Genomic DNA, 110,417 nt, shown 5'->3' on the forward strand with positions numbered 1-110,417 from the left:
TTCGCGCACGGCAGCTTCGCCACGCTCTACCTGAGCCCGAAGGACTACCACCGCATCCACATGCCCTGCGACGGCCGCCTCTCGCGCATGATCTACGTGCCGGGCGAGCTGTTCTCGGTCAATCCGGCCACGGCGCGCGGCGTGCCCGGCCTCTTCGCGCGCAACGAGCGCGTGGTGTGCGTCTTCGAATCGGCGCGCGGCCCCTTCGTGCTGGTGCTGGTCGGCGCCACCATCGTCGGCAGCATGGCGACCGTGTGGCATGGCGTGGTCAATCCGCCGCGCGGCGGCGAAGTGCGCGAATGGCACTACGCCGACGGCCAGATCGTGCTCAAGCAAGGCGAGGAGATGGGCCGATTCCTGCTCGGGTCCACGGTGGTGATGCTGTTCCCGCCGCCACCGCTCGTCTTCAACCCGAACTGGTCGCCGGCGGGCTCGATCCGGCTCGGCGAACTCATGGCCAACTATCCAGGCCCTTGAAGGCGCCTCCTCGGCGACCCGCAGCCGGCTTCATTGCATAGCTATAAAACTTGTAGCAAGCCGCCTTCTGGGATATAGTCGCCGGCCCGATCCGAGTGGTCCAGCACCCAACATAAAAAAACGCGCGGCGCCACGGCGTCGTGCAGCCGCCACCCCGAGGAGATGTTGTTCGATGAGTAGCAAGGAAAACGCGGCCGTCAACCAATTGCTTGCGCTGCTGGAAGCCCGCTACGCACTGCGCGTGCTCTGGGCACTGCGCGACGGCCACGCCCAGACCTTCCGCCTGCTGCAGGACAGCGTCGGCAACATCACGCCCAATACGCTCAACACCCGCATCAAGGAGTTGCGCGAAGCCGGCATCGTGAACCACGGCAGCGAGGGCTACAGCCTCACCTTGAGCGGACAGGACCTGCTCAAGCGCCTGTCCGACTTGCAGGCCTTTGCCGTGAAGTGGCAGGTGAACCAGGTCAAGAAAACGGCGCCTGCCGTGCCCCCGCCCCTCAAGCAGCTCGGGCCGAATCCGGCGCCTCGTTAAACTGCGGGGCTTTTTTCCTCATCCCAAAGGAGCATTCCATGCCCACCACCCCCACCGGCCTGCAGTACGAAGACACCACCGTCGGCGACGGCGCCGAAGCCAAGGCCGGCCAGCACGTGCATGTGCACTACACCGGCTGGCTCTACAACGACGGCGTGCAAGGCGCCAAGTTCGACTCCAGCCGCGATCGCAACGACCCCTTCGCCTTCTCGCTGGGCGCCGGCCAGGTCATCAAGGGCTGGGACGAAGGCGTCGCCGGCATGAAGATCGGCGGCAAGCGCACGCTGATCATCCCGCCCGCACTCGGCTACGGCGCGCGCGGCGCCGGCGGCGTGATCCCGCCGAATGCGACCCTGAAGTTCGACGTCGAGCTGCTCGACGCCCACTGAGCGGGCGGCACCTCCGTCCCGAGCGAAATGCGCCTGGATGGGCGCATTTTTTTGCCTTGAAAACCCTGCGCCCAGCCCCATCTGGCCCGCTATTGTTTTGTTTTCCGGCGTGGCCGCCGGCTTTTTGAGCATGTCAGACCCGCAAAACCCCCAATCGAATCCCGAGAACTTCCTGCAGGGCGAACCCAGCCCCGAAGAGCTGGAAGCCGCGCAAGCCGCCAACGAGGCCGACGCCCTGGCAGCCGCCGCGGCCGAGATCGCCGCGCTGCAGGCCAAGAACGCCGAACTGACCGACCAGTACCTGCGCGCGCAGGCCGATGTGCAGAACGCGCGCCGCCGTGCCGACGAGGAGGTCAGCAAGGGCCGCAAGTTCGCGATCGAGTCCTTTGCCGAAAGCCTGCTGCCCGTGCTCGACAGCCTCGAGGCCGGCCTGGGCCACAAGGACGCCACGCCGGAGCAGATCCGCGAAGGCGCCGAAGCCACGCTGCGCCAGCTCAAGAGCGCGCTGGAACGCAACAAGGTGATCGAAATCGCGCCCGCCGCCGGCACCAGGTTCGACCCGCACCAGCACCAGGCGATCTCGGTGGTGCCGGCCGAAGGCCAGGAAGCCAACACCATCGTGAGCGTGCTGCAGAAGGGCTACACGATCGCCGAGCGCGTGCTGCGCCCGGCGCTGGTGACGGTCAGCGCGCCCAACTGAATCCACGGGAACCCACAGGAAATCCCCGTTTCGTCCCTTGAATCGAGCTGGGTTATCCACAAGTTCACAACAACATATTTTTCGCGTTCAGGAGCAAACAACATGGCCAGAATCATCGGCATCGACCTCGGCACCACCAATTCGTGCGTGTCGATCATGGAAGGCAACACCACCCGCGTGATCGAGAACTCGGAAGGCGCGCGCACCACGCCCTCGATCGTCGCTTACCAGGAAGACGGTGAAGTGCTGGTCGGCGCTTCGGCCAAGCGCCAGGCCGTCACCAACCCGAAGAACACGATCTACGCCGTCAAGCGCCTGATCGGCCGCAAGTTCGAGGAAAAGGAAGTCCAGAAGGACATCGACCTGATGCCCTACAGCATCACCAAGGCCGACAACGGCGACGCCTGGGTCGAAGTGCGCGGCAAGAAGCTCGCGCCGCCTCAGGTCAGCGCCGAGATCCTGCGCAAGATGAAGAAAACCGCCGAAGACTATCTCGGCGAAGCCGTCACCGAGGCCGTGATCACGGTTCCGGCCTACTTCAACGACAGCCAGCGCCAGGCCACCAAGGATGCCGGCCGCATCGCCGGCCTGGACGTCAAGCGCATCATCAACGAGCCGACCGCGGCCGCGCTGGCCTTCGGCCTCGACAAGCAGGACCGCGCCGACCGCAAGATCGCCGTGTATGACCTGGGCGGCGGCACCTTCGACATCTCGATCATCGAGATCGCCGATGTCGACGGCGAAAAGCAGTTCGAAGTGCTGTCGACCAACGGCGACACCTTCCTCGGCGGCGAGGACTTCGACCAGCGCGTGATCGACTACATCATCGGCGAGTTCAAGAAGGACCAGGGCGTCGACCTCAGCAAGGACGTGCTCGCGCTGCAGCGCCTGAAGGAAGCCGCGGAAAAGGCCAAGATCGAGCTTTCGAACAGCGCCCAGACCGACGTCAACCTGCCCTACATCACGGCCGACGCCTCGGGTCCGAAGCACCTGAACATCAAGCTCACGCGGGCCAAGCTCGAGTCGCTGGTCGACGAGCTGATCGAGCGCACCATCGCGCCCTGCCGCACCGCCATCAAGGACGCCGGCGTGTCGGTGAACGACATCCACGACGTGATCCTGGTCGGCGGCATGACCCGCATGCCCAAGGTGCAGGAGAAGGTGAAGGAATTCTTCGGCAAGGAGCCGCGCAAGGACGTGAACCCGGACGAGGCCGTGGCCGTCGGCGCCGCGATCCAGGGCCAGGTGCTCTCCGGCGACCGCAAGGACGTGCTGCTGCTCGACGTGACCCCGCTGTCGCTCGGCATCGAGACCATGGGCGGCGTGATGACCAAGATGATCACGAAGAACACCACGATCCCGACCAAGTTCGCGCAGACCTTCTCGACCGCGGAAGACAACCAGCCGGCGGTGACGATCAAGGTGTTCCAGGGCGAGCGCGAGATCGCCGCGGGCAACAAGCTGCTCGGCGAATTCAACCTCGAAGGCATCCCGCCGGCCGCGCGCGGCACGCCGCAGATCGAGGTGAGCTTCGACATCGACGCCAACGGCATCCTGCACGTCGGCGCCAAGGACAAGGGCACCGGCAAGGAAAACAAGATCACCATCAAGGCGAACTCGGGCCTGTCGGAGGACGAGATCCAGAAGATGGTGAAGGATGCCGAGCTCAACGCCGCCGAGGACAAGAAGAAGGTCGAGCTCGCCCAGGCCCGCAACCAGGGCGAGGCGATGGCGCACAGCGTGAAGAAGTCGCTCGGCGAGCACGGCGCGAGCCTGGATGCGGGCGAAAAGGAAAAGATCGAAGCCGCGATCAAGGAGCTGGAAGAAGTCCTGAAGGGCGACGACAAGGCAGCGATCGAGGAGAAGACCAACACGCTGATGACGGCCAGCCAGAAGCTCGGCGAGAAGATGTACGCCGACGCCCAGGCGGCCGCCGGAGCCGCGGGCGGCGCGGCAGGCGGCACTGGCCCGGAAGCTGCAAGCGCCCCGGCCGACGACAACGTGGTCGACGCCGAGGTCAAGGAAGTCAAGAAGGGTTGATTTTTCGACCCTGATGCAAGGCTGGATCTCCTGACAGGGCGGTCCGGCCTTTTTCCGTTTTCGCTCCCCCAGCCCACCGACCATGGCCACCAAACGCGACTACTACGAAACCCTCGGCGTCCCGAAGAACGCGAGCGAGGAAGAAATCAAGAAGGCTTATCGCAAGCTCGCGATGAAGCACCACCCCGACCGCAACCATGGCGACACCGGCAAGGAAGCCGAGGCCAAGTTCAAGGAGGTCAAGGAAGCCTACGAGATGCTGTCGGACGCGCAGAAGCGCGCCGCCTATGACCAGTACGGCCATGCGGGCGTGGACCCCAACATGCGCGGCGGCCCGGGCGCAGAAGGATTCGGCGGCTTCGCGGAAGCCTTCGGCGACATCTTCGGCGACGTGTTCGGCGGCCGCGCCGGCGGTCGTGCAGGCGGAGGACGCCAAGTGTTCCGCGGCAGTGACCTGAGCTATGCGATGGAAGTGACGCTCGAGGAGGCGGCCGAGGGCAAGGAAGCGCAGATCCGCATTCCGAGCTGGGACGATTGCGGCACCTGCAAGGGCACGGGCGCCAAGCCGGGCACCAAGCCCATCACCTGCACCACCTGCCACGGCCAGGGCGCGGTGCAGATGCGCCAAGGTTTCTTCAGCGTGCAGCAGACCTGCCCGACCTGCCACGGCAGCGGCAAGATCATTCCCGAGCCCTGCACCACCTGCCACGGCCAGGGCAAGATCAAGAACAACAAGACGCTCGAGGTCAAGATCCCGGCCGGCATCGACGACGGCATGCGCATCCGCAGTACCGGCAACGGCGAGCCCGGCACCAACGGCGGACCGCCCGGCGACCTCTATATAGAGATCCGGCTCAAGAAGCACGAGCTGTTCGAGCGCGACGGCGACGACCTGCATTGCGTGGTGCCAGTCAGCATCACCACCGCCGCGCTGGGCGGCGAGATCAATGTGCCCACGCTCAAGGGTGCGGCCGCGATCGACATCCCCGACGGCACCCAGAGCGGCAAGCAGTTCCGCCTGCGCGGCAAGGGCATCAAGGGCGTGCGCTCCACCTACCCGGGCGACCTCTACTGCCACGTCCGCGTGGAGACGCCGGTCAAGCTCACCGAGCACCAGCGCAAGCTGCTGAAAGAGCTCGACGAATCGCTCAAGAAGGGCGGCGACAAGCACAGCCCCACGGACAAGGGCTGGTTCGACAAGGCCAAGGAATTTTTTAGCTGAATAGGCTCTCCCCCAGGCTCCCCCACTTCGTGTGGTCCTTCACCGGGGGCACCACCAGCGGCCCGGCAACGCCGGTTCCGCGGTGTTTCCCGAACGAGCCTGGCTTCGCCGGCCAGCTGCCAGCTCACGCGACCATTTGGGCTTGATTGGTCGCCGCGGGCTCAATAGCCCAGCAGATTGCGCCGCACGTGCGTCAGATGCTGCAGGCAGAGCTGCACGGCGCGCGCGCCGTCGCGGTCCTTGAGCGCGGCGACCAGTTCGCGATGCTCGCGCTGGTAGTCCAGCCTGCGCTCCGGCGTGGCGCTGCGGCGCTTGAGCATGCCCCACTCTCCCTGCGCGCGCACCTCGTTCATGCGCTGAAACACGGCCGCGATGAAGGCGTTGTGCGCGGCGCCGGCGATGGCCTCGTGCAACCTGCCGTCCCATAGCTCGAATTCCTCGAGGCTCGCCGCCGCCTCGCCCCGGTCGCAGCACTCTTCCATCCTGGCGAAATCGGCGGCCGTGGCATTGCCGACGACCATGGCGATGATGGCGGGCTCGAGCACCAGGCGCGCGCTCATCAGCTCGGCAGGACTGGTCGCGAGCGGCGACTCGCCATGGCTGAGTTCCGCCAGCGCCTGCGCGACCTCCTCGCTGACGTAGGTCCCGCTGCCCACCGTCTGGGTGATCAGCCCCCGGCCCTTCAGGTCGGCCAGCACGCGGCGTACCGCGCCACGGCTGAGCCCGAACTGCCCGCTCAGTTCGCGCTCGGTCGGCAGCCGGTGGCCGGCTCGCCAAGTGCGCGATTTCAGGTTCTCGAGAATGGCTTCCCGCAGGGTCAGGGCGCTGTACACGGTCGTATGAATTGAAGGAGTGCGCCGATCGTATCAACCGCGGCGCAGGCGGCTCTATTGTGCATTTGGTACTCGATTGGTAGCATTTGGTCTCACCAAGGAGATCATTTTGCGCATCGCCACTTATCAGTATCAAGGCCGACGCCGGGTCGGCCTGGTCTCGGAAGACGGGGCGACCGTCAGTCCGCTCCAGCTCGACGATGCCCGGGCGCAGCGCGGCGCACTGTCCCTGATCGAAGATCGGGCTTCCGGAGCGGCCTTGCCTTCTGCGGGTGCGCCGCTCGCCCGCAGCGAGGTGAGGCTCGAAGCCCCCTTGCCCCTGCCGCGCCGCAACATCTTCTGCGTCGGACGCAACTACCACGCCCATGCCAAGGAACTGTCGGCCTCGGTCTTCAGGAACAACACGGCCAAGGCCGATGCCTGGCCGATCGTGTTCACCAAGGTGCCGGAATGCGTGATCGGGCCACAGGACGAGGTGCGGCTGCCGGGCGAGTCGGTGTCGGCGCAGATCGACTACGAGGCCGAGCTGGCCGTGGTCATCGGCAAGGGCGGCCGCAACATCGCGCGCGGCGAGGCGTTGTCGCACGTGTTTGGTTACACCATCGTCAATGATGTCACAGCGCGCGACGTGCAGATGCGCCACCAGCAGTGGGATCTGGGCAAGTCCTTCGACACCTTCTGTCCCATGGGCCCCTGGATCGTGAGCGCCGACGCGCTCGACGGCACGCAGACGCGCGTGCGCTGCTGGGTCAACGGCGAGCTGCGGCAGGATGCGCAGACCGCCGACTTCATCTTCGACATTCCGGCGCTGATCGAGGCCTGTTCGCGCGGCATCACCCTGTATCCCGGCGACGTGATCGCCACCGGCACGCCGGCCGGCGTCGGCATGGGCATGTCGCCGCCGCAGTACCTGAAGGCGGGCGACACGGTCCGCATCGAGATCGACGGCCTCGGCACGCTGGAAAACCGCTTCGTCTGAAAAGCGCCCCCCAAACAAATGGAGACAGGCTCATGCATGCATATCCACGCGCGCTGCTGCGCGCGGCATTCTTCGCGGCCGCCTGCTGCGCCACCGTCACGGCGGCGATCGCGCAATCGAGTTGGCCCGACAAGCCGATCACGATGGTCGTGCCATTCCCGCCGGGCGGCGTTGCGGATACGGTCGCACGGCCCGTGGCCGAGGCCCTCTCGCGCGAACTGAAACAATCCGTGATCGTCGAGAACAAGGCCGGCGCGGGCGGCGCGGTAGGCATCGGCTTCGCGGCCCGCGCGCCGGCCGACGGCTACACCGTGCTGCTGAGCCTGTCCTCGATCTCCATCCTGCCGGAGGCCGACGCCATCCTCGAGCGCAAGCCCGCCTACCAGACGAGCCAGTTCAAGCCGATCGCGCGCTTCACCGCCGATCCGACCGTGCTGGTCGTGCGCGCGGACGCGCCGTGGAAAACGCTGGCGGAGTTCATCGCCGACGCGCGCACCAAGCCCGGCGCTTACAACTACGGCAGCTCCGGCAACTACGGCACGATGCATGTGCCGATGGAGATGCTGAAGAACGCCGCCGGCTTTCGCATGACCCACATCCCCTACACCGGCGCAGGGCCGGCGGTGGTCGCTCTGCTCGCGGGGCAGGTCGACGCGCTCGCGAGCGGGCCGCCGACGGTGGTCCAGCAGATCAAGGCCGGCAAGCTGCGCGCGCTCGCGCACTGGGGCGAGCGCCCGTTGGCCGCGCTGCCCGAGGTACCGAGCCTCGATCAGTCGGGATTCAAGGTGAAGTTCGCGCAGTGGTCGGGGCTTTTCGTTCCCGCTGCGACGCCGGACGAGATCGTGCGGCGGCTGCGCGCGGCGTCGGCGAAGGCGGCTGCAGATCCGGCGGTGGTGCAGGTCATCGAGAAGGCGGGGAGCCCCATCGCCTACCTCGACGCGCCCGAGTTCCAGTCGTACTGGAATGCCGATGCCGCCATGATGACCGAGGCGGTCCGCAAGATCGGCAAGGTCGAGTAGCGGCTGGCGGTTTCCTCGCGGCCGTTCGAGCAACCGGCCTACTACCGATGCGTTCGCGTCGCGCGTAGCCTATAACCAAAGGCAGGACGTTGTGTCCCGACTGTGTTTCAAGGCATAAGAAAAGAACCTGCGCGCACATCGACGAAGAGCCTGCCCCGGCCGACTTCGTGCGTCACGCATTTTTCGGTCGATCTGACTATTGCTTCCGGTTTCGCGTTGGAACTTTTAAACAACGCGCCAATTCTTATTTGAAAAGCAATTTGCTGGACGCGCTCTTTGTTCTATGCTTTGACCAAGTTCCTGCTTGAGGAGTGAATCCGAAGCGTGCACACCATACCTGGCACCATTCCTGCGAACGATGCAACGTGTGCAGCACGGAAACTCCGGGCAGCGCCCCGCTGACTCGATGGAGGTGTCTATGGATGTCGTCAGTAACTTCGCCGCCCGCTACGAGCGGACCCGCGAAGAGGTCCTGTCCCTGCAGGAATATCTGGAGATCTGCAAGCGCGAGCCCGGGGCTTACGCCACGGCCGCCGAGCGCATGCTCCAGGCGATCGGGGAACCCGAACTCGTCGACACGCGCAACGATCCGCGCCTGTCGCGCATCTTCGCCAACAAGGTCATCAAGATCTACCCTGCGTTCAGGGAGTTCTACGGCATGGAAGATGCAATCGAGCAGGTGGTCTCGTACTTCCGGCACGCCGCACAGGGCCTGGAAGAGAAGAAGCAGATCCTCTACCTGCTCGGCCCCGTCGGCGGGGGCAAGAGCTCGATCGCCGAGCGCTTGAAGCAACTGATGGAGCAGGTGCCCTTCTATTCGATCAAGGGATCGCCGGTCAACGAGTCGCCGCTCGGTCTCTTCGACGCCACGGAAGACGGCGAGATCCTCGAGAAGGAATACGGCATTCCGCGCCGCTACCTGCAACGCATCCTGTCGCCCTGGGCCGTGAAGCGGCTCGAGGAGTACGGCGGCGACATCCGGCAGTTCCAGATCGTCAAGCGCTATCCCTCGGTGCTGCGGCAGATCGCCGTGGCCAAGACCGAGCCGGGCGACGAGAACAACCAGGACATCTCCTCGCTGGTCGGCAAGATCGACATCCGCAAGCTCGAGACCTTCGCGCAGGACGACCCCGACGCCTACGCCTACTCCGGCGGCCTGTGCCTGGCCAACCAGGGCCTCCTGGAATTCGTCGAGATGTTCAAGGCGCCGATCAAGGTGCTACATCCGCTCCTGACCGCCACGCAGGAAGGCAACTTCAAGGGCACCGAGGGCTTCGGCGCCATTCCCTTCGACGGCATCGTGCTGGCCCACAGCAACGAAAGCGAATGGAAGGCCTTCCGCAACAACAAGAACAACGAGGCTTTCCTCGACCGCATCTACATCGTCAAGGTGCCGTACTGCCTGCGCGTCTCCGAAGAAATCAAGATCTACGAGAAGCTGGTGCGCAACTCCTCGCTCTCGCTGGCGCCCTGCGCGCCCGGAACGATGCGCATGATGGCCCAGTTCTCGGTGCTGACGCGGCTCAAGGAGCCCGAGAACTCCAGCATCTTCAGCAAGATGCAGGTCTACGACGGCGACAACCTCAAGGACACCGATCCCAAGGCCAAGTCGATCCAGGAGTACCGCGACTACGCCGGCGTCGACGAAGGCATGAGCGGCGTATCGACCCGCTTCGCGTTCAAGATCATCTCCAAGGTCTTCAATTTCGACAGCAGCGAGGTCGCCGCCAATCCGGTGCACCTCATGTATGTGCTCGAACAGCAGATCGAGCGCGAGCAGTTCGCGCCCGAGACCGAGCAGAAGTACCTTTCGTACATCAAGGAGCTGATGGCACCGCGCTATGCGGAGTTCATCGGCAAGGAGATCCAGACCGCCTACCTGGAAAGCTATTCCGAGTACGGCCAGAACATCTTCGACCGCTATGTCACCTATGCCGACTACTGGATCCAGGACCAGGAGTACCGCGACCAGGACACCGGCGAAGTCTTCGACCGCGGCTCGCTCAACGCCGAGCTCGAGAAGATCGAGAAGCCCGCGGGCATCAGCAACCCCAAGGACTTCCGCAACGAGATCGTCAACTTCGTTCTGCGCGCGCGCGCCGGCAACGCGGGCAAGAACCCGTTGTGGACCAGCTACGAAAAGCTGCGCACGGTGATCGAGAAGAAGATGTTCTCCAACACCGAGGAGCTTCTGCCCGTCATCAGCTTCAATGCCAAGAGCAGCGCCGACGAGCTGAAGAAGCACGAGGATTTCGTCAATCGCATGGTGCAGAAGGGTTACACGGCCAAGCAGGTCCGTTTGCTGTGCGAGTGGTACCTGCGCGTTCGCAAGAGCTCATAATGAGCTGAAAGGAGTTCCTGCCGTGGCCATGCTGCAGCAGATCATCGACCGCCGTCTGTCGGGGAAGAACAAGTCCATCGGCAACCGCGAGCGTTTCCTGCGGCGTTATCGCGAGCAGATCGGCGAAGCCGTGCGGCGCGCCGTCAGCGGCCGCAGCATTCGCGATCTCGAGCAGGGCGAGGACATCACCTTGCCCAAGCGCGATGTCTCCGAACCGGTGTTCGGCCATGGCCAGGGTGGCGACCGCGAGTACGTGCATCCGGGCAATCGCGAGTACGTCAAGGGCGACCGCATCGAGCGGCCGCAGCAGGGCGGAGGCGGCGCGGGAAGCGGCTCGCAGGCCGGCGACGGCGAAGGCGGCGAAGACGACTTCGTCTTCCGCCTCACCAAGGAAGAGTTCATGCGGGTCTTCTTCGAAGACCTCGCCCTGCCCCACCTGATCCGCACCCAGCTGGCCGAAGTGCCGGAATGGAAAAGCCACCGCGCAGGGTTCACGAGCGACGGCATGCCCACCAACCTGCACGTCGTGCGCTCGATGCGCGGCGCGCTGGCTCGGCGCATCGCGCTCGGCGGCGCCCCGCGGCGCGAGATCCGCGAACTCGAGGCGCATCTGCTGCACCTCCAGCGCAGCCCGCGCGTGGCCGATGCGCTGGTACAGCGCGAGATCCGCGAGACTGAGGCCGAGCTCGAAGAGCTTCGCGCCAAGGCCAAGCACATACCCTTCCTGGACCCGATCGACCTGCGCTACCGCAATCGCGTCCGGGTGCCGGTGCCCTCGGCCAAGGCAGTGATGTTCTGCCTGATGGATGTGTCGGGCTCGATGGACGAAGCACGCAAGGACATGTCGAAGCGCTTCTTCATGCTGCTGTACCTGTTCCTGACGCGGCACTACGAGAAGATCGAACTGGTGTTCATTCGCCACCACACGCAGGCCAGCGAGGTGAGCGAAGAGGAGTTCTTCCATGCCACCGAAACCGGCGGCACCGTGGTGTCCAGCGCCCTGACGCTGATGCACGAGATCATTCGGGCGCGGTTCCCGAGCAGCGAGTGGAACATCTACGGCGCCCAGGCCAGCGACGGCGACAACTGGCACCAGGACAGCGGCCGCTGCCGCGAGCTGCTGACCGACCACCTGCTGCCGCTGGTGCGCTACTACGCCTACGTGCAGGTGGCAGATGCCGAGCAGAACATGTGGGAGGAATACAGCCAACTGGTCGGCTCCCACAAGAATTTCGCGATGCGCAAGGTCGCTGACGCGCAGGACATCTATCCGGTGTTCCGAGACCTGTTCAAGAAAGAGGGGGTGCCGGCGTGAACGCAAAGAAGCAGAAGCGGGAGCCCCTGCCCAGCCCCTCGGACTGGACCTTCGAACTGATCGAGCGCTACCACGGCGAGATCGCCCGCGTGGCGCGCGGCTACAAGCTGGACACCTACGCCAACCAGCTCGAGATCATCACGGCCGAGCAAATGATGGACGCCTACGCCTCGGTGGGCATGCCGGTCATCTACCGCCACTGGTCCTACGGCAAGCAGTTCATCTCGACCGAGAAGAACTACCGCCGCGGCCACATGGGCCTGGCCTACGAGATCGTCATCAATTCCGATCCCTGCATCGCCTACCTGATGGAAGAGAACACCATGGCCATGCAGGCCCTGGTGATCGCCCATGCCGCCTACGGCCACAACAGCTTCTTCAAGGGCAACTACCTCTTCAAGATGTGGACGGACGCCTCATCCATCATCGACTACCTGGTCTACGCGCGGAACTACATCAGCGAGTGCGAGGAACGCCATGGCGTGGCCGCCGTCGAAGACCTGCTCGATTCCTGCCATGCGCTGATGAACCATGGGGTGGACCGTTATCGCCGCCCGCAGAAACTGTCGCTGAACCAGGAACAGGTGCGCCGCGAGGAGCGCGAGCACCATCTGCAGCAGCAGGTCAACGACCTCTGGCGGACCCTGCCACGCAAGAGCGGGCGCAGCGCCGACGACGAGGAGGCATCCAAGCGCTTTCCCTCCGAGCCGCAAGAGAACCTGCTCTATTTCATCGAGAAAAATGCACCATTGTTGGACCCTTGGCAACGCGAAGTGGTGCGTATCGTGCGCAAAATTGGGCAGTACTTCTATCCGCAGCGCCAGACGCAGGTCATGAACGAGGGCTGGGCCACCTTCTGGCACTACACCCTGCTCAATACGCTCTACGACGAAGGCCTTTTGGCCGACGGTTTCATGATGGAGTGGCTGCAGTCGCACACCAACGTGGTGTTCCAGCCGCCGGTCGGCCACCGCGCCTACAGCGGTATCAATCCCTATGCGCTGGGTTTTGCGATGTACACCGACCTGCGGCGCATCTGCGAAAACCCGACCGAGGAAGACAAGCGCTGGTTCCCCGATATGGCCGGCTCGCCGTGGCTGACTTCGCTGGACTACGCGATGCGCAATTTCAAGGACGAGAGCTTCGTCGGCCAATTCCTCTCGCCCAAACTGATGCGCGACTTTCGCTTTTTTGCGATCCGCGACAAGGAGGGCGACCCGGAGCTCGAGGTATCGGCCATCCACGACGACAGCGGCTACCGCCAGCTGCGCGAATCGCTGTCGCGCCAGTACGACCTCAACCACCGCGAGCCGAACATCCAGGTCTGGAGCGTCAACCTGCGCGGCGACCGCGCGCTCACGTTGCGCCACACGCAGCACAACGACCGCCCGTTGCACGACGATGCGCAGGAGGTGCTCAAGCACGTCGCCCGCCTCTGGGGCTTCGACGTGCATCTCGAGAGCATCGACAGCCAGGGCCGAGTGAACCACCGCAAGGTGGCCGGGCCGCAGGCGACCTAGCTAGGGCCTGTTAACAGCCCCTAGAGCCGAAGCTTCGCGCGCGCCGCCAGCGCGAGTTCGCGCGCATGGCAATCCTCGACGTGGTCGTTGACCAGTCCCATGGCCTGCATGAAGGCGTAGACCGTCGTCGGGCCGACGAAGCTCCAGCCCCTCTTCTTCAGGTCCTTCGACATCGCCACCGATTCGGGCGAGGTGCTCATGGTCTGCAGGGCAGCATGCGTGATGCGGCGCGGCCGCGATGACGGGTCGGGCTCGAAGCCCCACGCATAGGCCGCCAGCGAACCGAACGCCTCGCGCAGTTCCAGCACGCGCTGAGCGTTGTTGATGGCCGACTCGATCTTGCCGCGATGCCGCACGATGCCTGCATCCCCGAGCAGCCGTTCCACATCCTTGGGGCCGAAGCGCGCGACGCGCTCGGCATCGAAGTCGGCAAAGCCGCGCCGGAAGGCTTCGCGCTTGTTGAGGATGGTGAGCCAGCTCAGCCCGGCCTGGAAACCTTCGAGGCACAGCTTCTCGAACAACCGCCGATCGTCCGTGACCGGGAAGCCCCATTCCTTGTCGTGGTAGTGCTGGTAGGCCGGCGTGGATTCGCACCAGCGGCAGCGCAGCGTGCCGTCGGCGCCGGCAAAAAGCCCAGGAGGTACTGGCATCGGCGACTACGCGGCTTCGCTCACGCGCACCAGCGCTTCGATCGCGAGCGGATAGCCCTTGACGCCGAAGCCGACGATGATGCCGCGCGCCGCCGGCGAGATGTAGGAGTGATGGCGAAACTCCTCGCGCGCATGCACGTTGGAGATGTGCAGCTCGACGAGCGGCACGCTCGCGCCCTTGATCGCATCGTGCAGCGCGATCGAGGTGTGGGTGTAGGCGCCCGGATTCATCACCACGCCGAACATGCGGCCGGCGGCGACCTCGCGGCCCGCTTCGTGGATCCAGTCGATCAGCTGGCCCTCGTGGTTCGATTGGCGGCATTCGATCTCGACGCCGAGCTTCGCGCCCGCCTCCTGGCACATGCGCTCGACGTCGGCCAGGGTTTCGTGGCCGTACTGAGCGGGCTCGCGCGTTCCGAGCAGGTTGAGGTTGGGGCCGTTGAGAACGAGGATCTTTTTCATGGCCCGTTTGTAGCAGGTGTTCGCCGGGGCAGCTACCGCCGAGAATGCAGGCGTGAACGACACCCTTTTCGAACGACTCGCCGGCCCGCTGCGCCTGGGTCTGGGCGGCGCGCCGCTGGGCAATCTCTTTGCGCCGCTCGACGACCAGAGCGCCGAGCGCACCATCGAGGAGGCCTGGCAACTTGGGCTGCGCTATTTCGACACCGCCCCGCTCTACGGCCACGGCCTCAGCGAACTGCGCCTGGGCCGCTCGCTGCGGAAGAAGCCGCGCGACAGCTTCGTGCTCTCGACCAAGGTCGGCCGCCTGCTGCGGCCCGACCCGGCCGCGCCCGAAGAGCGCGACGGCTATGTGCAAGGCCTTCCGCTCGCGCCGCACTTCGACTACAGCTTCGACGGCGCGATGCGATCGATCGAAGAGAGCCTGGAGCGCCTGGGCCTGGCGCGCATCGACATCGCCTTCGTCCACGACATCGACCGCCACACCCATGGCGAACGGCAGCCCGAACGCTTTCGCGAAGCGATGGACGGCGCCTACCGCGCGCTGGACCGCCTGCGCGCCGAAGGCGTGCTCGGCGCGATCGGCATCGGCGTCAACGAGTGGGAGGTGTGCCGCGATGCGCTGGCCGCGGGAGACTTCGATTGCATGATGCTGGCCGGCCGCTACACCCTGCTGGACGCCTCGGCCGCGCGCGAACTGGTTCCGCTGTGCGTCGCGCGAAAGGTCCGCCTGGTCCTTGCCGGTGTCTTCAACTCCGGCATCCTCGCGAGCGGCGCCACGTCGAATGCGCACTTCGACTACCGGCCTGCGCCACCCGCCGTGCGCGAGCGCGTCGAGCGCCTCGCCGGCATCTGCGCAGGCTTCGGCGTTGCGCTGCCGGCCGCGGCGCTGCAGTTCGCGCTGGCCTGCCCCTGCGCGGCTGCCGTGGTGGTCGGTGCGCGCAGCCCCGCGGAGATCGCGCAGAGCGTGGCGCACAGCCGGGCGCCCATTCCCGCGGCACTGTGGGACGCGCTGGCCAGCGAACACTGAGCCATGGCGGCGATCCGCATCGACGCCCACCAGCACTACTGGTCGCTCGCGCATCGCGACTACGGCTGGCTGCAGGACACGCCGGCGCTGCGCGCGCTCTATCGCGTCTTCTCGCCCGAAGACCTCGCACCGCTCCTGGACCGCGCCGGCATCGACGGCACAGTGCTGGTCCAGGCCGCGCCGAGCGAGGCGGAAACCTGGCGGCTGCTGGCTCTGGCCGCACATCCCGCCAGCCGGGTGCGCGCGGTCGTCGGCTGGACCGATCTGGCCGCGGCCGACGCGCCGCAACGCATCCGCAGGCTCGCGCAGGAGCCGCTCTTCAAGGGATTGCGGCCGATGCTGCAGGACATCGCCGATCCGAACTGGATCCTCGGTGCGCAGTTGCGGCCTGCCATCCGGACCATGATCGAACTGGGTCTCAGCCTGGACCTCCTGATCAAGCCGCAGCAGCTCGACGCCGCACTGGCTTTCGCGCAGCAACACCCGGACTTGCGCATGGTCATCGACCACGCCGCCAAGCCCGACATCGCTGGCCGGGCCTTCGAGCCCTGGGCCACGCAGATAGCACGTTTCGGCAAGGAGACGCAGGTGGGGTGCAAGCTCTCGGGCCTCGCCACGGAAGCAGGGCCGGGCTGGGACGCAGACACGTTGCATCCCTATGTCGATCACCTGCTGGCCTGCTTCGGCCCATCGCGCCTGATGTGGGGAAGCGACTGGCCCGTGCTCGAGCTGGCGGGCGACTACCTGCGATGGCAGGCCGTGTCCATGGAATTGCTCAAAGCCCTCCCGCCGTCCGAACAAGAGCAGGTATGGGGCACGAACGCGGCGGACTTCTATGGCATAAAGTGACGCGCGGGGATCGTCCTTCGCGCTTCTCCACTTCTTGCCCTCCCCCATGAAAACCAAAGCCGCCGTCGCCTGGAAATCCGCCGCTCCTCTTTCCATCGAAACCGTCGATCTCGAAGGCCCGAAGTTCGGCGAGGTGCTGGTCGAGATCAAGGCCACCGGCATCTGCCACACCGACTACTACACGCTCTCGGGCGCCGACCCCGAAGGCATCTTTCCGGCCATCCTGGGCCACGAGGGCGCGGGCATCGTGGTCGACGTCGGTCCCGGCGTCACGACGCTGAAAAAAGGCGACCACGTCATTCCGCTCTACACGCCCGAATGCCGGCAGTGCAAGTTCTGCCTTTCGCGCAAGACCAATCTGTGCCAGCTGATCCGCGGCACCCAGGGCAAGGGCCTGATGCCCGACGCTACCAGCCGCTTCAGCCTGGACGGCAAGCCGATCTTCCACTACATGGGCACCTCGACCTTCAGCAACTACACGGTCGCGCCCGAGATCTCGCTGGCCAAGATCCGCGAGGACGCGCCCTTCGACAAGGTCTGCTACATCGGCTGCGGCGTCACCACCGGCATCGGCGCAGTGATCTTCACCGCCAAGGTGGAAGCCGGCGCCAACGTGGTGGTGTTCGGCCTCGGCGGCATCGGCTTGAACGTGATCCAGGGCGCGAAGATGGTGGGCGCCGACAAGATCATCGGCGTCGACCTGAACCCGGCACGCGAAGCGATGGCGCGCAAGTTCGGCATGACGCATTTCCTCAACCCGAAGGAACACGCCAACATCGTCGACGCCATCGTGCAGCTCACCGACGGCGGCGCCGACTACAGCTTCGAGTGCATCGGCAACACGCAGGTGATGCGCCAGGCGCTCGAATGCACGCACAAGGGCTGGGGCCGCAGCATCATCATCGGCGTGGCCGAGGCCGGCGCCGAGATCAGCACGCGGCCCTTCCAGCTGGTCACCGGCCGCAAGTGGGAAGGCTCGGCCTTCGGCGGCGCGCGCGGGCGCACCGACGTGCCGAAGATCGTCGACTGGTACATGGAGAACAAGATCAACATCGACGACCTGATCACGCACACCATGCCGCTGGAAGACATCAACAAGGGCTTCGACCTGATGAAGCGCGGCGAGTCGATCCGAGGCGTGGTGCTCTATGAATGAAAACCCTCTGGGCAGCCTGCGCCGCGTGCAGGCCGGCGTGCTCAAGGTCGCCTTCCATGAAAGCGGTCCGGCCGACGGCCCGCCGGTGCTGCTGCTGCACGGCTTTCCCTACGACGTGCAGTCCTACGCCGAGGTGGCGCCGCAGCTCGCGGCCGAAGGCTGCCGCGTCGTCGTGCCCTACCTGCGCGGCTTCGGTCCGACCCAGTTCGCCGACGCGGGCACGCCGCGATCGGGCGAGCAGGCCGCGATAGGCGCCGACGTGCGGGACCTGCTCGATGCGCTGGCCATCCCGCGCGCGGTGCTCGCAGGCTATGACTGGGGTGGCACCGCGGCCTGCGTGGCCGCTGCGCTGTGGCCCGAGCGCTGCACAGGCCTGATCTCGGTCAACAGCTACAAGATCCACAACATTGCGGCTGCGAAACAGCCCATCTCGCCGGAAAACGAGGCGCGGTACTGGTACCAGTACTACTTCCATGCCGAACGCGGCCGCGCCGGGCTGGCGCAGAACCGGCGCGCGCTGTGCAAGCTGCTCTGGCGCATGTGGTCGCCGATCTGGCCCTTCGACGACGCGACCTACGAGCGCAGCGCGGCGGCCTTCGACAACCCCGATTTCGTCGACATCGTGATCCACTCGTACCGACATCGCCACGGGCTGGTGCCCGGCGATCCGGCATACGCGGCTTTGCAAGCCCGCCTCGCAGAGCAGCCGGACATCAGCGTGCCGAGCATCACCTTCGACGGCACCGATGACGGCGTGATGCCGGTCGGCGGCACGGCCGACCACGGCCATCATTTCATCGGCCGGCACGAGCACCGCGTCGTGCAGGGCGCCGGCCACAACCTGCCGCAGGAAAAGCCGCAGGCCTTCGTCGATGCCGTGCGCGACCTCGTGCATGGCAACATCGGCCGATGACCGACAGCCTGAAGACCCTTTCCGAACACCGCTGCTTCGGCGGCACGCAAAGCTTTCACGAGCACGCCTCACGCGAGATCGGCCTGCCGATGCGCTTCTCGGTGTTCCTGCCTCCGCAGGCGCAACAAGGCCCGGTGCCGGCGCTGATGTATCTCGCGGGCCTGACCTGCAACGAGGAGACCTTCATGGTCAAGGCCGGCGCGCAGCGCGTGGCGGCCGAGTTGGGCCTGGCGTTGATCGCGCCCGACACCAGCCCGCGCGGCCCCGCCGTCGAGAGCCTGCCCGGCGCGAGCGAGAGCTGGGACTTCGGCATAGCCGCCGGCTTCTACCTCGACGCCACCGAGGCGCCGTGGGCGCCGCACTGGCGCATGGAAAGCTACCTGGTTCATGAGCTGCTGCCGCTGGTCGCGCAGGCCTTCGCCGTCGACGGGCATCGCGTCGGGCTCTTCGGCCATTCGATGGGCGGCCACGGGGCGCTCACGCTGGCGCTGCGGCATCCGGGGCGCTTCAAGTCGCTCTCGGCCTTCGCGCCGATCTGCGCGCCGACGCAGTGCCCATGGGGCGAGAAGGCTTTCGGCGGCTACCTTGGCGCCGACCGGAGCGCCTGGCTCGCGCACGATGCCTGCGCGCTGATGCAGTCGCAGACGGCGCCGCCCTACCCGGCCGGCATCCTGGTCGACCAGGGGCTGGCCGACAAATTCCTTGCCGAGCAATTGCATCCGCACCTGCTCGAGGCCGCCTGCCGCGCGGCGGGACAGCCGCTCACGCTGCGCCGCCACGCCGGCTACGACCATGGCTACTACTTCATCCAGAGTTTCATGGCGGACCACCTGCGCCACCATGCCGGGGCATTGGCTTGAGCGAGTTCGTCCGGAGCCTGCACGAGGTCTTCGAGCGCTTCGGCCGCATCGAAGCCAGGCGCATGTTCGGCGGCCACGGCATCTACCACGAGAGGCGCATGTTCGCGCTGGTGGCGCGCGACACGCTCTACCTCAAGGCCGACCCGCAAAGCGTCGCGCATTTCGACCGGCTGCGATTGCCGGCCTTCGAGTACACGAGGAACGGGAAGACCATGCAGATGTCCTACCGGGAAGCGCCGGCCGAGGTGTTCGACGACCGCGACGAAGCCGCGCTGTGGGCCCGGCGCGCCTGGGAAGCCGCCTTGCGATCCGGCACCGCGCAGAAGAAGCGATCGAAAGCACCATGACCGGACTGCCGCCTCCGCTGCCCGAACGCGAGCAGATTGCCCTGCTCGACACCTTCGAAGGCCTCGGCCTGCAGCAGATCCACGTGGTCGACACGCCGCAAAAGGCCGAACAGGCGGTGGCGGCGCTGCGGGCCAGCGGCGTGGTCGGCTTCGATACCGAATCCAAGCCGACCTTCGCGAAGTTCGAGGTCTCGGGCGGCCCGCACGTGCTGCAGTTTGCGACGCGCGATGCGGCCTGGCTGTTCCAGTTGCACCGCGTTGAATTCCGCGGAGTGCTGGCCGGCCTGCTGGCGTCGACCGAACTGGTCAAGGTCGGCTTCGGCCTTTCTTCCGACCTGAGCCTGATCCGGCAGCGCTTCGGCATCGAGCCGCAGGCCGTCTTCGATCTGGACACCGAGTTCCGCCGCCGCGGCTACCGCAAGTCGGTCGGTGTGAAGACGGCCGTGGCGCTGGTGTTCGACCGCCGCTTCGTGAAGTCGCGCAAGGCCACCACCTCGAACTGGGCCAACAAGCAGCTGAGCGATGCGCAGTTGCGCTACGCGGCCAACGATGCCTACGCGGCGATCCGCGTTTACGAGGCGCTGGGGCTCACGCCGCCGGCATGCTGATCCTGCTGCAGCCAGGCCCGGACCTGCTCCACGAGCCGGTCCCTCGGTGCCGACGCCTCGACGGCCAGCACGCCCGGCTCCCCGATGGGCGATTCGAGGGTCGCGAACTGATTGGCCACCAGGCTGGGCGGGAACATGTGCTCGGCAGCGCGCGCCGCGACGCGGCGTTCGGCCTCCTCGCGTGACAGATCCATGAACACGAAGCGCAGCCCCGGCGCCGCGGCGCGCAGCCGCTCGCGGTAGTCACGCTTGAGCGCCGAGCAGGTCAGCACCGCGCCCTGGCGGTGGCCGGCGATTTCCCGGCCCAGCGTGGCCAGCCAGCCGGCGCGGTCGTCATCGGTGAGGGCGATGCCGGCGCTCATCTTCTCGACATTCGCCGGCGGATGAAAGTCATCGCCCTCGATCAGCGGCAATGTGAACTCGGCGGCCAGCGCCGCACCCAGGCTCGACTTGCCGCAGCCCGAGACACCCATGACAACGATCCACAAACGATTCATGCGTCAACTTTAGAACAGACTGCCCTGCCCCGCTGCGCCGGGTGGCCGGAACGCGCCGAGATCGAGCGCGATGCGCTCGCGGTTGAAGCCGAGGCGCTTCGCCGCCTTCTCGAAGCGCTGGCGGATCAAGTCGGCCCACAGGCCGCTGCCCACCATCCGCGTGCCGAAGTCGGCGTCGTAGTCCTTGCCGCCGCGCATCTCGTGGATGCGCGCCATGATGCGGCCCGCGCGCTGCGGGTAGTGCAGCTCGAGCCACTGCTTGAACAAGGGCGCCACTTCCCAGGGCAATCGGATCACCGTGTAGAAGGCGCTGCGCGCGCCGGCCTCCCAGGCGGCTTCGAGCACCTGCTCCATGTCTTCGGTGACGAAGGGGATCTGCGGCGCCACGCTCACGCCCACCGGCACGCCGGCCTCGGCTAGCGTGCGCACGGTGCGCAGCCGCCGGTGCGGCGCCGCGGCGCGCGGCTCCAGCTTGCGCGCGAGTTCGCCGTCGAGCGAGGTGATGGTCACGTAGACCGCCGCCAGGCGCTCGGCCGCCATCGGCGCGATCAGGTCGAGGTCGCGCTCGACCGCGCTGGACTTGGTGACGAGGCCGAAGGGATGGCGCGTCTCCTTCAACAGCTCGATCACCGAGCGCGTGAGGCGCAGCTCGCGCTCGATCGGCTGGTAGCAGTCGGTGGCGGTGCCGATCGCGATGTGGCTGGGCCGGTAGCTCTTGCGGCCGAGTTCGGCGCGCAGCACCTCGGCGATGTTGCGCTTGGCGATCAGCTTGGTCTCGAAGTCCAACCCCGGCGAGAGGTTCAGATAGCTGTGCGTGGGCCGCGCAAAGCAATAGATGCAGCCGTGCTCGCAGCCCCGGTAGGGGTTGATCGATCGGTCGAAGTGGATGTCGGGCGAATCGTTTTCGCACAACACCGACTTCACGTCTTCGAAGCGCACCTCGGTTGCAAGCGGCGGCAGTGGCTCGGCGGCGCCCTCTTCGAGCGTGCCCCAGCCGTCGTCGTAGGCGTCGCGCACGTCGCGCTCGAAGCGGTGCGGCAGGCGGGTGGCCGCACCTCGGCCCTTGAGCGCATGGACGGGAATGAAAACATCGGCCATGGTGAAAGCCTTTCGAAAACTGTATAAACATACAGTATTTCACCAATCGACGAGCGCCGCATCGAACTTACATTTCTCTATTGACAGAAATTTCGAAAACCATAAACTCGATCGCGAGGCCACACCATGCAACTGACCGAAATCCAACGCAAGTTCGTGCTCCATTGGGGCGAGATGGGGTCCCTGTGGGGTGTCAACCGCACCGTGTCGCAGATCCATGCCCTGCTCTTCGCGCACGGCAAACCGCTGCATGCGGAGGAGCTGTCGGAGACGCTCAACGTCGCCCGCTCCAACGTGAGCAACAGCCTGAAGGAACTGCAGGCCTGGAACCTGGTGCGCGTGATCCACGTGCTGGGCGACCGGCGCGACTACTTCGAGACCAGTGTCGACGTGTGGGAGCTGTTCCGCACCGTCGTGCGCGAGCGCAAGGAGCGCGAGTTCGACCCCACAGTGCGGGTGCTGCGCGAGATCATCGCCAGCCCCGACTTCGCCAAGGAGCCTGCCGATGCGCAGGACCGCATCCGATCCACCATGGAACTCATGGCCAAGCTGGGCACCTGGGCCGACGAGATGCTGCGGCTCTCGCCCGGCACGCTCGACAAGGTGCTGACGCTGGGCGCCAGCGTGCAGAAGTTCGTGCGCGGCGATGCGAGCCGCGGCAAGGACGATCCGGATGCACACCACGCCAGCCTGCCCATGCTTTGAGCTTTTTTTGAGCTTTCATTTCTGTTTTGACTGAAACATCGAGAAGAGTCAGACCCGGAGCAGCACCATGACCACTTCATTGAACGTCCTCGTCTGCGGCGCCAACGGCTTCATCGGCAGCCGCATCGCCGCTGCGGTGCTGAAGGCGGGCCACCGCGTGACCTGCGGCAGCGCAACGCGCCTGCGCAACGACCTGCCCCATCTGCCGATCGATTATTCGCACGACACCGATGCCGCGACCTGGCTGCCGCGCCTGGCGGGCTTCGACACGGTGATCAACGCCGTCGGCGTGCTGCGCGACAGCGCGCGCCGGCCGATACAGGCGGTGCACACCGACACGCCGGCCGCGCTCTTCCAAGCCTGCGCGCAGGCCGGGGTGCGCCGCATCGTCCAGATCTCGGCGCTGGGCATCGGCCGCAATGACCAGGACAACCCGACGCAGTACGCGCGCACCAAGCGCGACGCCGAAGCCGCACTGCAAGCCCTGCCCGCCGGCGGCCCGTCGTGGATCGCGCTGCGGCCCTCGGTCGTGCTCGGCCAGGGCGGCGACGCGACAAAGCTGTTCCACACGCTGGCCGCGCTGCCTGTGCTGGCAATGCCCGCCCCCGCGCTCGCTGCCAGGTTGCAGCCGGTCTATGTGGAGGATCTGGCACATGCCGTGGCGGTGCTGGCCGACCCGGCATCGCCCTTCCGCGGCGTAGTGGAGTTCGGCGGTGCGCGCGCGATGACGCTGGCCGAACTGATCGCCACCTTGCGCAGCGCGCGCCGCGGCGGGGCCCCGAAGCCGGCGCACCTGCTGCGCCTGCCTGCATGGGTGGGCGTGCTGAGTTCGCGCGCGGGCGACTTCGTACCCGGCCTGCCGTGGTGCACCGACACCCGCATGATGCTCGAGCTCGACAACGTCGCGAGCAATGCGCCGCTGCGCGGCTGGCTGGGCACCGAGCCGCGCGACCTGCGCGATTTCGCCGGCACCTTGTGAATCAACTTCGAGGAAAGCACCTCATGAGCGACACCCTCCCGCAACGCATCGCGCTGCCGGCACCTGCCGCGCCCTCGCATGCCCCCGTGACGCCGAGCGACACGCAGGACTACTTCACCGAGGTCGCCGACGACTACCGCGCGTGGAGCCCGGGCTACAACATGCACTTCGGCTTCTGGCGTGCAGGGCTGAATCCGTTGCGCCGCGAGGGCATGCTGGTCGAAATGAACCGTGCCGTGGGACGCGCGCTGCAGCTCGACGCCGCACGGCCGGCCTGCGTGGTCGACCTCGGTTGCGGTGCCGGCGCCACCGCGCGCACGCTGGCCATGGAGCACCCCAGGCTCTATGCGGTGACCGTGACCAACGTGGCAGTGCAGAACACGATCGCGGCCCGGCTCGATGCTGGCGCCGGCGTGGCCGACCGCGTGGCGCACGTCGAGGCCGACTACACCCGCACCGGTCTCCCCACTGCGCAGGCCGACGGCGCGTGGGCGGTCGAGAGCGCCTGCTATGCGAGCGGCGCCGCCAAGGCCGACTTCGTCGCCGAAGCGGCGCGTCTGCTCAAGCCCGGTGCGCGCCTGGTGGTGATCGACGGCTTCCTGCTGCGCCGCCGGCCCGGCCGCATCGCCGGCTGGCTGCACCGGCTCTGGGCCGACAGCTGGGCCGTGCCTACGCTGGCCACGCGCGGCGATTTCGTCGCTGCGCTGCAGAGCCACGGCTTCGCGCAGGTCGAGCTGAAATCGCTGCGCTGGCGCGTGGCGCCGAGCGCGCTGCACATTCCCGTGCTGGCGACGCGCTTCACGCTGGCCGAGCTCTGGAAGGCGCGCGGCCGCCTCTCGCCCTGGCGCCGCAAGCACATCGTCGCGAGCTACTGCGCCCTCGCACTGGGCCTGTTCTGGCGCGACTTCGACTACTGCATGGTGACCGCCGTGCGCGACGCGAGCGAGGCGGGCCGCGCATGAGCGAGGACGCGCCCCAGGCCGAGCGCCGCGCCCCCGCCCACATCCCCGCACCCCCCGCCGTCCAGCTGCCCTTTCATTGGCTGCTCCCGTTCGTCGGCGGCGCTGCCGCGGCCCTGGTCATGCGCCTGGTCTTCAACGCCTCGCCCGGCCAGCGCTACTCGGCGATGCTCGGCAGCTTCATCTACCTGGCGCCGGTGCTCTGCGGCGCGGTCACGGTCTACCTCGCCGAGCGCAGCCGCCGGCGCAGCTTCTGGTACTACCTCTGGGCGCCGTGGTGCGCCACCGCGCTGTTCGTGGGCGGCACGCTGATGATCTACATCGAGGGCCTGATCTGCGCCATGGTCATCGTGCCGCTGTTCGCGCTCATGGGCAGCCTGGGCGGCCTGATGATGGGCGTGGTCTGCCGCGTCACCGACTGGCCGCGGCCGACGCTCTACGGCATCGCGGCCCTGCCGCTGCTGCTCGGTGCGATCGAGCCCTCGCTGCCCGATCCGCAGCAGCTCTCGAGCACCTCGCGCACGATCTTCATCGCGGCGCCGGCCGAGCGGGTCTGGCAATCGCTCAACGATGCGCGCGACATCCGGCCGGAGGAAGTCGGCGATGCCTGGGCCTACCGGATCGGCGTGCCGATGCCCGTGGAAGGGCGGACCGAGGAAAGCCCCGAAGGCCGGGTGCGCAAGGTGCGCTGGCAGAAGGACGTGCATTTCGACGAGCTCATCACCGAATGGGAACCGCCCGCGCGCTTGAAGTGGCGCTACCGCTTCGCGCCCGACTCCTTTCCCGCCGGCGCGCTCGACGACCACGTCGTGATCGGCGGCCACTACTTCGACCTGCGCGACTCGGCCTATACGCTCGCGCCGCGCGACGGCGGCACCGAACTGCGCATCGACGTGTCCTGGCGCGTCAGCACGCGCTTCAACTGGTACGCGGACCGGGTCGCGCACTTCTTGCTGGGTGACTTTTCCGAGCACATCCTGCGCTTCTACAAGGCGCGCAGCGAAGCGCCTTCCGCGTGATCCTGCTCAGAACTCCGCGTCGAGCTCGTCGATCTCCTCGGGCTCCAGCTTGGCCGCCTCGATCCACTCCTGCATGGCCGGCAGTTCGATGATCCGCTTGCAGTAGGCGGCGCAGGCGCGGTCGAGCGCGACGTCGTAGGTCATGAAGCGGGTGACCACCGGTGCGTACATCGCATCCGCCATGCCGGGCTCCTTGCCGAACAGGAAGGGGCCGTCGCAGGCCTTCAGGCACTCGCGCCAGATTTCGACGATGCGATCGATGTCGGTCTGAGCGCGCGACCAGATCTTGAAGTTGGGAAACCGGGCCTTGATGTTCATCGGCAAGGCGCCGCGCATCGAGCCGAAGCCCGAATGCATCTCGCCGCAGATCGCGCGGCAGTGGGCGCGGGCCTTGACGTCGGCCGGCAGCAGACCGGCCTTGGGCTTGATCTCGTTCAGGTATTCGCCGATCGCGAGCGTGTCCCAGACCTTCACGCTGCCGTGCTGCAGCGAGGGCACCAGCATCGAGGCCGACAGCAGCAGCATCTCGGCCTTCATGGCCGGGTCGTCGGGCGGGATCACCTTTTCGACGAAGTCCAGCCCCGCCAGCCGGCACATCAGCCAGCCGCGCAGCGCCCAGGCGCCGTAGTTCTTGCTGCTGATCGTGAGAACGGGTTTGCTGCTGCTGGCCATGCTGACGCTCCTCGGTTGCCGGGATAGGCAAGCAGCGTGTGCAAGGCCTGTGCCACAACAGTGCATGCCGCCCACACCCCGGCGCGCGCCTTGGCCCGCAAATTGCCTGCAACAGCTACATATGTTGTACAGGGCCTACCAGACCAGCACCGACCTGCTCTCTCCATCGCGGCTCGCGGCGCAGTACCTCGGCAGCTCCCTGTGGCAGCAGAACTCGCAGCGCAGTGCGGCGCGGCGCATCGCCGCTGCCATGGAGGTCTACTCGCGCATGCGGCTCACGCACACGCGGCCGGCCTATGGCATCCGGAGCGTGACGGTCGACGGCGAAGAAGTGGCCGTGCACGAGGAGGTCACGCTGGCCGCGCCCTTCGGCACCCTGCTGCACTTCCGCAAGAACAGCCGCTTGGCACATCCGCCGGTGCTGCTGGCCGCACCACTTTCGGGCCACTTCGCGACCCTGCTGCGCGAAACCGTGCGCACCCTGCTGCGGGACCATGACGTCTATATGACCGACTGGCACAACGCCCGCGACGTGCCGCTCTGGCATGGCGGCTTCGGCCTGGACGACTACACGCTGCAGCTCATCGAGTTCCTCGAAGCCATCGGACCCGGCGCCCACATGGTCGCAGTCTGCCAGCCCTGCGTGGCGGCGCTGGCGGCCACCGCGCTGATGGCCGAGGACGACAACCCGGCCACGCCGCGCAGCCTCACCTTGATGGCCGGGCCGGTCGATTGCCGCATCAACCCGACGGCCGTCAACAGGCTCGCGAACGAGCGTCCGATCGGCTGGTTCGAGCGCAACCTGATCAGCCGCGTGCCCTGGCCGCATGCGGGCATGATGCGCCGCGTCTACCCCGGCTTCCTGCAGCTCACCGCCTTCATGAGCATGAACCCGGAGCGTCACAAGCAGCAGTTCCAGAAGCTTTTCGAGTATCTGGTCGAAGGCGAAATCGAGAAGGCTGCCACCATCCGCGATTTCTACGACGAGTATCTGGCGGTGAACGACCTGCCGGCCGAGTTCTACCTGGAGACGGTGGAGCGCGTGTTCCAGACCTACGACCTGCCGCGCGGCGCGCTCACCGTGGGCGAGCGCAAGGTCAACCCCGCCGCCATCCGCCGCACCGCACTGCTGACCGTCGAAGGCGAGCGCGACGACATCTGCGCGGTCGGCCAGACGGTGGCGGCGCAAGACCTCTGCACCGGCGTGCGCCCCTATCTCAAGACCCACCACCTGCAGGCGGGCGTGGGGCACTACGGCGTGTTCAGCGGCAGCAAGTGGAATGCGCAGATCTATCCGCGCGTGCGCGAGGCGATCCACACGGCCGCCGAGCTGCACTGAATCCACTTCGTGCAGGCCACGAACATCAAGGAGCGAGGACCTACGAGGACTCGTCTTCCGCCGGCCAGTCGCGGATATAGGCCTTGAGCATCTTGTTCTCGAAGTTCTGGCTGTCGACCACGGCCTTGGCGACGTCGTAGAAGCTGATCACGCCCATCAGCATGCGCTTGTCCATCACCGGCATGTAGCGGGCATGGCGCTCGAGCATGATGCGGCGGATTTCGTCGAGATCGGTTTCGAGGGTGCAGGTGACCGGATGGTCGTCCATGGCTTTGCGCACCAGCGTGCCGCCGACCTGGCCGCCGTTGCCGACGATGGCGACGATCACTTCGCGGAAAGTGAGCATGCCCACCAGGTCGCCATGCTCCATGACCACCAGCGAGCCGATGTCCTTGTCGGCCATCGTGTTGACCGCGTCGGACAGGGGTTCGTCGGGCGTGACGGTGTAGAGCGTGTTGCCCTTCACGCGCAGGATGTCGCTGACTTTCATCGTATTGCTCCTCGCTTGCTCGGCGGCGTGCCGATTTGAATATAGCCCACAATGACCGCCCGTCCCCAGGCCCACGTCGGCGTCGCAGGCATTGCGCGCGCAGCGGGCATTGCAGAAACGACCATCGAAAGGCTCCCATGCCCGGCTATTCCGACCCCGGCTTCGACACCCTGGCGCTGCACGCCGGCGCCGCGCCCGATCCCGCCACCGGCGCGCGCGCGGTGCCGATCCATCTCACCACCTCCTTCGTCTTCGAGTCGAGCGACCATGCGGCCGCGCTTTTCAATCTCGAGCGCGCGGGCCATGTGTACTCGCGAATCAGCAACCCGACCAACGCGGTGCTCGAACAGCGCGTGGCCGCGCTCGAAGGCGGGATCGGCGCGATCGCGACCGCCAGCGGCCAGGCCGCGCTGCACCTCTCGATCGCGACGCTGATGGGCGCGGGCTCGCACATCGTGGCGAGCACCGCGCTCTACGGCGGCTCGCAGAATCTTCTGCACTACACGCTGCGGCGCTTCGGCATCCAGACCACCTTCGTGAAGCCGGGCGACCTCGACGGCTGGCGCGCCGCCATCCGGCCGGAGACCAAGCTGCTGTTCGGCGAGACCGTGGGCAATCCGGGCCTGGATGTGCTCGACATCCCGGCGGTGAGCGAGATTGCGCATGCGGCCGGCGTGCCGCTCCTGGTGGATTCCACGCTGACCTCGCCCTACCTGATCAAGCCCTTCGACTGGGGCGCCGACCTGGTCTACCACTCGGCCACCAAGTTCCTCTCGGGCCACGGCACGGTGATCGGGGGCGTGGCGGTCGACGGCGGCAGCTTCGACTGGGAACGCTCGGGGAAATTCGCGGAGCTGACGCAGGCCTACGACGGCTTCCACAACATGGTCTTCAGCGAGGAAAGCACGGTCGGCGCCTTCCTCTTGCGCGCGCGGCGCGAGGGGCTGCGCGACTTCGGCGCCTCGATGAGCCCGCACACGGCCTGGCTGATCCTGCAGGGCATCGAGACGCTGCCGCTGCGCATGGAACGCCACATCGACAACGCGCAGAAGGTGGTCGAGTTCCTGGCGGCGCATCCCTTCGTGGCGCACGTCGGGCACCCGCTGCTCGAATCGCATCCGAGCCACGCGCTGGCGGGCAAGCTGCTGCGCCACGGTGCCAAGGGCGCGGGCGCGGTCTTCAGCTTCGACCTCAAGGGCAACCGCGAGCAGGGCAAGAAGTTCATCGAGACCCTGAAGCTCTTCAGCCATCTCGCGAACGTGGGCGATTGCCGCAGCCTGGTGATCCATCCGGCGAGCACCACGCACTTCCGCATGACGGACGAAGCGCTGGCCGGCGCGGGCATTACGCAAGGCACCATCCGGCTGTCGATCGGGCTCGAAGACCCCGCCGATCTGATCGATGATCTCAAGCGCGCGTTGAAGGCCGCAGAGAAGGCAGGTGCGTGATGGATCTGGTCGTCAATGGTCATCGCACCTACTGCTACACCGCGGGCAAGCCGCTCGATGCCGAGAAGCCGACCGCGGTCTTCATCCATGGCGTGCTCAACGACCACAGCGTGTGGATCCTGCAAAGCCGCTGGTTCGCCAACCACGGCTGGAACGTGCTGGCGGTGGACCTGCCCGGCCATTGCAGGAGTGGGGGCCCGCCGCCCGCGAGCGTCGAGGAGGCCGCGCAGTTCGTCGTCGCGCTGCTTGATGCAGCCGGCATCGGCAAGGCGGCCCTGGTCGGCCACAGCTTCGGCTCGCTCATCGCTCTCGAAGCGGCTGCGCGCGTGCCGCAGCGGGTCACGCACCTGGCGCTGGTCGGCACGGCCTACCCGATGACCGTCTCGCCGGCGCTGCTCGACGGTGCACTGAACGATCCGCAGCGCGCGATCGACATGGTCAACACCTTCTCGCATTCGCTGCTGGCGCCGCCGCCCTCCTCGCTGGGTCCGGGCACCTGGGTCTACGGCGGCGCGCGCGCGCTGATGCGGCGCGTGCTGGCGAGCAACCGCGAGGCCAACGTGTTCCACATCGGCTTCAAGGCCTGCAACGACTATGCGAACGGCGAAGCGGCGATCGGGGCCGTGCAGTGCCCGGTCCTGTTCCTGCTCGGCGATGCGGACCAGATGACGCCGGCGCGCGCGACCCGCGCGCTCATCGCCAAAGCATCCGGGGCCCAGGTGCTCACCGTCAGGGCCGGCCACCAGCTGATGTCGGAAGCGCCGGACGAGGTGCTGTTCGCGCTGCGGGACTTTCTCAGCGCAGCGCGTTGATGTCCACGGTTTCGACCAGCGGCGTGGGCGCGCCGCGCCTGGCGACGGCCAGCATCGCGCGGCCCACCTGTTCGCTGGTGGTCACGTGGCGCGGCGCCAGGCGCCGCAGCAGGCCGAAGAAGGGGCTGGCCAGCACGTAGGTCCAGCGGTAGAGCGCCACCTTGGAACGCACGCCGTGCAAGGGCTGGATGAAGCCGGGGCGGAACATGTAGGCCGCCTTGAAGGGCAGGCGCATCAGCGCGTTCTCGGTCGCGCCCTTGACGCGCGCCCACATGCTGGAACCGCGCTCGCTGCTGTCGGTGCCGGCGCCGGACACGTAGACGAAGGTCATCTGCGGATTGAGCCGCACCAGCACCTTGGCGGCGGCCAGCGTGAGGTCGTAGGTGACGTGCCGATAGGCTTCTTCGCTCATGCCCGCGGACGAGACGCCGAGGCAGAAGAAGCAGGCGTCGAAACCCGAGAGCTGTTCACGGACGACCCTTAAGTCGAAGAGGTCCGGCACGATCAGCTCGCGCAGCTTCGAATGGGTCTGCCCGGTCGCGCTGCGCCCGACGCTCAGCACCCGCGACACACCGGCATCGAGCAGGCATTCGCGCAACACGCCCTGGCCCACCATGCCGGTCGCGCCGAAGAGCAGGACGTTCATGGCTAGCCGACGCAGAAGGCGTCGGGTTCCCGGGCCAGCGCGCGCAACAGCGTGTCGACCTCGGCGGCCGAGGCCCGCGCCGGCTGCAGCGCGCTGAGCATGCGCGCCAGCGTTTCTGCATGCGGCAGCAGCGGACCGAGGAAGCGGGTCCCGGACTCGCCCGCCACCAGGATGGTCGGGAAGGTCTCGACGTCGAAGTCGTCGGCCAGGTCGGCGTGGTCCTCGATGTCGACCCAGGCAAAGCGAAACTGCGGATGCGCGCGCGCCACCTGCTCGAACAGCGGCCGGTACTCGCGGCAGGCGCCGCACCATTCGGCGCACAGGCAGACCACCCACAGGGCGTCGTCGGCCAGGTCGAGTCTTGCGGGAATGGTCGAGTCGTTCAAGGTTGAATGGATGAGGGTGGAACGGAAATCGCCGCCATTATCGATAGGGAAGCACATCCTGCAGCACCAGCGTGCGCAAGGGACCTTTGTGCCACAGGTTATCGAGGGCCGGCGCCTGCGGCATCAGCAGTTCCTTGAGCAAGGGCTCGAGCCGCGTGCTGCGGGGGTCGGCCAGCAGCACGTAGCGTGGATCCTCGTTGTCCGGCTCCTCGGCCAGCGGCCCGATCCAGTCGAGCGCAACCAGCGTTTCCAGCACCGGCGCGAGCTGCAGCGCATCGACCTTCATGCGCGCCACCAACTCGGCCGCGCCCAGCCCCTTGGCCGGTGTCGCCTGCGCGCGCGCCAGCTGCTGCAGCGTTTCCACCGCGAGCTGGAGCGGCCAGCCGGGCGTGCCGCCGCGTCGCGCGACGCCGGTCAGCAGGCTGGGCAGGTAGGCCGCGATCACCGCGCCCAGCAGCACGATGACCCAGGCGACGTAGATCCACACCAGCAGGATCGGCACGGTAGCAAAGGCGCCGTAGAGCACCGAATAAGTCGGCACCAGGCTCAGGTAATAGGCCAGGACGCGCTTGGCGATCTCGATCGCGGCAGCCACGAAGATGCCGCCGGCCCAGGCGTGCGCCCATTTCACGTGGGTGTTGGGCACGTAGTGGTAGAGCGAGGCCATGCCGCCCGCGAGCAGCACGAATTCGAAGGTGTCGAACACCAGCTTGAGCATGCCGCGGCCCACCACGTCGCGCGAGGCCGAGAAGACGTAGGCGGTGGTGCTCAGGCTCAGGGCCAGCACCAGCGGCCCGAGCGTGATCGCGGCCCAGTAGATCAGCACCCGCTGCGCGAAGGGCCGGGGCGTGCGCACGCGCCAGATGTTGTTGAGCGTCTTGTCCATCGTGAGGATCAGCGCGATGGCGGTCACCAGCAGCAGCACCAGCCCAGCGACGCCGAGGCCGCTGGCCTTGCTCGCGAATTGGTTGAGGTAGCCCAGCACCTGGCGCGCGATGTTGTCCGGGATCAGGCTCTCGATCAGCCAGCGCTGCACGCGCCCCTGCATGGCCGAGAACATCGGGAACACCGTGAACAGCGCCAGCGCCAAGGTGAAGAAGGGCACCATCGCGATGGTGGTGGTGAAGGTCAGGCTGCTGGCCGTGAGGCCCAGCCGGTCTTCGCGGAAACGCTCGCCCAGCACGGCGGCGGTATTGCCCCAGGGAAAGTGCGAAAGATCCCTCCAGAGTTGCCGGCGATTCATGGCCGGTATCATGCCATCGGGTCCTCTGCCGCTGCGGCGCCCGACCGATCGATTTCCCCTTGCCGTGACCGCTCCCAACGCCCCTCCTCCATCAGTTTCCGCCACGCGCTGGCTCGCCGTCGGCAGCCTAGTCGGCCTGATCGTGCTCGGCCTGGCCTGGGAGATGTGGCTGGCGCCGCTGCGTCCGGGCGGCTCCTGGCTGGCGCTCAAGGTGCTGCCGCTCGTAGTGCCGCTCGCGGGCCTGTTCAAGAACCGCATGTACACCTACCGCTGGGTCAGCCTGATGGTCTGGCTCTATTTCACCGAAGGCGTGGTGCGCGCCTGGAGCGACACCGACGGCACGAGCCAGGTGCTTGCGCTGATCGAGGTGGCGCTGTGCCTGGCGCTCTTCGTCGCCTGCGCCTGGCACGTTCGTCTTCGCCTGCGCCATGCGGCGCGGGCCCGCCATCTCGAAGGAGCCGCGCCATGAGCCCCGCCCGGCCGCCCGAAGGAGCTCGCACCGCAGTGCGGAGCACGGAGGTTATCCAATGAGCGCTTCGTTGATCGACAAGTTGCGCGCCATCGTCGGCGCCGCCCATGTGCTGACCGAGGGCGACCTCAGCGCCTACGAGCAGGATTGGCGCAAGCGCTCGCGCGGCAAGGCGCTCGCCGTCGTGAGGCCCGCCAGCACGCAGCAGGTGGCCGAGGTGGTCAAGGCCTGCGCGGCCGCCGGCACGGCGATCGTGCCGCAGGGCGGCAACACCGGCCTGGCGGTCGGCTCGATCCCGGACGAGAGCGGCACCCAGGTGCTGTTGAACCTGCAGCGCATGAACGCGATCCGCGGCATCGACGCCGCCAACCTCACGATGACGGTGGATGCCGGCTGCGTGCTGCAGACCCTGCAGGAGACTGCCGAGAAGGCCGGCTTCCTGTTCCCGCTGAGCCTGGCGGCCGAAGGCAGCTGCACCATCGGTGGCAACTTGGCGACCAACGCAGGCGGCACGCAGGTGCTGCGCTACGGCAATGCGCGCGAGCTGTGCCTGGGCCTCGAAGTCGTCACGCCGCAGGGCGGCATCTGGGAAGGCACCAGCGGTCTGCGCAAGGACAACACCGGCTACGACCTACGCGACCTGATGATCGGCAGCGAGGGTACGCTGGGCATCATCACCGCCGCGACGCTGAAACTCTATCCGCTGCCGGCCGCGCGGCTCACCGCCTGGGCGGCCGTGCCTTCGCTCGACGACGCGGTGACGCTGCTCGGCCTGGCGCACAAGCACCTGGGCTCCGAGCTCACGGGCTTCGAGGTGATGGGCAAGTTTGCGCTCAGCCTGGTCGGCAAGCACATGCCGCAGCTGCGCGTGCCCTTCGTCGACGATGCGGCAGTGCCTTACTGCGTGCTGCTGGAGAACTCCGACAGCGAATCCGAAGAACATGCCCGCGGCCGCTTCGAAGCGCTGCTCGAAACCGCCTTCGAAGCCGGCTGCGTCGGCGACGCGGTGGTGGCCGAGAACCTCACGCAGGCGCACCAGCTCTGGCACATCCGCGAAAGCATTCCGCTGGCGCAGGCCGAGGAAGGGCTCAACATCAAGCACGACATCTCGATTCCGGTGTCGCGCATCCCCGCCTTCGTGGCCGAGACCGACGCGCTGCTCGAGCGCGAGGTGCCGGGCGTGCGGCTGGTGAACTTCGGCCACCTCGGCGACGGCAACCTGCACTACAACGTGCAGGCGCCGGCCGGTTCGCACAACGGGGACTTCCTGCGCGAGCACGAAGCGCGCATCAACATGCTGGTCTACGACGCGGTCGAGAAGTTCGACGGCTCCTTCTCGGCCGAGCACGGCGTCGGCTCGCTCAAGATCGACAAGCTCGAGAAGCACAAGTCGCCGGTGGCGCTCGAGATGATGCGCGCCATCAAGCGCGGCCTGGACCCGCAGAACATCCTGAATCCGGGCCGGGTGATCCGGACGGAGAATTGACGCATGAATCGCCCCATCCGCTCCCAATACGAAGACTTCATGCGCCACGTCGCGACGACGGGCGTGCACAAGAGCGACCGCACCGGCACCGGCACCAGGAGCGTGTTCGGCCACCAGATGCGCTTCGACCTGAACGAAGGCTTTCCGCTGGTCACCACGAAGAAGGTGCACCTCAAGTCCATCATCCAGGAGCTGCTGTGGTTCCTGACCGGCTCCAGCAACAACAACTGGCTGAAGGAGCGCGGCGTCACCATCTGGGACGAATGGGCGCGCGAGGACGGCGACCTGGGTCCGGTCTACGGCGTGCAGTGGCGCAGCTGGCCGACGCCGGACGGCGGCCACATCGACCAGATCCAGCAGGTCATCGACACGCTCAAGACCAACCCGGATTCGCGCCGCATCATCGTGAGCGCATGGAACGTGGCCGAGCTCTCGAAGATGGCGCTGATGCCCTGCCATGCCTTCTTCCAGTTCTATGTGGCTCCTTCGACAGGCTCGGGACGGGGCCGCCTCTCGTGCCAGCTTTATCAGCGCAGCGCCGACATCTTTCTGGGCGTGCCCTTCAACATCGCGAGCTACGCGCTGCTCACGCACATGATCGCGCAGCAGTGCGATCTGGACGTGGGCGACTTCATCTGGACCGGCGGCGACTGCCACATCTACAGCAACCATGCCGAGCAGGTGGCGCTGCAGCTGAGCCGCACGCCCTACCCTTACCCCACGCTGGTCATCAAGCGCCGGCCGGCATCGGTCTTCGACTACGAATACGAGGACTTCGAGGTCGTCGACTACCAGCATCACCCGGCCATCAAGGCGCCCGTGGCCGTCTGAACCATGACGCGCATCAACCTGATCCTCGCACGCGCCGCCAACGGCGTGATCGGCCGCGACGGCGTGATGCCCTGGCATCTGCCCGAGGACATGGCGCACTTCAAGCAGCAGACTGCGGGTGCGCCGGTGATCATGGGCCGCAAGACCTGGGACTCGCTGCCGCCGCGCTTCCGCCCGCTGCCGGGCCGCCGCAACATCGTGATCACGCGCCAGGCGGATTGGCAGGGCGAGGGCGCGGAGCGTGCCGGAAGCCTGCGCGAGGCCTTGATCCGCTGCGAAGACGAGCAGTTGCCCGAGGTCTGGGTGATCGGCGGCGCACAGATCTATGCCGAGGCCGAGCCGCTCGCGCAACGCGCCCTCGTGACCGAGATCGGGCGCGACTACGAAGGCGACGCCTGGGCGCCGCGTTTCGACGTGTCCTGGCGCGAGACCGCCCGCGAGTCGCACGTCTCGGCCAACGGCCTGCCCTACGCCTTCGTCACGCTCGAGCGGCCCTGAGGCTGCGCCGAGTCTCCGGCTGACCACAGTGGCCTCACTGCATAGCCCCGACTCGCGCTACGCCGTCTATCGGCTGCTCGTGACCCTGCTGCTGATGACCATCGGCAGCAGCGGCATGTACGTGGTGTCCGTGGTCCTGCCCGCCGTGCAGGCCGAATTCGGCATCGCGCGCGCCGATGCGTCGCTGCCCTATACGCTGCTCATGATCGGCTTCGGCATCGGCGGCATGCTCATGGGCCGGCTGGCCGACCGCTTCGGCGTGATGTGGCCGTTGCTGCTCGGGGCGCTGTGCCTGGGCATCGGCTATGTTGCCTGCGCCCTGTCCGGCGGCATCCTTGCCTTCACCTTGGCTCAGGCGGTGCTCGTCGGCATGCTCGGCAGCGCCGCAGCCTTCGCGCCCCTGGTCGCCGACACCTCGCTCTGGTTCGTGAAGCGCAGGGGCATCGCGGTGGCGGTATGTGCCAGCGGCAACTACATGGCCGGCGCGGTGTGGCCGCCGATCGTGCAGCATTTCGTCGAGCTCGTCGGCTGGCGCCAGACCTACTTCGGCCTGGGCATCTTCTGCGGCCTGACGATGGCGGCGCTGGCGCTGCTCATGCGGCCGCGGCCCCCCGCGCTCCAGGCCGTTGCGGACGATCCGTCCGCGACGCACGCGTCGACCCCATCCGCCGCCGCGCGCCCCTTCGGACTCAGCCTCGGCACCGCGCAGGGCCTGCTCTGCATCTCGGGCGTGGCGTGCTGCGTCGCCATGGCGATGCCGCAGGTCCACATCGTGGCCTACTGCAGCGACCTCGGTTTCGGCGCCGCGCGCGGCGCGCAGATGCTGTCGCTGATGCTCGCCTGCGGCATCGTTAGCCGCCTGGTGTCGGGCTTCGTGTGCGACCGCATCGGGGGGCTGCGCACGCTGCTCCTGGGGGCTGCGCTTCAATGCATCGCGCTGGTGCTCTTCCTGCCCTTCGACGGACTGGTGTCCCTCTTCGTCGTGTCTGCCCTGTTCGGGCTTTTCCAGGGCGGCATCGTTCCTTCGTACGCCATCATCGTGCGCGAGCATTTCCCGCCCGCCGAGGCCGGTGCGCGTGTCGGCACGGTGCTCATGTGCACGCTCTTCGGCATGGCGCTGGGTGGCTGGATGTCCGGCAAGGTGTTCGACCTCACCGGCAGCTACCACGCGGCCTTCGTCAACGGCATCGCGTGGAACCTGGTGACGCTGTCGATCGCGGCCATGCTCTGGTGGCGCACGCGGCAGGAGCGACCGGCCCTGCGCTCCCTGTCTTCGTGACGCGCGGCTCAGTCGCCGATCGCCACGTACACCCGCCCGCCCTCGATCTTCACCGGATAGCTGCGCAAGTCCTCGGTGAGCGGCGCGCACATCGCCTTGCCGGTGCGCACGTCGAACTTGCCCTGGTGCAGCGGGCACTCGATCTCATGCCCTTCGAGAAAGCCGTCGCACAGCCGCGCCTGCCCGTGCGTGCAGGTGTTGCTCGTGGCGAAGACCTCGCCGTTCACGCTGTAGAGCGCGAGGTCGCGCCCCTCGACCTCGATGCCCAGCACGTCGTCGGCCGGCAGTTCGTCGACGGCGGCGGCGTCGGTCCAGGGAGTGGTGCTCATGTTCATCCTCGTAGCCTCGTCTCAGATCGGATAGATGATGGAATTCGGGATCATTTCGCTGTCGTAGACGACGAGGCGTGAAGCGAACTTCAGGCCTTCGGGCCGCCGCACGACCGTATCGATGTAGCGGCCCACGTTGAAGACGGTGGAGAGTTCGCTGAGCTTGGTGCGAAAGACCGCGTAGTTGGCTTCGCTGCGGATCGTGCCGTCCTCGTCGACGCCATGCACCAGCGGCAGGCCCACCACGTGGCGCTGGTAGTAGGGGTCGTGAAACAGCGTCTCGCGAATGCCGTAGACGCGGTCTTCCAGCATGCCCTTGCTCTCGAAGGACAAGGTGGCCAGCGGCAGTCCGCGCTCGTGATTCTCGCGCGGCTGCAGGCGGTAGCTGCACTCGTCGATGAAGAAGGCGGGCCACAGATCCCAGTTGCCGGAATCGACGGCGCGCGCGTAGTCGGCATAGAGCTGGCTCAACTCGAAGTAGTCATGCGGCGCCATGGTCATGCCTCCATCACCTTGCGCCAGTACTTGTACATGCCTCGGATCAAGGTCTCGGTCACCATGTGGTCGGTGTCTTCCACCTCGCGCCCGCCGAGCTCGGCCAGGGTGCGGTGGTAGGGCTTCTGCTCGAAGCCCTGCTGCGAGAACTCGATGACCTCGCCGTCGTCGGCCGAGACGAAACCGGCCGGCCCGAACAGGTTGGCCTGGCGCAGGCGCCGCTGCTGCATCTCCTCGCTGTCGTCCTCGAAGCCGAAGTGCGTCCAGACGAAATCGAAGGCGTCGTGGCCCACGGGCTGGATATGGCGCGTCGACACGCTGTTGACCTGCTGCTGCAGGATCACGCTCGGGAACAGCGTGGTCATCACCGCGGTCGGGCCGCCCCACCAGGGCTCCGGCACGATGTCGAGGAAGCGCGGGTCCTTGAGCTGCATGCTCTCCTTGAAACTGGACACCTGCGTGACCTGCGCAGCCTTGCCCGCGCTGCCGCGCGTCGAGATCATTGCGGCGTGGCGGCCGTGCACGTCCATCTTGAGCTCTGACTTGTTGTCCGCGCGCCAGAGGCCGAAGGTGACGAACCAGGTGTGCAGCAGGCCCGGGTGGTACGGGTCCTTGATGTTCTCCTGCATCAGCTTCCAGTTGCCCGGAATGCGCTGCCGGTTGTAGCCGAGGATCTTGAGCTTGCGGCCGTCGAACAGGCGGTCGAAGTAGTGCAGGATGGCCGGCCCCATGAAGTCTTCCAGCGACTCCACTTCGTGGTCGAAGGAGGCGAAGACCACGCCGCCGCGCGTGGCCACCTTGAGCTTGTTGAGGCTGTTCTCCTCGGGCTTGAAGTCGGCCGGCATGCCGCCGTTGACCTTGCCGTCCTGCTTGACGCCGCGCCGGAAGGGCACGCCCTGCAGGTCGCCCTTGAGCGTGTAGTTCCACTGGTGGTAGGGGCAGACGAATTCCTTGCGGTTGCCCTGGCGCTCGCGGCAGAAGCGCATGCCGCGGTGGGCGCAGACGTTCTCCACCACGTTGATGCCGCCTTCGGCGTCGCGCACCATGATCACCGAGCGCTCGCCGATCGCGGTGCGCTTGAAGTCGCCGGCGTTCGGAATCTCGGCTTCGAGGCCGACGTAGCACCAGTGCTTGTTGTAGAAGAAGCGCTCCAGCTCCTTCTTGTGCTGGTCCTCGCCGATGTAGGCCATGAAGGGGATGCGGCTGGTCTTCTCCGATTCCCAGTGGATCTTCTCGGGGAACACGATGGATTGGGGGGTGGTCATGGGAGTCTCCTTTTCTCGCTTTCTCTGTCTCAGGTGCCCTGCGTGTAGAAAGCATCGGCATGGATCTTCTCTGCGGCCAGGCCGCGGTCCTTGAGCAGCAGCGTGACCGCCTCGACCATCGGCGGCGAGCCGCAGAGGTAGGCGCGCCAGCCCTCGAAGCCGCCCGGCCAGTCGGACCGGATGGCATCGGTGATGAGCCCCTGGCGCGAGCCCGGGCGCATCGCGCCCGACACGCCGACCACGTGCACCTTGAGTCCCGCGTGCAGCGCCTGGAGTTCGCGCAGCTCGTCCAGGCCGTAGACGTCGGCGTCCGATCGCACGCCGAAATAGAGGTGGATCGGATTCGGCATGCCGGCCTCGATCGCGCCGCGCACGATGGCCAGCACGGGCGCCAGCCCCGTGCCGCCGGCCGCGCACAGGATCGGGCCGGTGTGCCGCGTGCGCAGGTAGGCGGCGCCCATCGGGCCGCTGACGCGGACCGCGTCGCCGGGCTTCAGCTGCTCGAAGACGTAGTCGGTCACGCGGCCGCCGGGCACGCGGCGCACGTGGAACTCGAGTTCCACATCGCCGCTGAGCCGGGCCATCGAATAGGGCCGCACATGCTCGGGCGCGAACTGCAGCTGGGCGTACTGGCCCGGCGAAAAGGACAAGGGCTTGGCCGGCTTCAGGCGCAGCCGGCGGATGTCGTGCGTGAGCGTCTCGATCTCGGCGATGGTGGCCTTGACGATGCGCGCCGGGTGCACGACCACTTCGTCAGGCTCGGGAATCTCGATGGTGCAGTTCTCGGTCAGCGTGCTCTGGCAGGCCAGCACATGGCTTTCGCGCAGGCCCTCGGGCCGCATCGCGTCCTGCCCCTGCCCTGCGTCCAGCACCCGCCCTTCGACCACCTTGCAGCGGCAGGTGCCGCAGCGCCCGGCCATGCAACTGTAGGAGACCGGCACCTGGTGCTCGCGCAGCACATCCAGCAGGTTTGCGCCGGGGCGGACCTCGATGGTGCGTGCGAAGGGGCGGATATGCAGTTCCATGGCGCCGATCATCGGCATCCTTCTCACATTGGCCAATAGAATCTCGTGAATTCATCGAATCACTGGTGTGAATAAAGGTGCGGCATGGAGCTTCGGGACATCGACCTCAACCTGCTGCTGGTCTTCGACCGGATGCTGGCCGAGAAGCGTGTCTCGGCCGTGGCGGAATCGCTCGGCCTCTCGCAGCCTGCCATCAGCAATGCGCTGGCGCGGCTGCGCCGGGCGTTCGGCGACGAGCTGTTCTTGCGCACCGCGCGCGGCATGGAACCCACCCCCTTCGCGCTGCAGCTCGCGGAGCCCGTGGCCTACGCGATGGGCACGCTGCACGGCGCGCTCAATCAACAGACCGTCTTCGATCCGGCCACCAGCACGCGCAGCTTCACGCTCGCGATGACGGACATCGGCGAGATCTACTTCGCGCCCGTGCTCATGGAGGTGCTGTCGCGCGCCGCGCCGGGCGTGACCATCAGCACCGTGCGCAACACCGCCGTCAACCTGCGCGACGCGATGGAGGCCGGCCAGGTGGACATCGCGATCGGCCTCTTGCCGCAGTTGAAGGCCAGCATCTTCCAGCGCCGGCTGTTCAAGCAGCGCTATGTGTGCCTGTTCAGCGCCACGCATCCGCTCGCGGCCAAGCCGAAGCTGACGCTGAAGGATTTCTCTGCCGCCGAGCACCTGCTGGTCAAGGCCGCGGGCACCGGCCACGGCCAGGTCGACGAGCTGATGGCGGCGCAGGGCATCGCCCGCCGCATCCGGCTCACCGTGCCGCATTTCGTGGCCATCGGCCATATCCTGCGCTCCACGCCGATGATCGCCACCGTGCCCGAGCGCCTGGCGCAAAGCATCGCCGAGCCCTTCGGACTGGTGTGGCGCACGCACCCGGTGGCGCTGCCGCAGATCGCGATCAACGCGTTCTGGCATGCGCGCTTCCACCGCGATCCGGGCAACCAGTGGTTGCGGGGCGTGCTGTTCGACCGCTTCGCCGACACCTGACTTCAGGCCGCGCGGCGCCGCGCCACAAAGCCCGGCGGCGGGATGAAGTTCCGGTCCGGACCCAGCCCGTTCGCGACGCCGAGCCGCGTGGCCAGGTGCGCCGCGTCATACGGCGCATGCACCTTGATGTCATTGTCGAAGTAGCAGAAGACGTCGCGCCGCGCCCGACGCGGCGCCGGCTGCGGCGATGCCCTTCGCGCGTCGTTCACCTGGCGGCCGCGGCGCCAGGCATCGATGCGTTCTGCCCAGCGATCGAGCGCGGCGTCCTCATAGCCGCTGGCGTAAAGCTCCTTGTCGCCATGCAGCCTCAGGTAGACGAAGTCGGCCGTCAGATCTTCGATCAGCGGCCAGCGTCCGGCCGTATCGGCCACCACCAGCGCGATCTTGTAGCGGCGCAGCATGGCGATGAAGCCGGGATCGATGAAGCTGCGATGGCGCACTTCGACGGCATGCCGCATTCGGCGTCGGGCAGGCGGCTTCAGCCAGGTCCGGCCCTCGAGGCGCTCGTCATGCGCGCGCGCGAGGGCGAGCGCCGCCCGGGTGTCGCCCGGCAGCAGCGAGAGGAAGGCCTCGAGACGCTCCGGGTCGTAGGGCAGGTTGGGCGGGAACTGCCACAGGATCGGACCCAGCTTCGAACGCAGGGCGAACAACCCCGAAGCAAGGAAGTTGGCCAGCGGAATGCGCACGTCCTTCAGCCGAAGCATGTGCGTGATGTAGCGCGAGCCCTTGACCGCGAACACGAAGTCGTCCGGCGTCTCGTCGTGCCATGCCTGGTACGACTCGGGGCGCTGCAACGAATAGAAGGAGCCGTTGAGCTCGATCGTGGACAGCATGCGCGACGCGAAGGCGAGTTCCCGACGCTGCGCAAGTCCGGGCGGGTAGAACCGCCCGCGCCATGGTTTGTATCGCCAGCCCGAGATCCCGATGCGGGCGTCGCCAGGTGTTCCAGCCATGGGGCGACGGTGCTGCCCTGCGACGGTCGCCAAGGTCAGCGGGCGGCCCGCCCCGCTGAAGGATATTTTCCAGGCCTACCAAGGGCCGGCAGCAGTGCACGCCATCGCCGAAGCGGCGTCCTACACAAGACACATGGGCCAGCTGACGCCCTTGTCCGCGGCATGGTCGAGCATGGACCTCAGACGTCAGCAAGCATGCATGGATGGATGTCGTTCCGTACTGCTTCAACTCCAAACTCCAATGACTGACCGCAAGGTGGCGTGATGGCCAAGAGAGGCGCCCAGGTTCGCTTCAAAGGCCGCTTGGTGCTGCTCGGTTTCGGTGTCGTCGGCCAGGCGGTCGCGCCCCTCCTGCTGCGGCACCTCGGGCTCAAACCCGACAAGCTCACGGTCGTGAAGGCGAGCGAAGACAAGACGGGAATTGCCGCCGAGCTCGGAATCGAAGTGATCGTGGCTCAGCTCGACGAAGGCAACCACATCGCCGTACTCGAACCGCTCCTCGGCAAGGGCGACTTCCTGCTCAACCTCTCGGTCGACGTATCCAGCCTTGCATTGATCAAGCTCTGCCGCCGCCTCGGCGCCTTCTACCTGGACACCTGCAACGAACCCTGGGGTGGCCGCTACGACGACCCATCCCTTCCCTTGTCGCGACGGTCCAACTACGCGTTGCGCGAAGAGCTGCTGGCCTTCCGCCTGGACAAGCGAACCGGGCCGACGGCGGTGGTCACCCAAGGTGCCAATCCGGGGCTGGTGTCGGCGCTGGTCAAACAGGCGCTTCTCAACATCGCAGCCGACGTCCATGTGCAGGTGGAGCCGCCCGAGAGCTACGAGGACTGGGCTGCGCTGGCCCGGAAGCTCGAGATCAAAGTCATTCACATCGCCGAACGCGACACCCAGAGCTCGCGCCAGCGCAAGGCAAGAGACGAGTTCGTCAACACCTGGTCCGTGCACGGCTTTGTCGATGAAGGACTGCAGCCTGCCGAACTGGGTTGGGGTGTCCACGAGAGACATTGGCCGGCCGACGCAAAGCGGCATGGCTTCGGCAGCGATGCGGCCATCTATCTGCGCCAGCCCGGCATCGGCACGCGAGTGCGCAGCTGGACGCCGCTGGAAGGCCCCTACCAGGGCTTCCTCATTACGCACGCGGAATCGATCTCGATCGCCGACCACCTGAGCTTGCGCAAGGACGGCGAGGTGGTGTACCGGCCCACCGTCCATTACGCGTACCACCCTTGCGACGACGCCGTGCTGTCGCTGCACGAGATGGCCGGCAAGAACTGGCAGCTGCAGCATCGCAAGCGGATCATGCGAGAAGAAATCAGCGAGGGCATGGACGAGCTCGGCGTGCTTCTGATGGGCAATCCGAAAGGCGTGTACTGGTTCGGCTCGCGCCTGACCATCGAGCAGGCCCGTGAACTCGCTCCCTACAACAACGCCACCAGCCTGCAGGTCGTGGCCGGCATTCTGGGCGGCATGGTGTGGGCCTTGCGCAATCCGGATGCCGGCTTGGTCGAACCGGACGAGCTCGATCACCAGACAGTGCTCGAAGTCGCCTTGCCCTACCTGGGCGAAGTCACCGGGGTGTACGGCGACTGGACACCGCTGAAAGACCGCAGCACCCTTTTCGACGAGGACATGGACCGGGAGGACCCGTGGCAGTTCCTCAACTTCCGGGTGAGCTGAATTGCTGCTGCGCAAAGAACTCGGCGTCATCGAGAACTCCTACTACGAGGCCAGCGTCCGGCGACCCGCTCCCACGCAGTCGCTGGCCGAGGTCACCAGCGCCGACGTCTGCGTGGTCGGCGGCGGTTACGCAGGCGTGTCGGCCGCGCTGGAACTGGCTGCACGCGGCTACGCTGTGGTGCTGCTCGAGGCGCAGCGCATCGGCTGGGGCGCCTCGGGCCGCAATGGCGGCCAGGTGATCGTCGGTTTCGGTTCGGACGGCGAATGCGCGATCGAAAAGCAGTTCCCGCGCGAGGACGCGCGGCGGGCCTGGGACATTTCGGTGGAAGGACTGCGCCTTCTGCGCGAGCGCATCCAGCGCCATGCCATCGATTGCGAATGGCAGTCCGGCTTCTTGAGCCTCGCAGTCAAGCCCTCCAAGTCGCGCACGCTGCGCGGATGGATGGACCATGTGATGCAGAGCTACGGATACCCGCTCGAGTGGATCGGCCCCGGCGACATCGGCCAGTGGCTGGCCAGCGGACGTTTCGACTCTGGCGTGTTCGACCCCGGCTCCGGCCACCTGCACCCGCTCAAATACTGCCTCGGCCTGGCGGCTGCCGCCCATGCAGCCGGCGTGCGCATCCACGAAAACTCTGCCGCGTATGTGATCGACCGCGGCGACAAGCCGGTCGTCAAGACGGCGCAGGGCGAGGTTCGGTGCCGCTTCGTCATCCTGGCAGGGAACGTCTATCTGGCCGAGTACGGCGACGACGTGGCACCCGAAGTGTCGGCACGGATCATGCCGGTCGGCACCTACATGATTGCTACCGAACCGATGGGCCAGGAGCGCGCAGACGTTCTCATGCGAAGACGGCCGGCGGCATCCGATACCAACTTCGTGCTCGACTACTTTCGCTTGAGCGCCGATCACCGGCTCCTGTTCGGCGCAGGCGACAGCTACAGCGCCACCACACCGCGCAACCTCATCGCACGAATCCGCAAGAGCATGCTCGGCGTGTTTCCGCAACTGGCCGATCTGGAGATTCCTCACGCCTGGGGCGGCTTCGTCGACATCACCATGAACAAGGCGCCCGACTTCGGTCGGGTCGGCCACAACATCTATTACCTTCAGGGCTTCTCCGGCCACGGCGTCGCGCTGGCAGGCATCGCGGGAAAGCTCGCGGCCGAAGCCATCGCGGGGCAAGCGGAGCGCTTCGATCTGTTCGCACGCATCAGGCATCACCTTTTCCCGGGCGGGTCCCTGCTTCGCACGCCGGCGCTGGTCCTCGGGATGCTGTACTACCGCTTTCGCGACCTGTTGTGAGCCCGGCGTTCCCGAGGGTCCGGGTGGTAGGACGTCCAGGCGCCATGTATCCTGCGCTCGATGCCGAAACCTTCATCGCCAGAAGCTGCAGATCCCGAGGAGCGAAACGACGCCGGCTGGCTCACGCGAGCGCGTACCTCGGCTTTGGTGCTGATCGTGATCACCGCGTTGGCGCTCTACCTGTGCTGGAAGCTGATGCAGCCCTTCGTTCCAGCGCTGGCATGGGCGCTGGCATTGGCCATCATCGGCTACCGGCTGCATCAATGGCTGGCCAGGCGGATTCCCCATCGCAATGTCAGTGCAGGCTTGGCCACGGCGGCGCTGATCGTGTTCATTGCCGTCCCCATCGCCGCAACGGCGCCGAGTGTCGCGAGCAAGGTGAACGAGGGCTGGGAGAATCTGCGTTCGGAATCGGTGCAGAGCAGGATCAACAAGGCGATTCGCAGCAATCCGGCATTGGCACCGCTCGTTTCCCTGGTCGTACGGCATTCCCCCTCGGGCGAAGAGCTGTCGAAGCGGATCGCACCGGGCTTGTCGAGGCTGGTGGCCGGCTCGTTGTGGGCGGGCATGGAGCTCCTGATCACCTTCTTCGCACTGTTCTACCTGTTGCGCGATCGGGAACAGGCATTGAGCTATCTGCGTTCGACACTGCCGTTGACGACACGCGAGACCAGCCGGCTCTTCAAGCGGATTGCAGAGGTTGTTCGCGCGAGCGTTCTCGGAACGCTGCTGGTGGCAGCGGTTCAGGGCCTGCTGGGCGGTCTCATGTTCTGGTGGCTCGGCCTGCCGGCACCACTGCTGTGGGGCGCGGTGATGTTCGTGCTGTCGGTGCTGCCGATCATGGGCGCGGCCATCGTCTGGATTCCCGCTGCCATTCTCCTGGCGATGGAAGGCAGCTGGGAGAAGGCGCTGATTCTGACCATCTGGGGCTCGGTGGTGGTTGCGCTCATCGACAATCTTCTCTACCCCGTCTTTGTCGGCAACAAGCTGCGCCTGCATACGCTGCTGGTCTTCATCGCGATCGTCGGCGGCCTGCTCTTGTTCGGCGCATCCGGGCTCGTCCTGGGGCCTCTCGTACTCGCGGTCACCATCGCGGCGGTAGACATCTGGCACGACCGCACGGCCGCTGGCCGGGCCGCCGACACGCCACCTGCCGGTTCCTGACCGGGGTAGACGGCCGGTTCGAGAAAAATCCCTACATCAAGGGGCACCACCGCCCACATGCGGGGAGCTCATGATCGCGCGATGTTTGGATTCTGAAAGGAGTCCGAACATGGCACAAAGCACCACTGAAGCGTTCCGGTTTCCTACCGCCGAGAACCACGACGCGCCGCTCCAGCAGGAAGGGCCCTTGGCGCAGGAGCCGACCGAATCGGCGCTGGACCATGGCGTGGAAGAATCATTCCCGGCCAGTGATCCCGTATCGGTCACCACGAGCAGAGTCATTCCCCCTGCGGCCGGCGAGGCTCGCGTGGCGCGCGAATCTTCCAGGCGGCTCGACTCGCGGCCACGGTCGGCGCTGCGCACCGGACTCATCGCCGGCGCCGGAGCGAGCGTGCTGTCCACGGCAGCGCTGATGCTGGCGGGCCGCCACGAGACAGGCAGTGCCGTTGCGCCGACCAATGCAACCAGTCACTGGCTATGGGGAAAAGAGTCTCTAGCTGCCGACCGCGCCACCCTTCGTCATACCGCTCTGGGTTACCTCACTCACCACCTCGCCGCCACCTTCTGGGCGACCCTGTATGCGTGGTTGTACGGCAATCGGCCAAGCGCCCAGTCGATTCCTGCTGCGTTGGCAGGCGCCACGGCGGCGGCTGCGTTCTCGTGCGTGGTCGACTACACCGTCACCCCGGAAAGGCTCAGACCCGGTTTCGAGCATCGGCTGTCGAAGCCTGCCATGTCCGCCATGTACCTCGCATTCGCGATCGGCCTCGCGGCCGGCTGCCTGTTCGCCAACCGGCGCAGCCGGCCCTGAACAGGAAAGGAGAGGCGATGAAATCGACCAACATTTCGAAAGAGGTCGACGCGCTGCGTTTCGCGGCGCAACCCTTGAGCGGCTCTGACGAGGACCACGATGCGCTGCTCGAGCTGATCGGCGACGCGCACCTCGTGCTGCTCGGCGAGGCTTCTCACGGCACGCACGAGTTCTACCGCGAGCGCGCGAACATCACCCGGCGCCTGATGGCCGAAAAAGGCTTCGACGCCGTGGCGATCGAAGGCGACTGGCCCGATGCCTACCGGATCAATCGCTTCGTGCGAGGCACGAGCGGCGACGCGACCGCGTTCGATGCGCTGGCCGGCTTCAAGCGCTTCCCGACCTGGATGTGGCGCAACACCGATGTCCTCGACTTCGTCAAATGGCAGCGCGCCTTCAACGACGCCAGGCCGGCACGGGAAAGAACAGGTTTCTACGGACTCGACCTCTACAGCCTGATGGCTTCGATGGAGGCCGTGCTGGGGTACTTCGACAAGACGGATGCCGAATCGGCGCGGCGCGCCCGCGAGCGCTATGCCTGCTTCGACCAGTTCGGCGACGACAGCCAGGTCTACGGCCTGATGGTCGGCCTCGGGTCCGCACTGTCGTGCGAGCAGGAGGTGATCGGCATGCTGGTCGAGATGCGCCGCCGCGCCGCTGCCGCCGGACGCGGCGGCAGCGCTGCGGATGAGGAAGAGGCGTTCGACGCCGAACAGAACGCCCGCCTGGTCAAGAACGCGGAGGCGTACTACCGCTCGATGTACCTGAGCGACGTGTCCTCATGGAACATGCGCGACCAGCACATGAGCGAGACGCTGGGCGAACTGGAGCGCCACTTGGGGCGGCACGGCGAGCGTCCCAGGATCGTGGTGTGGGCTCACAATTCCCATCTCGGCGATGCGCGCGCGACCGAGATGGGTCAGCGGCGAGGCGAACTCAACGTCGGCCAGCTGGTGCGCGAACGCCATGGCCGCGATGCGGTGCTGGTCGGCTTCACGACCCACGCCGGCACCGTGACCGCCGCATCCGACTGGGGCGCAGCGGCCGAGCGCAAGCAGGTTCTGCCCTCACGATCCGACAGCTACGAGGGCCTCATGCACGAGACCGGATTCGGTCGGTTCATGCTGCCCTTGCGCGGCGGAGGCAGCCACGTTCTGGCTTTGCAGGAAGCTCGGCTCGAGCGTGCGATCGGCGTCATCTACCGCCCCGGCACCGAGCGCCAGAGCCATTACTTCTTCGCTCGGCTGCCGGCGCAATTCGACGCGCTGCTTCACGTCGACGAGTCACGTGCGGTCGAGCCGCTGGAGCGCGAAACCGGATGGAAGGACGCCGAGGCGCCTGAGACCTATCCCTCGGGGGTGTAGCCATGGACTCCGCACCAGGATCGGTGGAGCAGCTCGCGCTTCGAATCGATTTGCGGAGCGCGGTGCTCGAGGCCGACCTGAGCCTGCCGGGCACGGCCCGCGGAGTCGTGCTGTTCGCGCATGGAAGCGGGAGCAGCCGCTTCAGTCCGCGCAATCGCCAGGTTGCCCGGCAGCTCAACGAGGCTCAGTTGGCAACCGTGCTTGCAGACCTGCTGACGCCCGCCGAAGAAGCTATCGACGAACGCACACGCCAACTGCGTTTCGACATCCAACTGCTCGCCGAACGGCTGGTCGAGCTGACCGACTGGCTGCGCGCCGACACGCGGACTGTCACCCTGAACATCGGCTATTTCGGCGCGAGCACCGGGGCTGGGTCCGCACTGGTGGCGGCGGCGCAGCGACCCGATACCGTTCGCGCCGTGGTCTCCCGCGGCGGCCGGCCGGACCTGGCCGGGCAAGCGTTGGCACGCGTTCGCGCGCCCACGCTCTTGATCGTCGGCGGCAACGACGGGGCGGTGATCGATCTGAACCGGCAAGCGCTCGGGTTGCTGCACAGCCAGAAGCAGCTTGCGATCGTGCCTGGGGCGACCCACCTGTTCGAAGAGCCCGGCGCGCTCGACACTGTTTCCGCGCTGGCGCGCGACTGGTTCCTCGGCCATCTCGACCGTCCGCTCTAGGAAGTACAGCGCTGTCGCCGGCATGAGGGATCCGCCCAAGGCCAGACAGCGCATCAGGCAAACCCTGTGCACCTCGGGGCACAATCAGCCCTGCCATGAGCGCCATTGCCGAACCGTCCTCCCCCACCCCGCATGCCGCGCCGCGAATCCGCGTGCTGATCGCCGACGACCAGGCACTGATCCGTCGTGGCATGGCCATGCTGCTGGACGCCGCGCCGGACATCAAGGTCGTCGGCCAGGCGGCCGACGGCGCGGAAGCCGTGGAGCTGGCCCGCCGCCTGCTGCCGGACGTGGTGTTGATGGATCTGCACATGCCGCGCAAGGGCGGCGTGCTGGCGACGCGCGAGATCTCGGCCGCCTTGCCGCACACGCGCGTGATGGTGCTGACCACCTTCGACCGCGACGACCTGGTCTTCGACGCGGTGCGTGCCGGCGCGCAGGCCTACCTGCTCAAGGACGCCTCGGAAGAAGAGGTGCTGGACACTGTCCGGGCGGTGCATCGCGGCGAGTCGCGGCTGACGCCACAGATCGCGCGCAAGGTGATGGACCAGTTCCGGCTGCTGGCCGATCGCGTCGCACAGGAGCCGCTACCTCCGCCGGCGCCGGATGCCCGCGCCGCGACGCAGGCCGCCGCGCCCGGCCAGCTATCGCAGCCCGATGCGACCAAACCGCTGACTGAACGCGAAGCCGCCGTGCTCGAACTGATCGCCAAGGGCTACGGCAATCGCCAGATCGCCACGACGCTCAACCTGGCCGAGGGGACGGCAAAGAACCACGTCAGCCGGATCATGCAAAAGCTTCACGCGAACACCCGCACCGAATTGGCGGTGCTGGTGCTCGCGCGCAAGGGCAAGCCCTGAGACAAACCATTCAGGCCTGTGCGGCGGCACAGGCCTCCGGTCAGGCCGAGCGGCCGGCCGGCGACAGCCCGGGCATCGCGAGCTCGACCGCCGGCGAAGGCGACGCAGCAGCCGTCCCGGCCGCATGCCTGGCCAGCATCGGCCGCAGCGCGACGATCGCGAGGAAGGCGGCGAACAGATCCAGGCCCGCCACGGTGTAGAGCACGGTCGACCAGGTGCCGGTGGCCTCCATCATCAGGTTGCCGAGCGGCACGAACAGCGCACCGATGCCCTTGGCGCAGTACAGCACACCATAGATCTTGCCGATGTGCTTGGTACCGAAGGCGTCGCCCGCCAGCGCGGAGAACAGCGAATACACCTCCCCCCAGGCCAGGAAGACCACGCCCGACAGGATGAGGAAGGCCCAGGGGTTGTGGCCGAAGTAGCCCAGCGCGATGATGCCCAGGCCTTCCAGCGTGAAGGCGATCACCATCGTCTTCTCACGGCCGATGTGGTCGGAAATCCAGCCGAACAGCGGGCGCGAGATGCCGTTCATGACGCGGTCGAGCATCAGGGCGAGCGGCAGCGCCGCCATGGTGACGAAGTACAGGTCGACCTTGAAGTTCTTCACGCCCAGGTCCTGTGCGATCACGCCCAGCTGGGCCACGGCCATCATGCCGCCGGTGACGACGCAGGAGAACATCAGGATCATCAGCCAGAACAGCGGCGTGCGAAGCGCTTCGCCCAGCGTGTAGTCGCGCCGGCTCTGCATGAGCTTGGTCGACGCACGCACCTCGCCGCCCTTGGGCGCGCGCAGGAACCAGGCCGCGAGGAAAGCCAGCGTTCCCTGCAGCAGGCCGAAGAACAGGAAGGCATGCTGGAAGCCCGAGGATTCGATCATCGCGGCGATCGGCAGGATAGTGGCGGCCGAGCCGGCGCCATAGCCGCCTGCCGTCAGGCCCACCGCCAAGCCGCGCCGATCGGGGAACCACTTGAGCGCGTTGTTGATGCAGGTGGCGTAGATCGAGCCCACGCCGATGCCGCCGACCGCTGCGCCAATATAGAAGCCCATCAGCGTCGTCGCCTGCGAGTTGATGACCCAGGCCGCGCCGATGAACAGCGCACCGAAGGCAACGATCAGGCGCGGTCCGAACTTGTCGATGAAATAGCCTTCGATCGGCGCCAGCCAGGTCTGCACAAGCACGAAGATGGTGAAGGCGATCTGGATCGACGCACGCTCCCAGCCGAACTTGCCCTGGATTTCCGGCACGAACAAGGTCCATGCGTACTGGATGTTGGCGGTGGCAATCATGCAGACGATGCCGACAGCCAGTTGCAGCCAGCGGTTGTCGAACAAGCGCGTCGGCGCGTCGGATGCGGTCTGTGTCGGTGAGGTGGTGTTCATTCGCTTCGTCTCCATTCAATGTCGCGCCGATCGCGTCGCGGCACGTTCAGGGTTGGGAATCAATCGCGCTGCGGGCACGGATCGCGATGGAACGCAACTGTTCCCGCAAACGGCCGCCGGCGCGCCTGCCGGAAGTCACTCGGCGGATCGAGGAAAACCCCGAGGGCTCAGGGGAAGTCCCCATGCCGAAAGTCATGGCTGTCATTTGCGAGAATGCGCCGCCAATGAACCTCGCACGTCGCATCGATCCACGGCGCTCCATGGCTGCCGCGATTGGCTGGCTGCTGATTGCGCTCACCTTGTGCCTGGCGCTCGCGGCAAACCTGTGGCTGCGCAGCTTCGTGCGTGCGACGCTGCTCGAGCAGCACGGCCAGCGCCTGGAAACAGCGGCCGAGCACGTCAACGCCGAACTCGACACCGCACTGCTGCTGCGCCTGCAGGCGGTCAGCGTGGTGGCGACCATGCTGTCCGAGCACGTGCAGCACAGCGAAGGCGAACGCCTGAAGCGATCGCTCGAGGCGGTACGCCGCGGCGTGCCGGACCTGATCTGGCTCGCGGTGACCGATGCCGACGGCTTCATCGTCGCAGCGACCGACGAGCAGCTGGTCGGCCAGAACGTCAATCAGCACGCGTGGATCTCGCAAGGCCTGGATGCCGCGTGGATCGAGGAAGGTCGCTCGCCGCGCGAACGCTTCCTGAAGCTCACCGCGCCGGTGAGCAACGCCGATGGGGCGATCATCGGCGTCGTCGCCGCGAACCTGAGCTGGAGCTGGGTGCAGAAGATGGTGGCCGAGATCCGCGCCTCGCCGGGCGAATGGCTGCTGATAGATCGCGACGGCATCGTGCGCCACGGGCCGAGTGCTCTCCTGGGGCAGCGCTGGCGCGATGTCGGCGATCCGGTGACGCCCTTCGATCCCGCCGTCGCCGGCCTGGGGAACGACGGATCCGATCTGCCCACGCGCATCCGGACAAGGCGGCTCCTGGACAACCGGCCCTACCTGATCGCGACCCCGCCCAATGCCCGTGACGGCACGCTGCGCCGGCTCGGCTGGCAGGGCGTGGTGATTCAGCCGGTCGAATCGGTCGCGGACTTTGCGACAGCCATTGAATGGCGCATCTCGGTCGTGCTGAGTCTGCTGGGCCTGGCCGCCGCCGTCACCGGCATCATCGTGGCGCACCGCCTCACGCGCCGCGTGAGCGTGATCGCCCATTCGGCGGACGCAGTGCTGGCCGGGAGCGCGACGCGCATCGAGGTGCCGCAGGGTGTCGACGAAGCCGCGCGGCTGGGCAGTGCGCTCGACCGATTGCTGGATACGCTGCAGCGCGAACGCGACGAGCTGCGCCGGCTCAATGCCGAGCTGGACGAACGCGTGCGGCAGCGCACCGAGGAGATCAACCGGCTGGCGCAGGAATCGCGCGATGCCGCGGTGGTGCGCGAACGCCTGCGCCTGGCGCGCGGGCTGCACGACACGCTGGCGCATTCCATGATGGCGATGCTCACCGAGATCCGTGTGCTCAAGCGCCTGGCCTCCAGCCGGCCCGACGCGCTGCCGGACGAGCTGGTTCGGGCCGAGCGGGCGGCGCGCGACGGTCTGGACGAGGCACGCCGCGCGATCGACCAGTTGCGCAGCAACCCGGTGCGCGACATCGGGCTGGGTGCGGCGCTGGCCGAGTTGGCCAAGAGCCTGAGCGAGCGCTCCGGCATCGAACTCGACTGCCAGATCGAACCCGCATTGTCTGCCCTGGCGGCCGAGCCGGCGGCAACCGTGTTCCACATGTGCGAGGAAGTGCTGCGCAACGTCGAACATCACGCCGGCGCGCGGCGACTCGTGATCCGCCTGCAGCGCGTTGCGAACGACGACGTGGAATTGGAGATCGGCGACGACGGCATCGGCTTCGAGCCGAGCGCAGGCGCCGCGGGGCACTACGGACTTGTGGGGCTGCGGGAGCAGGCCGACGCGATTGGCGCCCGGCTGCGCATCGACAGCCGCTGCGGCGAAGGCACCTGCGTGTCGCTGCGCTGGACGCAACGCGGGCGGAGCGCGGGTCCGGATCCGCAGCCTCTACCGGCGTAGTTCCGCGTGTTCGAAGTTCCGCCGATCGATTGACTCTCCATGCCTGCGGGCCATCAAAAGGAGCGGGAATCAGCTTGCATCGGACCGGCGCTCAGACGCGGGCGCTTGCAACGTCTTGCGAAACTCAATGGCCTCGTTCATCAACCACTCTGCCAGCGCACGCGCGGCCTGGTTTCGCGCAGCTCGCTTGGCCAGGATCAGGTGATAGCCGGCGGCCAGTGGCGTATGCCGCGGCCATGCTTCCAGCAGGCGGCCCTCCCGAATATCGTTGTCGATCAGTACGACATGGCCGATGGCGATGCCGAGGCCGGCGACGGCGGCAGTGAGCGTTGCCTCGGTGTCCTGCAACTTCATGTTCCGGGCACTCGCCAACCTTCCCGCATCGCAGGCCGCAAGCCATTGAGGCCACTTGCTGCTTCGCAGAGAGTCATGCAGCCAAGGGAAACGATCCATGTCGCCGATGCGCGCGAGCCGCTGCCCTCCCAGGAGCCGGGGTGACGCCACCGGAACGAGACTGTCATGCATCAGAAGCTTCGCGCCAGGCCAGGAGCCGTCCCCGTAGTGGATTGCGAGGTCGAACCGCTCCTTCCGGAAATCGGCATCCCAGATCGATGTGGCCAGCTCGATCTCGACGTCGATGCGCGCGAGCTGCAGCCGCGTCAGCCGGGGGATGAGCCAGCGTGAAGCGAACGATGGCATCGCCAGCACCTTGACCGTCGGTCGCTCGCCGGCCCTGGCGACTCGCATCGCGCCATGATCCAGCTCATCGAGCGCGCGATTGACTGTCTCGAGGTACAGCTCGCCTGCAGCGGTGAGTTGCACGCTGCGATGGCCGCGCAATACCAGCGTCTGCTGCAAGCCTTCTTCCAAAGAGGCCATGTACCGGCTTATCGCCGATTGAGCGCAGCCAAGATCGCGAGCGGCGGCGGTGAAGCTGCCGCAGCGCGCTACAGCGCGAAACACGCGCAATGCGGTGATCGAGATCTCAGTCATTTGCCATGCCAATGCTAGATGGCATGAGATGACCAAAGCGCATCGCCGGAGACGCCTTTCGCATGCCTAATGCCATTCTCTGACAAAGCCGCAGGAGCTCCCATGTTGAAAGTGCATACGCCATCGGACATCTTCACGCCCCTCGGCTCGATCGCGGTGGCTTGAGATGCTGAACTTTGAACTGAACGGCCAGCGGACTGAGCTCGACCTGCCGGGCGACATGCCGCTCCTTTGGGCGCTGCGCGACGTGTTCGGCCTGACTGGGACCAAGTTTGGCTGCGGCATGGCATTGTGCGGGGCATGCACCGTGCATCTCGACGGCGTGGCCATCCGCTCCTGTCAGACGCCGCTGTCGTCGGTCAGCGGCAAGCGCGTCACCACCATCGAGGCGGTCGGCCAGACGGCGCTGGGGCGCAGCGTGCAGAAGGCCTGGCTCGAAGAGGAGGTGGTGCAGTGCGGGTACTGCCAGTCCGGGCAGATCATGTCGGCCTGCGCGCTGCTCAGCCAAACGCCCAAACCCAACGACGCCGAGATCGACTCGGCGATGTCCGGCAACATCTGCCGCTGCGGCACCTACTCGCGCATCCGCCTGGCCATCCATCGTGCGGCCGATGCCGGGGGCAAGGCATGAACGCGTATTCGCACGACATTTCCCGGCGGGTCTTCCTGGTCGCTGGCGGATCGCTCGCACTTGGCGTGGCATTCAACAGTGCGGTGGGAGCGGACGCACCGGCCGCCACCGAGAAGCCCTCTCCCTTCGAACCGAACGCGTTCATCCGAATCGATCCCGACAACACCATCACGCTGACCATTCCGCGCGTGGAGATGGGCCAGGGCACCTACACGGCCTTGTCGATGTTGATCGCTGAGGAACTTGAAATCTCGCTCGCTCGCGTCAAGCTCGCCCATGCGCCGCCTGACGCTTCCCGTTATGGCAACCCCCGAGCCGGCGGCTCACAGATCACCGGGGGCTCCAACTCTGTTCAGGGTGCTTGGGAGCCGCTTCGAACGGCAGGCGCGATGGCGCGCGTCATGCTCGTAGAGGCGGCGGCACAGGAATGGCGTGTCGCGGCAGCCGAGTGCCGCGTCCAGGACGGCGTCGTGATCCACGCGCCCAGCGATCGGCAGCTCGCCTACGGGCAACTCACCCGGCGGGCAGGCGACTTGCCGTTGCCGCAGCAAGTCACCCTCAAGGCACCGGAAGCCTTCCAGCTCATCGGGCGTCCGCTCAAGCGCCTCGATGCCGCCGAGAAGGTCGATGGTCGTGCGCGGTACGGCATCGATGCGAGGTTGCCGAAGATGCGCTATGCCGCTGTTGCGGCAAGCCCCGCTTTAGGCGGCAAGCTGGTGAGCGTGGAAGATCGGGCGGCACTGGCCTTGCCAGGCGTGCACCAGGTGGTGCGCATCGACAACGCCGTGGCGGTGATCGGAGATCACTCCTGGGCCGCGAAGCAGGGGCTCGCAGCGTTGAAGATCGTCTGGGATGACGGGCTGGCGGCGAGCGTCTCGACTGCCAGCATCCGCAAGGGCCTGGAGGGCGGTCTCGCGCGGCAAGATGCTGCGGTGGCGCGTGCGCAGGGCGACGCAGATGCGGCGCTGCGCGGCGCGACCAAGCGACTCACGGCCACCTACCATTCGCCGTTTCTCGCTCACGCGGCGATGGAGCCGATCAACTGCACCGTGGACCTCCGTGCGGATGGCTGCGACGTCTGGGTGGGAACGCAGGCGCCGACGCGCGCTCGCGACGCTGCGGTGCGCGCATCGGGACTGACGGCCGACAAGATCCGCATCCACAATCACCTGATCGGCGGCGGATTCGGCCGCAGGCTGGAAGCCGACTACGTCGAGCAATCAGTGGCCCTGTCGCGGAATGTGCAAGGTCCGGTCCAGTTCATCTGGTCGCGAGAGGAGGACATTCAGCACGACATCCTGCGGCCGGCCTACGTCGACCAGTTCAGTGCAGCCATCGATTCGCAAGGTCGCCCGATCGCCATCACTCACCGGGTCGTCGGCTCGTCGATCGTGGCTCGTGTTGCGCCGGGGCTGTTTCGCAATGGCTTGGATCTCGATGCGATCGAGGCTGGGTTGGGCCCCTATGAATGGCCCGCGTCCAGGCTCGACTACGTGCGCGAGGAGCCGGCGGCCGGCTTGGTCACGGGCTGGTGGCGCGGCGTGGGGCCGACGCACAACTGCTTCGTGGTGGAAAGCTTCGTGGACGAATTGGCTTTGATGGCCAACAAGGACCCCGTGTCCTACCGCTTGGAGTTGCTGCCCGAGCGTTCGCGCGCGCGTTCGGTCTTGGAACTGGCGGTGCAGAAGGCGGGTTGGGACGCGCCCTTGCGCCCCACGGCGGCCAAGGGCGCCAAGCGAGGCCGCGGTGTCGCGGTGCTGGCCGCGTTCGGCAGCTATCTGGCCCAGGTGGCCGAGGTGACGGTCGACGCTTCTGGTGACATCGCTGTCGACCGCGTCGTTTGCGCGGTGGACTGCGGCATGGTCATCAACCCCGACACGGTAAAGGCTCAAGTGGAAGGCGGCATCCATTTCGGCGTCAGCGCAACCTTGTGGGGGGAGATCACCATCAAGGCCGGCCGCGTCGAGCAAAGCAACTTCCATGACTATCGGCTACTGCGGCTGTCAGAGGCCCCGAGGGTCGAGGTTCACATCCTGCCCAGCCGGGAAGCGCCAGGTGGTATTGGCGAACCGGGTACGTCGGTTGTACTGGCCGCCCTTGCGAATGCCGTGTCTGCCGCCACCGGCCAACGGCTGCGTAGCTTGCCTCTGCGCCCTAACTCGGCTTGAGATCGCGCTTTTTTTACTCTAGCCAGCCACGGACTGCGCACCAAGCGCACTGGCGCTGTCGCGGGCATGGGAGATCCCCAACTGGTACTCTTGCGCTCTATGAAGATTGCCACCTGGAATGTCAATTCCCTCACCGCTCGCCTGCAGCACGTGCTCGACTGGCTGATCGCCAACCCGGTCGACGTGCTGTGCCTGCAGGAGCTCAAGATGAGCGACGACAAGTTCCCGCTCGACGTGCTGCAGTCGGCCGGCTACCACGCGGCGGTGTTCGGCCAGAAAACCTACAACGGCGTCGCGATCCTGAGCCTCGCTCCGGTGCGCGACATCGCGAAGAACATCGGCGGCTTCGCCGACGATCACTCGCGCGTGATCAGCGCCACGATCGACACGCCGGCCGGCGAGCTGCGCGTCGTCAACGGCTACTTCGTCAACGGCCAGGCGCCGGGCACCGAGAAGTTCGCCTACAAGATGAGCTGGCTGCGCGCCATGCGCGAGTGGCTGCGCGAGGAACTCGCTGCGCACCCGAGGCTGGTGCTGCTCGGCGACTTCAACATCGCGCCGGAGGACCGCGACAGCTTCGACCCCGTCGGGCTGGCCGAGACCATTCATCACACGACCGAGGAACGCGACCATTTCAAGGCCCTGCTGGGACTCGGCCTCGCCGACAGCTTCCGCCTGTTCGAGCAGCCCGAGAAGAGCTACTCGTGGTGGGACTACCGCATGCTGGGCTACCAGAAGAACCGCGGGCTGCGCATCGACCACATCCTGGTGAGCGAGCAGCTGGTGCCGCATGCAAAGAGCTGCACCATCGACCGCGTGCCGCGCAAGTGGGACAAGCCCAGCGACCACGCACCCGTAACCCTGGAGCTCAACGCATGAAACGGATCCTTCACCTCGCCCTGCTCGCGGCCGTGCTCGGCCTTTCCGCCTGCTCGGCGCTGAAGCCGAGTGCCACCGACGAAGTGCCCTCGCCCGGCGCCAAAGCCCCCGCGGAAGAACCCTCGAAGCCGTCGGAAAAGGCGCCGACCGTGCGGCTCATCACCCCGCAGACGCCGGCCGTGCGCGCCTACCGCAAGGTCGGCGCGCGGCACATTTACAGCAAGTACCCCCAGCGCATCTACAAGGGGAAGATTCCGCCGCTGGTGTATGCGGTGGTGGTGACCGAAACCGAGGTCGACAGCAGCGGGCGCGTCACGGGCGTGCACTTCAGCCGCACGCCGAGCCATGCGCCGGAGGTGAGCGGAAAGATCGCCGAGCTGATCCGCGAGGCCTCCCCCCTCCCAGCCCCGGGCAAGCTGGGTGCGCACACCTACGTCGATACCTGGCTGTGGGACAAGAGCGGCCAGTTCCAGCTCGATACGCTGACGCTGGGACAGCGCAGCCGCTGAGCGTCGGCGCGCCTGCAGTTATTCCAGGCCGAGTTCCTGGATCTTGCGCGTGATCGTGTTGCGGCCGATGCCGAGCTTCTGCGCAGCCTCGATGCGGCGGCCGCGCGTGTTGGCCAGCGCCGTAAGGATCAGGCGCGATTCGAAACGGCGCGACAGCACGTCCCAGACGTCGTTGTGGCCGGCCGCCAGCAGGCTCTGGGCCTCCTGTTCGAGCCCGGCCTCCCACGAAGCCGAGCCGACCGGGGCAGCGGGCGCGGCGGGTGCCGCGGAAGCCGGGGCCGAGGCCACGGCAGCAGCCACAGAAGGGGCCGCCGCGGCTTCGTGTTCCGCTGCGGCGGCAGCGGCGGCACCCGGCGCCGCAACGGCTGCGGCAGAACCGGCCATCACCTCCGGCGGCAGGTCCTTGGCTTCGATCAGCTGCGCCGGCGCCATCACCGTCAGCCAGTGGCAGATGTTCTCCAGCTGCCGCACGTTGCCCGGAAATGAGAAGGTCGCGAGCTGTGCGAGCGCCGCATCGGAGATGCGCTTGGGCTCGACGCCGAGCTGCTTGGCGCTCTGCTGCAGGAAGTGGCGCGTGAGCGCGGGGACGTCTTCGCCGCGCTCGCGCAGGGCCGGCAGCCGCAGCCGGATCACGTTGAGGCGGTGGAACAGGTCTTCGCGAAAGCCGCCGATCTTGACGCGCTGCTCCAGGTCCTGGTGCGTGGCCGCGATCACGCGCACGTTGGCCTTGACCGAGTTGTGGCCGCCAACGCGGTAGAAATGGCCGTCGCTCAGCACACGCAGAAGACGCGTCTGGAGGTCGAAAGGCATGTCGCCGATCTCGTCGAGGAACAGGGTGCCGCCCTCGGCCTGTTCGAAGCGTCCGCGGCGCATGGTCTGCGCGCCGGTGAAGGCGCCCCGCTCGTGGCCGAAGAGCTCGCTTTCGAGCAGGTCCTTCGGGATGGCGGCGGTGTTGATCGCCACGAAGGGGCCGCTGGCGCGCGGCGAATGCTTGTGCAGCGCGCGCGCCACCAGCTCCTTGCCGGAGCCCGATTCGCCGGTGATCAGCACCGTCACGTTGCTTTGCGACAACCGCCCGATGGCGCGGAACACGTCCTGCATCGCCGGTGCCTGGCCCAGCATCTCGGGCGCTGCAGCCATGCGCTCCTCGGACACTTCCTCGCGCTGGCTTTCGTCGACCGCGCGGCGGATCAGTTCGACCGCGCGCGGCAGGTCGAAGGGCTTGGGCAGGTATTCGAAGGCGCCGCCCTGGAAGGCCGAGACGGCGCTGTCGAGGTCGGAGAAGGCGGTCATGATGATGACCGGGAGGCTCGGATGCTTGGCCTTGATCTTGTCGAGCAGTTCGAGGCCCGAGCCGCCCGGCATGCGGATGTCGCTCACCAGCACCTGGGGCCCCTGCATCTCGTCGTCGGCCGCGGCTTCGAGCGCCGCCAGCACCTCGCGCGTGTTGGTGAAGCTGCGGGTCGGCAGGTCTTCGCGCAAGAGCGCCTTTTCCAGCACGAAGCGGATCGATTGGTCGTCATCCACTATCCAGATCGGCTTCATGCAGTTCCTTGTTCCCTGTTAGCTAAGGCAGCGGTATCAATATCTTGAAATCGGTCCGGCCCGGGACACTGTCGCACTCGATCACGCCGTGGTGCTGTTGCACGAAAGTTTGCGCCAGCGTCAATCCAAGGCCCGTTCCGCCTTCCCTGCCCGACACCAGCGGGTAGAAGATGCGGTCCTTGATCGCGTCCGGCACACCCGGTCCATTGTCGATGACATGCAATTCCAGTGCCAGTCGATACCACTGCTTGTTGAAGATCACCTGACGCGCGATGCGGGTCTTGAAGGTGATGCACGCATCGCCGGCCGCACGGCGCTCGGCCAATGCCTGCGCCGCGTTGTGGACGATGTTGAGCGTGGCCTGGATGAGCTGCTCGCGGTCGCCGCGGAACTCGGGGATCGAGACGTCGAAATCGCGCTCGATGTGCAGGTCGCGCGGGAACTCCGCGAGGATGACCGAGCGCACGCGTTCGCAGACCTCGTGGATGTTGACGTCGCCCACCACGTGCGGCCGGCGGTGCGGCGCGAGCAGGCGATCGACCAGCGTCTGCAGGCGGTCGGCTTCGTGGATGATGACCTGCGTGTATTCGATGAGGTCGCGCGACTCGACCTCCATCTGCAGCAGCTGCGCCGCGCCGCGAATGCCGCCCAGCGGGTTCTTGATCTCGTGCGCGAGATTGCGGATCAGTTCCTTGTTGGCCTGCGCCTGGTCGAGCAACCGTTCTTCCCGGTCCTGCCGGACCTGCTGCTCGAGCGGCGACATCTCGATGATTAGCTCGCCCGCGCGATCGCCCTGCGCCAGCGTGACCTGCACCGGCATCAGCTCGTGGTTGACGCGGCGCAGGAAGGCCTCGTAGCGCAGCGTGGCAAAGTCGTTGCTGCGCGCGCCGTCGATCGCCGTGCGCAGCACTTGCGGCTCGTGGAAGCAGGCGCCGAACTGCGAGCCTTCGAGCGTGCGGCGCGAGGTGCCCAACGCGTCTTCGAGGCCTGAATTGGCGAACAGCACCGCGCCGTCGGTGCGCACGACCGCGATCAGCGTGGAAAGAAGGTCGAAGGCCTGGAAGCGCTTGGCGGCGGAAGCGCTCTTTCCAAAGGCCATCAGCGATTGGCCGGCAGGCGGCCGATTTCGCGGCGGATGCCCGCGATGTCGCTTTCGTTGCGTGCGATCTCGGCCTTCATTTCGGCCACGCGATCCAGGTACTTCTGATAGTTGCGGGCCTCGCTGCCCTGCTTCTCGGGCTCGCCGTTGTTGTAGTCCTTGAGCAGCTGGGCCTGGCGCTCTTCGGCCTTCTTGAGCTCGGACTCGAGCACCGAGCGCGCTTCGCCGTCGCGTGCGCGCTGGTCGGCGCCGTCGACGCGCGGGCTGCCGGCCGGCGCACGCGCGGCGGTGCTGCCCGCCGCAGCCGCCGCGATCGGGCGGGGGCCCTGGACCACGGTGACGTTGCCGCCCTCCATCACCTTGCAGCCGCGCTGTTGGGCGAGGGTCGCGTTGTTGGTGTATTCGTTGCCGCAGCGCCAGACGCGCTCCTGCTGGGCCTGGGCCTGGATGTGCACGCCGGCCGCCGCCGAGGCGGCCAGGAGGAAAACGAAAGAAGTCTTCATGGTCGTGAATGTAGTGCGCAGCAAACCGGCATTTTCGTGCAATTCGGGAGTTCGGCCGCGCAAGGTGGCCCCAAAAAGAAAAGGGACGGCCCAAGGCCGTCCCTTTTTAACGCCAAAGCCGAAAAGCTGGCTTACAGCGAGTAGTACATGTCGAATTCGACCGGGTGCGTCGCCATGCGGAAACGCGTGACTTCCTGCATCTTGAGGTCGATGTAGGCGTCGATGTAGGCGTCGGTGAACACGCCGCCCTTGGTCAGGAAGGCGCGGTCCTTGTCGAGGTAGTCGAGCGCCTGGTCGAGGCTGTGGCACACGGTCGGGATCAGCGCGTCTTCTTCCGGCGGCAGGTGGTAGAGGTCCTTGCTGGCGGCCTCGCCCGGGTGGATCTTGTTCTCCACGCCGTCCAGGCCGGCCATCAGCATCGCGGCGAAGCCGAGGTACGGGTTCATCATCGGATCGGGGAAGCGCGCTTCGACGCGGCGGCCCTTCGGGTTGGCCACGAAGGGGATGCGGATCGAGGCCGAGCGGTTCTTGGCCGAGTAGGCCAGCTTCACCGGTGCTTCGAAGCCGGGAACCAGGCGCTTGTAGCTGTTGGTGCCGGGGTTGGTGATGGCGTTCAGCGCGCGGGCGTGCTTGATGATGCCGCCGATGTAGTGCAGAGCGAAGTCGCTGAGACCGGCATAGCCGTCGCCGGCGAACAGGTTCTTGCCGTCCTTCCAGACCGACTGGTGGACGTGCATGCCGGAGCCGTTGTCGCCGACGATCGGCTTGGGCATGAAGGTCGCGGTCTTGCCGTAGGCGTGGGCCACGTTGTGGATCACGTACTTCTGCAGCTGGACCCAGTCGGCGCGCTGGATCAGCGTGCTGAACCTGGTGCCGAGCTCCATCTGGCCGGCATTCGCCACTTCATGGTGATGCACTTCGACCGGGATGCCCAACGACTCGAGCACCAGGCACATCTCGGAGCGCATGTCCTGGAAGCTGTCGACCGGGGGAACCGGGAAGTAGCCGCCCTTGACGGCGGGACGGTGACCAGTGTTGCCGTGCTCGAATTCCTTGGCGCTGTTCCAGGAGGCTTCTTCGGACTCGATCTTGACGAAGCAGCCCGACATGTCGTTCTGCCAGCGCACGCCGTCGAACACGAAGAATTCCGGCTCCGGTCCGAAGTAGGCCGTGTCGCCCAGGCCCGAGGCCTTCATGTAAGCCTCGGCGCGCTTGGCGAGCGAACGCGGATCGCGCTCGTAGGGCTTGCCGTCGGTCGGGTCGACCACGTCGCAGGTCAAGAGCAGCGTCGTTTCTTCGAAGAAGGGATCGATGTTGGCCGTGTTCGGGTCGGGCATCAGCAGCATGTCCGAAGCCTCGATGCCCTTCCACCCGGCGATCGACGAGCCGTCGAAGGCGTGGCCGTCGGTGAATTTGCCCTCGTCGAATGCGGACACAGGCACGGTCACGTGCTGCTCCTTGCCGCGGGTATCGGTGAAGCGGAAGTCGACGAACTTGACCTCGTTTTCCTTGACGAGCTTGAGTACATCGGCGACGGTCTTTGCCATCAGGTTCTCCTGGTTTGGATGGTTGGTTGGAATTGCGGAAGCTGGAATGCAGTTTTTGTGCCCATTGTCACAGCCGAAGAGGGGCACCCGACATCGCGCCGAAACCCCAAAAGCAGGCAAGTTGTAACCGAATTGGTGCAGCTCAAATCAACGCACCAATTCTGGGCCAAGACGCACACCAAAGGCGTGCAGACCTTCGAGCAGCTGGGCATAGGCAGCGTCGACGGACGCGGCTTCGCCCTTGACGCCGAGCTCGATGTGGCGACCGTGCTCGGCATGGTCGACGCTCGGCAGGCTGAAGACCTTGACGCCGGGGTGGCTGCGCTCCACGGCCTCCATGAGCGGCGTGAGCGTGGCTTCCATGGCTCCGTAGACGATGACCGATTTCTCGGCCGCCTGCCCGTGGGCGAAGAGATGCGCATAGCGCTCGTCGAGCACCGATTCGATCATCGGCCAGGCCATGACCGGGAAGCCCGGCACGAAGTGCACGTCGCCGACGCTGAATCCCGGAATCTTGTTGTAGGGGTTGCGGATGATGTTGGCGCCGAGCGGGAACACGCCCATGTTGAGCCGGTGCACGTTGTCCGGACGGTCGGGCTCGTAGACCGTGCCCTGCTCGCGCGCGGTGTCCTGCATGCGTTCGCGGATCAGCAGCTCGGCTTCCGGATGCAACCCGAGCGGCACCCCGAGCGCCGCGGCCGCGCACTGGCGCGTGTGGTCGTCCGGCGTGGCACCGATGCCGCCGGTGGAGAACACGATGTCGCCCGAGGCGAAGGCGCGCGCGAGCGCTTCCGTGATGCGGACCGGCACGTCGCCGACGTACTCGGCCCAACCCAGCTGCAGCCCGCGCGCAGCGAGCAGCTCGATGACCTTGGGCATGTGCTTGTCGGCACGCTTGCCCGACAGGATTTCGTCGCCGACGACGAGAAGACCGAATGAACGTGTGCTCATGGTGCGCCCCATTGGGTGGCGGCCGCATGGACGTCTGCCATCTCGGCCGCGGAAGGTGAAACGGCCGCCGCCGCGCGCTGCGCCCGCAGCTGGGCCAGGGCATCCAGGCAGTAGTGCGCGAACCAGAGCGCGGAGAACGCGAACACCAGCGTGTAGATCCAGATCGCGAGCGGCACCAGCACGAAGAAGGCGGCCGCGAACAGCAGCCCCGACGCCCAGACGATGCTGGGCGCGGCGCCCAGGTAGCCGCACAGCACGCCGACGCCGAGCAGCGGCAGCCGATGGGCCCGCAGCACGGCCTCGCGCTCCTCCGGGCTCGCATGTTCGGCCAGGGCGTCGAAGCTCATCACGCGGTAGGTCAGCCAGCCCCAGATCAGAGGCGGCAGGATCAGCACCAGCGGCGGAATGAGCCACAGCGGCATCGAGACGATCAGCGCGAGCAACGCCAGCACGGTGAGGCCCAGCGAGCGCAAGACGCCGCCGAAGAAGGAAGCGCCCTTCTTCTGCTCGAGCGTCGGGAAACGACGGTCGGCCACCAGGCGCGTGAGCGGCGGGGCCATGAGCCCGGCCACGATCAGGAGCGAAACCACCACGATCAAGGGCGTGGCCGCGATCACCACCACCATCGGCGCCAGAACGGCCGTGACATCCCCCGAGAACAGGCGCCCCATCCAGCCCCAGAAGCTGGACAGAAGCGGCCAGGCCTCGAGCGCCTCGCGCGTCCATGCCACCGTCGCATCCCAGTAGAAATAGCCGAACAGCGCTGCCAGCAGCGCCATGAGCGCCAGCGGCAGCAGGGAGAGCACGATCACCCGCGGGTGCATGCAATAGGCTACCGAACGCCAGAAGGAGTCGAGAAGAAGACGCATCGCCGCCGAGGATAACCGCGTCGCGTGGAATCCAGATCAGCCGCGGCCGGCGAGGCGCTTGAGCCCCAGCCACTGCTGCGCCCAGAAGCCGCGCCCGTAGTCGCGCACGCGGCCTGCGGCGTCGGGCTCGACCTGGTCGCGGATGCCGGTCGGGTCGTAGCGCTCCTCGAAATTGACGGTGCGAAACAGCATGTCCCACCACGGCAGCAGCACGCCGAAGTTGTGGCCGCCTAGCGTTCGCGGGCCCTGCGACTCGTGGCCGATCCCGATGCTGTGGTGCAGGCGGTGGAAGCGCGGGCTGATCCAGAGCCGCTCGCCGATCGCGCCGAAGCCGAGCCGCAGGTTGGCATGCTGTAGGCTCTCGCTGAGCTGGGTGAAGGCCACGATCGCGATGAACTGCCCCGGCGCCACGCCGATCAGTTGGGCGACGACGACGATGATCGTGTCGTGGATCACGTCGTCGAGCAGGTGGTTGCGGTTGTCGCTCCACATCGTCATCTGGCGCTGGGAATGGTGCAGCGAATGCAGCGCCCACCACCACTGGAAGCCGTGCTGGCCGCGATGGATGAGGTACTCGACCAGATCGAGCACCACCAGGTAGATCGCGAAGGCGACCCAGGGAATGTCGGTCACGCCGGGCCAAAGCTGGTCGAGATGGAAGGAGCCCCAGCCGGCGGCGCGCACGGTGCCGAGGATTTCGTCGAACAACGGATCCAGCGCGAAGAACATCGCGAGCCGGAACAGGCCCAGCCGGTGGATCAGCGTATAGAGGATGTCGGTGCGGATGGCGGGCCGGTCGAGCACCGGCTCGGCCGGCCGCCAGCGCTGCAGCGGGCCGAATACGGCCACCAGCACCCCGATCTGGATCAGGCCGACCAGCAGCCAGCCGGTGGCGTCGAAGGCCTCCTCGACCCAGCCGCCCAGACCCACGGCATAGACCAGCGGCTGCACGGCGGCCTCGAACAGCCATTGCTGCAGATTGGCGAAGGAGTCGGTCAACCAGTCCATCGGAACACCACGCGATTCAGGGATGGGACGCGATCCAGTCACGATACGCAGGATGCTGGCGCAGCGTCTGGAAGCAGAAGCCCTTGGCCTTGAGCCCGACGATCAAGGGCTCCAGCACGGCCGGCGCCCACGGGTCCTTGCGCGACCAGATGCCCAGGTGCGCGACCAGAATGTCGCCGGGCTGGATATGGTCGAGGGCCTGTTGCAGCAGCTTCTCGTTGCTGAACTTCTCGCTCGGCAGCTCGTCGCCCAGGAAGCCGGCCGGCGCCCAGCCCACATGCGCATAGCCGCATGCCTTGGCGGCCGCCAGCAGCTTGGGCGAAGTCTTGCCACCCGGCGCGCGGAACAGCGGCAACGGCTTCTTGCCGGTGACGTGCTGCAGGCGATCCGAGGCCTTGGCGATGTTGGCGCAGTACTGTTCCGCGTCCCAGGTGAATTGCCGCCCCGCAAAAGCGCCGGCCGAGGGTTGGATGCGGAAGCGCGGCGCGATGCCCTTCACGTCGCCGCGCCAGTAGGCATGGTCGTAGGTGTGGGATGCAAATTCGTGGCCTTCAGCCGCCCTCGCCTTCCACCACGGCGCCCACTGGCTGTCGAGGCTGTCGCCGCCGGTCAGCGTGCGCTCGGCCGCGCCGAAGAAGGTAACACGCACCTCCTGCCGCTTGAGCACCTCCGCCACCAGCGGCGCCACGCCCATGTGGCCGGTGTCGAAGCTCAGGTAGACCGGCTTGGCGCAACTGCCCTGTGCAAGGGCGCCGGTGGACACGGCGCCCGCAGCGAGCAGGACGAGCGCGGCCGCGGAACTAGCGCCGCGCATGATCGAGGGTCCAGACGCCGTGCGGCGAGCGGCCCACGGGCACCTGCCGCACCACCTTGTGGGCGGCCAGATCGACCACGCTGAGCTTCCTGGCCCAGCGCGAAGTCACGTAGAGCGTCTTGCCGTCGGCCGAGACGTCCATGCAGTCGGGCCCGCCGCCCACCGGATAGGTGTCGCTGACCTGCAGCGTCTGCAGGTCGATGCGGCTGATGGTGTTGGCCACGCGGTTGCTGACGAAGACGCTGCGGCCGTCGCCGGCCGAGCGGAAGGCGTGGGCGCCCTTGCCGGTGGGAATCTTGCCGACCAGCTTCGGCTCCCGGCCGGCGACGTCGAAGACCTGCACGCCGTCGCTGCCGGTGAGGCCGACCAGCAGCGTCTTGCCGTCGTGGACGCCGAAGATGTCGGCCGGCATCGGACCGGTGGGCGTGCGCCAGCGGATGGTCTGCGTGGCGAGATCGACCGCGACCAGTTCGTCGCTGTCCTGCATCGTGACGTAGGCCGTGGTGCTCTTGCCGTCGATCCAGATGTGGCTCGGCGTCTTGCCCGAGGGGATGCGCTTCAGCAGCTTGGGCTCCTTGCCGTCCCAGCGGTAGATGTCGATGTGGTTGAGCCGGTTGCCGGCGGTGACGAACCACTTCATGTCGGGCGAGAAGCGCAGGTGGTACGGATCGATGATGCCGTAGACCACGCGCTGAACCTCGGCCGTGCGCGGATTCAGGAAGGTCAGCGAGTCGCCCGCCGAATTGGCGACGATCAGCGAGCTCTCGTCGGGGGACAGATAGAGATGGTGCGGCTCCTTGCCGGTCGGGATGCGCAGCTTCTCGGTCCAGCTGACCGGATCGACCACGCTCACCGTGGCATCGAGCGAATTGAGCACGAAGACCGGTGGGGGCTCGGCAGCGAACGCCGGCAGCGCCGCACAGGCAAACAAAAAGGCCGCGAGGCGGCCTATCGGGGGGGAGAAGAAGCGCAAGGGGGAAGTTCCGGGAATCAGGCTTCCGATTTTAACGATCGACCCTGCCCGCTGGCTGACTTGGGCGCGCCGTCCGCAAGGCCTCGACCTGCACGGAATCCAGCCAGCGCCATTGACCTGGCGCCAGCTCCTCGGGCAGCGCAAGCGGCCCGATGCGCGAGCGGTGCAGGGTCTCGACCCGGTTGCCCACGGCGGCCAGCATGCGCTTGACCTGGTGGTACTTGCCTTCGGTCAGGGTGAGCCGCAGCTGCAGCGGCCCGACCGCCTCGCAGGCGGCCGCGCGCACCGGCTTCGGATCGTCGTCGAGCACCACGCCGGCGAGCAGCCGGGCCACCTGCGTGTCGTCGATCGCATGCTTGGTACCGACCTCGTAGACCTTCGGCACATGGTACTTGGGCGAGCCCATGCGGTGGATGAACTGGCCATCGTCGGTCAGCAGCAGCAGGCCGGTCGTGTCCTGGTCGAGCCGGCCGATGGCCTGCACGCCCTGCACTGCGCCCTTGTTGGGGCGCAGGCGCAGCGGCGACGGCAGCAGCGTGTAGATGCTGGGATAGGTCGACGGCTTCTGCGAGCACTCGGTACCGGCCGGCTTGTGCAGCATCAGGTAGGCCTTCTCGTGATATGCCCACTCGGTGCCCTGCACCGTGAAGTGCAGGCCTTCCGTCTCGAAATCCGCGGCGGGGTCTGCGACGACGGCTCCCGCCACCCTCACGAGTCCTTGCTGGACCAGCCCGGCGCAGACGCGCCGGGTGCCGAAGCCCTGGGTATAAAGAATCTCGTCGATCCGCATCAATAGCCGAGGGCCAGCCCGGTGTTGCGCCGCGGATCGTTGGCGCCGTAGAAGCGGTTCTTGCCGACCGGCTTGCCGCCCAGCGAGGGCGCGCCGACGATGATCGCTGCCAGATGGTTGGCCGGCTGCGGCACGCCGAGGTTGTGGCCCATGTCGATCAGGAGCTTGCGCGTGTCGGGGCTGAGCGCGAAGGTCTCGACGTTGGTCACGTCGGGCAGCCACTGCTGGTGAAAGCGCGGCGCGTCGACCGCTTCCTGCACGTTCATGCCGTAGTCGACGACGTTGAGGATGGTGTGAAGCACCGCCGTGATGATTCGGCTGCCGCCCGGCGTGCCGACCACGAAGACGGGCTTGCCGTCCTTGGTGACGATGGTTGGGCTCATCGAGGACAGCGGCCGCTTGCCCGGGCCGATGGCATTGGCTTCGCCCTGCACCAGGCCGTAGAGGTTGGGCACGCCGATCTTCGAGGTGAAGTCGTCCATCTCGTTGTTGAGCAGCACGCCGGTGCCGGCGGCCGTGACCTTGGCGCCGAACCAGTCGTTGAGCGTATAGGTCACCGAGACCGCATTGCCCCACTGGTCGATGATCGAATAGTGGGTGGTGTTGCTGCCTTCATGGGGCGCGACGCCGGGCTTGATGTCCTTGGAGACGCCGGCCTTCTTCGGGTCGATCGCGGCGCGGATCTTTTCGGCATAGCCCTTGTCGAGCAGCCGGTCGAGCGGGTTCTTCACGAAGTCCGGGTCGCCGAGGTAGCTGTTGCGGTCGACGTAGGCGTGGCGCATGGCCTCGATCTGGTAGTGCACGGCCTGCGCCGAGCGGAAGCCGAGCTCCTTGAGCGGATAGCCCTCGAGGATGTTCAGCATCTCGCAGATCACCACGCCGCCCGAGCTCGGCGGCGGCGCCGACACCACGTGGTAGCCGCGATAGTCGCACTCGACCGGCGCCAGCTCGCGCGTGGTGTACTGGTTCAGGTCGGCCTGCGTGATGATGCCCTTGCCGGCCTGGCTCGAGGCCACGAGCGCGGCACCCACCGGGCCCTTGTAGAAGCCGTCGGCGCCGTTGCGGCTGATGGCCTTCAGCGTTTTCGCGAGGTCTTTCTGCACCAGCTTCTGGCCGACTGCGAAGGGCTCGCCCTTGTTCAGGAAGATCGCGCCGGAGGCCGGGTCCTTCTTGAAGTCGGCAGTCGCGGTGGCGAGCATGTCGATGTCGCCTTGCTCCAGCACGAAACCACGCTCGGCCAGCGCGATCGAAGGCGCGATCAGCGCATCGCGCTTCATGGTGCCGTACTTCTCGCGCGCCAGCTCGAGGCCGGAGACGGTGCCGGGCACGCCTACGGCGAGGTGGCCGTTGGTGCTCAGGCCCTTGACGACGTTGCCGTCCTTGTCGAGGTACATGTTGGCCGTGGCGGCCAGCGGCGCCTTCTCGCGGAAGTCGAGGAAGGTCTTGCGTCCGTCCGCCAGTTGCACGGTCATGAAGCCGCCGCCGCCCAGGTTGCCGGCCGCCGGATAAACCACCGCCAGCGCATAGCCGACCGCCACCGCGGAATCGATCGCATTGCCGCCGCGCTTGAGCACGTCGACGCCGATCTTGGTCGCCAGATGCTGGGCGCTCACGACCATGCCGTTCTCGGCCGCCACGGGCGCCTGCGATGCCGCGTGCAGCTGTGCCGCGCCTGCCAGCGCGAGCGCTGCCGCGACGGCGCTGCGCAAGGCCGAAGTCCACTGAAGTTGTTTCACGGTTCTATCTCCTTGGAAGAATGGATCAGCCCGCAAGCAGCCCCTTGCGCCGCAGGTCCCGCAGGGCAAGCGCCACCTGTTGCTGCGTGAACTCGCGCAACGCACCTGCTTCGGTGAGCGGCTTTTCGTCCTTGATGAAGCGCAGGCGCTCGGCGCGGGCTTCGACTGCCAGGTGCAATGCCAGGGATTCGTGCGAATGCTTGCCGTCGAGCAGCGGCAGCAGACAGCGTTCGAGCAGCGAAAGGCCCACCGGCTCATGCCACAGATTGCAGGCGACGGCCGAGGGTCCGGCGTTCAGCGCGAGACCGGGCGCGCTGCGTACCGCGGCCAGCGCGCGCGGGAACGCCGACACTTGAGCGGCGGCCTGCGGCGAGGCGCGCCGGATGCGCACGGCACCGAGGATCAGCAGTTCCTCCAGCATCGCCATGACGAGCGGCTCGACTGCGGCGCGCGGTTCGCCGGTCCGTGCCGAGACCTCGGCGAGCAGCGCGTCGGCCGAGGCGGTGGCCGGGTAGCGCTCGTCGAGCACCTGGGCCACCGCTTTTTGAAGCGGCAGCCGCAGCGTGATCTTCAGATTGCGCATCGCATTGCAAGGCTGCTCCTGCGCATCGAGCGTGAGCACCCCGCCACCTTCCGCTGAGAACACGCCGGCGAACTCAAGCGCGCGGATGCGCTCCGGGACAAGGCGATAACGGATCTCGGCGGCGCGTTCCTGCTTGACGAGCAGCGTCTGGCGGAAGGTGCGGTTGACCAGGAAGTCCAGGTACTGCTCCATCATGATCTGGCTGCCCCCGCACTCGCGCAGCAAGGGATCGCGAACCTTGTCGCCATAGTTCTGGACGAACATGGTCGACGGCTCCGCATCCGCCAGGTAGCTCAGCCCGTGCGCGCTCGCACGCGCGGCGAACTCCTTGAAGTAGCAGGGTGAATTGCAGGGCTCGAGGAACTCGTGCAGCAGGTAGGAGCTGTTCGCGGCGCGCACGATCGGCATCGTCTCTTCGAGCGTCTTCTTGAGCACGCTGTCCGGCCGCGCCGACTGTTCGAGAAACTCGAGCATGCCGCGCGCGTAAGAGAGCTTCTCGTCCGGCTCGTCGCGCGGGGCGCCGCGCAGGATCATGGCGTCGCGCACGATCTCGCGCGCCTTCCAGCCCGGGTACACGTTGTAGCTCACGTAGGCCACGCCGTTGGGCGCGAGGTTCTCCGAGCACACGCGCAGGATCGCGTCCTGCACCGGCGCCGGCACCCAGCTGTAGACGCCGTGGCAGACGATGTAGTCGAACTGACCGAAGGATGCATCGATGCTGGCGATGTCGAGTGCGCGCAATTCGACGTTCTTCAAGCCTGAATGCTCGATGGCCGCCACGCCCTGCCGGATCTGCACCGGTGAAAGGTCCACGCCGAGGGCTCTCGCCTCCGGGTGACGTGCCGCGAAAGGGATCAGGTTGCCGCCGGCCGCGCTGCCGAGTTCGAGCACGCGTGCCTGCGCGGGAGCAGGCGACTCGAGGCCGAAGAGAAAGGCCAGCGCCTCCAGATGCTCGACCGCAGACTGAGGAAACGGATGCGAGTCGTACGGCACAGTGTCGTAGTAACTCGTGAGCGCGGTCGTCATTGAATCCATGGATATCCTCTGTGCGAGCGACGCCGACTATAGCTCGCGCGCAGAGTGGCGCGAGCGTCGTACGAGAAGGAAAGGTCGCGAGGCCCACGCGGCTGCATGAACCGCGTCGGACCTCGATCCGATGGATGTGTGGTGGAGCTGGGGGGATTTGAACCCCCGTCCGCAAGCCTTCGTCGCGCAGATCTACATGTTTAGCGGTCTGATTTAGGTCTCGCCACCGGTGTCGCGCAGTCGCACGCTACACCGGCCGCCAGCACCCTATGTTCTCGCTCCGACCCAAGGTACCCGGATCGGAGCCAGCCAATGTAGATTATCTTTGCAGCCGGGAGGCGTCAGATTGCTCTAGCGCCCCCTTGCCCAGCCCATCGGCCTGCTGTTGCAAAGCTCACCGGCAATTAAGCGGCGAGTGCGAAACGTTCGTCGTTTGCAGTTAGTTTGTTTGAATCTGTTTTACGAGCGCATTCAGCTCGACATGCCCCGCTGCGATTCCGAACCCACGTCGAAACCAGTGCAGCCCCAAGCGATGCATTTTAGGCCGGTTTGAGTAGTTGCAAGAGCTCCATGGGCGATGCGATGGCGGCATCGGCCTGCCACAGCGTCACATCCGCCTCCGCACCCATGTAGCCATAGGCGGCGGCCACCGTTCCCATGCCCGCGGCCCGGCCGGCCATGATGTCCCGGTGGTCGTCGCCCACATAAATGCAACGAGCGGGCGGCACACCCAGCTGTCGCGCTGCCTCGAACAGGGGCTCGGGATGGGGTTTGGCATATGGCGTCGTGTCGCCGCTGATGATTGCGCGCGCCGTGCCGAACAACGGCATCGCGCGCGTCAGCGGACCGGTGAAGCGAACCGATTTGTTGGTGACCACGCCCCACCGCAGCCCGCGCGCGCAAAGCGCTTCGATCAGTTCGGCCACGCCTTCGAAGACCTGCGTGTTGCGCAGCATCCGGGTCTCGTAGTTGACGAAGAACTCCTCGCGCAGCGGCGCGAACTCCGGCGCATCGGGTGTGATGCCGAAGGCCACGCCCAGCATCCCGCGCGCGCCGGCGCCGGCCATGGGGCGATAGCGCTCCAGGGGGAGCGAGGCCAAGCCCCGATCCGTGCGCATCTGGTCGGCCGCCGCGCCCAGATCCGGAGCGCTGTCGATCAGTGTGCCGTCCAGGTCGAACAGGACGGCCTGTGTCGCATCGGCCGCCATCATGGCTGGGGCACCGATGGTTTGCGGGTTGCAAACATGTAGTTGACGCTGGTGTCGTCGCTGAGCCAGTAGCGCCGCGTCACCGGGTTGTGCTCCAGGCCGCGCGTGTGGCGCAAATCAAGGTTCGCGGCACGGCAATGCGCAGCCAGCTCGCTCGGCCGGATCAGCTTCTGGTACTCGTGCGTGCCCCGGGGCAGCATGCCCAGCACGTATTCGGCGCCGACGATCGCGAACAGGAAGGACTTCAGGTTCCGATGAATGGTCGAGAAGAACACCCATCCGCCGGGCTTGACAAGCTGGGCGCAGGCCTTCACGACGGAGGCGGGCTGAGGCACGTGCTCGAGCATTTCCATGCAGGTGACGACGTCGAAGCTCTCGGGCTGCTCGGCGGCCAGCGCTTCGACACTGATTTCGCGGTACTTCACGCCACGCGTCGATGCTTCGAGCGCGTGCAGCTGGGCGACCTTGAGAGCCTTGTCGGCCAGATCGATGCCCAGAACGTCGGCGCCTCGCCGCGCCATCGAGTCGGCCAGAATCCCACCGCCGCAACCGACGTCGAGCACCTTGCATCCTGCAATCGGTGCAATGCTTTCGATCCACTCCAGGCGGAGCGGATTAATTTCGTGCAACGGTCGGAATTCGCTTTCCAGATCCCACCAGCGGTGCGCGAGTTCGGAAAATTTGGCGAGTTCTGCCGGATCGGCATTCACGGTATCGGTCATATGCGGATTATGAAACGACGCGAATTGCCGGAACCGGTTGCCAGCAATGCGCAGCGTGAATCGCAATGCGATCGGTCATAAAAAAACCCCGCCGGAGCGGGGTTTGTTTTGGAGATTCTTGCGAATCAACGGTTGGCGCGGGTACCGACCACTTCGATTTCCACGCGGCGGTTCTTGGCGCGACCTTCCTTGGTCTTGTTGTCGGCGACCGGTTGCTTCTCGCCCTTGCCTTCGGTGTAGACGCGGTTGCGTTCGATGCCCTTCGAGACCAGGTAGGCCTTGACGGCTTCAGCGCGGCGAACCGACAGGCGCTGGTTGTAGGCATCGGAGCCGATCGAGTCGGTGTGGCCGACGGCGATGATCACTTCGAGGTTCACGTCACGAATCTTCGAAACCAGGTCGTCCAGCTTGGCGCGGCCTTCAGGCTTGAGGACCGACTTGTCGAAGTCGAAGAACGCGTCAGCGGCGAAGGTGACCTTCGAAGCGGCGACGGCCGGAGCAGCAGGTGCGACAGGTGCCGGAGCAGCCGGGGTCACAGCAGCGGGAGGCGCAGCAGGAACCAGCGCGCCGTCGCAACCAGCGGCAGCCGTGGCGGGCGTCCAGTTGGCATTGCGCCAGCACAGTTCGTTGGTGCCGTTTTTCCAGACCAGTTCGCCGGTGCCGTTTTGCCAGTTGTCGATCACGGGACCACCGTTCGCGGCGGTGACGCGGGTCTGCGCGCCGGCGGCAGTGGCGAGCGCAGCGACTGCAAACATCATCGCCACTTTATTCAGTTTCTTCATGGTTCTCCTCTTGGGGAAAAAGCCGCAGCCGCGCTGCGAATCAAGGACGCTTTAAGTGACCACCACCCAAAACGTTGAGGCGATTGTGCCATAGGGTCTTTGGCAAACCGCCCGCGAGGCGCCCCTGAAACGTAGGACGGAGGCGGAATACCGGCCTTGTGTTGCGGCGGTGCGACACCGTCCGCGGCGTAAAATTCGGCCCCTTGCCGTCAGCCTGCTGCCCATGACCTCGTTCGCCAAAGAAACACTACCCATCAGCCTCGAAGAGGAAATGCGCCGCAGCTATCTTGATTACGCGATGAGCGTGATCGTGGGGCGCGCCCTTCCCGACGCGAGGGACGGCCTCAAACCGGTGCACCGGCGCGTGCTGTACGCGATGCACGAGCTCAACAACGACTGGAACCGACCGTACAAGAAGTCGGCCCGCATCGTCGGCGACGTGATCGGCAAGTACCACCCGCACGGCGACCAGTCGGTCTACGACACCATCGTGCGGCTGGCGCAGGACTTCTCGATGCGCCACATGCTGGTCGACGGCCAAGGCAATTTCGGATCGGTCGATGGCGACAACGCGGCCGCGATGCGCTACACCGAAATCCGGCTCGCGAAGATCGCGCATGAAATGCTGGCGGATATCGACAAGGAAACCGTCGATTTCGGCCCGAATTACGACGGCTCCGAAAAAGAGCCTTTGGTATTACCCAGCAAGCTGCCGAATCTGCTGGTCAATGGCTCGGGCGGCATTGCGGTCGGCATGGCGACCAACATCCCGCCGCACAACCTGAACGAGGTGGTCGACGGCTGCCTGCACCTGCTGCGCCTCCCGGACGCCAGCATCGACGATCTGATGGAGATCATCCCGGCACCCGACTTCCCCACCGCCGGGATCATCTACGGCATCAACGGCATCAAGGACGGCTATCGCACCGGCCGCGGCAAGGTCGTGATGCGGGCGAAGTGCCACTTCGAGGACATCGACCGCGGCCAGCGGCAGGCGATCATCGTCGACGAGCTGCCCTACCAGGTCAACAAGAAGACGCTGCAGGAGCGCATGGCCGAGCTGGTGCACGAGAAGAAGATCGAAGGCATCAGCCACATCCAGGACGAGTCCGACAAGTCGGGCATGCGGCTGGTGATCGAGCTCAAGCGCGGCGAAGTGCCCGAAGTGGTGCTCAACAATCTCTACAAGCAGACCCAGCTGCAGGACACCTTCGGCATCAACATGGTGGCGCTGGTGGACGGCCAGCCGAAGTTGTGCAACCTCAAGGACCTGATCCAGGTTTTCCTGCAGCACCGCCGCGAAGTCGTGACGCGCCGCACGGTGTTCACTCTGCGCAAGGCGCGCGAACGCGGCCACGTGCTCGAGGGCCTGGCGGTCGCTCTCGCCAACATCGACGAGTTCATCGCCATCATCCGCAACGCGCCGACGCCGCCGGTCGCCAAGGCCGAGCTGATGAATCGCCGCTGGGACAGCAAGCTGGTGCGCGAGATGCTCACCCGCACACGCGCGGATGGCGGCGTCATCAACGCCGACGACTACCGCCCCGACGGACTGGAGATCGAATACGGCATGGGCACGGACGGCCTCTACCGCCTCTCGGACACGCAGGCCCAGGAAATCCTGCAGATGCGCCTGCAGCGCCTGACCGGCCTGGAGCAGGACAAGATCGTCGCCGAATACAAGGAAGTCATGGCCGAGATCGACGATCTGCTGGACATCCTGGCCAAGCCCGAGCGCGTGTCAACCATCATCGGCGACGAGCTCGCGACCCTCAAGCAGGAGTTCGGCCAGACCAAGCTCGGCGTGCGCCGCAGCCAAGTCGAGCACAGCGCCTTCGATCTTTCGACGGAAGACCTGATCACGCCAACCGACATGGTCGTGACCCTCTCGCACAGCGGCTACATCAAGAGCCAGCCGCTGGGCGAGTACCGGGCCCAGAAACGCGGCGGACGCGGCAAGCAGGCCACGGCGACCAAGGAAGACGACTGGATCGACCAGCTCTTCATCGCCAATACGCACGACTACATCCTGTGCTTCTCCAACCGCGGCCGGCTGTACTGGCTCAAGGTGTGGGAGGTGCCTGCCGGATCGCGCGGCTCGCGCGGACGCCCGATCGTCAACATGTTCCCTCTGCAGGAAGGCGAGAAGATCAACGTCGTGCTGCCTCTCACGGGCGAGAAGCGCACCTTCCCGGCCAACCAATACGTGTTCATGGCGACCTCGATGGGCACGGTCAAGAAGACTGCGCTCGACGAATTCAGCAACCCGCGCAAGGCCGGCATCATCGCGGTGGATCTCGATCCGGGCGACTACCTGATCGGCGCCGCGCTGACCGACGGCGCGCACGACGTGATGCTGTTCTCCGACGGCGGCAAGGCCGTGCGCTTCGACGAGAACGATGTGCGTCCGATGGGCCGCAACGCACGCGGCGTGCGCGGCATGACGCTCGAGGATGGCCAGGGGGTGATCGCCATGCTGGTCGCGGAGGACGAGGAGCAGAGCGTCCTGACCGCGACAGAAAATGGTTACGGAAAACGCACAAGCATTACCGAGTACACGCGTCATGGCCGCGGAACCAAGGGCATGATCGCGATTCAACAAAGTGAGCGCAACGGCAAGGTCGTGGCCGCGACTCTCGTGCATGCCGACGACGAGATCATGCTCATCACCGACAAGGGCGTGCTCGTACGCACCCGTGTCTCCGAAATCCGCGAACTCGGACGCGCGACGCAAGGCGTCACGCTGATCGGGCTCGACGAAGGCGCCAAGCTCAGCGGGCTGCAGCGCATCGTCGAGAACGACGCGAACGTGGAGAACGAGACCGACGCCGACGACACTTCCTCATCATCTTCAACGGAGAACCCTCAGTGAAAAAACTCAAACTCGCGCTCTTGACGGTCGCGCTCGCCGGCAGCTCGATGGCCATGGCCCAGGACAAGGCTGCGATGGTCAAGCAGTTCATCGATCTGCAGCGCCCCGGCATCGAAGCGCTGGCGCGCGGACTGGTCGAGCAGTCCAGCGCCCCCATAGCGCAGGCGGGCTCGCAGTACTTGCAGACGCAAGTGCCGGCCGAGAAGCGCGAAGCCGCCGCGAAGGCCGCCGACGCCGAGCTCAAGAAGTACTTCGACGAGGCCTACCCCATCGTGCGCGACAAGGCGGTGGCGCTGGCGCCGGACGCCCTGGGCCCGCTCCTGCGCGACAACTTCAGCGACGAAGAGCTGCGCCAATTGCTGGCCTGGATCAACTCGCCCCTGAGCAAGAAGTACCAGGAACTCAATCCGAAGATGCAGACCGCACTCACGGAGAAGCTGGTGGCCGAGACCCGCGCGAGCATCGAACCGAAGATGCGTACGCTCGACACTAACGTTGCCAAAGCACTGGGTGCCCCGACCGGCAACGGCGCAGCACCGGCCAAGCCAGCGCCCAAGGCGCCCGTGAAGAAGTGACGCAGGGTCCGCGCCCGTACAACTTCTCCGCCGGTCCGGCCGCGATGCCGGAGGCGGTGCTGCAACGCGCCGCCGTCGAAATGCTGGACTGGCAAGGCAGCGGCATGAGCGTGATGGAGATGAGCCATCGCGGCAAGGAGTTCGGCGCGATCTGCACGCAGGCCGAAGCCGACATCCGGGCGCTGCTCGCCGTACCTGCGCACTTCCACATCCTCTTCATGCAGGGCGGCGGTCTGGGCGAGAACGCGATCGTGCCGATGAACCTGTCGCGCGGCGCCAGCGCCGACTTCGTGGTCACCGGCAGCTGGAGCGCCAAGTCGCAGAAGGAAGCGCAGCGCTACTGCAAGGCGAACATCGCCGCGTCCAATGCCGACAGCCAGCACACGCGGCTGCCCGACCCCGCGAGCTGGCAGCTCGCGCGCGACGCGTCGTACGTGCACATCTGTTCCAACGAGACGATCCACGGCATCGAATTCCAGGAGCTGCCCGATCTCGCCGCACTGGGCAGCGACGCGCCGCTCGTCATCGATTTCTCTTCGCATGTCGCCTCGCGGCCGGTCGATTGGCGCCGCGTGGGCCTCGCCTTCGGCGGCGCCCAGAAGAACCTCGGCCCGGCCGGCCTCACGATCGTGATCGTGCGCGACGACTTGCTGGGACGCGCGCTCGACATCTGCCCCACCGCCTTCAATTACAAGACGGTGGCGGAGAACAAGTCGATGTACAACACGCCTCCGACCTGGGGCATCTACGTCGCCGGGCTGACCTTCCAGTGGCTGCTGCAACAGACCGAGGGCGCGCTCCGCGGCGTCGAGGCGATGGAGCAACGCAACATCGCGAAGGCGCAGCTCCTGTACGGCTTCATCGACGCTTCCGCCTTCTACGAGAACAAGGTCGCCGCCAACTGCCGCTCGCGCATGAACGTGCCCTTCTTTCTGAAGGACGAGAGCCGCAACGAGGCCTTCCTCGCCGGCGCGCGCGAAGCGGGCCTCCTGCAGCTGAAGGGGCACAAGTCCGTCGGCGGCATGCGGGCCAGTATCTACAACGCGATGCCGTTGGCCGGCGTGCAGGCGCTCGTGAGCTACATGCGAGAATTCGAGCGGTCGCATGCCTAGACGCATGTGTGCCTGACCGATGACCGCACCCACCCCACCACAGCCTCCCGCCTCCGACAACTCTGCCAGCCTCGCCGATCTGCGCGTGCAGATCGATTCGCTCGACCAGCAACTGCTCGATCTGCTGAACCGCCGCGCGCACGTCGCCGAACTAGTCGGCGAGGTCAAGAAGCGCGAGGGCACGCCCTATTTCCGGCCCGATCGCGTCGCGCAGGTGATCGAGAAGATGCAGCAAAGCAACGGCGGGCCCCTCAAGGCGCTGCACGTGGCGGCCATCTGGCGCGAGATCATGTCGGCCTGCCTGGCTCTCGAATCGCCGCAGCGCGTCGCCGTGCTCGGCCCCGAAGGCACCTTCTGCGAACAGGCCGCGATCGAATACTTCGGCGGCGCGGCCGACCTGATCTATTGCGCATCCTTCGACGAGGTCTTCCACGCCACGGCCGCCGGCAGCGCGCAGTACGGGGTGGTCGGCGTCGAGAACTCCACCGAAGGCGTGGTCACGCGCTCGCTCGACCTGTTCCTGCACTCGCCCACCCACGTGGTCGGCGAAGTCAGCCTGCTGGTGCGCCATCACCTGCTGCGCACGCGCAACGAGCTCGAAGGCATCGAAGCGGTGCTGGCGCATCCGCAGGCGCTCGCACAGTGCCAGACCTGGCTCTCCAAGCATCTGCCCAATGCCGAGCGGCGCGCGGTTTCCAGCAACGCCGAAGGCGCGCGGCTCGCGGCCGGCAATCCGGGCTGGGCCGGCCTCGCAAGCGAGCGGGCCGCGACCCGTTTCGGGCTGCACATCGTCGCCCACGCGATCCAGGACGACTCGTACAACCGCACGCGCTTCGCCGTCATCTGCCTGCCGCAGACCCTGGCCATGCCGCCGGCCTCGGGCAAGGACTGCACCAGCCTGGTGGTTTCCGTGCCCAACCGGCCCGGCGCGGTGCACGACCTGCTGGTGCCGCTCAAGACCAACAACGTCTCGATGACGCGCTTCGAGTCGCGGCCGGCACGCACCGGCCAGTGGGAGTACTACTTCTACATCGACCTCGACGGCCATCCGTCGCAGCCCAATGTCGCCGCCGCCCTCGCCGAACTGCGCAAGCTTTGCGCGTTCTACAAAGTCATCGGCGCCTACCCCGTCACCGCCTGAGGCCGCCCATGTTTGAACAGCTCGGCTTGATCGGCTGCGGCCTGATGGGCGGCTCCTTCGCGCTCGCGCTCAAGCGCGCGCGGCTGGTCAAGCGCGTGGTCGGCTACAGCAAGTCGCCGTCGACTACGGAACGCGCGCGCCAGCTGGGCGTGATCGACGTGGCCGCGCCGTCGGCCCTGCTCGCTGTGTCGGGTGCCGACCTGGTGCTGATCGCAGTGCCGGTCGGGGCATCGGAAGCCACATTCAAGGCGATCCGCCACGGCATCACGGAACAGATGCTGGTGATGGACGTGGGCTCGACCAAGGGCGACGTGATCGAGGCCGCGCGGCGCGGCCTGCAGGACCAGCTCGGTGCCTTCGTCCCCGCACACCCGATCGCCGGCAAGGAAGTCGCCGGCGTCGAGCATGCAGACGCCAACCTGTACACCGGGCGCCAGGTCGTGCTCACGCCGATCAAGGCCACGCGGCGCTCCAACGTGCAGCGCGCCACCCAGGTCTGGACAGGGGTGGGCGCCAAGGTCGTGACGATGACGGCCGAGGCGCACGACAGCGCCTTCGCGGCCGTCAGCCACCTGCCGCACCTGCTCGCCTTCGCGTTCACGAATGCGATCGCCGCCCAGCCGGACGGCCAACGTTTCCTGGAGCTGGCCGGCCCGGGCTTTCGCGACTTCACGCGCATTGCGGCCGGCGATCCGGCCATGTGGCGCGACGTCCTGCTGGCCAATCGCGACCAGGTATTGCAGCATTCGCAGGCCTTTCGCGCGACACTGTCGCAACTCGAGGCCTTCATGAGCGCGGGCGATGCGCAGGGCCTGGAAGACGCGATCGCGGCAGCCAGCCGCGTTCGCAGCAGATGGCAGCCGGGCGCGGCCGCTTCGCCCGACTGATCATGTTCACAACACCTTTCCTCGACATCCCGCCGCTCGCCGCCGCCGGCGGTACCGTCAGGCTTCCCGGCTCCAAGAGCATCTCCAATCGCGTATTGCTGCTGGCAGCGCTCGCCGCCGGCACGACCACGGTGCACGATCTGCTGGATTCGGACGACACCCGGGTGATGCTCGATGCGCTCGCCGCGCTCGGCTGCCGCATCGAGCGCGCCGGCGGTGCACTGCGCATCGACGGCATCGACGGCAAGCTGCAAACCCCAAGCGCATCGCTGTTCCTCGGCAACGCCGGTACCGCGATGCGTCCGCTGACAGCAGCACTCGCCTTGCTCGGCGGCGATTTCGAACTGCGCGGGGTACCGCGCATGCACGAACGTCCCATCGGCGACCTGGTCGACGCGCTGGTCCAGCTCGGTTGCCGCATCGACTACACCGGCAACCCCGGCTATCCCCCGCTGCGCCTTCATCCGGCGTCCCTCGATACCCTGCAACTCGAAACGCCGATCCGCGTGCGCGGCGACGTCTCCAGCCAGTTCCTGACCGCACTCTTGCTCGCCCTGCCGCTGGCCGCTGAACAGCGCGACATCGCCATCGAAGTGGTCGGCGAACTGATCTCCAAGCCCTACATCGAGATCACGCTCAACCTGCTGGCGCGCTTCGGCATCGAGGTCCGGCGCGACGGCTGGCAGCGCTTCACGATTCCCGCGGGCAGCCGCTACCGTTCGCCCGGCGACATCCACGTCGAGGCCGATGCATCCTCGGCCAGCTATTTCATCGCGCTCGGTGCGATCGCGAGCGGCGCCGGCATCCGCATCGAAGGCGTCGGCGCCGGCTCCATCCAGGGCGACATCCGCTTCGTCGAAGCCACCAGCCAGATGGGCGCCCACATCGACAGCGGCCCCAACTGGCTCGAAGTCTCGCGCGGCGCCTGGCCGCTCAAGGCCATCGACCTCGACGCCAACCATATTCCCGACGCGGCGATGACGCTCGCGGTGATGGCGCTCTACGCCGACGGCCCCTGCACTCTGCGCAACATCGCAAGCTGGCGCGTGAAGGAAACCGACCGCATCGACGCCATGGCCAACGAGCTGCGCAAGCTGGGCGCCACCGTCGAGGACGGCCCCGACTTCATCCGCGTGCATCCGCCGGCGGCGGCCGGCTGGCACGCAGCCGGCATCCGAACCTACGACGACCATCGCGTGGCGATGTGTTTCTCCCTCGCCGCCTTCAACCCGGCCCGGTTGCCGGTGCGCATCCTCGAGCCGCACTGCGTCGCCAAGACCTTCCCCGACTATTTCGAAACCCTGTTCTCGGTGGCCGAGTCCGCCGAGGTGCCGGTGATCTGCGTCGACGGCCCCACCGCCTCCGGCAAGGGCACGCTGGCCCTCGAGCTGGCGCACCGGCTCGGCTACCACTACCTCGACTCGGGCTCGCTCTACCGCGTGACCGGCCTGGCGATGCGCCGCGCCGGCTTCAGCGCCGACGCCGCGCACGAAGCGCAGATCGCCACGCTCGCCCGCACCCTGCCCCTTCACTTCAGCGAAGGCAAGATCCTGCTGGCCGGTGAAGACGTGAGCGACGCCATCCGCACCGAAGCCGCCGGCATGGACGCCTCCCGCGTGTCGGCCCTGCCGGCCGTGCGCGATGCGCTCATGACGCTGCAGAAGAGCTTCCGGCGCCTGCCCGGCCTGGTGGCCGATGGCCGCGACATGGGCACCGTCGTTTTCCCCGACGCCCCGCTCAAGGTCTACCTGACCGCGAATGCCGCCCAACGCGCGGAACGTCGTCATAAGCAATTGATTTCAAAGGGTATTTCGACTACAATCGACAGCCTTCGCGCCGACCTGGAAGCGCGTGACCTCCGGGATTCGTCCCGCAGCGTCGCACCGCTGAAGCCGGCGCCTGATGCCCGTCTCCTGGACAACTCCCTTCTTTCGATCGAGCAATCGGTCGAACGGGTGCTGGACTGGTGGCAGGAAGTACAGCCTTTCAAGTCTTCTTGAAAAGCGTTTCGGTCCAGCAGGTCCCCGCCGCGCGACAGCGCACCGGCTTGCTGGTTGTTCAACCTCAACCGGGCCCCAAGCCCAACAACCGCCGTCTCCAGACCCGACGCAGCCGCCGCGATATTGCATTTGCGACTGCCAACCCTGCGTGACGGAAGGAAAACTCAATGTCTGAATCTTTTGCCGACCTGTTCGAAGAATCCCTGAAGCGTTCCGAAATGCGCACCGGCGAGGTCATCACCGCCGAAGTCGTGCGTGTCGAACACAACCACGTCGTGGTCAACGCAGGCCTCAAGTCCGAAGCCTACGTGCCGATCGAGGAGTTCAAGAACGACAAGGGCGAACTCGAAGTCCAGGCCGGCGATTTCGTTTCCGTTGCCATCGGCAGCGTTGAAAACGGCTACGGCGACACCATCCTCTCGCGCGACACCGCCAAGCGTCTGGCTTCGTGGCTCGCGCTCGAGAAGGCGCTCGAATCCGGCGACTTCGTCACCGGCACCACCAGCGGCAAGGTCAAGGGCGGTCTCACGGTCCTGGTCAATGGCATCCGTGCATTCCTGCCGGGCTCGCTGATCGACACGCGTCCCATCAAGGACCTGACTCCCTACGAGAACAAGACCCTCGAATTCAAGGTCATCAAGCTCGACCGCAAGCGCAACAACGTGGTGCTCTCGCGCCGCGCCGTGGTCGAAGCCAGCATGGGCGAAGAGCGCGCCAAGCTGATGGAAACCCTGAAGGAAGGCGCAGTCGTGCGCGGCGTCGTCAAGAACATCACCGAATACGGTGCGTTCGTCGACCTCGGCGGCATCGACGGTCTGCTGCACATCACCGACATGGCTTGGCGCCGTGTTCGCCACCCGAGCGAAGTGGTGCAGGCCGGCCAGGAAATCACCGCCAAGATCCTCAAGTTCGACACCGAGAAGAACCGTGTCTCGCTGGGTCTGAAGCAGATGGGCGACGACCCGTGGATGGGCGTCTCGCGCCGCTACCCGCAAGGCACGCGCCTGTTCGGCAAGGTCACCAACATCGCCGACTACGGCGCCTTCGTCGAGCTCGAGCCCGGCATCGAAGGCCTGGTGCACGTGTCCGAGATGGACTGGACCAACAAGAACATCGCCCCGAACAAGATCGTCTCGCTGGGCGACGAAGTCGAAGTCATGGTCCTCGAGATCGACGAAGACAAGCGCCGCATCAGCCTGGGCATGAAGCAGTGCAAGGCCAACCCGTGGCAGGAATTCGCGCAGAACACCAAGCGCGGCGACCGCGTCAAGGGCCCGATCAAGTCGATCACCGACTTCGGCGTGTTCGTCGGCCTGGCTGCCGGCATCGACGGCCTGGTTCACCTGTCCGACCTCTCGTGGAACGAGCCCGGCGAAACCGCCGTGCGCAACTACAAGAAGGGCCAGGAAGTCGAAGCAATCGTGCTGGCCGTGGACGTCGACCGCGAGCGCATCAGCCTCGGCATCAAGCAGCTCGACAGCGACCCGTTCACCACCTTCACCACGGTGAACGACAAGGGCCAGATCGTGACCGGCAAGGTCAAGACCGTGGACGCCCGCGGCGCCGAGATCGACCTCGGTGAGGACATCATCGGCTACCTGCGCGCCAGCGAAATCTCTCGCGATCGCGTGGAAGATGCACGCAACGTGCTCAAGGAAGGCGACGAAGTCACGGCCGTGGTGGTCAACGTGGATCGCAAGACCCGCAACATCCAGCTGTCGATCAAGCAGAAGGACATGGTCGACGAGCAAGGCGCGATGGCCAACCTGAGCCAGCAGTCGGCACGCGAGAACGCGGGCACGACCAGCCTGGGCGCCCTGCTGCGCGCCAAGCTCGACAACAACGAAAAGTAAAACAGCAAGTGCACGGTGAGGCTTTGCCTCACCGTGTTATCGCCTGTTATGACTCGTTCTGACCTTGTTGAGGAGCTCGCCGCGCGCTTCGCTCAACTGACGCACCGCGACGCCGAATACGCCGTCAAGACCATTCTTGATGCGATGAGCGACGCGCTGGTGCGCGGGCATCGCATCGAGATCCGTGGCTTCGGCAGCTTCACGGTGAACCGGCGCCCGCCCCGCATCGGCCGCAATCCGCGTTCGGGCGAGAGTGTGCAGATTCCCGAAAAACGGGTGCCGCACTTCAAGCCGGGCAAGGCGCTGCGCGAGGCGGTCGACGCCCGCACGGCCGAACTCGACGCGCAGAAGCGCGAAGCCTGAAGCATAGAATTCCCCCGCCAACGGGGACGCGCATGAAATATCTCCTGTGGCTGCTCAAGGCAGCCATTTTTTTTACCCTCTTCGCCTTCGCGCTGAACAACCAGCACGACGCCACCGTCTACTTCTTCTTCGGCACCCACTGGCGCGCCCCGCTGGTGCTGGTGGTGCTCGCGGCCTTCGCCGGCGGACTGGTGGTCGGCGCCCTCGGCATGCTGCCGGGCTGGTGGAAGCACCGCAGCGCCGCGGCCCAGCTGCCCGCGGTGCCGGCCGCGCCCGTCACGGCGGCCCCTGTACCGGCAGCCGCCACCGACCTCCCTGCCGTACGCCAACATGGACTTTGACTTCAGCTGGCTGCTGCTCGGCCTGCCCCTCGCCTTCGTCCTCGGCTGGCTGGCCTCGCGATTCGATCTCAGGCAGTTGCGCATTGAGAACCGGCAGGCGCCCAAGGCCTACTTTCGCGGTCTCAACTTCCTGCTCAACGAGCAGCAGGACCAGGCCATCGACGCCTTCATCGAAGCCGTTCAGAACGACCCCGACACCCAGGAACTGCACTTCGCGCTGGGCAACCTGTTCCGCCGCCGCGGCGAATACCAGCGTGCCGTGCGCGTGCACGAGCACTTGCTGGGCCGCGGCGATCTGAGCCGCGCCGACCGCGACCGCGCGCAGCATGCGCTGGCGCAGGACTTCCTGCGCGCCGGCCTGCTCGATCGCGCCGAAGCCGCGCTGCAGAAGCTCGAAGGCACGCGCTACGAGAACGAGGCCCGGCTGGCGCTGCTCGCCATCTACGAGCGCTCGCGCGAATGGGCGCAAGCCGCCGCGGTGGCGCATAAGCTCGACGAGACCGAGCAGGCCAGCTACGGCGTGCGCCGGGCCCACCACCTCTGCGAGCAGTCCGCCGAACAGGTGGCGGCCGGCGACCTGAACGCTGCGGCGCAGTTGCTCGAGCAGGCAGTAGCACTGGCGCCGCAGGCGCCGCGGCCGGCCATCGACACCGCGACGCTGCAACTGCGCAACGGCGACTCCGCCAAAGCCTTCGAAACGCTCACCGCGCTCAGCGAAAACGCGCCGCTGGCATTGCCTCTTTACGCGGCGATGCTGCAGCAGGCTGCGGCCGCCTCGCAGCGCGCGGGCGAGGCGCTGATCCTGCTGCAGCGCCGCTATGCAGAGTCGCCCTCGATCGACGTGCTCGAAGCGATCATGGCCCTGGGCGGCGCGCCGGTGCTGCCCGAGGACACGATGTCTAGTCCGCCAACGGCGCCGGAGCCGCGCGACGGATACATCGCACACCTGGCCCACCAGCCCTCTCTCGTGGCGGCGTCCCGCTGGCTGGCGGGCGAGCGCCTCACGCACGAGCAGTTCCATCCGCAGGTACAGCGCGCGCTCGATCAGGCCACGCGGCCGCTGCTGCGCTACCGTTGCGCCGCCTGCGGCTTCGAAGCCCATCAGCACTTCTGGCATTGCCCCGGCTGCCAGGCCTGGGACAGCTATCCGCCGCGGCGTGTCGAAGAGCTCTGAGCAAATCTGATCAATTCTGACTTCGTCGCGGAGGCGTCAACCACGGCGCAGAACCCGCCGTTGAAACCCGCGCCGCGCGTATGCCGCGTGCGGCGGGGTGCCACGACACCCACAACAATGTCAGGGGATCTCAAGATGCTGAAGAAGACTTGGCCATCGTGGCCATGCTCGTTGCGACCGTTTCGTGGGCAGCAGTCGATGTCAACAAGGCGACGGATGCGGAGCTCGATGCGCTCAGGGGCGTGGGCCCCGCGCTTTCCAAGCGCATCATCGAAGCACGCAAGCAAGGCGCGTTCAAGGACTGGCCGGATCTCATGAGCCGGGTCAAGGGCGTGAAGGGGAAGGCGGCCACCAAGCTGTCGGCCGAGGGCCTGACCGTCAACGGCCAGAGCTACAGCGCCGCGGCGCCCGCCGCCAGCGTCGCGAAGGCGGAACCGAAGAAGAAAGAAAAGGCCGACGCCAAGCCCTGACCGGCCAGGCAACGGATCTTGCCGCACCGAACCAAGCCGCCTCCGGGCGGCTTTTTTCATTTGCGCTGTTGCCCCCTTGCACCGCAAGCGGCAGGGGAAAGCCCCACGCGATGGCCCGATATTTGCACGTATGCTCCCCGTCGTCTTTTCACTTTCGTCCGTTCTGGAGAGCCCATGAATCACAAGTTCGGCATTGCCCTCGCTGGCCTGACCCTCGGCGCAGCGGCGTACGCGCAAACCAAGTGGGACCTGCCCACCGCCTATCCGGCCACCAACTACCACACCGAGAACATCACGCAGTTCGCGAAGGACGTCGACGCCGCCACGGGCGGCAAGCTCAAGATCAGCGTGCATGCGAACGCATCGCTGTTCAAGGCCCCCGAGATCAAGCGCGCCGTGCAAAGCGGCCAGGCCCAGGCCGGAGAGATCCTGCTGGCCAACTTCGCCAACGAGAACCCGATCTACGCGCTCGACGGCGTGCCTTTTCTTGCAACCACCTATCCCGAAGCGAAGAAACTCTACGAGGCTTCCAAGCCCGCCATGGAGAAGCTGCTGGCCGCGCAAGGCATCAAGGTGCTGTTCATGGTGCCGTGGGCGCCGCAGGGCATCTACGTGAAGAAGGAGATCGGCTCCGTGGCCGACCTGCGCGGCATCAAGTGGCGCGCCTACAGCCCGGCCACGGCCAAGATCGCCGAACTGATCGGCGCGCAGCCGGTGCAGATCCAGCAGGCTGAGCTCAGCGCGGCGATGGCCACGGGCGTGATCGAAAGCTACATGAGCTCCGGTTCGACCGGCTACGACACCAAGACCTACGAACACATCAAGAATTTCTACGACACGCAGGCCTGGATCCCGAAGAACGCGGTCCTGGTCAACGCCAAGGCCTTCGATGCGCTCGACCCCGCCACCAAGGCCGCAGTGACCAAGGTCGCGGCCGACGCCGAAGCGCGCGGCTGGAAGATCGCGCAGGAAAAGAACGACGAATACAAGCGCCTGCTGGCCGAGCGCGGCATGAAGATCCACAAGCCGTCGCCCAAGCTCGATGCCGACATGCGCCAGGTCGGCGGCATCATGCAGGCCGACTGGCTGAAGGCCACCGGCGCCGAGGGCCAGGCGATCGTCGACGCCTACAAGAAGAAGTAAACCGTGCGCCGATTCCTCGATCGTCTGTACGGCGGCGCAGGCGCGCTCGGCGCGTTCTGCGTATTCCTGATCTTCGTGCTGATGGTCGTGGCCGGCGTCGGCCGCCAGATGAACTGGCATGTGAGCGGGCTCAACGATGCGGTGTCCTGGCTCTGCGCCGCGGCCTCCTTCTTCGCGATGGCCCATGCCTTCCGCCACGGCGACTTCGTGCGCGTGACCCTGCTGCTCGATGCCGTGCCGCCGAAAGTCCGGCGCGTGCTCGACGTCATGTGCCTGCTGATTGCCGCGGCCTCGGTGGCCTATCTCACGTACTGGGCCACCAGCTTCACCTGGGAGAGCTACGAGTTCGCCGAGATGGCGACCGGCCTCCTGGTCATCCCGATCTGGATTCCGCAATCGACCTTCGTGCTCGGCTGCTGGCTGCTGCTCGTCGCGATGGTCGACGAACTGGTCGGCGTGGTGCGCGGCGAGAAGCCGAGCTACCAGCGCGCGGTGGAAGAACGGCACGCGGCCGGCGACTTCTCCTCGGATATCTAGATGCTCGATACCCTCCTCATGGGCGCGCTGCTGCTCGCCATCATGCTGCTGCTGCTGGCCGGCGGCGTCTGGATCGCGATGACGCTGGCCATCGTCGGCTGGGTCGGCCAGGCCTTCTTCACCAACACGCTGCCCGGCAAGAACCTGTTCTCGGCCTTCTGGGAAAGCAATGCCAGCTGGGAGCTGGCGGCCCTGCCCCTCTTCATCTGGATGGGCGAGATCCTGTTCCGCACCAAGCTCAGCGAAGAGATGTTCGAAGGCCTGCGCCCATGGCTCAACCGTGTGCCGGGCCGGCTGATGCACACCACCATCCTCGGCTGCGGCGTGTTCGGTTCGGTCTCGGGCTCTTCGGCCGCGACCTGCGCGACCATCGCCAAGGTCGCGCTGCCCGAACTCAAGCGCCGCGGCTACAACGAGAAGCTGGCCATCGGCTCGCTCGCGACCGCCGGCACGCTGGGCATCCTGATCCCGCCCTCGATCACCATGGTGGTCTATGCGGTAGCGGCCGACGCCTCGATCATCCGCATCTTCCTGGCCGGCTTCCTGCCTGGCTTCCTGCTGATGCTGCTGTTCTCGGGCTACATCGGCTGGTGGAGCCTGCGCCACCCCGACCAAGTGCCGCCGGCCGATCCGCCGACCGGCTTCAGGGAAAAGATTCGCCTCTCGGGCAACCTGATCCCCTGCGGCCTCCTGATCGTCTTCATCGTCTGGGTGCTGGTCGCGGGCTGGGCCACGGCCACCGAATGCGCGGCCTTCGGCGTGCTGGGTTCGCTGGCCATCGCGGCGTGGGGCCGAAGCCTCACCTGGCAGAACTTCAAGGACGGGATCATGGGCGCCACGCGCACCAGTTGCATGATCATGTTCATCCTGGCCGGCGCGGCCTTCCTCACCAAGACCATGGCCTTCACCGGCATCCCGCGCGAGCTGGCCGAGTGGGTCGACAGCATGCACCTCTCGCCCTATGCACTGATCGGTGCGCTGGTGGTGGTGTACCTGGTGCTCGGCACCGCGCTCGACGGCATCAGCATGATCGTCCTCACGGCCGCGGTGGTGCTGCCGATGGTGCAGAAGGCCGGCTTCGACCTGGTGTGGTTCGGCATCTTCGTCGTGCTGCTGGTCGAGATCGCGGAGGTCACGCCGCCGGTGGGCTTCAACCTGTTCGTGCTGCAGAACATGACCGGCAAGGACAGCAACGTGATCGCCAAGGCCGCCATTCCCTTCTTCTTCTGCCTGGTGCTCTGCATCGCGCTGATCACGCTGTTCCCGGGCATCGTGACCGTGCTGCCCAATGCGGTGATGGGCGTGGAGAAGTAGGCACCATGCTGCCGGTGTTCGCGATCTGCGCCGGCGCCTCGCTGGGCGCGCTGGCGCGCTGGGGCCTGGGGCTCTGGCTCAGCACCCCCGGCGCGGCGATGCCCTACGGCACGCTGGCCTCCAACCTCGTCGGCGGCTACCTGGTCGGCATTGCCGTCGCGCTGTTCCAGGCCATGCCGGAACTCGACCCGGTGTGGCGCCTGCTGCTGATCACCGGCTTCCTGGGCGGCCTCACCACCTTTTCCAGCTTCTCCGCCGAGGTCGTCGCAATGCTGCTGCAGGATCGACTTGCGCTGGCCTTCGGCACGGCGGCGCTGCATGTCTTCGGCTCGCTGGTCCTCACCTGGCTCGGCATGCGCACGGTGCAGCAGTTCACCGGCTGATTCGAGGTCTCTCGCCGAGGGGCGCTCGATAGAATCGATCGCGATGCCCCTTGTCCTCCTCGTCGCGCTCCCCTTCGTTGCCAGCGTGCTGGCGGCCCTGCTGCCGTCGGATGCGCGCAACCGGGAGTCGACGCTGGCGGGCCTGGTCGCGCTCGGCTGCGCGCTGCAGGCGGCGTGGTTCTTTCCGCAGCTCGCCGACGGCAACGTGATCCGCGAGGAGATCGCTTGGCTGCCCGCGCTCGGCCTCAACCTGGTGTTCCGCATGGACGGCTTCGCCTGGCTGTTCTGCATGCTGGTGCTCGGCATCGGCACGCTGGTCGTGCTGTATGCGCGCTACTACATGTCGCCCTCGGACCCGGTGCCGCGCTTCTTCGCCTTCTTCCTTGCCTTCATGGGCGCGATGGTGGGCGTGGTGCTTTCGGGCAACCTGATCCAGATGGTGCTGTTCTGGGAGCTCACGAGCCTGTTCTCCTTCCTGCTCATCGGCTACTGGCATCACAGGCGCGACGCGCGGCGCGGCGCGCGCATGGCGCTCACGCTCACCGGCGCCGGCGGCCTGTGCCTGCTGGCCGGCGTGCTGGTGCTGGGCCGCATCGCCGGCAGCTACGAGCTCGACGCGGTGCTGGCCTCAGGCGAAGAGATTCGCGCGCACCGGCTCTACCCGCTGGCGCTGGTGCTGGTGCTGCTCGGCGCCTTCACCAAGAGCGCGCAGTTCCCGTTCCATTTCTGGCTGCCGCGCGCGATGGCGGCGCCGACGCCGGTCTCCGCCTACCTGCACTCGGCCACCATGGTGAAGCTGGGCGTGTTCCTGATGGCGCGGCTGTGGCCGGTGCTCTCCGGCACCGAGGCCTGGTTCTGGCTCGTCAGCGGCGCGGGCGCCGCCACGCTGCTTCTGGGCGGCTACGTCGCGATGTTCCAACGCGACCTCAAGGCGCTGCTCGCCTACTCGACCATCTCGCACCTCGGACTCATCACGCTGCTGCTGGGGCTCAACAGCCCCCTGGCCGCCGTCGCGGCCGTGTTCCACGTCATGAACCACGCGACCTTCAAGGCCTCGCTCTTCATGGCGGCCGGGATCATCGACCACGAGAGCGGCACGCGCGACATCCGCAAGCTCAGCGGCCTGCTCCGGCTGATGCCCATCACCGGCACCCTGGCGATCATCGCCAGCGCATCGATGGCCGGCGTGCCGCTGCTCAACGGCTTCCTGTCCAAGGAGATGTTCTTCGCCGAGACCGTGTTCATCCGGGCCACGCCCTGGGTCAACTTGAGCCTGCCGGTCATCGCGACGCTGGCCGGCGTGTTCAGCGTGGCCTATTCGGCGCGCTTCGTGTTCGACGTGTTCTTCGGCCCGCCCCCCGGCCCGGACGTGCCGAAGCAGCCGCACGAGCCGCCGCACTGGATGCGCGTGCCGGTCGAGCTGCTGGTGCTGACCTGCCTCGTGGTCGGCGTGGCGCCGGCCTGGTCGGTGGGCGCCTTCCTCGCCGCGGCAGCGACGCCGGTGGTCGGCGGCGTGCTGCCCGCGTACAGCCTGGCCGTGTGGCACGGCTTCAACATGCCGCTTCTGATGAGCTTCGTCGCGCTCGCGGGCGGCGCGGGACTCTACATGCTGCAGCGGCGCGGACGCGCGCGAGGCGATCTCGAGTACACGCCGCTGCTGCATCGCTTCGACGGCCAGCGCATGTTCGAGCACCTGCTCGCGCGGCTCAGCGAGGCCGGCCGGCGCAGCCGTCGCCTCTTCGCAACGCGGCGCCTGCAGATGCAGTTGCTGCTGCTGGTCGTCGTCGCCGTGGCCGGCGTGGCGGCATCGCTGTGGCTCACGCCCGCCGAGCGCGGAACGCGCGAACTGCTGCCCTTCTCGACCATGTTCGCGATGACCTGGGTCATCGGCGGCACCTGCGCGCTGGCCGCCGCCTGGCAGGCCAAGTTCCACCGGCTGGCCTCGCTGATGCTGGCGGCGGGCGCAGGCCTGGTGTGCTGCACCACCTACATCTGGTTCTCGGCGCCCGACCTCGCGCTCACGCAGTTGGTGGTCGAAACCGTGACCACGGTGCTGATCCTGCTCGGCCTGCGCTGGCTTCCAATGCGCACCGCGCAGCCGCAACCCGCACGGGTGCGAATTCGGCTCTGGGGACGGCGCGGGCGCGACCTGGCCATCGCAGCCGCAGCCGGATGCGGCATGGCCGCGCTGGCCTGGACCGTGATGACGCGGCCATTCCCGCAAAGCATCTCGCCCTTCTTTCTCGAGCGCGCGCTGTCCGAGGGCGGCGGCACGAACGTGGTCAACGTGATGCTGGTCGACTTCCGCGGCTTCGACACCTTCGGCGAGATCACCGTACTCGGTGTCGTCGCCCTCGCCGTCTATGCGCTGCTGCGCCGCTTCCGTCCGGCGCCCGAGTCGATGGCCCTGCCCGCGCAGCAGCGCGCGCAGACCGACGACGGCAGCAGCGACCTGCTGAACCCGCGCCGCGCCAAGGACACCGCCGTCGGCTACCTCATGGTGCCGGCCGTGCTGGTGCGGCTCCTGCTGCCGCTCTCGGTGCTGGTGTCGATCTACTTCTTCCTGCGCGGCCACAACCAGCCGGGCGGCGGCTTCGTCGCCGGGCTGGTGATGTCGGTGGCGCTGGTGCTGCAGTTCATCGTCTCCGGCGCCGAGTGGGTGGAGGAGCACCTGCGCATCTACCCGCGGCGCTGGATCGCGATCGGCCTGCTGCTTGCGCTGGCCACCGGCTCGGGCGCGGTGCTGTTCGGCTATCCCTTCCTCACCACGCACACCGCGCACCTGCATCTGCCGGTGCTCGGCGAAGTGCATGTGCCGAGCGCACTGTTCTTCGACATCGGCGTGTTCGCGCTGGTGCTGGGCGCGACCATGCTGATCCTCACCGCGCTGGCCCACCAGTCCATCCGCAGCCATCGCTGGGCCGACGAACAGGCCGAAAAGGAGGCCGAGCGCGCCGCGGCCGATGCGAAAGGCACCGCCTGATGGAGGCCGTGCTCGCCATCGCCATCGGTGTACTCACCGGCTCCGGCGTCTACTTGCTGCTGCGTCCGCGCACCTTCCAGGTGATCATGGGCCTCACGCTAATCTCCTATGCGGTAAACCTGTTCATCTTCAGCATGGGTCGCGTCAAGATCGACAGCGAACCGGTGCTGATGCCGGGCTTCGCAGCCACGCTGGCGAACACCGCCGATCCGATGCCGCAGGCGCTGGTGCTCACCGCGATCGTGATCGGCTTCGCGATGACCGCGCTGTTCCTGGTCGTGCTGCTGGCCTCGCGCGGGCTCAGCGGCACTGACCACGTGGACGGCGAAGAGCGCAAGGCGCCGCAGGAATGACAGGCCTCTCCCGCTTCCTCGACCACCTGCTCGAGCTCGGCATGCCGCATCTTGTGGCGGTGCCGATCCTGCTGCCCCTCTTCACGGCCGCGCTGATGCTGCTCCTGGGCGAACGGCGCCGGCGCACCAAGTCTTTCCTGAGCGTGGTCTCGGGCCTGGTCGGCCTGCTGGCCGCGCTCGCGCTGCTCCGCTGGGTCAACGCCGCCGGCACCGGCGGCGGCGCAGGCTCGATCGGCGTCTACCTGCCGGGCAACTGGCAGGCGCCCTTCGGCATCGTGCTGGTGGCCGATCGGCTCTCGACGATGATGGTGGCGCTCACCGGCGTCGTCGCCTTCGCCGCCTCGATCTACTCCACCTCGCGCTGGGACCGGGCGGGCGTGCACTTCCACCCGCTGCTGCAGCTGCAGCTCATGGGACTCAACGGCGCTTTCCTGACCGGCGACCTGTTCAACCTCTTCGTCTTTTTCGAGGTCATGCTCGCCGCCTCCTATGGCTTGCTGCTGCACGGCTCCGGCCGGCTGCGCGTCCAGGCCGGCCTGCACTACGTGGCCATCAACCTCGCGGCCTCTTCGCTGTTTCTCGTGGGCGCCGCACTGCTCTACGGCGTGACCGGCACCCTCAACATGGCCGACCTCGGCGAGCGCATCGCGCAGCTCGCGCCGGCCGACCGCGGGCTGGTGCATGCGGCCGCGGCCATCCTCGCGACCGCGTTCTTCGCCAAGGCCGGGGCCTGGCCGCTCAACTTCTGGCTGGTGCCGGCCTACAGCGCCGCCGTGTCGCCGGTGGGCGCGGTGTTCGCGCTCCTGACCAAGCTCGGCGTCTACACGGTGCTCAGGCTCTGGACCCTGCTCTTCGCGCCCGACACCGGCGCCTCGGCGCAGTTCGGCCAGGACGCGTTGGTCGCCATCGGGCTGGCCACACTGTTCGTCGGTGCGCTCGGCATCGTCGGCACGCAGCGGCTGTCCAACCTCGCGGGCTTCAGCGTGCTGATCTCCGCCGGCACGCTGTTGGCTGCCATCGGGCTCGGACAGCCTGCGCTTTGGGCCGGCGCGCTCTACTATCTTCTGACGTCCACGCTGGCGGCCAGCGCCTTCTTCCTTCTGATCGACATGATCGAGCGCTGGCGCAATGCCGGCATGAGCGTCGCGCCGCACGAGGCGGCCGGCGACGCACCCTTTCTTTCGGAAGACCTGAGCGGCCTCGACAACGTGAATCTCGACGACGATGCGCAGGCGCTCTACGGCCGCGCCATTCCGGCCGGCGTCGCCTTCCTCGGGCTCGGCTTCGTCGGCTGCACGCTGCTGCTGGCGGGGCTGCCGCCGCTGTCGGGTTTCGTCGGCAAGTTCGCGATGCTCTCGGGCCTGCTCGGCGCGGAGCAAGGCATCGCGCCGGCGGGCTGGGCATTCATGGCGCTCCTGATCGTCTCCGGTCTTCTTTCGCTGATCGCCTTGAGCCGCACCGGCATCCGCCACTTCTGGACCCAGCCGCATGCCACCCTGCCCTCGCTGCCGGCGCTCGAAGTGCTGCCGGTGGCGGCGTTGCTGGCGGCCTGCCTGGCGCTGACGCTCGGCGCCGAGCCGGTGATGCGGCATGCTGCCGCCACGGCAGAAGGCCTGCGTTCGCCGACCGCCTACCGCGAGGCCGTACTCGGCACGCCGAAGCTCCCGGGCCCCGCCACGTCAGCAGGAGACAACGCACGATGATCAAACGCTGGCTCCCCTCGCCGCCGCTGTCGATGGCGCTCTTCGTCGTGTGGCTGCTGCTGAACCAGTCGCTCGACGCGGCGACGCTGCTGCTGGCGGCCATTCTCGCGATCGCGGTCCCGGTGCTGACCCAGAGTCTGCGGCCGGCCACGGTGCGCATGCGCCGCCCGGGGCTGGCGCTGCGGCTCGCAAGCGTCGTCGCGCTGGACCTCGTCCATTCGGCCCTGACCGTGGCCCGGCTGCTGTTCACGCGGCGAGGCAGCGGCATGTCGCCGCGCTTCGTGCGCGTGCCGCTCGAACTGCGCGATCCCAACGCGCTGGCGGTGCTGGCGATGATCCTGTGCCTCACGCCGGGCACGGCCTGGGGCGAAATCGCGCTCGACCGCTCGACGCTCTTGATCCACGCGTTCGACGTCGAGGACGAAGCGGCCTTCGTCGCCACGATCAAGTCGCGCTACGAGCGCCCGCTGATGGAGATCTTCGAATCATGACCCCCGTGCTCTTCTGGGCCCTCAAGCTGGCGCTGCTGCTGCTTGCCGTGGCCATGCTTTGCGCACTGGCGCGCCTGCTCGCCGGCCCCACCGCGCAAGACCGCGTGATGGCGCTCGACTGCCTCTACATCAACGGCATGCTGATGATGCTGGTGCTCGGCATCGTCTATGCGAGCAAGGTCTACTTCGAGGCGGCGATGCTGATCGCGCTGTTCGGCTTCGTCGGCTCGACCGCGCTCGCGAAGTTCCTGCTGCGCGGCGAGGTGATCGAATGAGCGACTTCATCGTGGGCCCGCTGCCGCTGTGGGCCGAGATCCTGACCGCGGTGTTCGCCGTGCTGGGCGCGGCCTTCGCCGCCGTCGGCTCCTTCGGACTGGTTCGGCTTTCGACCTTCTTTCGCCGCATCCATGCGCCCACGCTCGGGGCCACGCTCGGCGTTTGGTGCATCACGCTGGCCACCATCATCTATTTCTCCGTGCAGGGCGCGAGCCTGTTCCTGCACGCCGTGCTGATCGCGCTGTTCGTCGCTCTCACGGCGCCGGTCACGACCATCTTCCTGATGCGCGCTGCGCTCTTCCGCGAGCGCCAGAAGGGCAGCGAGGTGCCGCCGCCCACCTAGCACTGGGGATCAACCCTTGATGAAGGCCAGCAGGTCGGCGTTGAACTGTTCGGCATGCGTGCTGGCCAGGCCGTGCGATGCGCCGGGATAGACCTTCAGCGTGGCGCCCTCGACCAGCTTGGACGACAGCATGGCCGAGGCGCCGATCGGCACGATCTGGTCGTCGTCGCCGTGCACGATCAGCGTCGGCACATCGAATTTCTTCAGGTCTTCGGTGAAGTCGGTTTCGGAGAACTGCTTGATGCAGTCCAGCAGGCCCTTGTGCCCGCCCATCATGCCTTGCAGCCAGAACGAATCGCGCAGGCCCTGCGACACCTTGGCGTTCGGCCGGTTGGCGCCGTAGAAGGGGACCGTCAGGTCCTTGAAGAACTGCGAGCGGTCGGCCGTGACGCCGGCGCGGATGCCGTCGAACACCTCCAGCGGCAGGCCGCCCGGGTTGGCCGCCGTCTTCAGCATCAGCGGCGGCACGGCGCCCAGCAGCACGGCCTTGGCGACGCGCTTCGTACCATGGCGGCCGATGTAGCGCGTCACCTCGCCGCCGCCGGTGGAATGGCCCACCATCACGGCGTCCTTGATGTCGAGCTTGTTCATCAGCTCGGCCAGGTCGTCGGCGTAGGTGTCCATGTCGTTGCCGTTCCAGGGCTGGCTGGAGCGGCCGTGGCCGCGCCGGTCGTGGGCGATGACGCGATAGCCGCGCTCGCCGAGGAACACCATCTGGGCGTCCCAGGCGTCGGCCGTCAGCGGCCAGCCGTGCGAGAAGACGACCGGCTGGCCCGCGCCCCAGTCCTTGTAGAAGATCTGCGTGCCGTCTTGGACGGTGATGGTGTGGCTCATGATTTGCTCTCCGGGGTTTGTGATGCGAGGCCTTGCCAAGCGTAGACGCCGGCAGGGTTCGAAAGAACCGCAGGAAGAGTAATGCCGCTCTATGACTTTGGGGAGACCTAGAGTCCGGCGAGCCACTTGAAGCCGACGACGAGCGCCCCCACCAGCAGCGCCAGGACCACGAGCCGTCCCCAACGCACCGCACGGTGGTCCGGGGCATCGCGCAGATCGGGTCGCGCAAGCGTGTCGAACGAGGTGTCCGGCTTGTCTCTTGCCCAATCGTGGAAGTTATCGCGCTCGGTGTTCATGTAATACATTCTAACTACATGTAAGCAAAAATTGCAAAGCCAACGTTAAGGCTTGCAGGGACGACCACCGGGGCGACACAGGCTATACAAGATTTCGCTTGCGCCTTACGCCTACTTCACATGGCGGGAGCACGATGAAGGCTCCTTCCAACCACGAGGAGCTCGCATGAGAAAGATCACTTTCGCACTTGGCGCCGCAGCCCTGCTGTCGCTCGGCGCGATCACTGTCCCGGCCCATGCCGAATACGGCGAGCGCTATCCGCACCGCGTGATCGTGGTCCCTGCGCCGCCTCCGCCGCCGCAGGTCTACTACGGGCAGCCTCACTACGGCCAGCCGTACCGTGGGCATGGCGACGATCGCTGGGATCATCGCCGCCGCGGCTGGGGCGACAACGACCGCGACGGCATCCCCAACCGCTACGACCGCGATCGCGACAACGACGGCGTGCCCAATCGCTACGACCGCCGCCCGAACAATCCCTACCGCTACTAGGTAGCCTCGCGCCGGCGACGGCGCTCGACAACCTTCCGAAAATTCGTAGACGGTGCATGTGGACACCGTCCAGTATCTCTGCTAAGGTTTGTGGATGGTGTACACAATCCTGAGGAGATACGCATGCTGCTCGCCGGCAAGGTTGCAGTGATCCACGGCGCCGGAGGCGCCATCGGCGGGGCGGTCGCACGCGCCTTCGCCCGCGAGGGCGCCAGGGTGTGTCTCGCCGGCCGCACGCTGGCCCGGCTCGAGGCCGTGGCGGCGGACATCGAGGCCGCGGGCGGCGCGGCGGAAAGCGCCGAGGTCGATGCGCTCGACGCGCAAGCGGTCGACCGGCATGCCGATGCCGTGGCGCAGAAGGCGGGCGGCATCGACATCGCGTTGAACGCCATCGGCGTCGCCCATGTCCAGGGCACGCCTTTCGCGGATCTTTCGCTCCAGGACTACGAATACCCGATTACCGTCTACACGCGCAGCAACTTCATCACCGCCCAGGCCGTGGCACGACACATGGCCAAAAAGAGCTCTGGCGTGATCCTCACTCTCTCGACGCCGGGCGCCCGACTGCCCGGCCCCGGCTACATGGGAAACTGCGTGGCGAGCGCCGCGGTCGAGGCGATGTCGCGCCACCTGGCAGGCGAACTCGGCGCGCAGGGCATTCGCGTCGTCTGCATGCGCCCCCACGCGATTCCCGAGGCGGTGGCGACTTCGCATACGCGTGAGGTGTTCCGTCCGATGGCCGAACGCGCCGGCCTCGGCATCGACCAGATGCTCGCAGGCGCCGCCGCCGGCACGCTGCTGAAACGTCTGCCGACGCTGGACGAGGTGGCGAATACGGCGGTGTTCCTGGCCTCCGACCATGCCGGCGCCATCACCGGCACCGTTGCCAACCTCAGCTGCGGCTTTCTCGTCGACTGAACGGAGATTCTTTTCATGCTCAAGACCATCGTCATCGCCATCGTCGTCCTGCCGGCCAATCCTTACACAACCACGGAGAAGCAGGGATGAGCCGCCACATCGAAGGCCGCCGGCGCTGGCTGGCACTCATGGTCCTCTGTCTCGGCGTGCTGATGATCGTGCTGGACACCACGATCGTGAACGTGGCGCTGCCCTCGATCCGCACCGACCTCGGTTTCACTGAGACCTCGCTGGTCTGGGTGGTGAACGCCTACATGCTCACCTTCGGCGGCTTCCTGCTCCTGGGCGGCCGGCTGGGCGACCTGTTCGGGCATCGGCGGCTGTTCCTGCTCGGCATCACGCTGTTTACCGTCGCCTCGCTGGCCTGCGGGCTCTCGAACTCGCAAGCCCTGCTGGTCGCCGCGCGCGCAGTGCAGGGGCTGGGCGGTGCGGTGGTCTCGGCGGTCGCGCTGTCGCTGATCATGAACCTGTTCACCGAACCGGCCGAACGCGCCAAGGCGATGGGCGTCTATGGCTTCGTGTGCGCCGGCGGCGGCAGCATCGGCGTGTTGCTGGGCGGGCTGCTGACCGACGCGCTCAGCTGGCACTGGATCTTTCTCGTCAACCTGCCGATCGGCGTGGCGGTCTATGCGCTGTGCCTCGCGCTGCTGCCGCACCTGCCGGGGCATGCGGCCGGCGAGAAGCTCGACGTCGGCGGCGCTGTGAGCGTCACGCTTTCGTTGATGCTGGCGGTGTATGCGATCGTCAACGGCAACGAGATCGGCTGGACTTCGACGCAGACGCTGGGCCTGCTCGGCATCGCGGCGGCACTGCTCGCGGTCTTCATCGCCATCGAGGCGCGCGTGCGCCATCCGCTGATGCCGTTGCGCCTGTTTCGCCTGCGCAACGTGTCCGTCGCCAACGTGATGGGCGTGCTGTGGGCTGCCGCGATGTTCGCCTGGTTCTTCATCTCGGCGCTCTACCTGCAACTGGTGCTGGGCTACACCCCGATGCAGGTGGGCCTCGCCTTCCTGCCGGCCAACCTCATCATGGCGGCCTTCTCGCTTGGCCTCTCGGCCAAGCTGGTGATGCGTTTCGGCAACCGCGGGCCGCTCGCGTTCGGGCTGCTGCTGGCGGCCGCGGGACTGGCGCTGTTCGCCCGCGCGCCGGTGGACGGCAGTTTCCTGCTCGACGTGATGCCAGGAATGACGCTGCTCGGCCTCGGCGCCGGCATCGCGCTCAACCCGATGCTGCTGGTCGCGATGAGCGATGTCGCGCCGAGCGAATCGGGCCTGGCTTCGGGCATCGTCAACACGTCTTTCATGATGGGGGGCGCGTTGGGGCTCGCGGTGCTCGCGAGCCTGGCCTCCGCGCGTACCGACCGCCTCACGGCCTCGGGCGCGCAGGCGCTGGCAGCGCTCAACGGCGGCTATCACATGGCCTTCGTCGTCGGTGCCGTCTTTGCGGCGGCAGCCGGCCTGCTCGGGGTCCTGCTGCTGCGCAGCGCCTCGCCAAGCCGCTCGGCCGAAGAAGAACCGGCCAGGGCGTGAGGCCGATGTAACCGGCACCACGATCGGCCTTCGCCTACAGAAATCCAGGACCCCGGCGCCCAGGATGAGTGGGCCATGAAAAATCCGATCAAACTCACCATCGATGAGCCGGCGCCCGGATCCTTCGTCTGGACGCTGCTCGAAACCGACACCGAAGGCGCGCCGCAGAAAGTTCTGAAATCGGCGGAATACGGCGCCGACACCTACGAGGCCGCGCTCGCTGCCGGAACCCGCGTGATGGACGCCGAGCTGCGCAGGAGCACCGCCCCGCCACCGCGGCGCCGCAGCATGACGAGCTAGGCCCGTTGGCAGGCCCCGACTGGTCAGCCCAGGTGCGTCTTCAAGGGCACGGCGGGGTCGGCCGCAACCGCCGGGTCCGGGCTGCGTCCGGCCTCCAGCAGCTTGCGGCTCATCATGTGGTCCACCGGCGCATTGACCGACTCCACGCAGCGCAGCACGCCCTCCACATAGTGCAGCAGGGAGAACGAGGCCGGATTGGCGCCCGGACGCCGCACCATGCCAGCGCTGGCCGTGCCTTCGGCTGGGACCAGCCCGGCCATCTGCAAGCGCAGGCTGCCCTGATCCGACCAGAACCACGGCACCGCGTCATGCGGGCGGGCCGCGCCGGTCAGCGTGGCGACGGCCGTGCGCGCCTGGTCGTTGGCGTTCTGCACCGACTCCAGCCGCAAGGCCCGGCCCGCGCGCCGGTCCGGAAAGCGCGTGCAGTCGCCGACCGCGAGTACGGCCTCGTCGCTGGTCTGCATGTAGGCGTCAACCACGATGCCGTCGGCGCATTCGAGCCCGGCGGCCTGCGCGAGCGCGGTCTCGGGCACGGCGCCGATGCCGAGCAGCAGCAGGTCGACCGGCTGCGCCGCGCCATCGACCTCGATCGCCGCGAGGCGCCGGCCCTCGGTCTGCCAGGCGCCGCATTGCACGCCGATCCGGATGTCCATGCCCGCGGCGCGATGGGTCGCGAGCACATGCTCTGACAGCGCGGGCGACACGGCACGGCTCAAGAGCCGCGGCGCGCTCTCCAGCACGCTCACACGCTTGCCGAGCGCCAGCGCCGTCGCCGCCACCTCGAGGCCGATGAAGCCGCCGCCGAGCACGGTGACCTGCTGCGCCGCCATCAGCATCGAGCGCAGTTGCGCGGCCTCGTCGGCGGCACGCAGCAGGGCCACGTTCTCCAGCCCCACCAGCGCCGGCAATCGGCGTGCACGGGTGCCGGTCGCGAGCACCAGCCGCTCCCAGCCGAGCACGTTGCCTGAACGCAGTGTGACGGTGCGCGCCGCGAGATCGATCGCAAGCGCCGGATCGCCAAGGTGCATCGTGATGCCGGCCTCGGCATACCACGCCTCGGCGCGATGGAGCTGCGGCGCCTCGTCCGGGCTCTTGAGGAAGGTCTTGGACAGCGGCGGCCGGTGGTAGGGGATCGAGCTCTCTTCGCACACCAGGTGCACGCGGGCGCCCTGCCCCGCCTCCGCCAGGCCGGCGCACAGCTGTGCCGCGGCATGGCCGCCGCCGATGATCACGATGTCTTTGCTTGAATGCATGAATGGCTTTCGTGGATGCCTGCAGATTCTCGCTCGGCGGGCCGCACCCTTAGGATGCGCGGCATGACCCGCCGCATCGACGCCTACAGCCTGCGCCTCTTCGTCTCGACGGCGCGCGCCGGCTCCATCGTGCGCGGCGCGGCGCTCGAGCACATCGCGCCCTCCGCGCTGAGCCGGCGCATCGCCGATCTCGAGCACGCCTTCGGTACCGCGCTCTTCGTGCGCTCGCCGCGCGGCATCGCGCTCACCGATGCGGGCCGCCTGGTGCTCGCGCGCGGGCAGCGGATCGACGACGACCTGCAGGCGCTGGTGCGCGAGGTGCAGATCGAAGGCGACGACGTGCGTGGCACGGTCAGGCTCTACGCCAACATGTCGGCCGTGATCGGCTTCCTGCCCGAGCGCCGCGCATCCTCGCGTGCAGGTCTCGCTGCATGAAGAGGACACGCGAGAAGTGATCCGTGCGTGCCTCGACGATCGCACCGACGTCGGCGTGGGCGTGGAGATGCCGGTGCCCGCCGGGCTCGATGCCTGGCGCTTCGCGACCGACCCGCTGCAGGTGGTGCTGCCCGCCGGCCATGCGCTGGCCAAACGAAAGGCCGTGAGCTTCGCCGAGCTGCTCGACCATCCGCTGATCGCGTCCACCAGGGCGGCGCGCTCGACCGCTCCCTGCACGAACGCGCCCAGGCGCTGCAGAAGCCGTTCGCGCCCGCCGTCTCGGTCAGCAGCTTCGATGCGGTCTGCCGCATGGTCGAAGCAGGCCTGGGCATCGCGGTGATTCCGCAAAGCGCCGCCACGGCCTATGCGGGCAGCCCGCGCTTCGTGCGCCGGCCGCTCGACGAAGCCTGGGCTGCGCGCGAGTTGCATCTCTACGCGCTGCGCAAGACGCCGAGGCCCCGCTCGGTCGCGGCATTGATCGACGCGCTGCGCGGGTAAGTCCCCATCTCGCATTTCGCGAGAGCCCCTGTGCCGCCTTGGCGCTTTTCGGCCCGAAGGCCTGACGCGAAGATCAGGCATGCCAGCCGTTCAGCCTGCTCTCGACGATCTTCCGGCGCTTCGCTTCGCGCCCGGGCTGCTCTTCCTGAGCGCCTCGCCGGAAGTCGTCGAAGGATGCCTGCGCGGCGACACGCCGGCACTGGCCGAAGCCCTGCCCCTGCGCGACGACATCTCGACCGACGAGATCACGCCATGCCCATCCTCACGCACTACGACGACAAGCTCGGCCGCTACCCTTACACCGGCCTCAAGGCCGGCGACCGGCTGCCGGTCGGCACCGATGCGGTCCGCGCGAGCGGCATCGAGGTGGTGGTCGCCGGCAAGCGCTACGGCAAGGGCTCGTCGCGCGAGCACAGCCCCGCGGCCGAGAAGCTGGCCGGCGTGCGACTGGTGATCGCGCAGAGCTTCGAGCGCATCTACCGCCAGAACGCCGACAACATCGGCCTCTTCACCTCCACCGATTTCGGGCTGGTCGAACGCATCCGCGCCGGCGAGACGATTCCGCTCACCGAACTCGTCGCCGGCCGCGATGCGCTCGCCGCGGCCATCCTGCAAGTCGGCGGCCTGCTGCGCTTCGGCCAACGCTTCATGCGTCGCGTCCGGAGCGCAGTGGAGGCGCCGCCGGAGCAGCCACGTACGCTGTTCGAAAAGATCGTGGCCCGCCATGCGCTCGCGACCGAGCTCACCGAGGCGCATCCGGCGCCCGGTGACGGCGCCTTCGTGCGTGCCGACTGGCGCTTCATCCACGAGTACTACACCGGCATGGCGGCGCACATGCTGCACGCGACCTTCCGCAAGCCGTTGAACCTGCACCAGCCGGCATCGATCGTGGTGTTCGAGGACCACACTTCCTACGTCGAGGAAAGCCCGGCCCACGTGCGCGGCGGCTTGGTGCCCAACGTGCAGCGCATGGTCGAGGCGCAGCGCGAGTTCGCGGCCGACTACGGCCTGCGCTCGCACCGCACACTGACCGAGGAGGAGGCCCGCATCGACGACGACAACATCGCCGGCATCTCGCACGCGATGATGGCCGAGCACTATGCGCTGCCGGGCCAGGTGGTGGTCGGCACCGACTCGCACACGCCGCACAGCGGCGCGCTGGGCTGCGTGGCCTTCGGCGTCGGCACCACCGACATGGCCAACGCCTTCGTGACCGGCGCGGTGCGGCTCACCGTGCCGCAATCGCTGCGGATCGCGCTCGACGGCGCCCTGCAGCCCGGCGTGACGGCCAAGGACATCGTGCTGCACCTGCTGGCCGAGCCGCGCATCCGCGCCGGCGGCGGCGTGGGCCGGGTCTTCGAGTTCACCGGCCACGTGATCGAACGGCTGTCCACCGACGAACGTGCGACGCTCACCAACATGACGGCCGAGCTCGGCGGCTTCACAGGCATCGTCGCGCCCGATGCGGAAACGGTGCGCTTCCTGCGCGAGCGGCGCGGCATCGACTTCTTGCTCGAGCCGTGGATGCGCAGCGATGCGGACGCGGTCTATGCGGAGACGATCCGCGTGGATTGCACCGCGGTGCCGCCGATGGTTGCCCGCCCCGGCGACCCGGGCAACGGGCTACCGCTGGCCGCGCTTCGGGAGCCGGTGCGCATCGACATCGCCTACGGCGGCTCCTGCACCGCCGGCAAGCGCGAGGACTTCGACCACTACCACGACGTGCTGCGCTGGGCGGCCGACCGCGGTCTGCGCGTCCCGGAGCACGTCTCGCTCTACCTCCAGTTCGGCACCACCGCCGTGCGCGACCACTGCGCGGCGCGCGGCTACCTCGATGCCTTCGAAAAGGTCGGCGCACGCATCCTGCAACCCTCGTGCGGCGCCTGCGGCAACTGCGGCCCGGGCACCTCGGTGCGCAAGGAAGAGGTCACCGTGAGCGCGATCAACCGCAATTTTCCGGGCCGCGGCGGGCCGGGCCAGGTCTGGCTCGCGAGCCCGCCGACCGTGGCCGCGAGCGCCATCGCGGGCGAGCTGCTGTCCTTCGAGGAACTGCGACGCCGGCATCCATGAATCAAGACAAGGAGACACACGTGACGAAAGCCCCCCTGATCCGCCGCCTCGCGGCATCGCTCGCCGGCGCAGCCTTCGCGACCGCAGCGCTCGCCCAGGCGCCGGCCTCCGACAAGCCGATCCGCATGGTCGTGCCGCTGGCGGCCGGCTCGACCGTGGACGCAGTCGCACGCGCCATCGGCCCCTCCTTCGGCAAGGCGGCGGGCCATCCCGTCGTGGTCGAAAACGTCGCCGGCGCCGGTGGCATCCCGGGCACCACCCAGATCGTGAAGGCGCCGAAGGACGGACTCACGCTCGGCATGGTCTCGTCGAACCACGTGATCAACCCCGGCATCTACAAGACCGTGCCCTACGACTCGCTGAAGGACATCACGCCGATCGCGGTGATTGCCACCGTGCCGCTGGTGCTGGTGGTGCACCCCTCGGTGCCGGCGAAGAACGTGAAGGAACTGATCGCGCTCGCCAAGGCCAAGCCCGGCGCCCTCAACTTCGGGTCAGCCGGCAATGGCAGCACGCTGCACCTGGCCGGCGAACTGCTGGTCAGCGAGACCGGCACCGAGATGAAGCACGTGCCCTACCGCGGCACCGGCCCGCTCGTCACCGATTTGATCGGCGGCCAGGTTCAGCTGGGCTTCGTGTCGGTGTCGCAGGTGGCGCCGCAGATCAAGGCCGGCACGCTGCGCGCGCTGGCGGTTTCGACGCCCACGCGTTCGGGGGCGCTGCCCGAGGTCCCGACCGTTGCCGAGGCCGGCGTGCCCGGCTACAGCTTCGACGCGTGGATCGCGCTGATCGGGCCGGCCGGGCTGCCGAAGAACATCGTCGACGGCTACAGCGGCGCGATGAAAAGCGCGCTGGCCTCACCCGAGGCGCACAACGCGATCGCTGGCCAGGGGCTCATGGTGCTGAACACCGGCCCCGACGCGGCGCCGGCCTTCTTCCAGGCCGAGCTGGCCAAGCACCAGAAGCTGGTAAAGCAATCCGGAGCAACGCTCGATTGAATGAGCTGCGGACGCGGGTAGAGTCGGCTCGATGGTCGTCCTCTACCACTGCGTCAGCGCCCGCTCCTTCCGCCCGCTGTGGATGCTCGAGGAGCTGGGCGCGCCCTACGAGCTGCGCATGCTGCCCTTCCCGCCGCGCGCGCTGCAGCGCAGCTACCTCGAGATCAATCCGCTCGGCACCATTCCTTACCTCGTCGACGGCGAGACGCGCATGACCGAGTCGGCCGCGATCTGCCAGTACCTGGCCGAGCGCTTCGACCCCGACAACCTGCGCGGCCTGGCCGTTCGCCCCCACGAGCCCGGCTTCGGCGCCTGGCTCAACGGCTTGCACCAGGGCGAAGCCACGCTGACCTTCCCGCAGACCATCGTGCTGCGCTACGCCCGCTTCGAGCCCCACGAGCGCAAGCTGCCGCAGGCGGCCGAGGACTACACGCGCTGGTTCCTGGCGCGGCTGCGCGGCATCGATGCGGTGCTGCAGCAGCAGGAGTTCCTCTGCGCGGGGCGCTTCACCGCCGCCGACATCTCGGTCGGCTATGCGCTGATGCTGGCCGACAAGCTGGGCCTGGCTGCGCAGTTTCCGGCGGCCGTCGCCGCCTACTGGCAACGCCTGCAGCAGCGCGAAGGCTTCAAGCGCGCCCTCGTCGCGCAGCACGATGCAGCACTGGCACAGGGCGTTTCGCCCCAAGATGCCACCGTTGACTGAATCGGCATGGCGCCTGCATAACCGTGGGCATGGACTTCCACCACCCACTGTTCCAGAGCCTGGCGCTGCCGCTTTGCATTGCATTCGCGGCCACGGGTCTTCTGCGCGGCGCGCTGGGCCCGGTCCAGGGTGCGCGCTGGGCGGCGGCGGGCGTTGCGGTGGCGATCGCCGGCACGGTGCTGTGGGTGCTGGGCTGGCGGCTGATGCCGGGCGCGCTGACCGAGAAGCTGCCCTGGGTCTATGCGGCCGCTGCGCTGCTCGGCCTCGGCCTCGAAGCGATGCGCGCGGGCCGGCGCGTGCAGTGGCTGGCAGCCGGCATCCTGTGGGCGCTGGTGCTGGCGATCCTGGCCTGGCAGCCGCTCCCGCTCAAGATCGGTGTCTGGCTGCTGGGTCTTGCGGTGATCCGCGCCGCGTTGAAGGAAGCCCCGCGGCGAGCCGATGCGATCGCGATGCTCGTGGTAGCGAGTTTCGGGCTGGCAGCGCTCGCGATGATGTCCGGCTCCGCCCTGCTGTTCGAGTTGAGCCTCGCGCTGGGCGCCGCGCTGGCGGGCTGCGCGCTGTGGCTCTGGCCAGTGGGGCGCATCGCTTTCGGCGCCAGCGGCGCCGTCGTCGCGCTGCTGGCCTGGCTGGCGCTGGCGCAGGCCACGGCACTGCTGACGCCGGTCCGGCCGGGCGCGCTGCTGCTGCTGGCCGCGTCCTTCACCTCCGGCGCGCTGGTGCGATGGGGACATCGGCGCCTGCGGCGCGGCGAGGGCCGATACTGGGTCGAAACGCTGATCGTCGCCGCGGTGGCCGCACTGTGGGTGGGCGCCGCGCTGGCAATGGCCCACTGGAGCGGGGCGGACACGCCCGCCGCTAACATGGACGACCCTTACTACAAGCCCAGGTGGTGAATGCCCGCAACCCGCGCCCTCTCATGAGCTCGACCCAACCCCGCAGCTTCGGCGTGAAAGCGCTGTGGCCGCTGTGTCTGGACATCGTCCGGCGTCGCCGCAGCGGGAAGCCGCAGGCGACGCAGCTGGTGCCGGACGAGGATTGGGACGACGAAGCGGTCGAGCTGCTCGCGCTGCTCAAGCCCCTGCTCGATCAGCCGCCCGACGGCGCGCCCTGGGTGATCGGCCAACTGGGCCAGAGCCTCGACGGCTGCATCGCCACGCGGGGCGGCGATTCCAACTACGTGAACGGCGAGCAGGTGCTGCTGCACCTGCACCGGCTGCGCGCACTCAGCGATGCGGTCATCGTCGGCGCCGGCAGCGCGGCCATCGACAATCCGCAGCTCACGACGCGCCGCGTGGAAGGTGCGAACCCAGTGCGCGTCGTGCTCGATCCGGGCCTGCGCCTGGCGCCGACGCTGCGCGTCTTCACCGATCGCCAGGCGCCGACCCTGCTCGCTTGCGACGCGGCACAGCAGGACGAAGCGGCCCAACGCGTGGGCGCCGGTCAGGTGCTTGGCGTGCCGGGGCTGGTGAACGCCAGCGGCACGATGGACTTGCGCGCACTGCTCGCCGCGTTGCGGCAGCGCGGCCTGCGCGTACTCTTCGTCGAGGGCGGCGGCGTCACCGTCTCACGCTTCATTGCGCAGGGCTGCATGGACCGGCTGCACCTCAGCGTCGCGCCGGTGTTGATCGGCGGTGGACGGCCCGGGCTGATGTTGCCGCCCAGCGCGGCGATGCGAGATTGCGCGCGCCCTTCCAGTCGGGTTTTTCGGATAGGGGCGGATGTGATGTGGGATCTGGATCTGCGGGCTCCGGGCTAAGGCAATGCCAGGATGTCCAGATGTCCGATGCGCAAGCAAGTGCGATCGATGAGCGCAAGCCGCCGCGCCTTCCATGCGCCGACGAGCTCGCGTGCAGCCGGATCCTGTTCCAGCGCCGCGTCGGCCATGCCTTCGATCATCGCGCGCAGCATGGCCGGCTCTTCGATGCACCAGTCGCTTGGCGCCTGCGTGACGCGGTAGCCCATCGCATCGAGGCGGGCAACGGCCAGCGCCGCTGCTTCAGCCCCGAGCGCAGGCCCGAAACCCTTGTCGCGCCGTTGATGGGCGGCGAACAGTTCATGGACCTCCCCATCGCCTGCGAGGCCGGGCTCCCACGCAACGCGCCCATCGACGTTCAGCGCGAAGAGCGCGGCCGCATTCGCCGCTCGCACATGGTCAAGCAGCGCATCGAGCCACGAGGCGGACACGAGGTCCAGCAGCGCGGAGGCGGTGACGAGCCGGGCTTTTTCGAAAGGCACGGCATCGAGCGCCGCCGCGAGGTCGAGATGGAGCGGACGCACGTTCGCATGCCATCCCGGTGCCTGGAGCGATTCCGGCAGCGCCGCCAGCAGGCGCGGGTCGTCGTCGACCATCAGCCACTGCTGGGCGCCGCCGAGTCGCGGTGCCAGCTCGCGCAGATTGGCGCCGGTGCCGCAGCCCAGGTCGACCACGCGCAAGACCGGATCGTGGCCGCGCAGCCGGACCGCCGCAGCCTGCAGATCCAGCAGCGCCGCCGACGCATTGCGCGCCGCGCGGTCGAAGGGCTCGCGCAGGGCGAGCCAGTCGGCGCTGAAGCCTGTCATGCGCCTCCGGCCCGCTGCCGGATGTCGGCAAGCGCCGATGCAAAGCGCGCGCTGCTCTGTTGCCATGTCGGCAGGCGACTCCGTGCGCGCCGCGCACCGGCACCCAGCGACGCCCGCCACGCCGCATCGTCCATCAGCCGCTGCAACGCGGCACGCAGCGCGATCGCGTCGCCGGGCGCCACCAGCATCCCCGCATCGGCCGGCACCGTGTCCGGAATGGCGCCCGCGCGCGTGCTGATCACCGGCAGGCCATGCGCCAGCGCCTCGGCCAGCGCCATGCCATAGCCTTCATGGAACGAGGGCAGCACGAAGGCATCGGCCTTCGCATAGAGCGCGCGCAGGCCCGCCTCGTCCTGCTCGCCATGCAGCACGACGCGGTCGCGCAGGCCATGATGTTCG

The 110,417-nt window shown here is 67.1% G+C and carries 110 protein-coding genes, 1 other RNA gene and 2 pseudogenes (2 of these 113 cut by a window edge); 75 read left to right on the plus strand and 38 right to left on the minus strand.

The genetic code is table 11. The features are described from left to right. The 6 genes from asd to dnaJ all read left to right on the plus strand — a co-directional run. On the plus strand, positions 1–477 hold the 3' portion of the coding sequence (gene asd, locus AC3A6B_RS00570) for an archaetidylserine decarboxylase (RefSeq protein ID WP_487834806.1). Its footprint begins 375 nt before the window's first position; 477 of the gene's 852 nt are visible here — the last part of the coding sequence; its start codon lies beyond the left edge, outside the window; it ends in the stop codon at positions 475–477. Between the two features lie 172 nt (positions 478–649). After that, positions 650–1,012 (plus strand): winged helix-turn-helix transcriptional regulator, encoded by a 363-nt coding sequence (locus AC3A6B_RS00575; RefSeq protein ID WP_487834807.1) that lies wholly within the window; start codon positions 650–652, stop codon positions 1,010–1,012. Positions 1,013–1,050: 38 nt separating this feature from the next. Next, on the plus strand, positions 1,051–1,401 hold the full coding sequence (locus tag AC3A6B_RS00580) for an FKBP-type peptidyl-prolyl cis-trans isomerase (RefSeq protein WP_487834808.1): 351 nt from the start codon (positions 1,051–1,053) through the stop codon (positions 1,399–1,401). Positions 1,402–1,531: 130 nt separating this feature from the next. Beyond that, positions 1,532–2,101 carry a nucleotide exchange factor GrpE gene (gene grpE, locus AC3A6B_RS00585; RefSeq protein WP_487834809.1) on the plus strand — a complete coding sequence of 190 codons (570 nt, stop codon included), beginning with the start codon at positions 1,532–1,534 and terminating at the stop codon, positions 2,099–2,101. Between the two features lie 102 nt (positions 2,102–2,203). Continuing rightward, positions 2,204–4,141: a molecular chaperone DnaK gene (gene dnaK, locus AC3A6B_RS00590; RefSeq protein ID WP_487834810.1), complete on the plus strand. Its 1,938-nt coding sequence runs from the start codon at positions 2,204–2,206 to the stop codon at positions 4,139–4,141. Between the two features lie 82 nt (positions 4,142–4,223). Continuing rightward, positions 4,224–5,363, plus strand: a complete 1,140-nt coding sequence (dnaJ, locus tag AC3A6B_RS00595) for a molecular chaperone DnaJ (RefSeq protein ID WP_487834811.1) — start codon at positions 4,224–4,226, stop codon at positions 5,361–5,363. 161 nt (positions 5,364–5,524) lie between these two features. Here dnaJ and AC3A6B_RS00600 read toward each other — a convergent pair whose 3' ends face one another. Then, the gene (locus AC3A6B_RS00600) at positions 5,525–6,196 is read right to left on the minus strand and encodes a FadR/GntR family transcriptional regulator (protein WP_487834812.1); all 672 of its coding nucleotides are present in this window, start codon (positions 6,194–6,196) and stop codon (positions 5,525–5,527) included. Positions 6,197–6,305: 109 nt separating this feature from the next. Here AC3A6B_RS00600 and AC3A6B_RS00605 point away from each other — a divergent pair, with 109 nt between their 5' ends. The 5 genes from AC3A6B_RS00605 (at position 6,306) to AC3A6B_RS00625 (ending at position 13,370) form a co-directional block, all read left to right on the plus strand. Continuing rightward, the gene (locus AC3A6B_RS00605; RefSeq protein ID WP_487834813.1) at positions 6,306–7,175 is read left to right on the plus strand and encodes a fumarylacetoacetate hydrolase family protein; all 870 of its coding nucleotides are present in this window, start codon (positions 6,306–6,308) and stop codon (positions 7,173–7,175) included. Positions 7,176–7,207: 32 nt separating this feature from the next. Beyond that, entirely contained in the window at positions 7,208–8,194 is a 987-nt protein-coding gene (locus tag AC3A6B_RS00610; RefSeq protein ID WP_487834814.1) for a tripartite tricarboxylate transporter substrate binding protein, read from the plus strand. A 418-nt stretch (positions 8,195–8,612) separates the two neighbouring features. Next, the gene (locus AC3A6B_RS00615) at positions 8,613–10,535 is read left to right on the plus strand and encodes a PrkA family serine protein kinase (protein WP_487834815.1); all 1,923 of its coding nucleotides are present in this window, start codon (positions 8,613–8,615) and stop codon (positions 10,533–10,535) included. A 28-nt stretch (positions 10,536–10,563) separates the two neighbouring features. Further along, the gene (locus AC3A6B_RS00620; RefSeq protein ID WP_487835225.1) at positions 10,564–11,850 is read left to right on the plus strand and encodes a YeaH/YhbH family protein; all 1,287 of its coding nucleotides are present in this window, start codon (positions 10,564–10,566) and stop codon (positions 11,848–11,850) included. After that, positions 11,847–13,370, plus strand: a complete 1,524-nt coding sequence (locus AC3A6B_RS00625) for a SpoVR family protein (RefSeq protein ID WP_487834816.1) — start codon at positions 11,847–11,849, stop codon at positions 13,368–13,370. Before AC3A6B_RS00620 ends, AC3A6B_RS00625 begins: the two co-directional genes overlap by 4 nt. 20 nt (positions 13,371–13,390) lie before the next feature. On the opposite strand, the gene AC3A6B_RS00630 is transcribed toward AC3A6B_RS00625, so the two are convergent. Both AC3A6B_RS00630 and aroQ read right to left on the minus strand, forming a co-directional pair. After that, positions 13,391–14,020, minus strand: coding sequence for a DNA-3-methyladenine glycosylase I (locus tag AC3A6B_RS00630; RefSeq protein ID WP_487834817.1), 630 nt, complete (start codon positions 14,018–14,020; stop codon positions 13,391–13,393). 6 nt (positions 14,021–14,026) lie between these two features. Next, the gene (gene aroQ, locus AC3A6B_RS00635) at positions 14,027–14,482 is read right to left on the minus strand and encodes a type II 3-dehydroquinate dehydratase (RefSeq protein WP_093103183.1); all 456 of its coding nucleotides are present in this window, start codon (positions 14,480–14,482) and stop codon (positions 14,027–14,029) included. 52 nt (positions 14,483–14,534) lie between these two features. Between aroQ and AC3A6B_RS00640 the strand changes: the two genes are divergently transcribed. From AC3A6B_RS00640 to AC3A6B_RS00670, 7 genes are read left to right on the plus strand one after another with little or no spacing between them, the layout of a single operon-like run. Further along, complete coding sequence (locus tag AC3A6B_RS00640) at positions 14,535–15,509, plus strand: aldo/keto reductase (protein WP_487834818.1); 975 nt, start codon at positions 14,535–14,537, stop codon at positions 15,507–15,509. Positions 15,510–15,521: 12 nt separating this feature from the next. After that, positions 15,522–16,358, plus strand: coding sequence for an amidohydrolase family protein (locus tag AC3A6B_RS00645; protein WP_487835226.1), 837 nt, complete (start codon positions 15,522–15,524; stop codon positions 16,356–16,358). A gap of 46 nt (positions 16,359–16,404) precedes the next feature. After that, positions 16,405–17,514: an S-(hydroxymethyl)glutathione dehydrogenase/class III alcohol dehydrogenase gene (locus AC3A6B_RS00650; protein WP_487834819.1), complete on the plus strand. Its 1,110-nt coding sequence runs from the start codon at positions 16,405–16,407 to the stop codon at positions 17,512–17,514. Then, positions 17,507–18,427, plus strand: coding sequence for an alpha/beta fold hydrolase (locus AC3A6B_RS00655; protein WP_487834820.1), 921 nt, complete (start codon positions 17,507–17,509; stop codon positions 18,425–18,427). Before AC3A6B_RS00650 ends, AC3A6B_RS00655 begins: the two co-directional genes overlap by 8 nt. Then, positions 18,424–19,287, plus strand: a complete 864-nt coding sequence (gene fghA, locus AC3A6B_RS00660) for an S-formylglutathione hydrolase (protein WP_487834821.1) — start codon at positions 18,424–18,426, stop codon at positions 19,285–19,287. The genes AC3A6B_RS00655 and fghA overlap by 4 nt, the downstream gene beginning before the upstream one ends. Continuing rightward, complete coding sequence (locus AC3A6B_RS00665) at positions 19,284–19,634, plus strand: TfoX/Sxy family protein (protein WP_487834822.1); 351 nt, start codon at positions 19,284–19,286, stop codon at positions 19,632–19,634. The genes fghA and AC3A6B_RS00665 overlap by 4 nt, the downstream gene beginning before the upstream one ends. Further along, positions 19,631–20,242 carry a 3'-5' exonuclease gene (locus AC3A6B_RS00670; RefSeq protein WP_487834823.1) on the plus strand — a complete coding sequence of 204 codons (612 nt, stop codon included), beginning with the start codon at positions 19,631–19,633 and terminating at the stop codon, positions 20,240–20,242. Before AC3A6B_RS00665 ends, AC3A6B_RS00670 begins: the two co-directional genes overlap by 4 nt. Here AC3A6B_RS00670 and AC3A6B_RS00675 read toward each other — a convergent pair. Further along, complete coding sequence (locus tag AC3A6B_RS00675; RefSeq protein ID WP_487834824.1) at positions 20,206–20,739, minus strand: gluconokinase; 534 nt, start codon at positions 20,737–20,739, stop codon at positions 20,206–20,208. The genes AC3A6B_RS00670 and AC3A6B_RS00675 overlap by 37 nt on opposite strands. Positions 20,740–20,748: 9 nt before the next feature. Next, on the minus strand, positions 20,749–21,837 hold the full coding sequence (locus tag AC3A6B_RS00680; protein ID WP_487834825.1) for a PA0069 family radical SAM protein: 1,089 nt from the start codon (positions 21,835–21,837) through the stop codon (positions 20,749–20,751). A gap of 126 nt (positions 21,838–21,963) precedes the next feature. On the opposite strand from AC3A6B_RS00680, the gene AC3A6B_RS00685 reads away from it, so the two are divergent. The 4 genes from AC3A6B_RS00685 (at position 21,964) to AC3A6B_RS00700 (ending at position 25,499) form a co-directional block, all read left to right on the plus strand. After that, positions 21,964–22,542 carry a GbsR/MarR family transcriptional regulator gene (locus tag AC3A6B_RS00685; RefSeq protein WP_487834826.1) on the plus strand — a complete coding sequence of 193 codons (579 nt, stop codon included), beginning with the start codon at positions 21,964–21,966 and terminating at the stop codon, positions 22,540–22,542. A 67-nt stretch (positions 22,543–22,609) separates the two neighbouring features. Continuing rightward, entirely contained in the window at positions 22,610–23,521 is a 912-nt protein-coding gene (locus AC3A6B_RS00690) for an NAD-dependent epimerase/dehydratase family protein (RefSeq protein WP_487834827.1), read from the plus strand. 23 nt (positions 23,522–23,544) lie between these two features. Beyond that, positions 23,545–24,483, plus strand: coding sequence for an SAM-dependent methyltransferase (locus AC3A6B_RS00695; protein ID WP_487834828.1), 939 nt, complete (start codon positions 23,545–23,547; stop codon positions 24,481–24,483). Beyond that, entirely contained in the window at positions 24,480–25,499 is a 1,020-nt protein-coding gene (locus AC3A6B_RS00700; RefSeq protein ID WP_487834829.1) for an SRPBCC domain-containing protein, read from the plus strand. The genes AC3A6B_RS00695 and AC3A6B_RS00700 overlap by 4 nt, the downstream gene beginning before the upstream one ends. Before the next feature lie 6 nt (positions 25,500–25,505). Here the strand turns inward: AC3A6B_RS00700 and AC3A6B_RS00705 are convergent, their stop codons facing one another. After that, the gene (locus AC3A6B_RS00705; RefSeq protein WP_487834830.1) at positions 25,506–26,171 is read right to left on the minus strand and encodes a glutathione S-transferase; all 666 of its coding nucleotides are present in this window, start codon (positions 26,169–26,171) and stop codon (positions 25,506–25,508) included. A 121-nt stretch (positions 26,172–26,292) separates the two neighbouring features. Between AC3A6B_RS00705 and AC3A6B_RS00710 the strand changes: the two genes are divergently transcribed. After that, a complete protein-coding gene (locus tag AC3A6B_RS00710) occupies positions 26,293–27,510 on the plus strand; it encodes a polyhydroxyalkanoate depolymerase (RefSeq protein WP_487834831.1) in 1,218 nt (405 codons plus the stop codon). Positions 27,511–27,550: 40 nt separating this feature from the next. Here the strand turns inward: AC3A6B_RS00710 and AC3A6B_RS00715 are convergent, their stop codons facing one another. Then, positions 27,551–28,000: a CBS domain-containing protein gene (locus AC3A6B_RS00715; protein ID WP_214683586.1), complete on the minus strand. Its 450-nt coding sequence runs from the start codon at positions 27,998–28,000 to the stop codon at positions 27,551–27,553. Between the two features lie 137 nt (positions 28,001–28,137). On the opposite strand from AC3A6B_RS00715, the gene AC3A6B_RS00720 reads away from it, so the two are divergent. Both AC3A6B_RS00720 and AC3A6B_RS00725 read left to right on the plus strand, forming a co-directional pair. Beyond that, positions 28,138–29,448, plus strand: a complete 1,311-nt coding sequence (locus AC3A6B_RS00720) for an O-acetylhomoserine aminocarboxypropyltransferase (RefSeq protein ID WP_487834832.1) — start codon at positions 28,138–28,140, stop codon at positions 29,446–29,448. Beyond that, a complete protein-coding gene (locus AC3A6B_RS00725; RefSeq protein WP_487834833.1) occupies positions 29,448–30,260 on the plus strand; it encodes an alpha/beta fold hydrolase in 813 nt (270 codons plus the stop codon). Before AC3A6B_RS00720 ends, AC3A6B_RS00725 begins: the two co-directional genes overlap by 1 nt. On the opposite strand, the gene AC3A6B_RS00730 is transcribed toward AC3A6B_RS00725, so the two are convergent. The 3 genes from AC3A6B_RS00730 to AC3A6B_RS00740 are packed head-to-tail and all read right to left on the minus strand — an operon-like array spanning position 30,244 to position 32,547. Beyond that, positions 30,244–30,906, minus strand: a complete 663-nt coding sequence (locus AC3A6B_RS00730; protein WP_487834834.1) for a Rossmann-fold NAD(P)-binding domain-containing protein — start codon at positions 30,904–30,906, stop codon at positions 30,244–30,246. The genes AC3A6B_RS00725 and AC3A6B_RS00730 overlap by 17 nt on opposite strands. A gap of 2 nt (positions 30,907–30,908) precedes the next feature. Then, entirely contained in the window at positions 30,909–31,292 is a 384-nt protein-coding gene (locus tag AC3A6B_RS00735) for a thioredoxin family protein (protein ID WP_487834835.1), read from the minus strand. 37 nt (positions 31,293–31,329) lie between these two features. Then, entirely contained in the window at positions 31,330–32,547 is a 1,218-nt protein-coding gene (locus tag AC3A6B_RS00740) for a YihY family inner membrane protein (RefSeq protein WP_487834836.1), read from the minus strand. Positions 32,548–32,599: 52 nt separating this feature from the next. Between AC3A6B_RS00740 and AC3A6B_RS00745 the strand changes: the two genes are divergently transcribed. The 5 genes from AC3A6B_RS00745 (at position 32,600) to AC3A6B_RS00765 (ending at position 37,098) form a co-directional block, all read left to right on the plus strand. Next, positions 32,600–33,004, plus strand: coding sequence for a DUF2069 domain-containing protein (locus AC3A6B_RS00745; RefSeq protein WP_487834837.1), 405 nt, complete (start codon positions 32,600–32,602; stop codon positions 33,002–33,004). A gap of 58 nt (positions 33,005–33,062) precedes the next feature. Continuing rightward, positions 33,063–34,490 (plus strand): FAD-binding oxidoreductase, encoded by a 1,428-nt coding sequence (locus tag AC3A6B_RS00750; protein ID WP_487834838.1) that lies wholly within the window; start codon positions 33,063–33,065, stop codon positions 34,488–34,490. 3 nt (positions 34,491–34,493) lie between these two features. Then, positions 34,494–35,321 (plus strand): thymidylate synthase, encoded by an 828-nt coding sequence (locus AC3A6B_RS00755; protein ID WP_487834839.1) that lies wholly within the window; start codon positions 34,494–34,496, stop codon positions 35,319–35,321. Positions 35,322–35,324: 3 nt separating this feature from the next. Continuing rightward, positions 35,325–35,819: a dihydrofolate reductase gene (locus tag AC3A6B_RS00760; protein ID WP_487834840.1), complete on the plus strand. Its 495-nt coding sequence runs from the start codon at positions 35,325–35,327 to the stop codon at positions 35,817–35,819. Positions 35,820–35,913: 94 nt separating this feature from the next. Continuing rightward, positions 35,914–37,098, plus strand: coding sequence for an MFS transporter (locus AC3A6B_RS00765; protein WP_487835227.1), 1,185 nt, complete (start codon positions 35,914–35,916; stop codon positions 37,096–37,098). Between the two features lie 8 nt (positions 37,099–37,106). Here AC3A6B_RS00765 and AC3A6B_RS00770 read toward each other — a convergent pair whose 3' ends face one another. The 4 genes from AC3A6B_RS00770 to AC3A6B_RS00785 are packed head-to-tail and all read right to left on the minus strand — an operon-like array spanning position 37,107 to position 40,212. Beyond that, entirely contained in the window at positions 37,107–37,427 is a 321-nt protein-coding gene (locus tag AC3A6B_RS00770; RefSeq protein WP_487834841.1) for a non-heme iron oxygenase ferredoxin subunit, read from the minus strand. Positions 37,428–37,448: 21 nt separating this feature from the next. Next, positions 37,449–37,922 carry an aromatic-ring-hydroxylating dioxygenase subunit beta gene (locus AC3A6B_RS00775; protein WP_093103138.1) on the minus strand — a complete coding sequence of 158 codons (474 nt, stop codon included), beginning with the start codon at positions 37,920–37,922 and terminating at the stop codon, positions 37,449–37,451. Between the two features lie 2 nt (positions 37,923–37,924). Then, a complete protein-coding gene (locus tag AC3A6B_RS00780; RefSeq protein ID WP_487834842.1) occupies positions 37,925–39,187 on the minus strand; it encodes an aromatic ring-hydroxylating dioxygenase subunit alpha in 1,263 nt (420 codons plus the stop codon). Positions 39,188–39,216: 29 nt separating this feature from the next. Continuing rightward, entirely contained in the window at positions 39,217–40,212 is a 996-nt protein-coding gene (locus AC3A6B_RS00785; protein WP_487835228.1) for a 2Fe-2S iron-sulfur cluster-binding protein, read from the minus strand. Between the two features lie 84 nt (positions 40,213–40,296). Between AC3A6B_RS00785 and AC3A6B_RS00790 the strand changes: the two genes are divergently transcribed. Continuing rightward, entirely contained in the window at positions 40,297–41,205 is a 909-nt protein-coding gene (locus tag AC3A6B_RS00790; RefSeq protein WP_487834843.1) for a LysR family transcriptional regulator, read from the plus strand. A gap of 2 nt (positions 41,206–41,207) precedes the next feature. Here AC3A6B_RS00790 and AC3A6B_RS00795 read toward each other — a convergent pair whose 3' ends face one another. Next, the gene (locus AC3A6B_RS00795; protein ID WP_487834844.1) at positions 41,208–42,158 is read right to left on the minus strand and encodes a DUF72 domain-containing protein; all 951 of its coding nucleotides are present in this window, start codon (positions 42,156–42,158) and stop codon (positions 41,208–41,210) included. Between the two features lie 264 nt (positions 42,159–42,422). Between AC3A6B_RS00795 and AC3A6B_RS00800 the strand changes: the two genes are divergently transcribed. From AC3A6B_RS00800 to AC3A6B_RS00830, 7 genes are all read left to right on the plus strand, one after another. Then, the gene (locus AC3A6B_RS00800; RefSeq protein ID WP_487834845.1) at positions 42,423–43,841 is read left to right on the plus strand and encodes a homospermidine synthase; all 1,419 of its coding nucleotides are present in this window, start codon (positions 42,423–42,425) and stop codon (positions 43,839–43,841) included. A 1-nt stretch (position 43,842) separates the two neighbouring features. Further along, positions 43,843–45,147 (plus strand): NAD(P)/FAD-dependent oxidoreductase, encoded by a 1,305-nt coding sequence (locus AC3A6B_RS00805; RefSeq protein ID WP_487834846.1) that lies wholly within the window; start codon positions 43,843–43,845, stop codon positions 45,145–45,147. 147 nt (positions 45,148–45,294) lie between these two features. After that, on the plus strand, positions 45,295–46,311 hold the full coding sequence (locus tag AC3A6B_RS00810; protein WP_487834847.1) for an AI-2E family transporter: 1,017 nt from the start codon (positions 45,295–45,297) through the stop codon (positions 46,309–46,311). 109 nt (positions 46,312–46,420) lie between these two features. Further along, positions 46,421–47,122, plus strand: coding sequence for a hypothetical protein (locus AC3A6B_RS00815; RefSeq protein ID WP_487834848.1), 702 nt, complete (start codon positions 46,421–46,423; stop codon positions 47,120–47,122). Positions 47,123–47,139: 17 nt separating this feature from the next. Next, positions 47,140–48,486, plus strand: a complete 1,347-nt coding sequence (locus AC3A6B_RS00820) for an erythromycin esterase family protein (RefSeq protein WP_487834849.1) — start codon at positions 47,140–47,142, stop codon at positions 48,484–48,486. A 2-nt stretch (positions 48,487–48,488) separates the two neighbouring features. Next, positions 48,489–49,163, plus strand: coding sequence for a dienelactone hydrolase family protein (locus AC3A6B_RS00825; protein WP_487834850.1), 675 nt, complete (start codon positions 48,489–48,491; stop codon positions 49,161–49,163). Positions 49,164–49,315: 152 nt separating this feature from the next. Next, positions 49,316–50,023, plus strand: a complete 708-nt coding sequence (locus AC3A6B_RS00830) for a response regulator transcription factor (protein WP_487834851.1) — start codon at positions 49,316–49,318, stop codon at positions 50,021–50,023. A 40-nt stretch (positions 50,024–50,063) separates the two neighbouring features. Here the strand turns inward: AC3A6B_RS00830 and oxlT are convergent, their stop codons facing one another. Further along, on the minus strand, positions 50,064–51,407 hold the full coding sequence (oxlT, locus tag AC3A6B_RS00835) for an oxalate/formate MFS antiporter (RefSeq protein WP_487834852.1): 1,344 nt from the start codon (positions 51,405–51,407) through the stop codon (positions 50,064–50,066). Between the two features lie 224 nt (positions 51,408–51,631). On the opposite strand from oxlT, the gene AC3A6B_RS00840 reads away from it, so the two are divergent. Beyond that, positions 51,632–53,482, plus strand: coding sequence for a histidine kinase (locus AC3A6B_RS00840; RefSeq protein WP_487834853.1), 1,851 nt, complete (start codon positions 51,632–51,634; stop codon positions 53,480–53,482). 69 nt (positions 53,483–53,551) lie between these two features. Here AC3A6B_RS00840 and AC3A6B_RS00845 read toward each other — a convergent pair whose 3' ends face one another. After that, the gene (locus AC3A6B_RS00845; RefSeq protein ID WP_487834854.1) at positions 53,552–54,475 is read right to left on the minus strand and encodes a LysR substrate-binding domain-containing protein; all 924 of its coding nucleotides are present in this window, start codon (positions 54,473–54,475) and stop codon (positions 53,552–53,554) included. A gap of 166 nt (positions 54,476–54,641) precedes the next feature. On the opposite strand from AC3A6B_RS00845, the gene AC3A6B_RS00850 reads away from it, so the two are divergent. The 4 genes from AC3A6B_RS00850 (at position 54,642) to AC3A6B_RS00865 (ending at position 58,662) form a co-directional block, all read left to right on the plus strand. After that, the gene (locus tag AC3A6B_RS00850; protein ID WP_487834855.1) at positions 54,642–55,106 is read left to right on the plus strand and encodes a (2Fe-2S)-binding protein; all 465 of its coding nucleotides are present in this window, start codon (positions 54,642–54,644) and stop codon (positions 55,104–55,106) included. Then, positions 55,103–57,274: a xanthine dehydrogenase family protein molybdopterin-binding subunit gene (locus AC3A6B_RS00855; protein WP_487834856.1), complete on the plus strand. Its 2,172-nt coding sequence runs from the start codon at positions 55,103–55,105 to the stop codon at positions 57,272–57,274. The genes AC3A6B_RS00850 and AC3A6B_RS00855 overlap by 4 nt, the downstream gene beginning before the upstream one ends. Before the next feature lie 99 nt (positions 57,275–57,373). Then, positions 57,374–58,153, plus strand: a complete 780-nt coding sequence (xth, locus tag AC3A6B_RS00860; protein WP_487834857.1) for an exodeoxyribonuclease III — start codon at positions 57,374–57,376, stop codon at positions 58,151–58,153. Then, positions 58,150–58,662: a hypothetical protein gene (locus AC3A6B_RS00865; protein WP_487834858.1), complete on the plus strand. Its 513-nt coding sequence runs from the start codon at positions 58,150–58,152 to the stop codon at positions 58,660–58,662. Before xth ends, AC3A6B_RS00865 begins: the two co-directional genes overlap by 4 nt. Positions 58,663–58,680: 18 nt before the next feature. On the opposite strand, the gene ntrC is transcribed toward AC3A6B_RS00865, so the two are convergent. From ntrC to ompA, 16 genes are all read right to left on the minus strand, one after another. Then, positions 58,681–60,207, minus strand: a complete 1,527-nt coding sequence (gene ntrC, locus AC3A6B_RS00870; RefSeq protein WP_487834859.1) for a nitrogen regulation protein NR(I) — start codon at positions 60,205–60,207, stop codon at positions 58,681–58,683. Between the two features lie 22 nt (positions 60,208–60,229). Beyond that, positions 60,230–61,306: a nitrogen regulation protein NR(II) gene (gene glnL / locus AC3A6B_RS00875; protein WP_487834860.1), complete on the minus strand. Its 1,077-nt coding sequence runs from the start codon at positions 61,304–61,306 to the stop codon at positions 60,230–60,232. Then, the gene (locus tag AC3A6B_RS00880) at positions 61,306–61,809 is read right to left on the minus strand and encodes a hypothetical protein (protein WP_487834861.1); all 504 of its coding nucleotides are present in this window, start codon (positions 61,807–61,809) and stop codon (positions 61,306–61,308) included. The genes glnL and AC3A6B_RS00880 overlap by 1 nt, the downstream gene beginning before the upstream one ends. Before the next feature lie 131 nt (positions 61,810–61,940). Continuing rightward, complete coding sequence (gene glnA / locus AC3A6B_RS00885) at positions 61,941–63,356, minus strand: type I glutamate--ammonia ligase (protein WP_214699314.1); 1,416 nt, start codon at positions 63,354–63,356, stop codon at positions 61,941–61,943. 147 nt (positions 63,357–63,503) lie between these two features. Further along, positions 63,504–64,319 carry a competence/damage-inducible protein A gene (locus AC3A6B_RS00890; protein ID WP_487834862.1) on the minus strand — a complete coding sequence of 272 codons (816 nt, stop codon included), beginning with the start codon at positions 64,317–64,319 and terminating at the stop codon, positions 63,504–63,506. Beyond that, a complete protein-coding gene (locus tag AC3A6B_RS00895) occupies positions 64,304–65,176 on the minus strand; it encodes an EI24 domain-containing protein (protein ID WP_487834863.1) in 873 nt (290 codons plus the stop codon). Before AC3A6B_RS00895 ends, AC3A6B_RS00890 begins: the two co-directional genes overlap by 16 nt. A gap of 36 nt (positions 65,177–65,212) precedes the next feature. Then, positions 65,213–66,184, minus strand: a complete 972-nt coding sequence (locus tag AC3A6B_RS00900) for a sterol desaturase family protein (protein WP_487834864.1) — start codon at positions 66,182–66,184, stop codon at positions 65,213–65,215. A 16-nt stretch (positions 66,185–66,200) separates the two neighbouring features. After that, positions 66,201–66,998 carry a polysaccharide deacetylase family protein gene (locus tag AC3A6B_RS00905; protein WP_487834865.1) on the minus strand — a complete coding sequence of 266 codons (798 nt, stop codon included), beginning with the start codon at positions 66,996–66,998 and terminating at the stop codon, positions 66,201–66,203. After that, positions 66,985–67,971: a YVTN family beta-propeller repeat protein gene (locus tag AC3A6B_RS00910; RefSeq protein WP_487834866.1), complete on the minus strand. Its 987-nt coding sequence runs from the start codon at positions 67,969–67,971 to the stop codon at positions 66,985–66,987. The genes AC3A6B_RS00905 and AC3A6B_RS00910 overlap by 14 nt, the downstream gene beginning before the upstream one ends. 31 nt (positions 67,972–68,002) lie before the next feature. Continuing rightward, positions 68,003–68,761: a pseudouridine synthase gene (locus tag AC3A6B_RS00915; protein WP_487835229.1), complete on the minus strand. Its 759-nt coding sequence runs from the start codon at positions 68,759–68,761 to the stop codon at positions 68,003–68,005. After that, positions 68,761–70,470, minus strand: a complete 1,710-nt coding sequence (ggt, locus tag AC3A6B_RS00920; protein ID WP_487835230.1) for a gamma-glutamyltransferase — start codon at positions 70,468–70,470, stop codon at positions 68,761–68,763. The genes AC3A6B_RS00915 and ggt overlap by 1 nt, the downstream gene beginning before the upstream one ends. A gap of 52 nt (positions 70,471–70,522) precedes the next feature. Continuing rightward, entirely contained in the window at positions 70,523–72,115 is a 1,593-nt protein-coding gene (locus AC3A6B_RS00925) for a class I SAM-dependent methyltransferase (protein WP_487834867.1), read from the minus strand. Between the two features lie 130 nt (positions 72,116–72,245). Then, positions 72,246–72,633: a transfer-messenger RNA gene (gene ssrA, locus AC3A6B_RS00930) on the minus strand. Positions 72,634–72,645: 12 nt separating this feature from the next. Further along, positions 72,646–73,314, minus strand: coding sequence for a phosphoglycolate phosphatase (gph, locus tag AC3A6B_RS00935; RefSeq protein WP_487835231.1), 669 nt, complete (start codon positions 73,312–73,314; stop codon positions 72,646–72,648). After that, positions 73,314–74,036 carry a bifunctional 2-polyprenyl-6-hydroxyphenol methylase/3-demethylubiquinol 3-O-methyltransferase UbiG gene (gene ubiG, locus AC3A6B_RS00940; RefSeq protein WP_487834868.1) on the minus strand — a complete coding sequence of 241 codons (723 nt, stop codon included), beginning with the start codon at positions 74,034–74,036 and terminating at the stop codon, positions 73,314–73,316. The genes gph and ubiG overlap by 1 nt, the downstream gene beginning before the upstream one ends. Positions 74,037–74,161: 125 nt before the next feature. Beyond that, positions 74,162–74,818 carry an outer membrane protein OmpA gene (gene ompA, locus AC3A6B_RS00945; protein ID WP_487834869.1) on the minus strand — a complete coding sequence of 219 codons (657 nt, stop codon included), beginning with the start codon at positions 74,816–74,818 and terminating at the stop codon, positions 74,162–74,164. A gap of 223 nt (positions 74,819–75,041) precedes the next feature. Between ompA and gyrA the strand changes: the two genes are divergently transcribed. The 21 genes from gyrA (at position 75,042) to mnhG (ending at position 97,132) form a co-directional block, all read left to right on the plus strand. Then, positions 75,042–77,690 carry a DNA gyrase subunit A gene (gene gyrA, locus AC3A6B_RS00950; protein ID WP_487834870.1) on the plus strand — a complete coding sequence of 883 codons (2,649 nt, stop codon included), beginning with the start codon at positions 75,042–75,044 and terminating at the stop codon, positions 77,688–77,690. Then, entirely contained in the window at positions 77,687–78,265 is a 579-nt protein-coding gene (locus AC3A6B_RS00955) for a DUF2059 domain-containing protein (RefSeq protein WP_487834871.1), read from the plus strand. Before gyrA ends, AC3A6B_RS00955 begins: the two co-directional genes overlap by 4 nt. Continuing rightward, entirely contained in the window at positions 78,262–79,377 is a 1,116-nt protein-coding gene (gene serC / locus AC3A6B_RS00960; protein WP_487834872.1) for a 3-phosphoserine/phosphohydroxythreonine transaminase, read from the plus strand. The genes AC3A6B_RS00955 and serC overlap by 4 nt, the downstream gene beginning before the upstream one ends. Positions 79,378–79,396: 19 nt before the next feature. After that, positions 79,397–80,518, plus strand: a complete 1,122-nt coding sequence (gene pheA, locus AC3A6B_RS00965; protein ID WP_487834873.1) for a prephenate dehydratase — start codon at positions 79,397–79,399, stop codon at positions 80,516–80,518. 8 nt (positions 80,519–80,526) lie between these two features. Further along, the gene (locus tag AC3A6B_RS00970; RefSeq protein ID WP_487834874.1) at positions 80,527–81,405 is read left to right on the plus strand and encodes a prephenate dehydrogenase; all 879 of its coding nucleotides are present in this window, start codon (positions 80,527–80,529) and stop codon (positions 81,403–81,405) included. A 2-nt stretch (positions 81,406–81,407) separates the two neighbouring features. Further along, positions 81,408–83,405, plus strand: coding sequence for a bifunctional 3-phosphoshikimate 1-carboxyvinyltransferase/cytidylate kinase (locus AC3A6B_RS00975; protein ID WP_487834875.1), 1,998 nt, complete (start codon positions 81,408–81,410; stop codon positions 83,403–83,405). A gap of 167 nt (positions 83,406–83,572) precedes the next feature. Next, on the plus strand, positions 83,573–85,258 hold the full coding sequence (gene rpsA / locus AC3A6B_RS00980; RefSeq protein ID WP_487834876.1) for a 30S ribosomal protein S1: 1,686 nt from the start codon (positions 83,573–83,575) through the stop codon (positions 85,256–85,258). Between the two features lie 48 nt (positions 85,259–85,306). Further along, entirely contained in the window at positions 85,307–85,621 is a 315-nt protein-coding gene (locus AC3A6B_RS00985; RefSeq protein WP_093103101.1) for an integration host factor subunit beta, read from the plus strand. Positions 85,622–85,653: 32 nt separating this feature from the next. Continuing rightward, the gene (locus AC3A6B_RS00990; protein ID WP_487834877.1) at positions 85,654–85,962 is read left to right on the plus strand and encodes a LapA family protein; all 309 of its coding nucleotides are present in this window, start codon (positions 85,654–85,656) and stop codon (positions 85,960–85,962) included. Then, on the plus strand, positions 85,952–87,136 hold the full coding sequence (lapB, locus tag AC3A6B_RS00995; RefSeq protein ID WP_487834878.1) for a lipopolysaccharide assembly protein LapB: 1,185 nt from the start codon (positions 85,952–85,954) through the stop codon (positions 87,134–87,136). Before AC3A6B_RS00990 ends, lapB begins: the two co-directional genes overlap by 11 nt. An 80-nt stretch (positions 87,137–87,216) precedes the next feature. Beyond that, on the plus strand, positions 87,217–87,606 hold the full coding sequence (locus AC3A6B_RS01000) for a ComEA family DNA-binding protein (protein ID WP_487834879.1): 390 nt from the start codon (positions 87,217–87,219) through the stop codon (positions 87,604–87,606). Positions 87,607–87,780: 174 nt separating this feature from the next. After that, positions 87,781–88,749 (plus strand): TRAP transporter substrate-binding protein, encoded by a 969-nt coding sequence (locus AC3A6B_RS01005; RefSeq protein WP_487834880.1) that lies wholly within the window; start codon positions 87,781–87,783, stop codon positions 88,747–88,749. A gap of 3 nt (positions 88,750–88,752) precedes the next feature. Next, positions 88,753–89,286 (plus strand): TRAP transporter small permease, encoded by a 534-nt coding sequence (locus AC3A6B_RS01010; protein WP_487834881.1) that lies wholly within the window; start codon positions 88,753–88,755, stop codon positions 89,284–89,286. Further along, a complete protein-coding gene (locus AC3A6B_RS01015) occupies positions 89,287–90,600 on the plus strand; it encodes a TRAP transporter large permease (protein WP_487834882.1) in 1,314 nt (437 codons plus the stop codon). It begins immediately after the preceding gene. Between the two features lie 5 nt (positions 90,601–90,605). Then, positions 90,606–90,983, plus strand: coding sequence for a fluoride efflux transporter CrcB (gene crcB, locus AC3A6B_RS01020; protein WP_487834883.1), 378 nt, complete (start codon positions 90,606–90,608; stop codon positions 90,981–90,983). Between the two features lie 43 nt (positions 90,984–91,026). Then, the gene (locus AC3A6B_RS01025; RefSeq protein WP_487834884.1) at positions 91,027–93,966 is read left to right on the plus strand and encodes a monovalent cation/H+ antiporter subunit A; all 2,940 of its coding nucleotides are present in this window, start codon (positions 91,027–91,029) and stop codon (positions 93,964–93,966) included. Next, on the plus strand, positions 93,966–94,319 hold the full coding sequence (locus AC3A6B_RS01030) for a Na+/H+ antiporter subunit C (protein WP_487834885.1): 354 nt from the start codon (positions 93,966–93,968) through the stop codon (positions 94,317–94,319). Before AC3A6B_RS01025 ends, AC3A6B_RS01030 begins: the two co-directional genes overlap by 1 nt. Then, the gene (locus tag AC3A6B_RS01035) at positions 94,316–96,022 is read left to right on the plus strand and encodes a monovalent cation/H+ antiporter subunit D (RefSeq protein ID WP_487834886.1); all 1,707 of its coding nucleotides are present in this window, start codon (positions 94,316–94,318) and stop codon (positions 96,020–96,022) included. Before AC3A6B_RS01030 ends, AC3A6B_RS01035 begins: the two co-directional genes overlap by 4 nt. Beyond that, positions 96,022–96,513, plus strand: coding sequence for a Na+/H+ antiporter subunit E (locus tag AC3A6B_RS01040; protein ID WP_487835232.1), 492 nt, complete (start codon positions 96,022–96,024; stop codon positions 96,511–96,513). Before AC3A6B_RS01035 ends, AC3A6B_RS01040 begins: the two co-directional genes overlap by 1 nt. Then, positions 96,510–96,788 (plus strand): K+/H+ antiporter subunit F, encoded by a 279-nt coding sequence (locus AC3A6B_RS01045; protein WP_487834887.1) that lies wholly within the window; start codon positions 96,510–96,512, stop codon positions 96,786–96,788. The genes AC3A6B_RS01040 and AC3A6B_RS01045 overlap by 4 nt, the downstream gene beginning before the upstream one ends. Further along, positions 96,785–97,132, plus strand: a complete 348-nt coding sequence (gene mnhG, locus AC3A6B_RS01050) for a monovalent cation/H(+) antiporter subunit G (RefSeq protein WP_487834888.1) — start codon at positions 96,785–96,787, stop codon at positions 97,130–97,132. Before AC3A6B_RS01045 ends, mnhG begins: the two co-directional genes overlap by 4 nt. 9 nt (positions 97,133–97,141) lie before the next feature. Here mnhG and AC3A6B_RS01055 read toward each other — a convergent pair whose 3' ends face one another. Further along, positions 97,142–97,966, minus strand: coding sequence for an alpha/beta fold hydrolase (locus AC3A6B_RS01055; RefSeq protein ID WP_487834889.1), 825 nt, complete (start codon positions 97,964–97,966; stop codon positions 97,142–97,144). A 107-nt stretch (positions 97,967–98,073) separates the two neighbouring features. After that, positions 98,074–98,262: a hypothetical protein gene (locus AC3A6B_RS01060; protein ID WP_487834890.1), complete on the minus strand. Its 189-nt coding sequence runs from the start codon at positions 98,260–98,262 to the stop codon at positions 98,074–98,076. A gap of 166 nt (positions 98,263–98,428) precedes the next feature. Between AC3A6B_RS01060 and AC3A6B_RS01065 the strand changes: the two genes are divergently transcribed. The 4 genes from AC3A6B_RS01065 to AC3A6B_RS01080 all read left to right on the plus strand — a co-directional run bounded on the left by AC3A6B_RS01065 (position 98,429) and on the right by AC3A6B_RS01080 (position 101,502). After that, a complete protein-coding gene (locus AC3A6B_RS01065) occupies positions 98,429–98,755 on the plus strand; it encodes a thrombospondin type 3 repeat-containing protein (RefSeq protein WP_487834891.1) in 327 nt (108 codons plus the stop codon). Between the two features lie 123 nt (positions 98,756–98,878). Further along, a complete protein-coding gene (locus AC3A6B_RS01070) occupies positions 98,879–99,673 on the plus strand; it encodes an SDR family NAD(P)-dependent oxidoreductase (RefSeq protein ID WP_487834892.1) in 795 nt (264 codons plus the stop codon). A gap of 86 nt (positions 99,674–99,759) precedes the next feature. Then, entirely contained in the window at positions 99,760–101,202 is a 1,443-nt protein-coding gene (locus AC3A6B_RS01075; protein ID WP_487834893.1) for a DHA2 family efflux MFS transporter permease subunit, read from the plus strand. 75 nt (positions 101,203–101,277) lie between these two features. Then, entirely contained in the window at positions 101,278–101,502 is a 225-nt protein-coding gene (locus tag AC3A6B_RS01080) for a hypothetical protein (RefSeq protein ID WP_487834894.1), read from the plus strand. Between the two features lie 23 nt (positions 101,503–101,525). Here AC3A6B_RS01080 and AC3A6B_RS01085 read toward each other — a convergent pair whose 3' ends face one another. Continuing rightward, a complete protein-coding gene (locus AC3A6B_RS01085) occupies positions 101,526–102,755 on the minus strand; it encodes an NAD(P)/FAD-dependent oxidoreductase (RefSeq protein WP_487834895.1) in 1,230 nt (409 codons plus the stop codon). Between the two features lie 63 nt (positions 102,756–102,818). On the opposite strand from AC3A6B_RS01085, the gene AC3A6B_RS01090 reads away from it, so the two are divergent. The 7 genes and pseudogenes from AC3A6B_RS01090 (at position 102,819) to AC3A6B_RS01120 (ending at position 109,215) form a co-directional block, all read left to right on the plus strand. Next, positions 102,819–103,190 (plus strand): LysR family transcriptional regulator, encoded by a 372-nt coding sequence (locus AC3A6B_RS01090; protein WP_487834896.1) that lies wholly within the window; start codon positions 102,819–102,821, stop codon positions 103,188–103,190. A 16-nt stretch (positions 103,191–103,206) separates the two neighbouring features. Next, a pseudogene (locus tag AC3A6B_RS01095) lies at positions 103,207–103,688 on the plus strand (LysR substrate-binding domain-containing protein). Positions 103,689–103,767: 79 nt separating this feature from the next. Continuing rightward, positions 103,768–105,758: pseudogene (locus tag AC3A6B_RS01100) on the plus strand (aconitase family protein). Next, positions 105,755–106,756, plus strand: a complete 1,002-nt coding sequence (locus tag AC3A6B_RS01105; RefSeq protein ID WP_487834897.1) for a tripartite tricarboxylate transporter substrate binding protein — start codon at positions 105,755–105,757, stop codon at positions 106,754–106,756. Before AC3A6B_RS01100 ends, AC3A6B_RS01105 begins: the two are co-directional and overlap by 4 nt. 31 nt (positions 106,757–106,787) lie before the next feature. Beyond that, complete coding sequence (locus AC3A6B_RS01110) at positions 106,788–107,459, plus strand: glutathione S-transferase family protein (RefSeq protein WP_487834898.1); 672 nt, start codon at positions 106,788–106,790, stop codon at positions 107,457–107,459. Between the two features lie 29 nt (positions 107,460–107,488). Next, a complete protein-coding gene (locus tag AC3A6B_RS01115) occupies positions 107,489–108,352 on the plus strand; it encodes a hypothetical protein (RefSeq protein WP_487834899.1) in 864 nt (287 codons plus the stop codon). Between the two features lie 23 nt (positions 108,353–108,375). After that, positions 108,376–109,215 (plus strand): RibD family protein, encoded by an 840-nt coding sequence (locus tag AC3A6B_RS01120; RefSeq protein WP_487834900.1) that lies wholly within the window; start codon positions 108,376–108,378, stop codon positions 109,213–109,215. Here the strand turns inward: AC3A6B_RS01120 and AC3A6B_RS01125 are convergent. Continuing rightward, positions 109,212–110,018, minus strand: coding sequence for a class I SAM-dependent methyltransferase (locus AC3A6B_RS01125; protein ID WP_487834901.1), 807 nt, complete (start codon positions 110,016–110,018; stop codon positions 109,212–109,214). The two genes, AC3A6B_RS01120 and AC3A6B_RS01125, sit on opposite strands and share 4 nt — an antisense overlap. Next, a protein-coding gene (locus tag AC3A6B_RS01130; protein WP_487834902.1) for a glycosyltransferase family 4 protein crosses the window boundary here: on the minus strand, positions 110,015–110,417 show its 3' portion. The gene runs 668 nt beyond the window's last position; only the last 403 of its 1,071 coding nucleotides appear in the window; its start codon lies beyond the right edge, outside the window; the stop codon is at positions 110,015–110,017. Before AC3A6B_RS01130 ends, AC3A6B_RS01125 begins: the two co-directional genes overlap by 4 nt.

Source organism: Variovorax sp. Soil_C_33, assembly GCF_057656935.1.

What these genes read in the sequence shown, in the direction of transcription:
- AC3A6B_RS00575 (WP_487834807.1), top strand. Translation starts at nt 650, where the DNA reads ATGAGTAGCAAGGAAAACGCGGCCGTCAACCAATTGCTTGCGCTGCTG.
- AC3A6B_RS00580 (WP_487834808.1), top strand. Translation starts at nt 1,051, where the DNA reads ATGCCCACCACCCCCACCGGCCTGCAGTACGAAGACACCACCGTCGGC.
- grpE (WP_487834809.1), top strand. Translation starts at nt 1,532, where the DNA reads ATGTCAGACCCGCAAAACCCCCAATCGAATCCCGAGAACTTCCTGCAG.
- dnaK (WP_487834810.1), top strand. Translation starts at nt 2,204, where the DNA reads ATGGCCAGAATCATCGGCATCGACCTCGGCACCACCAATTCGTGCGTG.
- dnaJ (WP_487834811.1), top strand. Translation starts at nt 4,224, where the DNA reads ATGGCCACCAAACGCGACTACTACGAAACCCTCGGCGTCCCGAAGAAC.
- AC3A6B_RS00610 (WP_487834814.1), top strand. Translation starts at nt 7,208, where the DNA reads ATGCATGCATATCCACGCGCGCTGCTGCGCGCGGCATTCTTCGCGGCC.
- AC3A6B_RS00615 (WP_487834815.1), top strand. Translation starts at nt 8,613, where the DNA reads ATGGATGTCGTCAGTAACTTCGCCGCCCGCTACGAGCGGACCCGCGAA.
- AC3A6B_RS00620 (WP_487835225.1), top strand. Translation starts at nt 10,564, where the DNA reads ATGCTGCAGCAGATCATCGACCGCCGTCTGTCGGGGAAGAACAAGTCC.
- AC3A6B_RS00630 (WP_487834817.1), bottom strand. Translation starts at nt 14,020, where the DNA reads ATGCCAGTACCTCCTGGGCTTTTTGCCGGCGCCGACGGCACGCTGCGC.
- aroQ (WP_093103183.1), bottom strand. Translation starts at nt 14,482, where the DNA reads ATGAAAAAGATCCTCGTTCTCAACGGCCCCAACCTCAACCTGCTCGGA.
- AC3A6B_RS00650 (WP_487834819.1), top strand. Translation starts at nt 16,405, where the DNA reads ATGAAAACCAAAGCCGCCGTCGCCTGGAAATCCGCCGCTCCTCTTTCC.
- AC3A6B_RS00655 (WP_487834820.1), top strand. Translation starts at nt 17,507, where the DNA reads ATGAATGAAAACCCTCTGGGCAGCCTGCGCCGCGTGCAGGCCGGCGTG.
- fghA (WP_487834821.1), top strand. Translation starts at nt 18,424, where the DNA reads ATGACCGACAGCCTGAAGACCCTTTCCGAACACCGCTGCTTCGGCGGC.
- AC3A6B_RS00670 (WP_487834823.1), top strand. Translation starts at nt 19,631, where the DNA reads ATGACCGGACTGCCGCCTCCGCTGCCCGAACGCGAGCAGATTGCCCTG.
- AC3A6B_RS00675 (WP_487834824.1), bottom strand. Translation starts at nt 20,739, where the DNA reads ATGAATCGTTTGTGGATCGTTGTCATGGGTGTCTCGGGCTGCGGCAAG.
- AC3A6B_RS00680 (WP_487834825.1), bottom strand. Translation starts at nt 21,837, where the DNA reads ATGGCCGATGTTTTCATTCCCGTCCATGCGCTCAAGGGCCGAGGTGCG.
- AC3A6B_RS00685 (WP_487834826.1), top strand. Translation starts at nt 21,964, where the DNA reads ATGCAACTGACCGAAATCCAACGCAAGTTCGTGCTCCATTGGGGCGAG.
- AC3A6B_RS00690 (WP_487834827.1), top strand. Translation starts at nt 22,610, where the DNA reads ATGACCACTTCATTGAACGTCCTCGTCTGCGGCGCCAACGGCTTCATC.
- AC3A6B_RS00695 (WP_487834828.1), top strand. Translation starts at nt 23,545, where the DNA reads ATGAGCGACACCCTCCCGCAACGCATCGCGCTGCCGGCACCTGCCGCG.
- AC3A6B_RS00700 (WP_487834829.1), top strand. Translation starts at nt 24,480, where the DNA reads ATGAGCGAGGACGCGCCCCAGGCCGAGCGCCGCGCCCCCGCCCACATC.
- AC3A6B_RS00705 (WP_487834830.1), bottom strand. Translation starts at nt 26,171, where the DNA reads ATGGCCAGCAGCAGCAAACCCGTTCTCACGATCAGCAGCAAGAACTAC.
- AC3A6B_RS00710 (WP_487834831.1), top strand. Translation starts at nt 26,293, where the DNA reads ATGTTGTACAGGGCCTACCAGACCAGCACCGACCTGCTCTCTCCATCG.
- AC3A6B_RS00715 (WP_214683586.1), bottom strand. Translation starts at nt 28,000, where the DNA reads ATGAAAGTCAGCGACATCCTGCGCGTGAAGGGCAACACGCTCTACACC.
- AC3A6B_RS00720 (WP_487834832.1), top strand. Translation starts at nt 28,138, where the DNA reads ATGCCCGGCTATTCCGACCCCGGCTTCGACACCCTGGCGCTGCACGCC.
- AC3A6B_RS00725 (WP_487834833.1), top strand. Translation starts at nt 29,448, where the DNA reads ATGGATCTGGTCGTCAATGGTCATCGCACCTACTGCTACACCGCGGGC.
- AC3A6B_RS00730 (WP_487834834.1), bottom strand. Translation starts at nt 30,906, where the DNA reads ATGAACGTCCTGCTCTTCGGCGCGACCGGCATGGTGGGCCAGGGCGTG.
- AC3A6B_RS00740 (WP_487834836.1), bottom strand. Translation starts at nt 32,547, where the DNA reads ATGATACCGGCCATGAATCGCCGGCAACTCTGGAGGGATCTTTCGCAC.
- AC3A6B_RS00750 (WP_487834838.1), top strand. Translation starts at nt 33,063, where the DNA reads ATGAGCGCTTCGTTGATCGACAAGTTGCGCGCCATCGTCGGCGCCGCC.
- AC3A6B_RS00755 (WP_487834839.1), top strand. Translation starts at nt 34,494, where the DNA reads ATGAATCGCCCCATCCGCTCCCAATACGAAGACTTCATGCGCCACGTC.
- AC3A6B_RS00760 (WP_487834840.1), top strand. Translation starts at nt 35,325, where the DNA reads ATGACGCGCATCAACCTGATCCTCGCACGCGCCGCCAACGGCGTGATC.
- AC3A6B_RS00765 (WP_487835227.1), top strand. Translation starts at nt 35,914, where the DNA reads ATGACCATCGGCAGCAGCGGCATGTACGTGGTGTCCGTGGTCCTGCCC.
- AC3A6B_RS00770 (WP_487834841.1), bottom strand. Translation starts at nt 37,427, where the DNA reads ATGAGCACCACTCCCTGGACCGACGCCGCCGCCGTCGACGAACTGCCG.
- AC3A6B_RS00775 (WP_093103138.1), bottom strand. Translation starts at nt 37,922, where the DNA reads ATGGCGCCGCATGACTACTTCGAGTTGAGCCAGCTCTATGCCGACTAC.
- AC3A6B_RS00780 (WP_487834842.1), bottom strand. Translation starts at nt 39,187, where the DNA reads ATGACCACCCCCCAATCCATCGTGTTCCCCGAGAAGATCCACTGGGAA.
- AC3A6B_RS00785 (WP_487835228.1), bottom strand. Translation starts at nt 40,212, where the DNA reads ATGGAACTGCATATCCGCCCCTTCGCACGCACCATCGAGGTCCGCCCC.
- AC3A6B_RS00790 (WP_487834843.1), top strand. Translation starts at nt 40,297, where the DNA reads ATGGAGCTTCGGGACATCGACCTCAACCTGCTGCTGGTCTTCGACCGG.
- AC3A6B_RS00795 (WP_487834844.1), bottom strand. Translation starts at nt 42,158, where the DNA reads ATGGCTGGAACACCTGGCGACGCCCGCATCGGGATCTCGGGCTGGCGA.
- AC3A6B_RS00800 (WP_487834845.1), top strand. Translation starts at nt 42,423, where the DNA reads ATGGCCAAGAGAGGCGCCCAGGTTCGCTTCAAAGGCCGCTTGGTGCTG.
- AC3A6B_RS00815 (WP_487834848.1), top strand. Translation starts at nt 46,421, where the DNA reads ATGGCACAAAGCACCACTGAAGCGTTCCGGTTTCCTACCGCCGAGAAC.
- AC3A6B_RS00820 (WP_487834849.1), top strand. Translation starts at nt 47,140, where the DNA reads ATGAAATCGACCAACATTTCGAAAGAGGTCGACGCGCTGCGTTTCGCG.
- AC3A6B_RS00825 (WP_487834850.1), top strand. Translation starts at nt 48,489, where the DNA reads ATGGACTCCGCACCAGGATCGGTGGAGCAGCTCGCGCTTCGAATCGAT.
- oxlT (WP_487834852.1), bottom strand. Translation starts at nt 51,407, where the DNA reads ATGAACACCACCTCACCGACACAGACCGCATCCGACGCGCCGACGCGC.
- AC3A6B_RS00840 (WP_487834853.1), top strand. Translation starts at nt 51,632, where the DNA reads ATGAACCTCGCACGTCGCATCGATCCACGGCGCTCCATGGCTGCCGCG.
- AC3A6B_RS00845 (WP_487834854.1), bottom strand. Translation starts at nt 54,475, where the DNA reads ATGACTGAGATCTCGATCACCGCATTGCGCGTGTTTCGCGCTGTAGCG.
- AC3A6B_RS00850 (WP_487834855.1), top strand. Translation starts at nt 54,642, where the DNA reads ATGCTGAACTTTGAACTGAACGGCCAGCGGACTGAGCTCGACCTGCCG.
- AC3A6B_RS00855 (WP_487834856.1), top strand. Translation starts at nt 55,103, where the DNA reads ATGAACGCGTATTCGCACGACATTTCCCGGCGGGTCTTCCTGGTCGCT.
- xth (WP_487834857.1), top strand. Translation starts at nt 57,374, where the DNA reads ATGAAGATTGCCACCTGGAATGTCAATTCCCTCACCGCTCGCCTGCAG.
- AC3A6B_RS00865 (WP_487834858.1), top strand. Translation starts at nt 58,150, where the DNA reads ATGAAACGGATCCTTCACCTCGCCCTGCTCGCGGCCGTGCTCGGCCTT.
- ntrC (WP_487834859.1), bottom strand. Translation starts at nt 60,207, where the DNA reads ATGAAGCCGATCTGGATAGTGGATGACGACCAATCGATCCGCTTCGTG.
- glnL (WP_487834860.1), bottom strand. Translation starts at nt 61,306, where the DNA reads ATGGCCTTTGGAAAGAGCGCTTCCGCCGCCAAGCGCTTCCAGGCCTTC.
- AC3A6B_RS00880 (WP_487834861.1), bottom strand. Translation starts at nt 61,809, where the DNA reads ATGAAGACTTCTTTCGTTTTCCTCCTGGCCGCCTCGGCGGCGGCCGGC.
- glnA (WP_214699314.1), bottom strand. Translation starts at nt 63,356, where the DNA reads ATGGCAAAGACCGTCGCCGATGTACTCAAGCTCGTCAAGGAAAACGAG.
- AC3A6B_RS00890 (WP_487834862.1), bottom strand. Translation starts at nt 64,319, where the DNA reads ATGGGGCGCACCATGAGCACACGTTCATTCGGTCTTCTCGTCGTCGGC.
- AC3A6B_RS00895 (WP_487834863.1), bottom strand. Translation starts at nt 65,176, where the DNA reads ATGCGTCTTCTTCTCGACTCCTTCTGGCGTTCGGTAGCCTATTGCATG.
- AC3A6B_RS00900 (WP_487834864.1), bottom strand. Translation starts at nt 66,184, where the DNA reads ATGGACTGGTTGACCGACTCCTTCGCCAATCTGCAGCAATGGCTGTTC.
- AC3A6B_RS00905 (WP_487834865.1), bottom strand. Translation starts at nt 66,998, where the DNA reads ATGCGCGGCGCTAGTTCCGCGGCCGCGCTCGTCCTGCTCGCTGCGGGC.
- AC3A6B_RS00915 (WP_487835229.1), bottom strand. Translation starts at nt 68,761, where the DNA reads ATGCGGATCGACGAGATTCTTTATACCCAGGGCTTCGGCACCCGGCGC.
- AC3A6B_RS00925 (WP_487834867.1), bottom strand. Translation starts at nt 72,115, where the DNA reads ATGGATTCAATGACGACCGCGCTCACGAGTTACTACGACACTGTGCCG.
- gph (WP_487835231.1), bottom strand. Translation starts at nt 73,314, where the DNA reads ATGGCGGCCGATGCGACACAGGCCGTCCTGTTCGACCTGGACGGCACA.
- ubiG (WP_487834868.1), bottom strand. Translation starts at nt 74,036, where the DNA reads ATGACCGATACCGTGAATGCCGATCCGGCAGAACTCGCCAAATTTTCC.
- ompA (WP_487834869.1), bottom strand. Translation starts at nt 74,818, where the DNA reads ATGAAGAAACTGAATAAAGTGGCGATGATGTTTGCAGTCGCTGCGCTC.
- gyrA (WP_487834870.1), top strand. Translation starts at nt 75,042, where the DNA reads ATGACCTCGTTCGCCAAAGAAACACTACCCATCAGCCTCGAAGAGGAA.
- pheA (WP_487834873.1), top strand. Translation starts at nt 79,397, where the DNA reads ATGACCGCACCCACCCCACCACAGCCTCCCGCCTCCGACAACTCTGCC.
- AC3A6B_RS00970 (WP_487834874.1), top strand. Translation starts at nt 80,527, where the DNA reads ATGTTTGAACAGCTCGGCTTGATCGGCTGCGGCCTGATGGGCGGCTCC.
- AC3A6B_RS00975 (WP_487834875.1), top strand. Translation starts at nt 81,408, where the DNA reads ATGTTCACAACACCTTTCCTCGACATCCCGCCGCTCGCCGCCGCCGGC.
- rpsA (WP_487834876.1), top strand. Translation starts at nt 83,573, where the DNA reads ATGTCTGAATCTTTTGCCGACCTGTTCGAAGAATCCCTGAAGCGTTCC.
- AC3A6B_RS00985 (WP_093103101.1), top strand. Translation starts at nt 85,307, where the DNA reads ATGACTCGTTCTGACCTTGTTGAGGAGCTCGCCGCGCGCTTCGCTCAA.
- AC3A6B_RS00990 (WP_487834877.1), top strand. Translation starts at nt 85,654, where the DNA reads ATGAAATATCTCCTGTGGCTGCTCAAGGCAGCCATTTTTTTTACCCTC.
- lapB (WP_487834878.1), top strand. Translation starts at nt 85,952, where the DNA reads ATGGACTTTGACTTCAGCTGGCTGCTGCTCGGCCTGCCCCTCGCCTTC.
- AC3A6B_RS01000 (WP_487834879.1), top strand. Translation starts at nt 87,217, where the DNA reads ATGCCGCGTGCGGCGGGGTGCCACGACACCCACAACAATGTCAGGGGA.
- AC3A6B_RS01005 (WP_487834880.1), top strand. Translation starts at nt 87,781, where the DNA reads ATGAATCACAAGTTCGGCATTGCCCTCGCTGGCCTGACCCTCGGCGCA.
- AC3A6B_RS01015 (WP_487834882.1), top strand. Translation starts at nt 89,287, where the DNA reads ATGCTCGATACCCTCCTCATGGGCGCGCTGCTGCTCGCCATCATGCTG.
- crcB (WP_487834883.1), top strand. Translation starts at nt 90,606, where the DNA reads ATGCTGCCGGTGTTCGCGATCTGCGCCGGCGCCTCGCTGGGCGCGCTG.
- AC3A6B_RS01025 (WP_487834884.1), top strand. Translation starts at nt 91,027, where the DNA reads ATGCCCCTTGTCCTCCTCGTCGCGCTCCCCTTCGTTGCCAGCGTGCTG.
- AC3A6B_RS01030 (WP_487834885.1), top strand. Translation starts at nt 93,966, where the DNA reads ATGGAGGCCGTGCTCGCCATCGCCATCGGTGTACTCACCGGCTCCGGC.
- AC3A6B_RS01035 (WP_487834886.1), top strand. Translation starts at nt 94,316, where the DNA reads ATGACAGGCCTCTCCCGCTTCCTCGACCACCTGCTCGAGCTCGGCATG.
- AC3A6B_RS01045 (WP_487834887.1), top strand. Translation starts at nt 96,510, where the DNA reads ATGACCCCCGTGCTCTTCTGGGCCCTCAAGCTGGCGCTGCTGCTGCTT.
- mnhG (WP_487834888.1), top strand. Translation starts at nt 96,785, where the DNA reads ATGAGCGACTTCATCGTGGGCCCGCTGCCGCTGTGGGCCGAGATCCTG.
- AC3A6B_RS01055 (WP_487834889.1), bottom strand. Translation starts at nt 97,966, where the DNA reads ATGAGCCACACCATCACCGTCCAAGACGGCACGCAGATCTTCTACAAG.
- AC3A6B_RS01060 (WP_487834890.1), bottom strand. Translation starts at nt 98,262, where the DNA reads ATGAACACCGAGCGCGATAACTTCCACGATTGGGCAAGAGACAAGCCG.
- AC3A6B_RS01065 (WP_487834891.1), top strand. Translation starts at nt 98,429, where the DNA reads ATGAGAAAGATCACTTTCGCACTTGGCGCCGCAGCCCTGCTGTCGCTC.
- AC3A6B_RS01070 (WP_487834892.1), top strand. Translation starts at nt 98,879, where the DNA reads ATGCTGCTCGCCGGCAAGGTTGCAGTGATCCACGGCGCCGGAGGCGCC.
- AC3A6B_RS01075 (WP_487834893.1), top strand. Translation starts at nt 99,760, where the DNA reads ATGAGCCGCCACATCGAAGGCCGCCGGCGCTGGCTGGCACTCATGGTC.
- AC3A6B_RS01080 (WP_487834894.1), top strand. Translation starts at nt 101,278, where the DNA reads ATGAAAAATCCGATCAAACTCACCATCGATGAGCCGGCGCCCGGATCC.
- AC3A6B_RS01085 (WP_487834895.1), bottom strand. Translation starts at nt 102,755, where the DNA reads ATGCATTCAAGCAAAGACATCGTGATCATCGGCGGCGGCCATGCCGCG.
- AC3A6B_RS01090 (WP_487834896.1), top strand. Translation starts at nt 102,819, where the DNA reads ATGACCCGCCGCATCGACGCCTACAGCCTGCGCCTCTTCGTCTCGACG.
- AC3A6B_RS01105 (WP_487834897.1), top strand. Translation starts at nt 105,755, where the DNA reads ATGAATCAAGACAAGGAGACACACGTGACGAAAGCCCCCCTGATCCGC.
- AC3A6B_RS01110 (WP_487834898.1), top strand. Translation starts at nt 106,788, where the DNA reads ATGGTCGTCCTCTACCACTGCGTCAGCGCCCGCTCCTTCCGCCCGCTG.
- AC3A6B_RS01115 (WP_487834899.1), top strand. Translation starts at nt 107,489, where the DNA reads ATGGACTTCCACCACCCACTGTTCCAGAGCCTGGCGCTGCCGCTTTGC.
- AC3A6B_RS01120 (WP_487834900.1), top strand. Translation starts at nt 108,376, where the DNA reads ATGAGCTCGACCCAACCCCGCAGCTTCGGCGTGAAAGCGCTGTGGCCG.
- AC3A6B_RS01125 (WP_487834901.1), bottom strand. Translation starts at nt 110,018, where the DNA reads ATGACAGGCTTCAGCGCCGACTGGCTCGCCCTGCGCGAGCCCTTCGAC.